This window comes from Rhizobium sp. LjRoot254 (assembly GCF_964254105.1).
GTDB lineage: Bacteria > Pseudomonadota > Alphaproteobacteria > Rhizobiales > Rhizobiaceae > Rhizobium_E.
The window spans coordinates 2,705,321-2,816,626 of sequence record NZ_CAXUSM020000001.1 but is presented as its reverse complement, the minus strand read 5'-3'; the positions used below and the strand labels follow the sequence as shown (position 1 = coordinate 2,816,626).

The 111,306-nt window shown below is 61.1% G+C and carries 112 protein-coding genes, 2 tRNA genes and 2 pseudogenes (2 of these 116 only partly in view); 68 read left to right on the top strand and 48 right to left on the bottom strand.

Annotated features, from left to right (window positions below):
• Together ACSQ26_RS13875 and ACSQ26_RS13870 are read right to left on the bottom strand one after the other, a co-directional pair.
• Positions 1-502 carry the beginning of a polyamine ABC transporter substrate-binding protein gene (locus ACSQ26_RS13875; RefSeq protein ID WP_436009683.1) on the bottom strand. It extends 602 nt beyond the left edge of the window, so 502 of the gene's 1,104 nt are visible here — the first part of the coding sequence; the start codon lies at positions 500-502; its stop codon lies beyond the left edge, outside the window.
• 29 nt (positions 503-531) lie between these two features.
• Entirely contained in the window at positions 532-1,680 is a 1,149-nt protein-coding gene (locus ACSQ26_RS13870) for an aromatic ring-hydroxylating oxygenase subunit alpha (RefSeq protein ID WP_436009681.1), read from the bottom strand.
• A gap of 321 nt (positions 1,681-2,001) precedes the next feature.
• On the opposite strand from ACSQ26_RS13870, the gene ACSQ26_RS13865 reads away from it, so the two are divergent.
• Complete coding sequence (locus ACSQ26_RS13865; protein WP_436009679.1) at positions 2,002-2,685, top strand: TetR family transcriptional regulator C-terminal domain-containing protein; 684 nt, start codon at positions 2,002-2,004, stop codon at positions 2,683-2,685.
• 2 nt (positions 2,686-2,687) lie between these two features.
• On the opposite strand, the gene ACSQ26_RS13860 is transcribed toward ACSQ26_RS13865, so the two are convergent.
• Positions 2,688-3,020, bottom strand: a complete 333-nt coding sequence (locus ACSQ26_RS13860; RefSeq protein ID WP_436009677.1) for a hypothetical protein — start codon at positions 3,018-3,020, stop codon at positions 2,688-2,690.
• A gap of 11 nt (positions 3,021-3,031) precedes the next feature.
• Entirely contained in the window at positions 3,032-4,390 is a 1,359-nt protein-coding gene (locus tag ACSQ26_RS13855; protein WP_436009675.1) for a PQQ-dependent sugar dehydrogenase, read from the bottom strand.
• A 150-nt stretch (positions 4,391-4,540) separates the two neighbouring features.
• Here ACSQ26_RS13855 and ACSQ26_RS13850 point away from each other — a divergent pair, with 150 nt between their 5' ends.
• A complete protein-coding gene (locus ACSQ26_RS13850; RefSeq protein ID WP_436009673.1) occupies positions 4,541-13,072 on the top strand; it encodes a GH36-type glycosyl hydrolase domain-containing protein in 8,532 nt (2,843 codons plus the stop codon).
• A gap of 38 nt (positions 13,073-13,110) precedes the next feature.
• Here the strand turns inward: ACSQ26_RS13850 and ACSQ26_RS13845 are convergent, their stop codons facing one another.
• Both ACSQ26_RS13845 and ACSQ26_RS13840 read right to left on the bottom strand, forming a co-directional pair.
• Entirely contained in the window at positions 13,111-13,302 is a 192-nt protein-coding gene (locus ACSQ26_RS13845) for a DUF3008 family protein (protein WP_436009671.1), read from the bottom strand.
• Positions 13,303-13,403: 101 nt separating this feature from the next.
• Positions 13,404-13,745 (bottom strand): response regulator, encoded by a 342-nt coding sequence (locus tag ACSQ26_RS13840; RefSeq protein ID WP_436009669.1) that lies wholly within the window; start codon positions 13,743-13,745, stop codon positions 13,404-13,406.
• 396 nt (positions 13,746-14,141) lie between these two features.
• Between ACSQ26_RS13840 and ACSQ26_RS13835 the strand changes: the two genes are divergently transcribed.
• Positions 14,142-14,453 (top strand): PepSY domain-containing protein, encoded by a 312-nt coding sequence (locus ACSQ26_RS13835; RefSeq protein WP_436009667.1) that lies wholly within the window; start codon positions 14,142-14,144, stop codon positions 14,451-14,453.
• Positions 14,454-14,519: 66 nt separating this feature from the next.
• Here the strand turns inward: ACSQ26_RS13835 and ACSQ26_RS13830 are convergent, their stop codons facing one another.
• Positions 14,520-15,983 carry a protein adenylyltransferase SelO gene (locus ACSQ26_RS13830; protein WP_436009665.1) on the bottom strand — a complete coding sequence of 488 codons (1,464 nt, stop codon included), beginning with the start codon at positions 15,981-15,983 and terminating at the stop codon, positions 14,520-14,522.
• Between the two features lie 75 nt (positions 15,984-16,058).
• On the bottom strand, positions 16,059-16,223 hold the full coding sequence (locus ACSQ26_RS13825) for a hypothetical protein (RefSeq protein WP_436009663.1): 165 nt from the start codon (positions 16,221-16,223) through the stop codon (positions 16,059-16,061).
• A gap of 117 nt (positions 16,224-16,340) precedes the next feature.
• Between ACSQ26_RS13825 and ACSQ26_RS13820 the strand changes: the two genes are divergently transcribed.
• From ACSQ26_RS13820 to ACSQ26_RS13800, 5 genes are all read left to right on the top strand, one after another.
• Positions 16,341-16,655, top strand: coding sequence for a hypothetical protein (locus tag ACSQ26_RS13820; RefSeq protein ID WP_436009661.1), 315 nt, complete (start codon positions 16,341-16,343; stop codon positions 16,653-16,655).
• A gap of 82 nt (positions 16,656-16,737) precedes the next feature.
• A complete protein-coding gene (locus ACSQ26_RS13815) occupies positions 16,738-17,052 on the top strand; it encodes a hypothetical protein (RefSeq protein ID WP_436009659.1) in 315 nt (104 codons plus the stop codon).
• 165 nt (positions 17,053-17,217) lie between these two features.
• Positions 17,218-17,307 (top strand) — tRNA-Ser (locus ACSQ26_RS13810).
• Between the two features lie 565 nt (positions 17,308-17,872).
• Positions 17,873-19,021, top strand: coding sequence for a porin (locus tag ACSQ26_RS13805; protein ID WP_436009657.1), 1,149 nt, complete (start codon positions 17,873-17,875; stop codon positions 19,019-19,021).
• Between the two features lie 354 nt (positions 19,022-19,375).
• Positions 19,376-20,524 carry a porin gene (locus tag ACSQ26_RS13800; RefSeq protein WP_436009657.1) on the top strand — a complete coding sequence of 383 codons (1,149 nt, stop codon included), beginning with the start codon at positions 19,376-19,378 and terminating at the stop codon, positions 20,522-20,524.
• A 338-nt stretch (positions 20,525-20,862) separates the two neighbouring features.
• On the opposite strand, the gene ACSQ26_RS13795 is transcribed toward ACSQ26_RS13800, so the two are convergent.
• Together ACSQ26_RS13795 and ACSQ26_RS13790 are read right to left on the bottom strand one after the other, a co-directional pair.
• Entirely contained in the window at positions 20,863-21,732 is an 870-nt protein-coding gene (locus ACSQ26_RS13795; protein WP_436009655.1) for an alpha/beta fold hydrolase, read from the bottom strand.
• Positions 21,733-21,813: 81 nt separating this feature from the next.
• Positions 21,814-23,988 (bottom strand): transglycosylase SLT domain-containing protein, encoded by a 2,175-nt coding sequence (locus ACSQ26_RS13790; RefSeq protein ID WP_436009653.1) that lies wholly within the window; start codon positions 23,986-23,988, stop codon positions 21,814-21,816.
• 211 nt (positions 23,989-24,199) lie between these two features.
• Here ACSQ26_RS13790 and dapA point away from each other — a divergent pair, with 211 nt between their 5' ends.
• From dapA to ACSQ26_RS13775, 3 genes are all read left to right on the top strand, one after another.
• A complete protein-coding gene (gene dapA, locus ACSQ26_RS13785) occupies positions 24,200-25,084 on the top strand; it encodes a 4-hydroxy-tetrahydrodipicolinate synthase (protein WP_436009651.1) in 885 nt (294 codons plus the stop codon).
• Between the two features lie 29 nt (positions 25,085-25,113).
• Entirely contained in the window at positions 25,114-25,566 is a 453-nt protein-coding gene (smpB, locus tag ACSQ26_RS13780) for an SsrA-binding protein SmpB (RefSeq protein ID WP_436015264.1), read from the top strand.
• An 87-nt stretch (positions 25,567-25,653) separates the two neighbouring features.
• Positions 25,654-26,760 (top strand): mandelate racemase/muconate lactonizing enzyme family protein, encoded by a 1,107-nt coding sequence (locus ACSQ26_RS13775; RefSeq protein ID WP_436009649.1) that lies wholly within the window; start codon positions 25,654-25,656, stop codon positions 26,758-26,760.
• A gap of 80 nt (positions 26,761-26,840) precedes the next feature.
• Here the strand turns inward: ACSQ26_RS13775 and ACSQ26_RS13770 are convergent, their stop codons facing one another.
• On the bottom strand, positions 26,841-27,419 hold the full coding sequence (locus ACSQ26_RS13770) for a LabA-like NYN domain-containing protein (protein WP_258161447.1): 579 nt from the start codon (positions 27,417-27,419) through the stop codon (positions 26,841-26,843).
• A gap of 436 nt (positions 27,420-27,855) precedes the next feature.
• Between ACSQ26_RS13770 and rpoZ the strand changes: the two genes are divergently transcribed.
• The 12 genes from rpoZ to ACSQ26_RS13710 all read left to right on the top strand — a co-directional run bounded on the left by rpoZ (position 27,856) and on the right by ACSQ26_RS13710 (position 37,121).
• Positions 27,856-28,260, top strand: a complete 405-nt coding sequence (gene rpoZ / locus ACSQ26_RS13765) for a DNA-directed RNA polymerase subunit omega (RefSeq protein ID WP_436009647.1) — start codon at positions 27,856-27,858, stop codon at positions 28,258-28,260.
• Between the two features lie 102 nt (positions 28,261-28,362).
• The gene (locus ACSQ26_RS13760) at positions 28,363-30,594 is read left to right on the top strand and encodes a RelA/SpoT family protein (RefSeq protein ID WP_436009645.1); all 2,232 of its coding nucleotides are present in this window, start codon (positions 28,363-28,365) and stop codon (positions 30,592-30,594) included.
• Positions 30,595-30,660: 66 nt separating this feature from the next.
• Entirely contained in the window at positions 30,661-31,245 is a 585-nt protein-coding gene (locus tag ACSQ26_RS13755; RefSeq protein ID WP_436009643.1) for a hypothetical protein, read from the top strand.
• A 13-nt stretch (positions 31,246-31,258) separates the two neighbouring features.
• Positions 31,259-31,720 carry a DsrE family protein gene (locus tag ACSQ26_RS13750; RefSeq protein ID WP_436009641.1) on the top strand — a complete coding sequence of 154 codons (462 nt, stop codon included), beginning with the start codon at positions 31,259-31,261 and terminating at the stop codon, positions 31,718-31,720.
• Positions 31,721-31,882: 162 nt separating this feature from the next.
• Complete coding sequence (locus tag ACSQ26_RS13745) at positions 31,883-32,047, top strand: DUF3563 domain-containing protein (RefSeq protein ID WP_258161453.1); 165 nt, start codon at positions 31,883-31,885, stop codon at positions 32,045-32,047.
• A 139-nt stretch (positions 32,048-32,186) separates the two neighbouring features.
• The gene (gene acpS / locus ACSQ26_RS13740; protein WP_436015262.1) at positions 32,187-32,588 is read left to right on the top strand and encodes a holo-ACP synthase; all 402 of its coding nucleotides are present in this window, start codon (positions 32,187-32,189) and stop codon (positions 32,586-32,588) included.
• Between the two features lie 343 nt (positions 32,589-32,931).
• Positions 32,932-33,717 (top strand): signal peptidase I, encoded by a 786-nt coding sequence (lepB, locus tag ACSQ26_RS13735; protein ID WP_436009639.1) that lies wholly within the window; start codon positions 32,932-32,934, stop codon positions 33,715-33,717.
• Positions 33,714-34,442 carry a ribonuclease III gene (rnc, locus tag ACSQ26_RS13730; protein ID WP_436009637.1) on the top strand — a complete coding sequence of 243 codons (729 nt, stop codon included), beginning with the start codon at positions 33,714-33,716 and terminating at the stop codon, positions 34,440-34,442. The genes lepB and rnc overlap by 4 nt, the downstream gene beginning before the upstream one ends.
• A gap of 11 nt (positions 34,443-34,453) precedes the next feature.
• Positions 34,454-35,377, top strand: coding sequence for a GTPase Era (gene era, locus ACSQ26_RS13725; protein ID WP_436009635.1), 924 nt, complete (start codon positions 34,454-34,456; stop codon positions 35,375-35,377).
• 84 nt (positions 35,378-35,461) lie between these two features.
• Positions 35,462-35,743 carry an antitoxin PaaA2 family protein gene (locus tag ACSQ26_RS13720; RefSeq protein WP_436009633.1) on the top strand — a complete coding sequence of 94 codons (282 nt, stop codon included), beginning with the start codon at positions 35,462-35,464 and terminating at the stop codon, positions 35,741-35,743.
• Positions 35,733-36,020: a type II toxin-antitoxin system RelE/ParE family toxin gene (locus tag ACSQ26_RS13715; RefSeq protein WP_436009631.1), complete on the top strand. Its 288-nt coding sequence runs from the start codon at positions 35,733-35,735 to the stop codon at positions 36,018-36,020. The genes ACSQ26_RS13720 and ACSQ26_RS13715 overlap by 11 nt, the downstream gene beginning before the upstream one ends.
• Before the next feature lie 99 nt (positions 36,021-36,119).
• Positions 36,120-37,121, top strand: coding sequence for a glutathione S-transferase family protein (locus tag ACSQ26_RS13710; protein ID WP_436009629.1), 1,002 nt, complete (start codon positions 36,120-36,122; stop codon positions 37,119-37,121).
• Position 37,122: 1 nt separating this feature from the next.
• On the opposite strand, the gene ACSQ26_RS13705 is transcribed toward ACSQ26_RS13710, so the two are convergent.
• Positions 37,123-38,253 (bottom strand): acyltransferase family protein, encoded by a 1,131-nt coding sequence (locus tag ACSQ26_RS13705; RefSeq protein WP_436009627.1) that lies wholly within the window; start codon positions 38,251-38,253, stop codon positions 37,123-37,125.
• Between the two features lie 213 nt (positions 38,254-38,466).
• Positions 38,467-40,627: pseudogene (locus tag ACSQ26_RS13700) on the bottom strand (Tex family protein); the annotation flags it as partial.
• 478 nt (positions 40,628-41,105) lie between these two features.
• On the opposite strand from ACSQ26_RS13700, the gene ACSQ26_RS13695 reads away from it, so the two are divergent.
• Entirely contained in the window at positions 41,106-41,975 is an 870-nt protein-coding gene (locus tag ACSQ26_RS13695; RefSeq protein ID WP_436009625.1) for an amino acid ABC transporter substrate-binding protein, read from the top strand.
• On the opposite strand, the gene ACSQ26_RS13690 is transcribed toward ACSQ26_RS13695, so the two are convergent.
• Positions 41,972-42,451 (bottom strand): SRPBCC family protein, encoded by a 480-nt coding sequence (locus tag ACSQ26_RS13690; protein ID WP_436009623.1) that lies wholly within the window; start codon positions 42,449-42,451, stop codon positions 41,972-41,974. The genes ACSQ26_RS13695 and ACSQ26_RS13690 overlap by 4 nt on opposite strands.
• Before the next feature lies 1 nt (position 42,452).
• The gene (locus ACSQ26_RS13685; protein ID WP_436009621.1) at positions 42,453-42,791 is read right to left on the bottom strand and encodes an ArsR/SmtB family transcription factor; all 339 of its coding nucleotides are present in this window, start codon (positions 42,789-42,791) and stop codon (positions 42,453-42,455) included.
• A gap of 147 nt (positions 42,792-42,938) precedes the next feature.
• Between ACSQ26_RS13685 and ACSQ26_RS13680 the strand changes: the two genes are divergently transcribed.
• Positions 42,939-43,580: a dihydrofolate reductase family protein gene (locus ACSQ26_RS13680; RefSeq protein ID WP_436009619.1), complete on the top strand. Its 642-nt coding sequence runs from the start codon at positions 42,939-42,941 to the stop codon at positions 43,578-43,580.
• On the opposite strand, the gene ACSQ26_RS13675 is transcribed toward ACSQ26_RS13680, so the two are convergent.
• Positions 43,577-44,230: a glutathione S-transferase family protein gene (locus ACSQ26_RS13675; RefSeq protein ID WP_436009617.1), complete on the bottom strand. Its 654-nt coding sequence runs from the start codon at positions 44,228-44,230 to the stop codon at positions 43,577-43,579. The two genes, ACSQ26_RS13680 and ACSQ26_RS13675, sit on opposite strands and share 4 nt — an antisense overlap.
• A gap of 85 nt (positions 44,231-44,315) precedes the next feature.
• Positions 44,316-45,233 (bottom strand): LysR family transcriptional regulator, encoded by a 918-nt coding sequence (locus tag ACSQ26_RS13670; protein ID WP_436009615.1) that lies wholly within the window; start codon positions 45,231-45,233, stop codon positions 44,316-44,318.
• A 108-nt stretch (positions 45,234-45,341) separates the two neighbouring features.
• Here ACSQ26_RS13670 and ACSQ26_RS13665 point away from each other — a divergent pair, with 108 nt between their 5' ends.
• Positions 45,342-46,424 (top strand): amidohydrolase family protein, encoded by a 1,083-nt coding sequence (locus ACSQ26_RS13665; RefSeq protein ID WP_436009613.1) that lies wholly within the window; start codon positions 45,342-45,344, stop codon positions 46,422-46,424.
• 8 nt (positions 46,425-46,432) lie between these two features.
• A complete protein-coding gene (locus tag ACSQ26_RS13660; RefSeq protein ID WP_436009611.1) occupies positions 46,433-46,786 on the top strand; it encodes a Rieske (2Fe-2S) protein in 354 nt (117 codons plus the stop codon).
• Between the two features lie 102 nt (positions 46,787-46,888).
• On the opposite strand, the gene ACSQ26_RS13655 is transcribed toward ACSQ26_RS13660, so the two are convergent.
• The 9 genes from ACSQ26_RS13655 to ACSQ26_RS13615 form a co-directional block, all read right to left on the bottom strand.
• On the bottom strand, positions 46,889-47,476 hold the full coding sequence (locus ACSQ26_RS13655; protein WP_436009609.1) for a DJ-1/PfpI family protein: 588 nt from the start codon (positions 47,474-47,476) through the stop codon (positions 46,889-46,891).
• A gap of 80 nt (positions 47,477-47,556) precedes the next feature.
• Positions 47,557-48,051, bottom strand: a complete 495-nt coding sequence (locus ACSQ26_RS13650) for a pyridoxamine 5'-phosphate oxidase family protein (protein WP_258161469.1) — start codon at positions 48,049-48,051, stop codon at positions 47,557-47,559.
• Positions 48,052-48,105: 54 nt separating this feature from the next.
• Positions 48,106-48,618 carry a tyrosine phosphatase family protein gene (locus ACSQ26_RS13645; RefSeq protein WP_436009606.1) on the bottom strand — a complete coding sequence of 171 codons (513 nt, stop codon included), beginning with the start codon at positions 48,616-48,618 and terminating at the stop codon, positions 48,106-48,108.
• A 211-nt stretch (positions 48,619-48,829) separates the two neighbouring features.
• Positions 48,830-49,447, bottom strand: a complete 618-nt coding sequence (locus tag ACSQ26_RS13640; RefSeq protein ID WP_436009604.1) for an HD domain-containing protein — start codon at positions 49,445-49,447, stop codon at positions 48,830-48,832.
• Positions 49,444-50,286 carry a CAF17-like 4Fe-4S cluster assembly/insertion protein YgfZ gene (gene ygfZ, locus ACSQ26_RS13635; protein ID WP_436009602.1) on the bottom strand — a complete coding sequence of 281 codons (843 nt, stop codon included), beginning with the start codon at positions 50,284-50,286 and terminating at the stop codon, positions 49,444-49,446. The genes ACSQ26_RS13640 and ygfZ overlap by 4 nt, the downstream gene beginning before the upstream one ends.
• Positions 50,287-50,364: 78 nt before the next feature.
• Entirely contained in the window at positions 50,365-51,123 is a 759-nt protein-coding gene (locus tag ACSQ26_RS13630; RefSeq protein ID WP_436009600.1) for a hypothetical protein, read from the bottom strand.
• A 12-nt stretch (positions 51,124-51,135) separates the two neighbouring features.
• Positions 51,136-51,393 (bottom strand): hypothetical protein, encoded by a 258-nt coding sequence (locus ACSQ26_RS13625; RefSeq protein WP_258162779.1) that lies wholly within the window; start codon positions 51,391-51,393, stop codon positions 51,136-51,138.
• Between the two features lie 108 nt (positions 51,394-51,501).
• Positions 51,502-51,924, bottom strand: a complete 423-nt coding sequence (locus tag ACSQ26_RS13620) for a TIGR02301 family protein (RefSeq protein ID WP_436009598.1) — start codon at positions 51,922-51,924, stop codon at positions 51,502-51,504.
• A gap of 311 nt (positions 51,925-52,235) precedes the next feature.
• Positions 52,236-52,643, bottom strand: a complete 408-nt coding sequence (locus ACSQ26_RS13615) for an NUDIX hydrolase (protein ID WP_436009596.1) — start codon at positions 52,641-52,643, stop codon at positions 52,236-52,238.
• A 64-nt stretch (positions 52,644-52,707) separates the two neighbouring features.
• Between ACSQ26_RS13615 and ACSQ26_RS13610 the strand changes: the two genes are divergently transcribed.
• Positions 52,708-53,478, top strand: coding sequence for an SOS response-associated peptidase (locus tag ACSQ26_RS13610; protein ID WP_436009594.1), 771 nt, complete (start codon positions 52,708-52,710; stop codon positions 53,476-53,478).
• 11 nt (positions 53,479-53,489) lie between these two features.
• Positions 53,490-54,134, top strand: coding sequence for an FMN-binding negative transcriptional regulator (locus ACSQ26_RS13605; RefSeq protein ID WP_436009592.1), 645 nt, complete (start codon positions 53,490-53,492; stop codon positions 54,132-54,134).
• 74 nt (positions 54,135-54,208) lie between these two features.
• Here the strand turns inward: ACSQ26_RS13605 and ACSQ26_RS13600 are convergent, their stop codons facing one another.
• Positions 54,209-54,445: a hypothetical protein gene (locus ACSQ26_RS13600; RefSeq protein ID WP_436009590.1), complete on the bottom strand. Its 237-nt coding sequence runs from the start codon at positions 54,443-54,445 to the stop codon at positions 54,209-54,211.
• 99 nt (positions 54,446-54,544) lie between these two features.
• Entirely contained in the window at positions 54,545-55,093 is a 549-nt protein-coding gene (locus ACSQ26_RS13595) for a MarR family winged helix-turn-helix transcriptional regulator (RefSeq protein WP_436009588.1), read from the bottom strand.
• Between the two features lie 167 nt (positions 55,094-55,260).
• Between ACSQ26_RS13595 and ACSQ26_RS13590 the strand changes: the two genes are divergently transcribed.
• The 4 genes from ACSQ26_RS13590 to ACSQ26_RS13575 all read left to right on the top strand — a co-directional run bounded on the left by ACSQ26_RS13590 (position 55,261) and on the right by ACSQ26_RS13575 (position 57,038).
• The gene (locus ACSQ26_RS13590; protein ID WP_436009586.1) at positions 55,261-55,602 is read left to right on the top strand and encodes a cupin domain-containing protein; all 342 of its coding nucleotides are present in this window, start codon (positions 55,261-55,263) and stop codon (positions 55,600-55,602) included.
• 21 nt (positions 55,603-55,623) lie between these two features.
• The gene (locus tag ACSQ26_RS13585; RefSeq protein ID WP_436009584.1) at positions 55,624-56,034 is read left to right on the top strand and encodes a VOC family protein; all 411 of its coding nucleotides are present in this window, start codon (positions 55,624-55,626) and stop codon (positions 56,032-56,034) included.
• Positions 56,035-56,166: 132 nt separating this feature from the next.
• A complete protein-coding gene (locus ACSQ26_RS13580; protein WP_436009582.1) occupies positions 56,167-56,403 on the top strand; it encodes a DUF6500 family protein in 237 nt (78 codons plus the stop codon).
• Positions 56,404-56,423: 20 nt separating this feature from the next.
• Positions 56,424-57,038 carry a LysE/ArgO family amino acid transporter gene (locus tag ACSQ26_RS13575; RefSeq protein ID WP_436009580.1) on the top strand — a complete coding sequence of 205 codons (615 nt, stop codon included), beginning with the start codon at positions 56,424-56,426 and terminating at the stop codon, positions 57,036-57,038.
• Here the strand turns inward: ACSQ26_RS13575 and ACSQ26_RS13570 are convergent.
• Entirely contained in the window at positions 57,035-57,196 is a 162-nt protein-coding gene (locus tag ACSQ26_RS13570) for a hypothetical protein (protein ID WP_436009578.1), read from the bottom strand. The two genes, ACSQ26_RS13575 and ACSQ26_RS13570, sit on opposite strands and share 4 nt — an antisense overlap.
• 345 nt (positions 57,197-57,541) lie before the next feature.
• On the opposite strand from ACSQ26_RS13570, the gene cysS reads away from it, so the two are divergent.
• The 6 genes from cysS to cimA all read left to right on the top strand — a co-directional run bounded on the left by cysS (position 57,542) and on the right by cimA (position 63,411).
• Positions 57,542-59,017: a cysteine--tRNA ligase gene (gene cysS, locus ACSQ26_RS13565; protein ID WP_436009576.1), complete on the top strand. Its 1,476-nt coding sequence runs from the start codon at positions 57,542-57,544 to the stop codon at positions 59,015-59,017.
• Positions 59,018-59,174: 157 nt separating this feature from the next.
• The gene (locus ACSQ26_RS13560; RefSeq protein WP_436009574.1) at positions 59,175-59,645 is read left to right on the top strand and encodes a GFA family protein; all 471 of its coding nucleotides are present in this window, start codon (positions 59,175-59,177) and stop codon (positions 59,643-59,645) included.
• Between the two features lie 14 nt (positions 59,646-59,659).
• Positions 59,660-60,178 carry a GFA family protein gene (locus ACSQ26_RS13555; RefSeq protein ID WP_436009572.1) on the top strand — a complete coding sequence of 173 codons (519 nt, stop codon included), beginning with the start codon at positions 59,660-59,662 and terminating at the stop codon, positions 60,176-60,178.
• Positions 60,175-60,663, top strand: a complete 489-nt coding sequence (locus ACSQ26_RS13550; RefSeq protein WP_436009570.1) for a GFA family protein — start codon at positions 60,175-60,177, stop codon at positions 60,661-60,663. The genes ACSQ26_RS13555 and ACSQ26_RS13550 overlap by 4 nt, the downstream gene beginning before the upstream one ends.
• Entirely contained in the window at positions 60,660-61,613 is a 954-nt protein-coding gene (pip, locus tag ACSQ26_RS13545; RefSeq protein WP_436009568.1) for a prolyl aminopeptidase, read from the top strand. Before ACSQ26_RS13550 ends, pip begins: the two co-directional genes overlap by 4 nt.
• Before the next feature lie 178 nt (positions 61,614-61,791).
• Positions 61,792-63,411, top strand: coding sequence for a citramalate synthase (gene cimA, locus ACSQ26_RS13540; RefSeq protein WP_436009566.1), 1,620 nt, complete (start codon positions 61,792-61,794; stop codon positions 63,409-63,411).
• Between the two features lie 38 nt (positions 63,412-63,449).
• Here cimA and ACSQ26_RS13535 read toward each other — a convergent pair whose 3' ends face one another.
• From ACSQ26_RS13535 to ACSQ26_RS13520, 4 genes are all read right to left on the bottom strand, one after another.
• A complete protein-coding gene (locus ACSQ26_RS13535; protein WP_436009564.1) occupies positions 63,450-63,923 on the bottom strand; it encodes a hypothetical protein in 474 nt (157 codons plus the stop codon).
• A complete protein-coding gene (locus ACSQ26_RS13530) occupies positions 63,902-64,630 on the bottom strand; it encodes a hypothetical protein (protein WP_436009562.1) in 729 nt (242 codons plus the stop codon). Before ACSQ26_RS13530 ends, ACSQ26_RS13535 begins: the two co-directional genes overlap by 22 nt.
• Positions 64,631-64,772: 142 nt before the next feature.
• The gene (locus ACSQ26_RS13525) at positions 64,773-65,807 is read right to left on the bottom strand and encodes an aldo/keto reductase (protein WP_436009560.1); all 1,035 of its coding nucleotides are present in this window, start codon (positions 65,805-65,807) and stop codon (positions 64,773-64,775) included.
• 26 nt (positions 65,808-65,833) lie between these two features.
• Positions 65,834-67,006 carry an MFS transporter gene (locus tag ACSQ26_RS13520; RefSeq protein WP_436009558.1) on the bottom strand — a complete coding sequence of 391 codons (1,173 nt, stop codon included), beginning with the start codon at positions 67,004-67,006 and terminating at the stop codon, positions 65,834-65,836.
• A gap of 103 nt (positions 67,007-67,109) precedes the next feature.
• Here ACSQ26_RS13520 and ACSQ26_RS13515 point away from each other — a divergent pair, with 103 nt between their 5' ends.
• Positions 67,110-68,015, top strand: coding sequence for a LysR family transcriptional regulator (locus ACSQ26_RS13515; RefSeq protein ID WP_436009556.1), 906 nt, complete (start codon positions 67,110-67,112; stop codon positions 68,013-68,015).
• Between the two features lie 101 nt (positions 68,016-68,116).
• Positions 68,117-69,034 (top strand): EamA family transporter RarD, encoded by a 918-nt coding sequence (gene rarD, locus ACSQ26_RS13510; RefSeq protein WP_436009554.1) that lies wholly within the window; start codon positions 68,117-68,119, stop codon positions 69,032-69,034.
• A gap of 16 nt (positions 69,035-69,050) precedes the next feature.
• On the opposite strand, the gene ACSQ26_RS13505 is transcribed toward rarD, so the two are convergent.
• A complete protein-coding gene (locus tag ACSQ26_RS13505) occupies positions 69,051-69,665 on the bottom strand; it encodes a TIGR00730 family Rossman fold protein (RefSeq protein WP_436009552.1) in 615 nt (204 codons plus the stop codon).
• Between the two features lie 160 nt (positions 69,666-69,825).
• Between ACSQ26_RS13505 and ACSQ26_RS13500 the strand changes: the two genes are divergently transcribed.
• The 8 genes from ACSQ26_RS13500 to ACSQ26_RS13465 all read left to right on the top strand — a co-directional run bounded on the left by ACSQ26_RS13500 (position 69,826) and on the right by ACSQ26_RS13465 (position 82,495).
• The gene (locus ACSQ26_RS13500) at positions 69,826-72,255 is read left to right on the top strand and encodes a LysM peptidoglycan-binding domain-containing protein (RefSeq protein WP_436009550.1); all 2,430 of its coding nucleotides are present in this window, start codon (positions 69,826-69,828) and stop codon (positions 72,253-72,255) included.
• A 124-nt stretch (positions 72,256-72,379) separates the two neighbouring features.
• Positions 72,380-74,269, top strand: a complete 1,890-nt coding sequence (locus tag ACSQ26_RS13495) for an ABCB family ABC transporter ATP-binding protein/permease (RefSeq protein WP_436009548.1) — start codon at positions 72,380-72,382, stop codon at positions 74,267-74,269.
• A gap of 92 nt (positions 74,270-74,361) precedes the next feature.
• Positions 74,362-75,414, top strand: a complete 1,053-nt coding sequence (locus tag ACSQ26_RS13490) for a hypothetical protein (RefSeq protein ID WP_436009546.1) — start codon at positions 74,362-74,364, stop codon at positions 75,412-75,414.
• Positions 75,415-75,518: 104 nt separating this feature from the next.
• Positions 75,519-76,922: a DNA repair protein RadA gene (radA, locus tag ACSQ26_RS13485; RefSeq protein WP_436009544.1), complete on the top strand. Its 1,404-nt coding sequence runs from the start codon at positions 75,519-75,521 to the stop codon at positions 76,920-76,922.
• 93 nt (positions 76,923-77,015) lie between these two features.
• Entirely contained in the window at positions 77,016-77,654 is a 639-nt protein-coding gene (locus ACSQ26_RS13480) for a CvpA family protein (protein ID WP_436009542.1), read from the top strand.
• Between the two features lie 292 nt (positions 77,655-77,946).
• A complete protein-coding gene (gene purF / locus ACSQ26_RS13475) occupies positions 77,947-79,443 on the top strand; it encodes an amidophosphoribosyltransferase (protein WP_436009540.1) in 1,497 nt (498 codons plus the stop codon).
• 80 nt (positions 79,444-79,523) lie between these two features.
• Positions 79,524-80,261: an SDR family NAD(P)-dependent oxidoreductase gene (locus tag ACSQ26_RS13470; protein ID WP_436009538.1), complete on the top strand. Its 738-nt coding sequence runs from the start codon at positions 79,524-79,526 to the stop codon at positions 80,259-80,261.
• An 89-nt stretch (positions 80,262-80,350) separates the two neighbouring features.
• The gene (locus tag ACSQ26_RS13465; protein WP_436009536.1) at positions 80,351-82,495 is read left to right on the top strand and encodes an AMP-binding protein; all 2,145 of its coding nucleotides are present in this window, start codon (positions 80,351-80,353) and stop codon (positions 82,493-82,495) included.
• Here the strand turns inward: ACSQ26_RS13465 and pssA are convergent.
• From pssA to alr, 4 genes are all read right to left on the bottom strand, one after another.
• Positions 82,469-83,353, bottom strand: a complete 885-nt coding sequence (pssA, locus tag ACSQ26_RS13460) for a CDP-diacylglycerol--serine O-phosphatidyltransferase (RefSeq protein ID WP_436009534.1) — start codon at positions 83,351-83,353, stop codon at positions 82,469-82,471. The genes ACSQ26_RS13465 and pssA overlap by 27 nt on opposite strands.
• Before the next feature lie 11 nt (positions 83,354-83,364).
• Positions 83,365-84,063, bottom strand: a complete 699-nt coding sequence (locus ACSQ26_RS13455; protein ID WP_436009532.1) for a phosphatidylserine decarboxylase — start codon at positions 84,061-84,063, stop codon at positions 83,365-83,367.
• Positions 84,064-84,214: 151 nt separating this feature from the next.
• On the bottom strand, positions 84,215-84,460 hold the full coding sequence (locus ACSQ26_RS13450) for a type II toxin-antitoxin system CcdA family antitoxin (protein ID WP_436009530.1): 246 nt from the start codon (positions 84,458-84,460) through the stop codon (positions 84,215-84,217).
• Positions 84,461-84,527: 67 nt separating this feature from the next.
• Positions 84,528-85,652, bottom strand: coding sequence for an alanine racemase (gene alr, locus ACSQ26_RS13445; RefSeq protein ID WP_436009528.1), 1,125 nt, complete (start codon positions 85,650-85,652; stop codon positions 84,528-84,530).
• A 638-nt stretch (positions 85,653-86,290) separates the two neighbouring features.
• On the opposite strand from alr, the gene ccoN reads away from it, so the two are divergent.
• From ccoN to ACSQ26_RS13400, 9 genes are all read left to right on the top strand, one after another.
• The gene (ccoN, locus tag ACSQ26_RS13440; protein WP_436009526.1) at positions 86,291-87,943 is read left to right on the top strand and encodes a cytochrome-c oxidase, cbb3-type subunit I; all 1,653 of its coding nucleotides are present in this window, start codon (positions 86,291-86,293) and stop codon (positions 87,941-87,943) included.
• Between the two features lie 4 nt (positions 87,944-87,947).
• Entirely contained in the window at positions 87,948-88,700 is a 753-nt protein-coding gene (ccoO, locus tag ACSQ26_RS13435; RefSeq protein ID WP_436009524.1) for a cytochrome-c oxidase, cbb3-type subunit II, read from the top strand.
• Positions 88,701-88,709: 9 nt separating this feature from the next.
• Complete coding sequence (locus ACSQ26_RS13430) at positions 88,710-88,880, top strand: cbb3-type cytochrome c oxidase subunit 3 (protein ID WP_436009522.1); 171 nt, start codon at positions 88,710-88,712, stop codon at positions 88,878-88,880.
• A complete protein-coding gene (gene ccoP, locus ACSQ26_RS13425) occupies positions 88,871-89,752 on the top strand; it encodes a cytochrome-c oxidase, cbb3-type subunit III (RefSeq protein WP_436009520.1) in 882 nt (293 codons plus the stop codon). Before ACSQ26_RS13430 ends, ccoP begins: the two co-directional genes overlap by 10 nt.
• Positions 89,753-89,947 carry a hypothetical protein gene (locus ACSQ26_RS13420; RefSeq protein ID WP_436009518.1) on the top strand — a complete coding sequence of 65 codons (195 nt, stop codon included), beginning with the start codon at positions 89,753-89,755 and terminating at the stop codon, positions 89,945-89,947.
• 15 nt (positions 89,948-89,962) lie between these two features.
• Complete coding sequence (locus ACSQ26_RS13415; protein WP_436009516.1) at positions 89,963-90,769, top strand: DUF2189 domain-containing protein; 807 nt, start codon at positions 89,963-89,965, stop codon at positions 90,767-90,769.
• A gap of 6 nt (positions 90,770-90,775) precedes the next feature.
• Entirely contained in the window at positions 90,776-93,049 is a 2,274-nt protein-coding gene (locus ACSQ26_RS13410) for a heavy metal translocating P-type ATPase (RefSeq protein ID WP_436009514.1), read from the top strand.
• A complete protein-coding gene (gene ccoS, locus ACSQ26_RS13405; RefSeq protein WP_436009512.1) occupies positions 93,046-93,198 on the top strand; it encodes a cbb3-type cytochrome oxidase assembly protein CcoS in 153 nt (50 codons plus the stop codon). The genes ACSQ26_RS13410 and ccoS overlap by 4 nt, the downstream gene beginning before the upstream one ends.
• 62 nt (positions 93,199-93,260) lie before the next feature.
• Positions 93,261-93,578, top strand: coding sequence for a hypothetical protein (locus ACSQ26_RS13400; RefSeq protein ID WP_436009510.1), 318 nt, complete (start codon positions 93,261-93,263; stop codon positions 93,576-93,578).
• Between the two features lie 643 nt (positions 93,579-94,221).
• On the opposite strand, the gene ACSQ26_RS13395 is transcribed toward ACSQ26_RS13400, so the two are convergent.
• A tRNA-Pro gene (locus ACSQ26_RS13395) sits at positions 94,222-94,313 on the bottom strand.
• Positions 94,314-94,512: 199 nt separating this feature from the next.
• Between ACSQ26_RS13395 and ACSQ26_RS13390 the strand changes: the two genes are divergently transcribed.
• The 3 genes from ACSQ26_RS13390 to ACSQ26_RS13380 all read left to right on the top strand — a co-directional run bounded on the left by ACSQ26_RS13390 (position 94,513) and on the right by ACSQ26_RS13380 (position 96,453).
• Positions 94,513-95,373 carry an AraC family ligand binding domain-containing protein gene (locus ACSQ26_RS13390; protein ID WP_436009508.1) on the top strand — a complete coding sequence of 287 codons (861 nt, stop codon included), beginning with the start codon at positions 94,513-94,515 and terminating at the stop codon, positions 95,371-95,373.
• Between the two features lie 82 nt (positions 95,374-95,455).
• Complete coding sequence (locus tag ACSQ26_RS13385; RefSeq protein ID WP_436009506.1) at positions 95,456-96,154, top strand: AzlC family ABC transporter permease; 699 nt, start codon at positions 95,456-95,458, stop codon at positions 96,152-96,154.
• Positions 96,151-96,453 (top strand): AzlD family protein, encoded by a 303-nt coding sequence (locus ACSQ26_RS13380; RefSeq protein ID WP_436009504.1) that lies wholly within the window; start codon positions 96,151-96,153, stop codon positions 96,451-96,453. The genes ACSQ26_RS13385 and ACSQ26_RS13380 overlap by 4 nt, the downstream gene beginning before the upstream one ends.
• Positions 96,454-96,496: 43 nt before the next feature.
• On the opposite strand, the gene ACSQ26_RS13375 is transcribed toward ACSQ26_RS13380, so the two are convergent.
• The 8 genes and pseudogenes from ACSQ26_RS13375 to rpsF all read right to left on the bottom strand — a co-directional run bounded on the left by ACSQ26_RS13375 (position 96,497) and on the right by rpsF (position 103,436).
• On the bottom strand, positions 96,497-96,760 hold the full coding sequence (locus ACSQ26_RS13375; RefSeq protein ID WP_436009502.1) for an AbrB/MazE/SpoVT family DNA-binding domain-containing protein: 264 nt from the start codon (positions 96,758-96,760) through the stop codon (positions 96,497-96,499).
• Between the two features lie 82 nt (positions 96,761-96,842).
• A pseudogene (locus ACSQ26_RS13370) lies at positions 96,843-97,603 on the bottom strand (IS5 family transposase).
• 75 nt (positions 97,604-97,678) lie between these two features.
• Positions 97,679-99,178: a replicative DNA helicase gene (locus ACSQ26_RS13365; RefSeq protein ID WP_436009500.1), complete on the bottom strand. Its 1,500-nt coding sequence runs from the start codon at positions 99,176-99,178 to the stop codon at positions 97,679-97,681.
• Positions 99,179-99,428: 250 nt separating this feature from the next.
• On the bottom strand, positions 99,429-100,706 hold the full coding sequence (locus ACSQ26_RS13360) for a class I SAM-dependent methyltransferase (RefSeq protein ID WP_436009498.1): 1,278 nt from the start codon (positions 100,704-100,706) through the stop codon (positions 99,429-99,431).
• A gap of 281 nt (positions 100,707-100,987) precedes the next feature.
• Complete coding sequence (gene rplI, locus ACSQ26_RS13355; RefSeq protein ID WP_436009496.1) at positions 100,988-101,563, bottom strand: 50S ribosomal protein L9; 576 nt, start codon at positions 101,561-101,563, stop codon at positions 100,988-100,990.
• Between the two features lie 14 nt (positions 101,564-101,577).
• Positions 101,578-102,537, bottom strand: coding sequence for a DUF2232 domain-containing protein (locus tag ACSQ26_RS13350; protein ID WP_436009494.1), 960 nt, complete (start codon positions 102,535-102,537; stop codon positions 101,578-101,580).
• A 185-nt stretch (positions 102,538-102,722) separates the two neighbouring features.
• On the bottom strand, positions 102,723-102,974 hold the full coding sequence (gene rpsR, locus ACSQ26_RS13345; protein ID WP_258161540.1) for a 30S ribosomal protein S18: 252 nt from the start codon (positions 102,972-102,974) through the stop codon (positions 102,723-102,725).
• Between the two features lie 12 nt (positions 102,975-102,986).
• On the bottom strand, positions 102,987-103,436 hold the full coding sequence (rpsF, locus tag ACSQ26_RS13340) for a 30S ribosomal protein S6 (RefSeq protein ID WP_258161541.1): 450 nt from the start codon (positions 103,434-103,436) through the stop codon (positions 102,987-102,989).
• Between the two features lie 446 nt (positions 103,437-103,882).
• Between rpsF and ACSQ26_RS13335 the strand changes: the two genes are divergently transcribed.
• The gene (locus ACSQ26_RS13335; RefSeq protein ID WP_436009491.1) at positions 103,883-104,632 is read left to right on the top strand and encodes a hypothetical protein; all 750 of its coding nucleotides are present in this window, start codon (positions 103,883-103,885) and stop codon (positions 104,630-104,632) included.
• Positions 104,633-104,703: 71 nt separating this feature from the next.
• On the opposite strand, the gene ACSQ26_RS13330 is transcribed toward ACSQ26_RS13335, so the two are convergent.
• Positions 104,704-105,750 carry an aldo/keto reductase gene (locus ACSQ26_RS13330; protein WP_436009489.1) on the bottom strand — a complete coding sequence of 349 codons (1,047 nt, stop codon included), beginning with the start codon at positions 105,748-105,750 and terminating at the stop codon, positions 104,704-104,706.
• Between the two features lie 187 nt (positions 105,751-105,937).
• On the opposite strand from ACSQ26_RS13330, the gene fabD reads away from it, so the two are divergent.
• From fabD to ACSQ26_RS13300, 6 genes are all read left to right on the top strand, one after another.
• Positions 105,938-106,882, top strand: a complete 945-nt coding sequence (gene fabD / locus ACSQ26_RS13325) for an ACP S-malonyltransferase (protein WP_436009487.1) — start codon at positions 105,938-105,940, stop codon at positions 106,880-106,882.
• 26 nt (positions 106,883-106,908) lie between these two features.
• Positions 106,909-107,646 carry a 3-oxoacyl-[acyl-carrier-protein] reductase gene (fabG, locus tag ACSQ26_RS13320; RefSeq protein ID WP_436009485.1) on the top strand — a complete coding sequence of 246 codons (738 nt, stop codon included), beginning with the start codon at positions 106,909-106,911 and terminating at the stop codon, positions 107,644-107,646.
• Between the two features lie 327 nt (positions 107,647-107,973).
• Entirely contained in the window at positions 107,974-108,210 is a 237-nt protein-coding gene (locus ACSQ26_RS13315) for an acyl carrier protein (RefSeq protein WP_258161546.1), read from the top strand.
• 101 nt (positions 108,211-108,311) lie between these two features.
• The gene (gene fabF, locus ACSQ26_RS13310; RefSeq protein ID WP_436009482.1) at positions 108,312-109,574 is read left to right on the top strand and encodes a beta-ketoacyl-ACP synthase II; all 1,263 of its coding nucleotides are present in this window, start codon (positions 108,312-108,314) and stop codon (positions 109,572-109,574) included.
• A 130-nt stretch (positions 109,575-109,704) separates the two neighbouring features.
• Positions 109,705-110,886, top strand: a complete 1,182-nt coding sequence (mltG, locus tag ACSQ26_RS13305; RefSeq protein ID WP_436009480.1) for an endolytic transglycosylase MltG — start codon at positions 109,705-109,707, stop codon at positions 110,884-110,886.
• Between the two features lie 25 nt (positions 110,887-110,911).
• A protein-coding gene (locus ACSQ26_RS13300; RefSeq protein ID WP_436009478.1) for a YicC/YloC family endoribonuclease crosses the window boundary here: on the top strand, positions 110,912-111,306 show its 5' end (the start). Its footprint extends 496 nt past the window's final position; 395 of the gene's 891 nt are visible here — the first part of the coding sequence; its start codon is at positions 110,912-110,914; its stop codon lies beyond the right edge, outside the window.

The following is a 111,306-nucleotide window of genomic DNA, read 5'->3' as shown; positions in this document are numbered from 1 at the left end:
CATTCTCCGGCTTGAACAGAATGTCGAGCGATTGAAGGTCGGCGTTGGGGAGCCGCTCCTTGACCATGTCGAGGTTGAAGCTCAGGCCCACCGAGCCCCACATATATGGCGCCGCATATTCGTTGCCGGGGTCCCAGGTCTCCATGATCTTCAGGATCGCCGGATCGAGATTGCTCCAGCCCGGCAGCTTGGTCTTGTCCAGCTTGTGGTAGATTTTTGCCTTGATGAAGTTCGGAAGGCTCACGCCGGCCATGAAGACGACGTCGTAACCGGTTGAACCCGCAAGCATCTTGGCCTGCATCTCCTCGGCCGAGGAATAGTTGTCATAGGTCACCGCAATGCCGGAGGCATTCTGGAAATCCTCGATCGTCGTCTCGCCGATATAGTCCGCCCAGTTATAGACATTGAGCGTGCCTTCGGCGCGTGCGCGCCGGATAAAGGGTGCCGAAAGGGCCGTGGCGCCGATCAGGGTGAGTGCTGTGCGTCTGGTAATTTCAGTCATGGTCTCGACCTCTTCTCTTTCCTCTGGAGCTAGTTCTGTTCCATGCGATCGCGGATCCATGACTGGAACCGGTAGACATCGAATTCCTGCGGCATCAGCACGCCTTCGGTGAATTTCGAGGATTTGAGGCCGCGCTGGTTCATCTCGCAAGCCGCGCCGTCCTGGCTCATCACCAGGGTTGCGAAATCCACCACATTGCCGAGGTCGAAATCGGGCTGGGCGAGGGTTTCAGCGGGAAACAGCCATTCGGCCTTGAGTTCGGTTCTCTCGGGGCCAAGCGGCTTGAGCGACACGGCTCTGATGTAATCGACATGGGCGACGATGAACATTGTCGGCACCAGGGTCACGAAGGTCTGGCCGGCATCGCGCTCGGCCTGGGTCAGCGTGACGAATTCCGGGCCGCAGGCCAGCCCATTCATCGACCATGTCATCGCGCCTTCGCGGAGCGCATGTTCCGCTTCCTGCTCCGGCGTCCAGTCGGGTGCTTCGTTCGCGGCCATGTAGCCCTTGGAGTAGATCGGCACGGCGGCCGAGAGTTCGGGATGGATGCCCGGACAATGCAGGCATTCATTGTAGTTTTCCCAGAAGACCTTCCAGTTGCAGTCGAGCGTCTTGGTAAATGTGTGGCCGGTGACGAGGCTCTCCGTCGGCCAGTTGTCGAGGGCGTGCGCGCCGAGGTCGGGCACATCTGCGAAATCCGGCGGGTCGTCCGCCAGGCAGAGGTAGATGAAGCCGTTCCACAGTTTCACATGCACCTTGAAGAGGGTGAAGTCGCCCTTGTCGAAATCCGGCGTGATCGACACGAAGGGCGTACGCACCAGCCTGCCGTCGAGCCCGTAGCTCCACTGGTGATAGGGACAGGCGATCAGCCGGGAATTCAATTTGCGCTCCGGCTCGGCGCAGAGTTCGGAACCGCGATGCCGGCAGGTATTGTGAAAGGCGGTGATCGTGCCTTCGCGGTCGCGCACCAGGATCAGGTTCTGTCCAGCGATCTCGATGCGGCGCATGGTCATTACGGGCAGATCGTTGACGCGGCCGGCATAGACCCAGCTTCGCGCCCAGATCGTCCTCTGCTCGGTGGCGAACCAGTCGGCATCATAATAGGCGAGGGCAGGGAGCGAAGGCTCGCAATGAGGAAGAAGCGGGGATGCCGGGTGGGGGATCTGCATCTGGTTCATTGCGCGCTCCTCTTTCTCAACAAAGTTCGTAGGAAGAGGACATCAGGAATTCGAGGCACTGAACGGGCCCCGAAAACAGCAACGGCACGACGGCGGCCGCGATCACGGTCGGTCCACATGCATCCAGCATGATCCGGTCATCTCCCAATTGCCAGTTCCCTATCGGCCGCTTTTGCGGGTCGCATCATCGTTGGCGCCTAGCTTTTTTCATTTTGACTGAACTGTCAATCAATAAATTTCACCACATGGGGTCGATTTTTTTGTTTTTTTCGTTCAGGATTTGATTTCAACGAATGCGAATGCAATGGGGCGAGCCTGCGCATGGAAGAGAGCAAACTTGCGGTTATCGAGCAATCGCCGCGCAAGGCGAGCCGCGAATTCCGTCGCCAGCAGTTCATCGATGCGACGATCGCAACGCTTGCCCGGGTCGGCTTTTCACGCGCGACGCTGACGGAAGTGGCCGCAACCGCCGGCCTGTCGCACGGCCTGATCATCTTCCACTTTCAGACGAAAGAAAAGCTGCTCACCGAAACGCTACAATACATGGCGCGCGAGTACCGGGACAATTGGGTCCAGGCGCTCGAAGCGGCGCCGAAGACGCCGGCCGCACAGATGGAGGCGCTGATCCGTGCCGATATCGATGACACGATCTCTGCACCGGAGCGGATGGCCGCATGGTCCGCGCTCTGGGCCGAAGCGCAGAGCCGGCCCATCTACCAGGAGAACTGTGCCGCGTTTGACCTCGAATATCTTCATACCATCGAAAAGCTCTGTGCTGAATTGACGGAGGAGGGCGGCTATCCTTCGCTGCCCGTACATGCGGCGCGCGCGATCCGCGTGACGCTGAACGGCATGTGGTTCGATCTGATGACGATGACCGGACCCTACACTCGCGAAGAGTCGCTGCAGACCATGTTCAACATGCTGATGGCCTTCTATCCCCGGCATTTCGACCACACGGGTGCGCTGGAACACGGTCGGCGCGCCGCATCCCAGCCGATGTAAATCTAGTGGAGCACGAGTTCGGGGAAGCGTTGACCCAGCTCACTCTCCGATGCGACTGACTCGGGCGATGTCGTCAGAAGCACCGAGAGCGGCGCCGTCGCGTCAAGGTGGTCTTCGGCATGCACGGACTGCCGGCTGCCGTCCTCGCGGATCAACACCGCTTCGGACTTGAAACCGCGCGCCATCAGCCAGTCGCGCGGCAGGCTGACTTCGATATGCACACTGGTGCGTGCACCGTCGTCGAGTGGCCTTGCAATGACGTGATAGGAGACTGGCGACACGGTGCCGCCGACATCGATCGCGCCCGTTCCATCGGCCTGGTTGATACTGGTCATGTCCTTGCTCCTCAGTTGTTCGTGGCTTGCTTCGGCAGATCAGGCGTGACCCGCCATATGATGTTGCCGACATCGTCCGCCACGAGCAGCGCGCCCGCCTTGTCGATCGCCACGCCGACCGGCCGGCCGCGCGCCTTGTCGTCCGGACCGATGAAACCGGTCAGGATATCGACTGGCCTGCCATCCGGCTTACCTGCCTTGAACGGCACGAAAATCACCTTGTAGCCGCTGCGGGGCACCCGGTTCCACGAACCATGCTGGCCGACGAAGGCGCCGTTCTTGTATTCGGGAGGAAACAGATCGCCGGTGTTGAACGTCAGGCCGAGCGAGGCGGTGTGCGGCCCGAGCGCATAATCCGGCACGATGGCCTTGGCGACCAGATCGGGCTTCTGCGGCTCGATGCGCTCATCGACATGCTGGCCGAAATAGCTGTAGGGCCAACCATAGAAGCCACCGTCCTTCACCGAGGTCATGTAATCCGGCACGAGGTCGCTGCCGATCTCGTCGCGCTCGTTGACCGCGACCCAAAGCGCCTTCGATTCCGGATTCCAGGTAATGCCGTTGGGATTGCGAAGCCCGGATGCGAAGAGCCGCGTCTTCTTGCCCGCGATATCAACTTCCAGCACCGCCGCCCGGGTTTCCTCGTTCTTCATGCCGTTCTCGCCGACATTGCTGTTGGAGCCGACGGTCACGTAGAGCTTCGTGCCATCCGGGCTTGCGACAAGATCCTTGGTCCAGTGATGGTTGATCGGACCGGCTGGCAGGTCGACGATTTTCTCGCCGATCGCCGATATCTTGGTGTCGCCGTCCTTGTAGGGGAAAGCCATGATCGCATCGGTATTGGCGACGTAAAGCGTGCCGTTGGAAAGCGTCATGCCGAACGGCGAGTGGAGATTTTCGAGAAAGACTTCGCGCGTCTCCGCGATACCGTCCCCATCGGCGTCACGCAGGAGCGAAATGCGGTTGGCGCTGGAGGTCTCAGCGCCAGCGCGGCCCATCAGCAAGCCTTCGATCAGCCCTCGGACCGAAAATCCAGTGTCTTCCTTCTCAGGCTTGTTTGTCTCGGCAACAAGGACATCGCCATTGGGCAGGACGAGCAGCGTGCGCGGATGGTCCAGACCTTTGGCGAAGGCCACGACCTGCATGCCGTTTGCTGCCACCGGCGTCTCGCCTTCGGGCCAGCTCGATGCTTCGGCGACATTCATTGTTGGGAAGATGGTCGCATTCGGCGGCGGCAGCTTGGGGTCAGTGCCGTATCCATCCTCTGCGTTCAGTGTCGCCGACTCCCGGTCGAAATAATAGACGGCAGCCACCGCGCCCACGGCGATCAATATGACGACGAAGATGGAAACGAGGAATCTCCGGAGCATCGCGAACCCTTTTGCATGTATGGTGACGTGACGGAAACGAGCCTGCGCGAATTTGGTTGCATGGCTGGCGCTTAGGGCGCAAGCCTCTGGAACATTTTCGCAGGCGCGAACGTTACCGTGGGCAGAACCCAGCGGGCGAGAACAACAATAATGAATGTCCATTCTCACAGAACGGAGCCCTCGGACTCCGTCAAAACCATTATCGATTCCTCGTCGCCGATCAGAAGCGATTTCCAGACCGCTGACGAGCTCGCAGCGCTCGGACGCAACCTTGCGGTCACCAAATCGGCCGAACTCGTCGGTTTCTCGGAGTTCCGCTTCCCGCACCGGCTGAACGAGAACGAGCGCGCCATCCTCGAAAACTATAGCGCGATCGCCGACGCCTCGCGCCGCAAGCAGATGATCACACCCGCCGCCGAATGGCTGCTCGATCATCATCATACGGTCAAGGAGAACTTTCGTCAGGTCAGGCGCGACCTGCCGGTAAAATTCTTCCGCCAGTTGCCCGATATGCAGATGACGGCAGGCATGCGGCTACCGCGCATGTTCGCACTGACCTGGGATTACGTCGCTCATACGGACAGCACATTCACGCCGGCTTCGCTGACCTCGATCGTTGAGGGATTCCAGGAGATCGAGACGCTGACGATCGGCGAGATCTGGGCCATCCCCGCGATCCTGCGCTATGTGCTTCTCGAAAACCTCCGCCGGCTCTCGGATCGCGTCGATGTTTCCCGCCGCATGCGAGACGAGGCGAACCGGTTCGCCGATTTCCTCGCTTCGAACCGGGAGAATGCCGATCCAGGTCGCGCATTCCGCGAGCAAGAAAAATTCACGACCGATAATAGTTTCACCGCCCAACTTCTCTATCGGTTGCGCGAGGATTCAGCCTCAGCCGCCGAGGCGCTTACATGGCTTGAGGAGCAACTCGAAGCGCGCGGCATCGACGCCGAGGAGGCTATCGTCCTCGAGCACAGCCGCATATCGACCGGCAACCTGACCGTCGGCAATATCATCCGCAGCCTCAAGCGGATCGACGATTTCGACTGGACCCTGTGGTTCGAGGACATTTCCAAGGTCGATGTGGCGCTCCGGGAAGCCTCGGATTTCGCAACACTCGACGCGCGGACCCGCAACCATTATCGCACTGCGATCGAGCGGATCGCGCGGCGTTCGCCGAAATCCGAAATGGAAGTCGCCCAACTGGCGCTGGAAATGTCGGTCGGCGCCAAATCCGGCGATCCGCGCCGCGACAATGTCGGCTATTACCTCGCGGACAAGGGTGCCGCCGAACTGAAGCAGGTTGTCGGCTATAAGACGCCGCTTTCGGAACGCATCGAGCATGTTGTGAGAAGGGGGGGCTTGGCCTCTCTGGTCGTCCCCAGCCTCATCTTGACGGGTATGATCATCGCATTGGCGGGATGGTTCCTGGCGACCACACCTCTTGCCGCCGCTGGGGTCACGATATTGCTCCTGGCTTTCGCGCTGCCGGCGCTCGAAGCGGCATCCGCGCTCTACCGCTCCATCGTCTTCGCTACCGTTTCGCCGTCCTACCTGCCTGGCTTCGAGTTCAAGTCAGGCGTGCCGGAAACTGCCCGCACGCTTGTCGTCATCCCCTGCCTGTTCTCGAACCGCGACAGCGTCGATGCGCTCGCGCGCAATCTCGAGGTCCATTATCTCGCCAATCCAGACCGGGAGATTTTCTTCGCGCTTCTCGCCGACTGGGCCGACAGCCCGGTGGAGGAGAGTGCCGAGGATCGCGACTTGCTGACTTTCGCGGAAGCCGAGATCGACCGGCTTGCCGCGAAATATGCTCCGGCAGGGCCGCGCCGATTCTTCCTGCTTCACCGCCGCCGGCTCTACAATCCCTCGGAAGGCGTGTGGATGGGCTGGGAGCGCAAGCGCGGCAAGCTGCACGAACTCAACCTGCTCATCCGAGGCGATCACGACACGACGTTCCTTCCGCCATCCGCGCCTTTGCCGGAGCATATCCAATACGTGTTGACGCTCGATTCCGATACGCGGCTGCCGCGCGATTCCGCCCGTATGCTGATCGGCAAGATGGCCCACCCGCTCAATGCGCCGGTCATCGATCCCGGGAGCCGCCGTGTCACCGATGGTTACGCCATCCTCCAGCCACGCATCACGCCGTCGCTGACCACTGGCGACGAGGCGTCCGTCTTCCAGCGCATCTTCTCGCGTGACCGGGGGCTGGACCCTTACGTCTTTGCGGTTTCCGACGTCTATCAGGACCTGTTCGGCGAAGGCTCCTTCACCGGCAAGGGCCTCTATCACGTCGATGCATTCCAGGCCGCACTGGAGGGCCGGATCGAGGAGAACACCGTCCTCAGCCATGACCTGCTGGAGGGCTCGTTCGCCCGCAGCGGTCTGGTCACCGATGTTGCCTTCATCGAGGATTTCCCGGTCCGCTACGAGGTCGAAGCCTCGCGCCAGCACCGCTGGGCGCGTGGAGATTGGCAGCTTCTGCCCTATGTCCTCCGTGGCAAGGCGAATGTGACCGCGCTGTCTCGCTTCAAGATGCTTGATAATCTGCGCCGTTCGCTGATGCCAGGCACATGGATCGCGGCGTCGCTGCTCGGCTGGTGCCTGCTGGGATCGGCCGCTGCGGCCCTCTGGCAGATGATCCTGATAGCAGCACTCTTCGTTGGGCCGGTGATTTCGCTCTTCAGTGGCGTGGTGCCGCGCCAGGTCGGAGTCTCGCCCGAAAGCCATGCCCGGGCGCTGGTCAACGATGTCATCGACCTGATGGCGCAGATGGGGCTGTCCATCGCCTTCATGGCCCACAATGCCGGATTGATGGTGGATGCCATCGTCCGCACCCTGCATCGCATGTTCGTGAGTCATACGAAATTGCTCGAATGGCGCACGGCCCAGCAGGTGCTGAGCGAGGGAGCGGGCGGCATCGTCTATTATTACAGGCAGATGGCGGCATCGCCGCTGATTGCCGTCGCGTCCATGCTTCTCGTCTTCGCCGTCAATCCGGCCGATGCGGTGATCGCGTCCGTCTTCGGCCTGATCTGGCTTGTGGCGCCTGCTCTCGCATGGTGGACGAGCCAGACGCTGGAAAACGAGGATTGCCTCGACGTATCGGAAGCCGATGCCGCGACGCTGCGCACGATCGGGCGCCGGACCTGGCGTTTCTTTGAGACTTTTGTAACTGCCGAGCACAATTTCCTGCCGCCGGATAATTTTCAGGAATCGCCGGTACCACTGGTCGCCGGCCGCACTTCGCCGACCAATATCGGGCTTTACATGCTGTCCACCATCACCGCCCGCGACATGGGCTGGATCAGTTTCTTCGATTGCGTGGGCCGGCTCGAACAGACCATTTCGACCGTCGAGAGGATGGAGAAATTCAAGGGCCACATCTATAATTGGTACGACACACGAGACCTCCGGGTTCTGCACCCGCACTACGTCTCGTCGGTCGATAGCGGCAATCTCGCGGGCCACCTGATCGTCGTGTCCTCGACCCTCAAGGATTGGTCGGCGGCGCTGCCGGTGCATCTCATGGGCGACATCAGAGGCATCGGTGATACCGGACGCGTGCTCCGCGAGACGTTGGCGACTATCCCCGACGACCGGCGCAGCATCCGTCCCTTGAGGCGTCGTCTTGAAGAACGGCTGGAAGGCTTTGAAAAGACGCTGCAAGCCTATCTCGGCGAGCCGCAATTCGCCCCGGTCCGCACGATCGGGCTCTCGGTGGTCGCAAGCGAGATCTTGGGCTTTGCCCACGATCTCGATCATGAGATCGGCAGCGACGCAACAAAGCTTCTCGTTGAATGGGCCGATCGCCTGCACAGGAATTGCGAGGCGCATTTCGCTGACGCCGTCTTCGATCGCGCCGGCCAGAACGAGGTGCGCGCGCGGCTCGACAGTCTCGGCGAACGGGCGAGGGCGCTTGCCTTCAACATGGATTTCGGTTTCCTGCTCAACAAGGAACGCCGCCTGCTGTCGATCGGATATCGCGGCGAGGAGGGCAAGCTCGACGAATCCTGCTACGATCTGCTGGCATCGGAAGCGCGCCTGACCAGCCTCTTTGCGATTGCCAAGGGCGATATCGCCAGCGAGCACTGGTTCCGCCTCGGCCGTCCCGTGACAACCATCACCGGCCGGGCAACGCTGGTGTCATGGTCCGGTTCGATGTTCGAATATCTCATGCCGCCGGTGATCATGCACGAGCGCCAGGGCGGCATCCTCAACCAATCCAACAACCTCTCCATCGAACGCCAGATCGCCTACGGCAAGTCGCTCGGCATCCCCTGGGGCGTCTCGGAATCGGCCTATCATGCCCGAGACCGGGAACTGAACTACCAGTATCACAATTTCGGCGTGCCCGGCCTCGGCCTGAAGCGCGACCTCGGCAACAATGTCGTCATTGCGCCCTATGCGAGCCTGCTGGCCAGCCAGTTCAAGCCGCGCGAGGCGGTTGTAAACCTCGCCAAGCTCGATGCCATCGGGGCGCTGGGCGTCTATGGCTATTACGACGCCATCGACTTCACAGAAGCACGCTTGCCGGAGGGCAAGGATTACGCGCTGGTGCACAATTACATGGCCCATCACCAGGGCATGTCGATCACCGCGATCGGCAACGCCGTGCTGAACGGCCGCCTGCGCGATCGCTTCCACAGCGATCCCGTCATCGAAGCGGCTGAGCTGCTGCTGCAGGAAAAGGCGCCGCGCGAGGCGGTTCCGATCCGCACGCCCGATGCCGGCGAACCGATCTCGGACGCGTCCGACCTGATGACGGTCCAGAAATACCGGATGATCGAAGACCCCATGCAGGCGCGCCGCTCGGTCAACGTGCTGTCGAACGGTCATTACTCCGTGATGGTGACCGCGACGGGCTCGGGATATTCGATGTGGAATGGCCAGGCCGTGACGCGCTGGCGCGCCGACCCGAGCGTCGACGACTGGGGTTCGCACATATTCCTCCGCGATGTCCGTTCGGGCGAGTGGTGGTCGGCCGCACCCGGGCCGAAATCCGTCGAGGGCGAGGAGGCGCTTACCGTCTTCGCCGACGAGAAGGCTGAGTTCAGCAAGGTCGTCGGCACGATCAAGTCCAAGTTGGAAGTCATCGTCGGCACCGAGGCGGATGCCGAGGGCCGCCGGATCACCATCATCAATTCGGGCACGACCGACCGCCATATCGAGATCACGTCCTATGGCGAATTCGTGCTCTCGCCGCCGGATAACGACGTGGCTCATCCCGTCTTCTCCAAGATGTTCATCAAGACCGAGATCGGCGAAAGCGGCGATGTCATCTATGCCCGCCGCAACAAGCGCAGTCACGACGAGCCGGATATCGAGGTCGCGCATCTGATCGCCGGCTCGACAAGCCGTTCGCCGGTCCAGGCCGAGACCGATCGGCGCGCCTTCATCGGCCGGGGCCGCGATATCCGTTGCGCGCGGGCTTTCGACAAGGATGCAAAGCTCGAAGCGCATCAGGGTTTTACGCTCGATCCGATCTTTGCGCTCCGCAAGACGATCCGCGTGCCGGCGGGCAAGGAGGCGAACCTCGTCTTCTGGACGATTGCCGCGCCGAACCGCACCGAACTCGAGGCCCAGGTGGCGCGCTACCGGCATGCCGAGAATTTCGAGCACGAGGCCCGGCTCGCCTGGACGCGCACGCAGGTGCAGATACGCCATCTCGATATGACGCACGCCGAAGCGCTGCTCTTCCAGCGCATCGCCTCCTTCCTGATTTATCCGGACACACGGCTGCGACAGATCCTGACGCCGGGCAATGTTGTCAGCGCCCAGCAGTCGGCGCTCTGGCCGATGTCGATCTCGGGCGACTTCCCGATCTTTGCGCTGAGGATCGACGACGAGGCGGATCTGGCGATTATCCAGAAGGCGTTCAGGATGCAGGAATATCTGCGCTCGCGGGGCATCATTTCCGATCTCGTGATCATCAACGAGCGTGCCGCGTCCTATGCCCAGAGCGTCCAGCACGCCATCGATTTCATGTGCGAAAATGCCCGCCGGCGCGGCCTGTCGTCGGGGCCGGCGCAGCATATTTTCTCGGTGCGCCGCGACCTGATGGAGCCCGAAACCTATCAGGCGCTGATCAGTGCGGCTCGCATCATGCTCCACACCCGCAACGGCGCGATCTCCGAGCAGCTCGACCGGCTCGAAAAGCTGGCCCACGAGGAGCTGGCGGCAGCGTCGAGCCCCGCTCTAGCTGAGGACAGAACGTTCGCCGAACATTTGGCACGCCGGGCTGCGGAGCCTGCAAACCAGAGCCCAGCGGCTGTCGATGGGAGCGACCTTCTGTTCTGGAACGGCTATGGCGGCTTCGATCCGCATAGCCGCGATTATGTGGTCAGGCTCCGGGGTGGGGAGGCAACGCCGCATCCGTGGATCAACGTCATGTCCAACGGAACATTCGGCTTTCACATCTCGGCGGAAGGTGCGGCCTTCACCTGGAGCTCGAATTCGCGCGACTACCAGCTGACGCCCTGGACCAACGACACGGTCGTCAATCGGCCCGGCGAGGCCTTTTACATCAGAGATCTCCCCGCGAGAAAGACGTTCTCGCCCTTCGCGGCCATCGGCAGGGATCCCGCCGCTCTCTACGAAGTACGTCATGCGCCTGGTTGTTCGACGTTCAGGACGGAGAGCGAGGGTCTGGAAATCGAGATGACCCAGATCGTCGCCGAAGGCGACCCCGCGAAACTATTACGCCTTCGGGTCACCAACAAGAACGGCAACGCCAGGACGCTGCGCATCTATGCCTATGCTGAATGGGTGCTCGGCAACAATCGCGCCCGCACGGCGCCCTATCTGCGAAACTGGCACGAGGCGGACGCCAACGCGCTGATGGCGCAGAACCCGTTCTCGATCGACAACAACACGCGGACCGCCTTCCTGGCGGCCAGCCGTCCGCTGCAATCCTTCACCGTAGCGCGCGGCGAGTTCCTCGGCGGCAATTCGGATACATTTGCGCCCTCTGCCGTGGAGGCGGGGCTTACCCTTTCGAATTCCGCCGAGAGCGGCGGCGATCCATGCGCGGCCATCGCCATCGATGTCACCATCCCCGAGGGCGAGACATCGGAGACGCTCTTCCTTGTCGGCGATGTCGATACTGCGGAGCTGGCCGTGCCCCTGATCGAACGCCTCATGGCTGTCGGCTTCGAGACAGAGCTGGAAAAGACCAGGGCGCAGTGGGAGTACTTCCTCGGAACGCTGCAGGTTGCGACACCGGATCCGGCTTTCGACCGTATGGTCAATACCTGGCTGCCCTATCAGAACCTCGCCTGCCGCATCCGTGCCCGCAGCGCCTTCTACCAGGCCTCGGGCGCCTTCGGCTTCCGCGACCAACTGCAGGATACGCTGGCTCTGATGCTGCAGGATCCCGGCCTCGCCCGTGCGCAGATCATCAATGCGGCCAGCCGGCAGTTCACCGAGGGCGATGTGCAGCATTGGTGGCTGCCCAGGTCAGGGGCGGGGGTCCGCACCCTGATTTCGGATGACGTGGTCTGGCTTAGCTATGCCACGGCCCATTATCTCTCGGTCACCGGTGACGCGTCTCTCCTCGACGAGAAGATCGGCTTCCTCAAGAGCGAGCCGCTGGGCGAAAAGCACGAATCCTTCTTCCCGCCGGAGAAGTCCGATGAGACCGCGACGCTTTACGACCATTGCGTCAGGGCCCTCGATCTCGCCATTCAGCGCACGGGGGCGAACGGCCTGCCGCTCATCCTCGGCGGCGACTGGAACGACGGCATGAATCGGGTCGGCATCGAGGGCAGGGGTGAGAGCACCTGGCTCGGCTGGTTCCTGATGCTGGCGCTGGAGAAGATGATTCCGATCGCAGAATCCCGCAAGGACAAGGCGCATGCCAAGGCTTGGACCGCCCATCGCGAAAAGCTGAAGGCCTCGATCGAAGCCAATGCCTGGGACGGCGAATGGTATCGCCGCGGTTATTTCGACGACGGTTCTCCTCTCGGTTCCAAAGACAGCGACGAATGTCGCATCGATTCCATCGCCCAGTCATGGAGCGTGATCTCGGGCGCGGGCGACCCGGCGCGTGCCAATCAGGCCATGGACAGCGTCTCGTCGAAACTGATCGATCCCGAGGGCAAGATCATCCGGCTCTTTACCCCGCCCTTCGAGCATTCCGACAAGGACCCCGGCTATATCAAGAGCTATCCGCCCGGCGTGCGCGAGAATGGCGGCCAATATACCCATGCCGCGATCTGGACCGCCTATGCGTTGGCGAAAATGGGACGTGCCGACGACGCCTACCGGGCATTCTCGATGCTGAACCCGGTCAACCACGCGCTATCGAAGGAGGATGCGGACGTCTATCGAGTCGAGCCCTATGTCGTGGCGGCAGACATCTATGGCGCGGGCGATCGCACCGGTCGGGGCGGCTGGACGTGGTACACCGGTTCGGCGGGCTGGCTCTATCGCACGGCGGTCGAGGCAATCCTCGGCATCCGCCGCGAGGGTGGCCGCGTGCGGATCGAACCGGTCCTGCCCTCCGCTTGGCCGGGCTTCGAGGCCGTGCTGGTGCTGGATGGTACACGCTACGAGATCAAGGTGACGCGGGAAGGATCGAACAGGCTGGCTGCCGTGATCAATGGAGAGATGTCGCCTGACGGCACGTTCGCTCTCGCGTCGGCAAAGCTTAGCAGGCGAACAGCGGCTGATACATGATGGAATGGAAAAGGCCGGAGCGATCCGGCCTTTCAAGTTTAGTGCTTGGTCGACTTATGCTCGGCTTTGCCCTTGCGCTTGGTCGAGGCCATCTTGTCGAGTTCCTTCTCGCTCATCGATTCTTCCATCGATTTCGAGGCACCCTTGAGCTTGCTCTTGGGCATGTCGCCACGTTTCGCGGCGAGTGCCGCGCCGGCAGCCTTCTGCTGCGCCTGGGATTTTGCGGGCATGATGATACTCCTTCCGGAACGGGTTGAGACGGGCGTGGCAGGCGTCACGCTCCGCAAACCGGAAAACGCGGCTTGGCCGTGTTCGTTCCTGAAGAGCTGGTTCAGAAGGAGACTGTCATTTCGCGGATGGTCGTGATCACCCGGTCGAGACTATACGGCTTGTCGAAAAATCGGCATTCGGCCGGCATCTCGGTGGACGTAACCCGGCGATAGCCCGATGTGATGATGATCTTGAGCGGCGGCCAGCGGTCGCGTGCGAAGGCCGCGAGTTTCACGCCGTCCATGCCGCCCGGCATGTCGACATCGGTGAACATCGCCTGGATATCGGGGTTCTTGCCGAGGATATCGATCGCCTCGCGGGCATTGCCGGCTTCATGGACGATGAAGCCCGCTCTTTCAAGACTGTCGGCAATGTCCATGCGGATCAGGAATTCATCTTCCACGACGAGGACTGCGATTTTGTAACTGCTGGTGATCAAACGACTAAAACCGAAGCTAATGAAGAGAATTGTGCAGGTTTACTCATGCTCATGGAACATTCTGGCGTCCATCTTACAAAGAAGACGTTTTTGAATGACTAATATTCATTCTTAATCATGCGGCGGGCATTGTTAGTGTGAAGCGAGTCTTCTCCGGCGTCGAGAGCGTGTAAAGTTGTCCACTGTTGCTTTGGCAATTTCCGACATGGTCGATCACCGGCGGAAGCCCGGAACCGCGTTTCGCCGCGGTGCCGAAACGCAATTCCCGACCCCCTTATCCCTGAGGAACCATTCGGATTTTGAACTGTTGTTCCGGATAAGCCGTGTTGGCAGCGGTAGAAACAAATCGGAGGTAACACCATGAAAAAATATATCTTTTTCGCGGCGTTCCTGGCTTTGACGCCTGCGGCCGCCCCTGCTCAGGAGGGAGATACGACGGGAAGCATCAATCCGCCCGTCGTCACGCCGGATGACGGCAGTGCAATTGTCCCTGTTCCGGGTGAAAACAGCTTCACCGAATCGCAGGTTCGCAACCGGCTGGCTGCGGCCGGCTATACCGGCATCGGCTATCTGGATCTGGATTCGGACGGCGTCTGGCGCACGACGGCGATGAAGGACGATACCCTGGTGTCGCTGGGCGTCGACCATAAAGGCAATATCGTCGAGAAATAAGCATCACTAAGAGTTCTACACGAGGACTGCGGAATGAGCCGGCATCACGCCGGCTCTTTTCGTGTCTCATGTACCGCAGAACGTCCGGTAGGGCGCACGGTCACCGGGAGCGGGCTCAGTGTAGCGCTCGGCGCCCGCCTGCTCTTCATACGGCCTTGAGAGCACTTCATTCATGCTTTCGAAGGGACCGAGATCGTCTTCATTGATCGCCGCCGCCAGCGCTTCCTCGACCAGATGGTTGCGTGGGATATAGAGCGGATTGACGCTGTCCATGTCAGCCGCCCGCTGCTCATCGAAGCCGGGCTCGCGTGAAAGCCGAGCGCGCCAGTCAGCAAGCCACTTGTCAGCCGCTGCCCTGTCCTTGAAGAGACTCCAGAACGGCGTGTCCTCGCCCCTGGTGGATTTGCCGAGCGCCCGGAATGCCGACGTCCAGTCCACCGCGCCCTGATGCATCAGCGACAGCAGCGCCTGGATAAGGTCGCCATCTGCATCTTCATTCGTGTGAAGGCCGATCTTCAGGCGGAGCCCCGCCAGCCAGTATTGCTGGAACGCGCCGGCATAGTCGATCACCACCTGGTTGGCCGCCTCGACGGCCCTTTCGCTGTCCTCATCGATCAGCGGCAGCAGCGTCTCGGCCAGCCGGGCGAGGTTCCATTGCGCGATACCAGGCTGGTTCTGATACTGATACCGCCCGGCGCGATCGATCGAACTGAAAACCGTCGCCGGGTCATAGGCATCCATGAAGGCGCAGGGCCCGAAATCGATCGTCTCGCCCGAAATCGACGAATTGTCCGTGTTCATTACGCCATGGATGAAGCCGACATGCATCCAGCGGGCCACGAGTGCCGCCTGGCGATCCGCCACCGCGCTGAGCAGCGCAAGATAGGGCGCCTCCGACCCTTCGAGTTCCGGATAGAGCCGCTGGATCACATAATCCGCAAGCGACTTGAGACCCTCGACATCGCCGCGTGCGGCGAAGAACTGAAATGTGCCGACACGGATATGGCTTGCCGCGACGCGCGTCAGAACCGCACCGGGCAGCACCGTCTCGCGATGGACATCGTCGCCGGTCGCCACTGCCGCCAGCGCCCGTGTTGTCGGCACGCCAAGCGCATGCATCGCTTCGCTGACGAGATATTCCCGCAGCACCGGCCCTACGGCAGCGCGGCCGTCTCCGCCACGCGAATAGGGGGTGCGGCCAGCGCCCTTGAGCTGGATGTCGCGGCGGATACCGTTCCGGTCGATCACTTCCCCAAGCAGGATCGCACGGCCGTCGCCGAGCTGTGGCACGAAGCCGCCGAACTGATGGCCGGCATAGGCCATGGCGATCGGATGCGTGCCTTCGACAACCTTGTTGCCGGAAAAGATCGCAGCACCCTCGGCCGAATCGAGCGTCGCTGCATCCAGTCCAAGCTCATCCGCAAGCGCGTGATTGAACTTCAGCATTTTCGGCGCCGGCACCAGCGTCGGCCTCACATGCGCGAAGAAACGGTCGGGCAGTTCGGAATATGTGTTGGCGAACTCGAGCATAAGTCTTTCCCAGGCACACGGTTACCGTCTGCCGTCATCACCCAAAGGTAATGTCGCGCGCTTCCATCGGCAAGATCAGTCCGGGCCGACATCGACGTCAGGCTGGTTCTTCTCCGGCAGCGACCCCGTCCCGGGCGTCTTCTCACGATCGGTGAGCTTTTCCTTGGCGTGTGGCCCCGCGGGCGGTGTTTTCGTGGGATCGGCGAGATCGTCCTTGCGGGATTTCGGACTGTCTTGCATGGCGCTCACACTCCTTGTTGCTTCCCCTGCAACGCGTCCGGGCTGCACCTCGTTCCCCGGAACAAACGGCAGGCATGGCGGTTGTCGATATGACGGTCAACCATGAGGAGACGCGTCATGAACACGAAAATCCATGCCCTCCCGATCGCTACCGCGATATTGGCGCTGTTCGCCGGCACCGCTTTATATGCCCAAACGGCGGATCCGGGCGATTGCGACGCGGCGAGGCCGCCTGTCGCGAGTCCCGACAAGGATTCGGGCGATGCGCAGCCGGGTGTGGTTCCTCACGATTCGCTGAGCGACCAGCTGGCCGCCTGTGGCAGCGTGCTCAATCCGCCGGCGATCGGAGACAGTGATGTCGTCCAGCCCGCACCCGCGATTGACGATCCGATGGCGATCCATCCGGAGGATCCGCAACTGAAGAAGAAGTGAGCCACGGCGGTTTCGGAACCAAGCCGCCGTCTGGCCGTTGAATCTCCAGCAGAATGCTGTGAAACAGTAGAGGTATACGACCATGGCAATCCATGAACCTCGAGACGAACGCCGCGTGGAACTGAGCCCCGTCGAGGCCCGGCAGGGTCTGCTCGGGCGGCCCGTTCTTTATGTGCTTGTCGTCGGCCTGATCCTGGCAATGCTGGCTTGGGCCGCGTCCGAATTCTGGGGCATGAGCATCGATACCCAGACTCCGAAGGACAATGCACGGATCACGGCCCCGGCGACCGAGCCGGTGACTGAGAACGAAAACATCGTCAATGACAACCCGCCCGCAGGCGAGAAGCTGGAAAAGGCGCCCGCAATCATTGACCCGACCACACCCAACAACCTGTAAGCTTTTGAAGTCCCGGTCATGCTCGATCCGGGACTTTCCGTCTTGGCCCGCCGATGGCCGCGCTCTCCGAAATGTCGTGCACACAGACCAAATACGCTCAAATCTCAATGCGATGTCATAAAGGGCTTGATATCGGCAGTGAGCTTGTCTAATCACGCCGGTGACGGAGAGGTGGCCGAGTGGTCGAAGGCGCTCCCCTGCTAAGGGAGTATACCCGGAAGGGTATCGTGGGTTCGAATCCCATCTTCTCCGCCATCATGCCTTTGACCCAGGTGCATTCTTCGAGACGCGACTTCCTCTGAATCGATGGCGAAATCTTCAACTTGAGAATCTGGTGCTGGACACCCGTCTTACTCATTTCAGCAAGCAGTGGCAGGCGATTCTCTTACGCATCGATTCTCATCGCATGAATCCGATCCGGCGCCGTGTTGATATACGGCCGTATGAAGATTGCTTGTGCCGAAATTCACGCCGATCGGCGTCCCGGAGCAAGAGGTACGGCGAGTCCCGGGCTCTCGGCCGGTAGATCCCAAATAGTGATTTCCTTAATATTTGTTAAGACTTAACGACCGCCAGCGATGGGCACCGGAAGTTCATGGCCGGCCCTCGTGCTGTTTTGTTGCAAATCAGTCACATCCTGATCTCATCCGCGATTGACCACTGCTGTCCCGGTCGTTTCGAGGTTGCGCCGCGACGAAACTTATTTAGGTTCATCCTGGGAACAAGGGGTAACCAGTTTCCGAATTCAGGGACTGGGCAGGGGATGCCACGCAGGCGGCTAAAGCCCGGTCCGATTTAAACTTTTGACTGGAGGTCAGAAATGAACATTAAGAGCCTTCTTCTCGGCTCCGCCGCTGCCCTGGCAGTGGTCTCCGGCGCACAGGCTGCCGACGCTGTCGTCGCCGCTGAGCCGGAACCCATGGAATATGTACGCGTCTGCGACGCTTACGGCACGGGCTTCTTCTACATCCCGGGCACTGAAACCTGCCTCAAGATCGGCGGTCAGCTGCGTTACGAAAAGCGCTTCTCCGACGGCGGCACTCAGAAGTTCGACCGCGACGGTCTGCCGATGTTCAGGACCCGTGCAGATGGCACCCTCAAGCTCGATGCTGATGGCAACCCCATCGCCAAGAACACGAAGGATTCCTACGACAACCACACCCGCGCTCGTCTGCGTATCGATGCTCGCAACGACTCCGAGTGGGGCACTGTCTACAGCTGGATCCAGATCCAGGCTGACTCCGTGAACAACGGCGAAAACATCTATGGCGACGGCAATAACAGCTACCTCCGTGCCTACTACTACTTCGGCATCGGCGGTCTTGAATTCGGCAACTACGACAGCCAGTGGGCCAAGTTCATGGGCTACGGCGGTCGTACCGATGACGGTGGCGTCTACACCTCTGACTGGAACTATCCTGACTCGCGCCAGTATGTGAGCTACACGGCTGACTTCGGCAACTTCAAGGCTTTCGTGTCGCTCGACAACGATGCCGACGAGTTCTACAAGCCGGAAGATCATGACGGCGACGGCGTCGCCGGCCCGCGTGGCCGCCAGTACCTGCCCGATATCTCGGCTGGTGTGTCCGGCACGTTCGGCGACTACTCCGCTGCCGCTGCGATCGGTTACGATGAGTCCGACGAATCCTTCGCGATCAAGAAGGTTGTTCGTGGCGACATCGGCATGTTCGGCTTCACTGCCATGGGCCTGTATTCGGACAGCGACGAGAACATCTACTTCGCTTATGACGGCTTCAGCGCCTTGATCGGTCTGTCTGCCAAGGTCACCGACACCGTGACCATCGCGAAGGACATCCAGTGGTTCGACAACGGCGACTGGCGCCTGGTTGGCGATGTCAACTGGGAAGTTGCCACGGGCTTCTCGGTCTTGGTTGAAGGCGTGTACTTCAACCCGGACGAAGGCGACGACAGCACGTCTGGTTTCCTCCGCTTCCAGCGTAACTTCTAATCTGAGTTCACTCTCGGATGCGAAAGGCCCGGGTTCTCCCGGGCCTTTCTGCGTTGGGGGCTAACGATTGTCGAAACAGATGCACCCATGTCGCAAGATATTGATTTGTTAGTGTTTTATTAATATTTGAGCCCGCAGCGGCAGTTTTGTGTCTTTTTTGTAACAAGCAAAATGCAAGATCGCCTTGTGGCGGCGCCTTTGGAGCTTTCGAGATTGCGAATCCCAAGCTCTCTCCTATGATCACACCCGAAGCACAGGTTGTGCCGATGTCTTCGAATCAAGGATTGGGGCAGGGTGCTGTCCTTCGGTGATAAAAAGACCGATCCGATTTAAACTTTTGACTGGAGGTCAGAAATGAACATTAAGAGCCTTCTTCTCGGCTCCGCCGCTGCCCTGGCAGTGGTCTCCGGCGCACAGGCTGCCGACGCTGTCGTCGCCGCTGAGCCGGAACCCATGGAATATGTACGCGTCTGCGACGCTTACGGCACGGGCTTCTTCTACATCCCGGGCACTGAAACCTGCCTCAAGATCGGCGGTCAGCTGCGTTACGAAAAGCGCTTCTCCGACGGCGGCACTCAGAAGTTCGACCGCGACGGTCTGCCGATGTTCAGGACCCGTGCAGATGGCACCCTCAAGCTCGATGCTGATGGCAACCCCATCGCCAAGAACACGAAGGATTCCTACGACAACCACACCCGCGCTCGTCTGCGTATCGATGCTCGCAACGACTCCGAGTGGGGCACTGTCTACAGCTGGATCCAGATCCAGGCTGACTCCGTGAACAACGGCGAAAACATCTATGGCGACGGCAATAACAGCTACCTCCGTGCCTACTACTACTTCGGCATCGGCGGTCTTGAATTCGGCAACTACGACAGCCAGTGGGCCAAGTTCATGGGCTACGGCGGTCGTACCGATGACGGTGGCGTCTACACCTCTGACTGGAACTATCCTGACTCGCGCCAGTATGTGAGCTACACGGCTGACTTCGGCAACTTCAAGGCTTTCGTGTCGCTCGACAACGATGCCGACGAGTTCTACAAGCCGGAAGATCATGACGGCGACGGCGTCGCCGGCCCGCGTGGCCGCCAGTACCTGCCCGATATCTCGGCTGGTGTGTCCGGCACGTTCGGCGACTACTCCGCTGCCGCTGCGATCGGTTACGATGAGTCCGACGAATCCTTCGCGATCAAGAAGGTTGTTCGTGGCGACATCGGCATGTTCGGCTTCACTGCCATGGGCCTGTATTCGGACAGCGACGAGAACATCTACTTCGCTTATGACGGCTTCAGCGCCTTGATCGGTCTGTCTGCCAAGGTCACCGACACCGTGACCATCGCGAAGGACATCCAGTGGTTCGACAACGGCGACTGGCGCCTGGTTGGCGATGTCAACTGGGAAGTTGCCACGGGCTTCTCGGTCTTGGTTGAAGGCGTGTACTTCAACCCGGACGAAGGCGACGACAGCACGTCTGGTTTCCTCCGCTTCCAGCGTAACTTCTAATCTGAGTTCACTCTCGGATGCGAAAGGCCCGGGTTCTCCCGGGCCTTTCTGCGTTGGGATGTCGGCTTTAGAGCCTTTCAGGGTTAAATGGAAACATTCTGTTGGCTCAAGCGGAGTCGCATGTTTGACCGGCCGGCGCGCGTCGTAGCCAAAGCATACGGCCAAGCTGGCCGGTCAAAGAGGCGGCCCGCTTCAGCCAACCCGAAGGGCCGGGCATCTTTCCGCCAGTCCCTGCGGCGATGGCCTCGGCCGTACCTATAGGTACGACGCTCGTCCATCGCCTTGGTCCTGACGAAAACCTGCTCCGGCAGAATGCTTCCATTTAACCCTGAAGGGCTCTAATGGGACGCGATAAAATCGGAGACCGGTCCAAGCACATCTGGAATGTGCAGGATCGGCGCATGCCCTTGACCTCTGGCCATGATCAATTCGATTTGCGGCCCGTGTCGTTCGACCATCTCACTGGCCACATCCGCCGAAAACAGCTTCGAGTTTTCGCCCCGCACGATCATCACGGGAATTGAAGCGAGTGCTTCATATTGCTGCCAGAGATCGGGCAGCGGCTGATCCATGTCCATGGTCTTCAACGGTTCGACCAGCGCCGGATCATAATCCGAAACAATGCGTCCGTCCGTCTGCCGGAAGATCGCATCCGCCATGTCGTACCAGTCGTTGTCGCCGAGTGCCGGAAAGTCCGCGGCGTGCGTCGCCTTGAGAGCGCGGGCTGCCTCGGCAAAGTCCCTTGGCTCCGGACGCGCCGACAGATAGTCGCGGATCACCCGCAACCCGGCGAGCTCGATCACGGGCCCGACATCGTTGAGAATGCATGCCGCGATCATATCGGGCGCGAAAGCAGGCAGAATATGCAGGATCAAGCCGCCACGCGACGTGCCGATGAAGGTCGCACGGCTGATGCCGAGCGTCCGCAATGCGGCGACCACGTCCTGGGCCTCGCGGCCGAGATTGTAGTTGGCGGGATTCGGATCCCGGGCGGAAAGGCCGCGGCCGCGATAGTCGAGCGTGATCACGCGCCGCCCCCGGCCTGCAAGCCATGTCGCCAGCTGATGAAAATCCCGGCTGTTGCGGGAGAGCCCCGCGAGGCAGACGATCGGCGGCCTCGCGGAGTTCCGGCTTCCATAGTCACGGCCGTAAAGCACCAGCCCGTCGTCGCTGGTGAAATGAAGGGGCGTAAAGCCATCTTGCTGCATGTTGTGTCCGTTCGCTGGTCGGACGCGCAGCAAAGGCAAGAATGGTTCGCCGGTCAAGTGCCGGATGAGGAATGGAAGACTCTATCGGCCCGCCGTCATGTCGGCGGCAATATCAGGCGTCTCGCTCAGCAGCAGCTTGTAGACCTGGTAGTTCTCCATCACCCGCTGCACATAATCGCGCGTTTCGGTGAAGGGAATGCTCTCCACCCAGTCGACCGCGACGTCGATATCCTTGCCGCGCGGGTCGCCGTAGCGCCTGATCCACTGCGTTACCCGGCTTGGCCCGGCATTATAGGCAGCGAAGGTCATGATCAGCGAGCCATCAAATTTGCTGATCTGCTCGCCGAGATAGTGCGAGCCGAGCGTGGCGTTGAAGGCCGGATCCTCGGTCAGCTTCTCGTCCGCATAGGCCATCTGGTACTGCTTGGCGACGCGTTTTGCGGTCGAGGGCAGCAATTGCAGCAGCCCACGCGCGTTGGCCGGCGACACAGCTTGCGGATTGAAGGCGCTCTCCTGCCGGGCGATCGCATAGGCGAGGGCCTTGCCGGCACTGGAGATATCAGCCGATTCCGGGATCGCACCGAGCGGGAAGGCGGCAAGCCCCGGATCATGGCCCTGCTTGAGTGCTGTCTTGCCGATCGCCAGCGCCAGTGTCGAACCGTGCGTTTCAAGTGCCTTGCTGGCAAGCTGCTGGATATCGACCGGATTTTCGAGCGTCGCGGCCAGTGCGAGATAGAGCCGCCGTGCCCGGGCAGCTTCCCCCGACTGCTCGATCAGCGAGAGGCCGATGATTTCCGGACGTGAAGCGAAGGCGAGGCGGTCGGCATCCGTCACCGCATAGCGATGACCGGGCCTGATTCCCACCTTCATCCGGGCCGCGGCAAGCTGGCCATAGAAGGTCGCCGGATATTCTGTCGCCCGCTTGAAATAGTCGGTGGATTTTTCCCGGTTCGATTTCTCGAAGGTCCGGCCCAACCAGTAGAACCCTCGCGCCTGATCGTGAGCCTTTGGGCTGGCCGCAAGAAGCTTGTTGAAGTGCGCTTCGGCCTTCGCTCTGTCCTTCAGGCCCCGAAATGCATACCAGCCGGCATGAAACTCGGCTTCCGCCAGATCGTCGGGCTCGATAGCCACGTGGGCCGAGGCGAGGCGGTAGGCCGCCTTCACATTGCCCGCGTCGATCAGGCCACGGGTCACGATCCGCGCCTCGACCCACCAGGCACCGGGATCGGCAAGCAAAGTCGCGTCCTTCGGCGTCTTTTCCAGCAGTTTGGCGGCGGTGTCATATTCCTGGAGCTGCCTATGCCGCTTGATCTTGATGTAGAGATAGCTCGGATCGTCGTGCCATTTGGCATCAACGGCCTCGATCTTCTTGTCAGCATCTTTGGCTTTACGGCTTACAGCTGCGAAGGCGTCGAACAGCGATTGCGCCTCGCCAAGCTCGGAGAAGCGCTTGGCTTGCTCGTAGCGCTCTTTGTAGAGCAGGAAATCCATGCGTCGCTTGTGATCCGCGGCCGTAAGAAGCTCGCCGAACTCCTTGATAAACCTGTCTTCCTCCGCCTCGTCCAGCTTCTCGCCCGACCACAATGCGCGGATGACGGAGGCCGCTCTCGTCTTGTCGCCGGTGGCGAGCGCGGCACGAGCCAGGATCATGGTGCCATCGGGTGTCGAAGGGCTCTTCTTGTCGAACGCGGTGACGATCAGGTTGGGGGAGGGATTTTCCTGAAACAGCGCTTCCTCGAAGTTCGCCTGCAGCTCCTTTTGGCCGGGCCAATCCTTGAGGAGCACTTGGGTCTCGGCGATCATCTTGGATGGGACGGCACGCTGGCCGGATATTGCGATCGCCCAGCTCAGCGCCTTCCATTCCGCGGAGTCCGGCTCGAGTTGGTCGCGATAAGCGATCGCTTCGAGACTGTAGCGCTGGGCGAGTTCGGTCATTCCCTCCAGGAATTTGGTGCTGGGAACCGGCTTCGGCAGTTCCGCGACAACGGGCGCGGTGTCGGAAACGCTAACGTCGGTTTCGATCGATGCGGTTTCGACGGACGCTACGCGATCGACCTTGTCGCTCGTTTTGATGGCCAAGTCCGAAGTCTCGGCAAGCTTCACAACCGTCTCCGGTGCCTTCTCGGCCTTGAGCCTGACGGTGACAGTCTTGAGAGGAGCAGCCTCTTCCGGTGGCGCGCTTCCAAGCCCGAGAATTGCGAACGCGCTGAAGCATCCGGCGAGCACGACCAGAAAAGCAATGATACCTTGTTTCATCACGCCCGCTCCGGTTACCGGATACCCGATGACTTTGTCCCGCTATGCTTAAAGACTGGTAAAAATTGCCGTTTTTGTCTTTTCTCGGACCATGAAGACGGCTAAGAAACGCGCTTGCCGCTGATGCCGGTCCTCTATAATGTCGCGTTTCCGTAAATCAGGATTGCGGCCAAAGCATGGGCGGTACACGCCGTTCGATCAGGAGTAATTTATGTTCAAGGGTTCCATTCCCGCTCTGTTGACCCCTTTCAAGGATGACGGCAGCGTCGATCACGAGGCTTTTGCCGCCCATGTGGAATGGCAGATATCAGAGGGAAGTTCCGGCCTCGTGCCCGTGGGCACGACGGGCGAATCCCCGACGCTTTCCCATGACGAACATAAACGCGTTGTCGAAACCTGCATCGCAACGGCAAACAAGCGCGTGCCGGTGATCGCCGGTGCCGGCTCGAACAATACTGTCGAGGCGATCGAACTGGCCCGCCATGCGGAAAGGGCCGGCGCCGATGCCATCCTCGTCGTCACGCCCTACTATAACAGGCCGACGCAGAAGGGTCTGATCGCGCATTTCTCGGCCATCGCCGAGGCCGTCAGCCTGCCGATCATCATCTACAACATCCCGCCGCGTTCGGTCATCGACATGTTGCCGGAGACCATGGGCAAGCTGGCGCACGCCCATAAGAACATCATCGGCGTCAAGGATGCCACCGGCAAGATCGAGCGTGTCTCTGAGCAGCGCATCACTTGCGGCAAGGATTTCGTGCAGTTATCGGGCGAAGATGCCAGTGCGCTGGGCTTCAACGCGCATGGCGGAACGGGCTGTATTTCGGTGACTGCGAATGTCGCGCCGCGCCTCTGTGCCGAGTTCCAGGCGGCCACGCTCGCCGGCAATTATGCCAAGGCGCTCGAATATCAGGATCGCCTGATGCCGCTGCACAAGGCGCTCTTCCTTGAACCGGGCGTGATCGGCTCTAAATATGCACTCAACCGCCTTGGCCGGATGAGCCGCACCGTGCGCTCGCCCCTGACCAGCGATCTCGAGGCGCCGGTCGAAGCCGCGATCGATGCGGCGCTCAAACATGCAGGACTGCTAAACTGAAAACGACCCATAAAGGCCGATCGACCACGATCAGCAAGATTGTAGCGGAGAACCGCAAGGCCCGCTACAACTATGAAATCATTGATACTTATGAAGCGGGCCTGATGCTGACGGGCACCGAGGTCAAATCGTTGCGCGAAGGCAAGGCCAACATCGCCGAGTCCTATGCCAGTGATGAGAATGGCGAGATCTGGCTGATCAATTCCTATCTGCCGGAATATCTGCAGGCCAATCGCTTCAACCATTCGCCGCGCCGCCCGCGCAAACTGCTGCTCTCGGCGAAGGAGATCGGCCGGCTGCGGACCGGCATCAACCGCGAGGGCATGACGCTCATCCCGCTGAAGATCTATTTCAACGATCAGGGCCGCGCCAAGCTCGAACTGGCCATCGCCAAGGGCAAGAAGCTGCACGACAAGCGCGACACCGAAAAAGAGCGCGACTGGAATCGCGAAAAAGGCCGGCTTCTCCGCGACCGCGGCTGACGAAATATTGCCCAAACATGCGTTGCGCTCGTTGCGGAACCTCTTATTATGTAATTACATAATAATGCCTTGAAGAGGGGATGCAGCATGAAGATCGAACGAATTCAAGCCTTTCGTATGCTGCAACCGTTTATCGACGGACCATACCGCATGTCGAAAGGCCGTGTGGCGGATGCTTTCGATTCCATTATCGTGGCGATCACCGCCGATGGCATCACCGGCTGGGGCGAGATGGCGCCGCTCGGCACCTTCTATTCCGCGGCTTTCGCCGCCGGCGCCGAGGCAGGCGTCAAGGAGATTGTGCCGCATCTTCTGGGCCAGGATCCGCGTGCGCTGACCCAGATCGGCCGGCTGATGGATACCGTCTTCAAGGGCCATCCCTATATCAAGTCGGCGATCGACATGGCCTGCAACGATCTGACAGCCCGCGCGGCCGGTGTACCCCTCGTCACCATGCTGGGTGGCCGTGAGGGCGAGACGGCGGAGCTCTACAAGGTCGTCACCCACGGCGAGCCGGAAAAGATGGCCGAGAATGCCGTGCGCTATGTCGCCGATGGATATCGCCGCCTGCAGGTCAAGGTGGGCGGAGACGTCAACGGCGATATCGACCGGGTGAGGGCGGTTTCGAGTGCCGTGCCACGTGGCACCGTGCTCTTCTGCGACGCCAATGCCGGCTGGACCCCGTTCCAGGCGCGCCGTTTCGCCGACCAGACCCGCGACATCGACTTCGTGTTCGAGCAGCCCTGCGTCACCATCGACGACAACCTCTCGGTCCGCCGCTCTTTCGACAAGCCCATGGTGCTCGATGAGAGTGTCCAGTCGCTTGAGGATCTGTTGGAGATCCATCGCAAGGGCGCGGCCGATGGCGTGACGCTGAAGATATCCCGCCTCGGCGGCGTGACCCGCACCCGCCAGATGCGCGATCTCGCCGTCGATCTTGGCCTCATGGTGACGGTGGAGGATACCGGCGGCGCTGAAATCGACACGGCGGCCATGGCGCATCTGTCACTCTCGACGCCTGAGGAGAAACGTCTGCACGCCATCGCCTTCCATGAATGGGTGACGGTGAAGACCGCGCGCAATGCACCGCCCGTGATTGGCGGCTCGAGAATGGGGATTCCGGATGGCATCGGCCTGGGGATCGACGTCGATCCGGCGTTGATTGGAACGCCTTTCCTGGACATCAGGAAGTAGTATATATGAAGTATAAAGTATAAATCGAGAATAAAACGAGCGCCGCAAGGGCGCTCCTTTTTCATGCTGTCTTGAGCGCGTCAGACTTCGAATTCGTCATGTACCGGCTCGACGGGGCGAGGAGCCCGCTCCGAGGGATCGCGTCCAACCGCAGCCTTGAGGGTTGTCAATTCGATGAAGTGATCGGCCTGGCGGCGCAGGTCGTCGGCAATCATCGGGGGTTGCGTTGCCATCGTTGACACCACCGAAACCTTGCGACCCTTCCGCTGCAATGCTTCGACGAGCGTGGTGAAGTCGCCATCGCCGGAGAAAATCACGAGATGGTCGACGACCTCCGATTGCTCCATGGCATCGATCGCAAGCTCGATGTCCATATTGCCCTTGATCTTGCGGCGTCCGAGCGAGTCGGTGAACTCTTTGGCAGGCTTGGTGATCACCTTATAGCCGTTATAATCCAGCCAATCGATCAACGGCCGGATGGAGGAATATTCCTGGTCTTCGATCAGCGCGGTATAGTAATAGGCCCGCAGCAGGTAGCCTTCCTTGTTGAAATGCTTCAACAGCTTGCGGTAGTCGATATCGAAGCCAAGGCTCTTGGAAGCCGCGTAAAGATTGGCGCCATCGATAAAAAGTGCAATTTTTTCGCGAGGGTCGAACATTAAAATCCCATTTGGTTGCGATGAAAAAGCGTGGTTTTGAAAATACTCTTCATTCGCCGTGACATGAACTTGCGAACAATTCAGATATTTTATGAATCATTCATATAAGACATGTACTTAGAGCAACTGCCGTGGGATGCCAAGAGAAATTTGCGCTTCTCCAGCCGTTATCCCAATCGGCATCCTTTATACTGGCGTGTGATCACTTTTCTCTCGGTCTTTGAGTGACGTACATCAATTACATATTTCTCTTTGCTTGCCGTCGCACAAAAGCGTCATGTTAACGCATCGGAACGGCTCCTGCGGCTTTTGGTTCCGGCAACGACGCCCAATCTGCGCTTTTTGACCGCTAATGCCAATCAAGCCTTGAATTTGCCGCGAGGAATCTGTAACGCGTGCGGCTTGACCCGATATTTGAAGAACATGAAGGATTGCAATGGCCCGCGTTACCGTTGAGGATTGCATTGACAAGGTAGACAACCGGTTCGAACTGGTTCTGCTTGCCAGCCATCGCGCAAGGCTGATTTCCCAGGGCGCGCCGATCACCATCGATCGCGACAACGACAAGAACCCGGTCGTCGCACTGCGTGAGATCGCCGACGAGCGCCTGGCGCCCGAGGATCTCAAGGAAGACCTGATCCACTCGCTGCAGAAGCATGTCGAAATCGACGAGCCCGAGCCCGATGCTTCGGCCATGATCTCGACGGCCGAGAGCACGACCGAGACCTCAGACGCGGAAGAGGATGCGCCCGAGTCGCTCAACTTCGACCAGATGTCGGAAGAAGAACTGCTCGCCGGCATCGAAGGCCTCGTGCCGCCGGAAAAGAACGACGACTACTGATCGCAAATTATCGCTTCGGTTTATCGAAGTTCATTGCACTCTCAGGCGCCGGTCTTATGATTGGCGCCTGTTTGTTTTTTAGGGATTTGGAGCAGTCTTTCAATGATGCGGCAATACGAGCTCGTCGAGCGGGTTCAGCAATACAAGCCAGACGTCAATGAAGCGCTCCTCAACAAGGCCTATGTCTATGCCATGCAGAAGCATGGCCAGCAGAAGCGCGCCAGTGGCGATCCCTATATTTCCCATCCGCTCGAAGTCGCAGCCATCCTCACCGACATGCATCTCGATGAAGCCACCATCGCAGTGGCGCTTCTGCATGACACGATCGAGGACACGTCGGCGACCCGAGACGAGATCGATACGCTGTTCGGGGAGGATATCGGCCGGCTTGTCGAGGGCCTGACCAAGATCAAGAAGCTCGACCTCGTGTCGCGCAAGGCCAAGCAGGCGGAAAATCTCCGCAAGCTGCTGCTCGCCATATCGGACGATGTCCGCGTGCTGCTGGTCAAGCTCGCCGACCGGCTGCACAACATGCGTACGCTCGAGCATATGTCGCTGGAAAAGCGCGCCCGCATCTCCGAAGAGACGATGGATATCTATGCGCCGCTCGCCGGGCGCATGGGCATGCACGACATGCGCGAGGAACTGGAGGAACTGTCCTTCCAGAACATCAATCCGGAAGCCTACAAGACCGTCACCAAGCGGCTTGAGGAACTCTCCGAGCGCAATGCCGACCTCGTCAAGAACATCGAGGGCGAACTCACCGAACTGCTCACCGCCAATGGGCTCAAGGATGCGGCGGTAAAGGGCCGGCAGAAGAAGCCTTATTCGATCTTCAAGAAGATGCAGTCGAAGTCGCTGTCCTTCGAGCAGCTCTCCGATGTCTGGGGCTTTCGCGTCGTCGTCGATATGGTGCCGGATTGTTATAAGGCGCTCGGCATCATCCACACGCGCTGGCGCGTCGTGCCAGGACGTTTTAAGGACTATATCTCGACGCCGAAGCAGAACGATTACCAGTCGATCCACACCACCATCGTCGGCCCCGCCCGCCAGCGCATCGAGCTGCAGATCCGCACGCGGCGCATGCATGACATCGCCGAATTCGGCATCGCCGCGCATACGCTCTACAAGGATGGCACCAATCTCAGCCCCGGCGAGGCCGAAGTGCGCCAGTCGAGCGCCTATAAGGGCCTCAGGACCACAATCGAGTCGCTGGCCGAAGGTGATAATCCGGAAGAGTTTCTAGAGCACACCAAGCTCGAACTGTTTCAGGACCAGGTTTATTGCTTCACACCCAAGGGCAAGCTGATCGCGCTGCCGCGCGGCGCGACCCCGATCGATTTCGCCTATGCCGTCCACACCAATGTCGGCGATACCTGCGTCGGCGCCAAGATCAACGGCCGCATCATGCCGCTGGTGACAAGGCTCGCCAATGGCGACGAGGTGGAGATCATCCGCTCGGGTGTGCAGGTGCCGCCGGCGGCCTGGGAGGAGATCGTCGTTACCGGCAAGGCGCGCTCGGCTATCAGGCGCGCCACGCGGCTTGCCATCCGCAAGCAATATTCCGGCCTCGGCCAGCGGATTTTGGAGCGGACTTTCGAACGCGCGGGAAAAGTGTTTTCCAAGGATATGATGAAGCCCGCGCTGCATCGCCTCGGCCACAAGGAGGTCGAGGATGCGATCGCTTCGGTCGGCCGTGGCGAACTCTCGTCGCTCGATGTGCTGAAGGCGGTCTATCCCGATTACCAGGACGAGCGCGTCACCACCCGGCAGAACTATGAGGAAGGCTGGTTCAACGTCCGCAGCGCCCAGGGCATGATGTTCAAGATCCCCGAGGGCCAGAAATCGCGCGTCGAGGCTGAGCCTGATGTGCCCGAGGAAGAGAGCGTCCAGCCCTTCCGCGGCCTCGGCGGTGACATCGAGGTTCGCTTCTCACCGTCAGGGGCGGTGCCGGGTGACCGCATCGTCGGTATCCACGACGGCAAGCATTCGATCACCGTCTATCCCATCCAGTCGCCGTCGCTTTCCAAGTTCGACGAGCAGCCAGAACGCTGGATCGATATCCGCTGGGATCTCGACGAGGCCAACAAGTCGCGCTTCATGGCGCGCATCCTGGTCAATGCCATCAACGAGCCCGGCACGCTCGCCACCATCGCCCAGACCGTCGGCCAGGCCGATGTCAATATTTCGATCCTCACCATGATCCGCGTCGCGCCCGACTTCTCGGAGATGGAGTTCGATCTCGAAGTCTGGGATCTGCGCCAGCTGAGCCATCTCCTGTCCCAGATCAAGGACCTCGAATGCATCTCGACGGTGAAGCGCGTCTTCGACTGAATAGAATTTCCGCGCCGCCCGTTCTGGGGTAAGATCACCTCAGAACGATAAGCGGGGAGAATTCCGATGCGCCGAGCCGTTGCCGCCTGCCTGATGCTCGTTGTCACCGTCCTGCCGGGCAGCGCCCTCGCGGATCAATCGGATGTCGTCAAGATTTTCGGCCGCGATCCCGGCACCGGCGATGCGCATGCCTGCTTCGTGCGCCATTACACCAAGGCGCATCTCAAGTCTCATCCCGACCAGAACGTCACCGACATGATCGCCTATGTCACCAAGCAGGCGGGGCTGGACGCCTATTACGCCATCAACCTGCAGGTCAATTTCCGCCAGCTCCTGAAGCCCTTCCAAATCTCCGGCAGTTGCAGCCAAAGCACCGATGGCGAGCAGACGCTCGGCTGCGGCGTCGAATGCGACGGCGGCTCTCTCAGCGTGCGCGTCAAGAACGAGTCGTCCATTCTCGTCGAAATCCCCGACAGCGTCCGTCTCTTCGACGCCTCGGCGACCGAGGAAGGCGACCTGCCGCAGGGTGCCCGCTTCGGCTCCGACGACAAGCTCTTCCGCCTCGACCGCACCGATCTCAAGGACTGCCTGCCGGTCATCTATGACGACGAGATCAAGGCCAAGGTGATGAGCGGCGCCATTACTCAATAAGGTGGAGATCGGCATGTTCTTTTCACGTCGCTTTGTCATTTCGCGCTTGTTTCCCAGCCTGGCGGGCGGCGCCGTCGCAACCGTACTCCCGGCCTCGGCCAGTGCCATCACACCGGTCTACGAGGTCCAGAAGGTCGTCTACCATCTCTCCGAGCCTACCCGCGTCAATTTCGTCATGGGCAATATCAAGAACCACATCGCCGGCAAGGGCGGGCCCGACAAGGTCAAGATCGTGCTGGTGATCCACGGCCCCGCCCTCGAATCCTTCGTCGCCTCCAAGGCGAGCCCCGACATGAAGCGCCAGATCGAGGGACGCGCGGGTGACGGCGTGAGCTTCGTCGCCTGCGGCAACACGATGTCGGCGCAGAAACTCGCGCTGACCGACATGCCGGAGGGTTTCGAGGTCGCGGAGGAGGGCGGTGTCGTCCGCATCGCCGATCTCCAGGCGGATGGCTACCTCTACATTCGCCCATGAAACGGGCACATTGCTGCGACCTATGCTGAACTATTAAGCGAATGTGACGGCGCCATGCTCCGGATGCATAGCAGCGTCCTTTCATCGCTCATTGTGCATTGCAATATTCGCGCTATCTTAAGCATCGAAGAAGGGAGGTACGACAAGAAAAGGATGAAACCCATGTTTGGTTATGTATCGAAGATCACCCAGAAGCTCCGCGCGCCCACCACTGCCGAGCGCGAAATGGACTACCTGAACCAGAGCGTCGACCGCGTCGACCTTGAATATCGCCAGCGGCAGATCGACCGCGGCATGTTCCGCAACCGCGGCATCAACTTCCTCTAAGGAAGTGTGGCGTCACAAGCGGCGACCGAAGGGCTGGCATCACTGCCGGCCTTATTTTTTGCCTTCGCGCTACCCAAATAGTGGATTCGGCGTTAAACGCGCTGGATAACCATAAAGAATCCCGGCGGGAGGCATGAACGTGATCATCGGCATCGGCAGCGACCTGATCGACATCAGGCGGGTGGAGAAGACGCTCGAACGGTTCGGCGAACGTTTTACCAACCGCTGTTTCACGGAGATCGAGCGCGCCAAGTCCGACCGCCGCAAGAACCGCGCCGCCTCCTATGCCAAGCGTTTCGCGGCCAAGGAGGCCTGTTCCAAGGCGCTCGGCACCGGCCTTTCCATGGGCGTCAAATGGCGGGAAATGGGCGTCGTCAATCTGCCAAGCGGCAAGCCGACGATGCAACTGACCGGCGGTGCGGCTGAACGTCTCGCCTCGCTTCTGCCGGCCGGTCATGCAGCCCATGTGCATGTCACGATCACCGACGATTTCCCGCTCGCCCAGGCCTTCGTCATCATCGAAGCGCTGCCCGAGAGCTGAACGGGTTGGCGGGTTGCTCCCGAACAGGGAAACGGCCAGAGCCTTTCATTGTTAAATGGAATCAGTTCTGCCGGAGCAGGTTTTCGTCAGGGCAGAGGCGATTGGCGAAGGGCATACCCAGACGTACGGCCGAGACAATCGCCTCTGATCCTGGCGGAAAGATGCCCGGCCCTTCGGGTTGGCTGAAACGGGCCGGCTGATCGACCGGCCGGCTTGGCCGTAGAGCCTTGGCTACGACACGCGCCGGCCGGTCGATCATCCGACTCCGTTTGAGCCAACAGAACGGCTTCCATTTAACAATGAAAGGCTCTAGAGAGACTTCCCAAATATCCAAGAGGAATACATGAGCGCGTCCGATCAGAATCAGCCGGCAGAGAAGAATGCCCTGTGGGAAACCATCGTCGTCCTGTTTCAGGCCTTTCTGCTGGCAGCCGTGATCCGCACCGTTCTGCTTCAGCCATTCACCATTCCCTCCGGCTCGATGATGCCGACGCTGCTGGTGGGCGATTACCTGCTGGTCAACAAGTTCGCTTATGGCTATTCGCGCTATTCGCTGCCGCTCTATAATCCCGATTGGTTCAAGGGGCGCCTGTTCGGCAGCGTACCGACGCGCGGCGACGTCATCGTCTTCCGCCTGCCGTCGGACCCGTCGATCGATTACATCAAGCGCATCGTCGGCCTGCCGGGCGACAGGATCCAGGTCAAGGACGGCGTGCTCTTCATCAACGACAAGCCGGTGCCGCGCGTCGCGGAAGGCACGTTCTCTTCCGACACGTCGGATACGGCCGGCGTGGGTGTACAGCATAGCGTCCAGGCCTATCGCGACGTGCCGATCTATCGCGAAACGCTCGATAGCGGCGCCACCTACCAGACGCTCGACCTGGATTCGATGTCGGACGGCGACAACACGCCGGTCTTCAACGTGCCGGAAAAGCACTACTTCATGATGGGCGACAATCGCGACAATTCCTCCGACAGCCGTTTCTCTGTCCATTATGTGCCGGAAGCGAATCTCGTCGGCCGCGCCAGCTTCATCATCTTCTCGCTCGGCAACGAGACGCCCTTCTTCCAGGTCTGGAACTGGCCGTCCAACCTGCGCTACGATCGCTTCTTCAAGGGTATCAGATGAGCCGCGGCAAGGGCCTTTCGGACCCCGAGCGTGAGGCGCTCGAAGAGCTGATCGGCTATACCTTCGAGGATCGCGAACGGCTTGAGCGGGCGATCACGCACTCCTCGGCCCGCGTCGCCAAATCAGGCAACTACGAGCGGCTGGAATTCCTCGGCGACCGCGTGCTTGGCCTGTGCGTAGCGGAACTTCTCTTCACAACCTTCCGCAATGCGGGCGAGGGGGAACTCTCGGTTCGCCTCAACCAACTCGTCTCCGCCGACACATGCGCCGAGGTTGCCGACCAGCTCGAACTGCACCGTTTCGTGCGCACCGGTGCCGATTTGAAAAAGATCACCGGACAGCGTATGAAGAATGTGCGCGCCGATGTGGTGGAAAGCCTGATCGCGGCAATCTATCTCGATGGCGGGCTGGAATCCTCTCGCGCGTTTGTTCTCCGCAACTGGTCGGCGCGGGCGACGGCATCGACGCCGATGCGCCGCGATGCCAAGACGGAATTGCAGGAATGGGCGCACCAGAAATTCGGTTTCGCGCCGAATTATCGCGTCGAGGACCGAAGCGGCCCCGACCATGCGCCGGAGTTCACGGTCGTGGTCGAGATATCGGGGATCGCGCCCGAGAGCGGTACCGATCGCTCCAAGCGGGCCGCCGAACAGGTCGCGGCACAAAGAATGCTGTTGCGCGAAGGCGTCTGGACAATCCAGACCTCGATCGCGCCGGAAGATTGATGGATATTCCAATGAATGAGACTGCAGAGGTCGCGGAAAACGCGCCCACCCGTTCCGGTTTCGTAGCGCTGATCGGTGCCACCAATGCCGGTAAGTCGACACTGGTCAACCGGCTGGTCGGCGCTAAGGTATCGATCGTCTCCCATAAGGTTCAGACGACGCGCGCCATCATTCGCGGCATCGCGATCGAGGACCGCACCCAGATCGTCTTCATGGACACGCCAGGCATCTTCAAACCGCGCCGCAGGCTCGACCGCGCCATGGTCACCACGGCCTGGGGCGGAGCCAAGGACGCCGACATCATCGCGCTGCTGATCGACAGCGAGCGCGGCATCAAAGGCGACGCCGAAAAAATCCTCGAGGCGCTCAAGGATGTGAAGCAACCCAAGATTCTCATCCTCAACAAGATCGACACGGTTCCGCACGAGATGCTGCTGGCGCTGACGGCGGCCGCCAACCAGTATGTCAATTTCGACGCGACCTTCATGATCTCGGCGCTGAAGGGGCCAGGCTGCGACGACCTGATGAAATATCTCGCGACGACCCTTCCGGAAGGCCCCTGGTACTACCCCGAGGACCAGATTTCCGACCTGCCGATGCGCCAGCTCGCAGCCGAGATCACCCGCGAAAAGCTGTTTCTCCGACTGCATCAGGAACTGCCCTACGCCTCCCATGTCGAGACCGAAAAGTGGGAGGAGATGAAGAACGGCTCCGTGCGCATCGAGCAGGTCATCTACGTCGAGCGCGACAGCCAGAAGAAGATCGCGCTCGGCAAGAACGGCGACGCCATCAAGGCGATCTCCATGGCCGCCCGCAAGGAAATCTCTGAGATCCTCGAACAGCCGGTGCACCTCTTCCTGTTCGTCAAGGTGCGCGAAAACTGGGGCGACGACCCCGAACGCTTCCGCGAAATGGGGCTGGATTTCACGCAGTAGAAGGTTGTGTTTTTTACTTTTCTCCGATTTTGACTTGCAAGAAAGGGCGCTCCTGCTATTTTGAAACAAAAGGAGAACTTCGGCATGCCTGATAATCCTGATGGTTTCGAGGAAAATCCCCAGGCGCCGTTTTCGGCGGATGACGAGGAAGAGAACGTTATCGACGAAAGCATCTGGGGGCCGCAGAAGAAGCTAACGGCCGAGGAACAGGCGTCGTATGATGCGTGGTTCCGGAAGAAGGTTCAAGCTTCTCTGGATTATGCGAAGCGGCCCGACGCCGTATTTTATACGCACGAGGAGGTGATGGCGAGGATGCGGGCAAGAATCGCCACGCGTATTGCCGAGGCTCAAAAGCTTGAAGATTGAATGGCTTCGGTCTGGTAAAGACGACTCCGATCGCATCGCGGATCGTATCAGCATAGACAATCCAGTCGCCGCTGAGGCCACGGTGGTAAAGATCGAAAATGCAATCGCAAAGCTTGAGGACTACCCTTTCGTGGGTCGCAAGGGCCGCATTGTAGGGACACGTGAACTCGTTGTCCCTCGATCGCCCTACATCGTGATTTACGCCGTCGAGCGAAATCAAGTCGCGGTTGTGAACATCATCCACGGTGCGCAACAATGGCCGCCGGAGGACGAATAGCTTCCGCTTTCCCTGAACGATCCGCAACGCCTCGCGGGATTGAACATTCCGCCGGCAGAGGGCATTTCTCGATCACTACAATCGAAGGGGATGTTTGGAATGCCGCAGCTTGTTGATGGCAAATGGATAAAGGACGATGTCGCCGCGTCCGAGATGAAGAACGGCGCCTTCCACCGCGAGCCGACGAAATTCCGCAACTGGCTGACTGCTGACGGTTCAACCGGCCCGGAGGGCCAGCCCGGCGTGAAAGCTGAAGCCGGGCGTTTCCAGCTCTTCGTCGCCTACATCTGCCCCTGGGCGTCGCGGACGTTGATGATGCGCAGCCTCAAGGGGCTCAAGGATGTCATTTCCGTCTCGATCGCCGAACCGATGATCGGCGAGAATGGCTGGGAGTTCGGGACCTCGCAGGATGCCGGATCCACGATCGCACCGGTGAAATTCCAGCATCAGCTTTATACCGCGAGCGAGCCGTACTACACCGGCAAGGTCTCGGTTCCGGTGCTCTGGGATCGCGTGGAGGGCCGGATCGTCAACAACGAATCCGCCGACATCATCCGCATACTGAACACCGCCTTCGACGGGATCACAGGCGACAAAACGGATTTCTATCCCGATTTCCTGCGGTCCCAGATCGACGAGTGGAACGCGCTGGTCTACGAAACGTTCAACAACGGCGTCTACCGCGCCGGCTTTGCCAGAAGCCAACTCGCCTATGAAGAGGCGGTCACTGGCGTCTTTTCGACGCTCGACAGGCTCGAAGCGCATCTCGCTGATAACCGCTACATTGCGGGCGAATATTTCACCGAGGCCGATATCCGCGCCTTCGTGACGTTGATCCGGTTCGATGCCGCCTATAATGGCGCCTTCAAATGCAACATCCGCAAGCTCGCGGATTACCCCAATCTCTCCGGCTATGTCAGGGAAATCCATCAATGGCCAGGGATCGCAGAGACCGTCCGGATCGATCAGATCAAGCGCGGCTATTATGGCATCGCTCACATTAACCCGACAAAGATCGTGCCGAAGGGTCCCGATCTCGATTTCGACAGCCCGCATGGCCGCCAACATCTCGTCGGCAAGGGTGTCTTCACAAGGGCATAGGTCAGGCGGCATTCTCTACCGGCTTTTTCCGGCGCGAAAGCTCATGCAGGAAACGCGTCAGGGGTTTCTCGATCATCCAGTGAATGAGAAGCCCGATCGCCGTCACGACGAGGAAACCGATGAGTGCGGTCACTTCCGCCGCCCCTGTGACATGGCCCGCCGCTACGAACTTCCTGAGAACGAACCCGGCCAGTGGAAAGAGGAAGATCAGGTGGAAGAGGTAGATGGAATATGAGCCGTCACCGACATGGATCCACCACTTCGGCCATGTGATCCTCGAGTCGAGGTTGAGCACGCCGACGAAGATCAACAGGCTCGGAATGCCGCGATAGAGCAGCCGGAAATAGCCTTCATTGGGCAGCCAGGCGAAGGCGAAGAGCAGGGTGAGACCGGCGAGAATCGCGACGCTTGGCGGCACAGCCACCAGCCGACCTGCCATGAAGAGCTTCGCCGCCAGCGCTCCAAGCAGGAATTCGAAGAGGATCGGATTGCCGAGGAACGCATGGGCCACAGTCTCCTGCGGAAGCGCTGTGCCGGCGAGAAACAGCCCGGCCAGAATCGCTGCAATGACCGGCACCATCGCCCTGCGGCCGACCGCCAGTGCCAGCGCAAAGACCAGGTAGAAGAACATTTCGTAATTCAGCGTCCAACCGACGCCGAGGATCGGTTGCAGTAGCCCGGAGGCATCGAAGGACGGCACGAAGAAGAAACTCAGCAGCCGAATCGGCGTGGCATTGAAAGGCAGCTCACGGCCTTCCATCAGCCGGATGGCGATGTTGAGGCCCAGATAGAGAGCAGTCGCGATGACGTACATCGGCCAGATGCGGATGGCCCGCTGCAGCACAAAATTTCCGATCGACCGGCGTCCCTCGACGTAAGGCGCCGAGATATAGACCATCAGGAAACCGCTGAGGATGAAGAACAGATCGACGCCCACGGCGCCGAGTTCGATCATCGCATGGCTGCGCAGCAGGAGAGGCTCGGGCAGGTTGAGGCCGGTGTCGGCATTGACGGTGACCGCACGCATCGCATGATGAGCAACGACCGCCAGCGCGGCAAAGGCCCGGAGCGCTTGCAGGGAAGGAATGGGGGCGCCCGTCACGATCGGCTGGCTCCTTGCTTCGTTCGGCATTTCATGAGTATGCGCATGTCTCTCATGAGCAAGTCAACATGTTGCGACGCAAAAATATTTCTGATGCGGTGCGTTATTTTCGTTTCATCGCCTCCGCCAGCGCCGCCCCAAACGCACCCTGGCTGGGCGCCGCTGGCTTCGACTGCATCTGCTTCGGCGCCGGTGCCGGATTGCGGCTGCGCTCCTCGCGCGGCTCCCTCGGTCCGCTCGCCTGTTTCTTCATCGACAGCGCGATGCGCTTGCGCTTCGCATCGACTTCCACCACCCGGACCTGCACGATCTGGCCGGCTTTCACGACTTCATGCGCGTCCTTGATGAAGCGGTCGGCAAGTTCGGAGACGTGGACCAGGCCATCCTGGTGGACGCCGATATCGACGAAGGCGCCGAACGCCGCGACATTGGTGACGGTTCCCTCGAGCATCATGCCGGGGCGGAGGTCGGAGATCTCGTTGACGCCCTCGGCGAAGGTCGCGGTCTTGAATTCCGGGCGCGGGTCGCGGCCGGGCTTTTCCAGTTCCGAAATGATGTCCTTGACCGTCGGCAGGCCGAATTTCTCGTCGATGAACTGGCGCGGATCGACGTTTTTCAGCGCCGATCCATCGCTCATCAGGCTGCGCAGGTCGCGGCCGCAGGCGGCAATGATCTTGCGCGCCACGCCATAGGCTTCCGGATGGACCGACGATGCGTCGAGCGGCTCCTTGCCACCCGTGATGCGCAGGAACCCCGCGCATTGCTCGAAGGTGCGGGCGCCGAGGCGCGGCACCTTCATCAGGTCCTTGCGTGCCTGGAACGGGCCATTCTCATTGCGGAAGGCGACGATCGCTTCGGCGGTCGAGCCACCCAGACCCGAAACGCGCGACAGCAGCGGCGCCGAGGCCGTGTTGAGATCGACGCCAACGGCATTCACCGCATCTTCGACCACGCCATCCAGCGAGCGGCCAAGCTTGCCCTGGTCGACATCGTGCTGGTACTGGCCGACGCCGATCGATTTCGGCTCGATCTTGACCAGTTCGGCGAGCGGATCCTGCAGGCGCCGTGCAATGGAGACTGCGCCGCGCAACGACACATCGAGCTTGGGGAACTCCAGCGCCGCCAGTTCCGAGGCCGAATAGACCGAGGCGCCGGCTTCCGAGACGATGACCTTGGTCGGCTTGGCGCCCGGCAATTTGGCGATCAGGTCGGCCGCGAGCTTTTCGGTCTCGCGGCTGGCGGTGCCGTTGCCGATGGCGATCAGCTCGACATTATGCTTGCGAATCAGCGATGCGATCTCGGTCTGGGCGCCGATCACGTCGTTCCTCGGTTGGAAGGGGTAGACGGTCGCGGTGTCGAGCAGCTTGCCCGTGGCATCGACCACGGCGACCTTGACGCCGGTGCGGATGCCGGGATCGAGGCCGATGGCGGTGCGGGTACCGGCGGGCGCGGCGAGCAGCAGGTCCTTGAGATTGCGGGCAAAGACGCGGATCGCCTCTTCCTCGGAACGTTCCTTCATGTCTCGGATCAGGTCGAGGGAGAGCGAGGGCGAAAGCTTGACCCGCCATGCCCAGCCGGCCACTTCGCGCAGCCATAGATCGCCCGCGCCATTGCTGCGGGTTTCGAGTGCGGCGGCGACGATGTTCTCGGCCGGCTTGACGGGGGAGGTGTCGCCGGCATCGACCTCGATCGTCACCGACAGCACTTCCTCGTTCCAGCCGCGCAGCATGGCGAGCGCCCGGTGGCTTGGCACCTTCGACCAGGTCTCGCGGTGGTCGAAATAATCGGAGAACTTTTCCGCATTCTCCTTCTTGGCGTCGGCGACCTTGGCGACCAACTGGGCCTGCCGGTGCATGTGGTCGCGCAGGCGGCCGAGCAGGGCGGCGTTCTCCGACAGGTCCTCGGCGATGATGTCGCGGGCGCCTTCGAGCGCCATTTTCACGTCTGTGACCTCGTCCTTGACGAAGGCTGCCGCGAGGGTCTGGGGATTGGCGGCACGGTTCGCGAGGATGGCATCGGACAGCGCCTGCAGGCCGCGCTCGCGGGCGATCTGGGCGCGGGTGCGGCGCTTGGGCTTGTAGGGCAGGTAGATGTCCTCGAGCGTCGATTTCGTCTCGGCGCTCAGGATCTGGCGCTTGAGTTCGTCGGTCATCTTGCCCTGGGACTCGATTGAATCGAGGATCGTATCGCGCCGGGATTCCATCTCACGCAGATAGACCAGCCGCTCAGCGAGATTGCGCAACTGCGTGTCGTCGAGCCCGCCGGTGACTTCCTTGCGGTAGCGCGCGATGAAGGGCACGGTCGCACCCTCGTCGATCAAGCCGACGGCAGCCACGACCTGTTCGGCGCGCGCATTGATCTCGGCGGCGATGGTGGTGGACAGGCGTCTGATATCTGCGGGCATCTGGGTGTTCCTGATTTCTTTAGGTCGGCGGAAGATAGTCATGCGCGGCGAAAAGGGAAGGGCGGGGCGGGGATTTGCACAGGTGGGGTGTCGGAGACTGGGGCGTTCGCCTCTGCTGCCGTGCCAACAGTCTACCCCCCTCTGCCCTGCCGGGCATCTCCCCCACAAGGAGGGAGAGTGGCCAGAGGCGCTCGCTCGGCCCTATCGATCGTCGTGCTCGCCGCACTCGACGTTGCAGTGGGGCGAGGTCAGAGCGCCCAGCCACTCTCCCCACCTGTGGGGGAGATGCCCGGCAGGGCAGAGGGGGGCGAGCTTGCTCCAGCGTTTGCGCGCGGGCCTACCAGCCTCATCCAACACATGGCCTCAGTTGACAAATGGCGGACCGCCGCTAGTTTTGAGTGTGCGCCTTTTGAGATTACCACCGGTTTTCGGAGATGATGACCATGTTGGTGCCCTGCATACACGTTTGGCCAAGTGCATGAGACGGTTTCTGCTCGCCGGTATTGCCCTCTGCTTTTCGGCGCTGGTGGCGGGCGCTGCAACGCTCGAGGCGGTAACCGAACATGGAACCGTGCGTATCGGCTACATCGGCGGCCAAGCACCTTTCGCTTCCAGTGAGCCAGGTGCCGATCCAGTGGGATACGCCGTCGACCTGTGTGACAAGGTCGCCGACGAGATCGAGCATTACGTCCCGGAGCTGAAGCGGGAGTATGTCGAGCTGAAGCTCGCAGACGGATTCGATGCCGTGAAGAATGGAAAGGTAGACCTTCTTTGCGGTGCTATCACCGTCAATCTGGAAAGGAGGGAGATTGTCGACTTTTCACAGCCGATCTTCCTGACGGGGGCGACGGCGCTCCTCCGCAAGGATTCGCCCAGCTACCTTCAGCCTCTTTTTCTCGACGAGCCGGCTGTCCGCGTCGTTAACCAGGGGACAACTTCCAAGCGCGAAATCGGCGTTCGCGCAAACACCACGACTGAAGCGACGCTGCGTCAGGCGCTGGCGTTGGAGGAGTCGAAGATGAAGATCGCCGATTTCGAGACGCATGAGGAGGGTCTTGCCGCGCTGGAGGATTACAAAATCGATGCCTATTTCGCTGACAGGGCGCTGCTGATCAGTTTGGCCATGCGCGCCCGCGATCCGTCCTCGCTCGAAGTCGGCGATCGCCTGTTTTCGCATGAACCCTATGCCATTGCCGTGCGCCGCAACGACGCCGATTTCCGCCTCGTGGTCGATCGTGCGCTGACGGGTTTCTATAAGTCCGACGATTTTCTGCCGCTGCTCACGACGTATTTCGGATCCGAGGCGCCGATGCTACACACGCAAGTCATAATGGAGCATGTGCCTTAGCGGTCCAGCCAGGCGGCGAGGCCGTCCAGCGTCTGGAGCCCGTATTCCACCGCGCCGAAGCCGATGACCACCTGGCGCCGCTTGGCGCTGGGGTGGAGCTGGCGCATGGTCAGCACCGTCTTGCCGTCGGCCTGCTCATCGAAGGTCACCGTGACGCGGAAGCGGTCGGGGTCATCAGGCTCGGGTGTGCCATAGTCCATGACGATGCGCTCGTTCGGCACGATCTCCAGGAACCGCATGAGGTTGGGGAAGCGCTGCTCCTTGCCTTCAAACACGCCCACCATGTCGAACCGCCAGACGCCACCCTCGCGGATATCGGCCTCGTGGCTTTCGATCTCAAGGCCGGCCGGACCATACCATTCCGCGAGCGCGTGCGGGTCCATCCAGGCGGCAAAGACCTTGGCGCGCGGGTGATTCAACACCTTGACCAGCACGATTTCGCGATCGAGCGACCAGGTCTCAAACAGGTTTGCCATATCAGTCAACATCCTCTTCCGTCTTGTCCAGATAGACTTCCAGGCGATTCAACCGCTGGGCCCAGCGCAGGCGTTCCGCCGCCATCCAGTCCGCCGCCTCGTCGAAGCGCGCCTGCACCAGCCGGCACCAGCGGCTGCGCCCGCGCTTCTCGCTCGATATCAGCCCGCAATCCTCCAGCACCTTGAGATGCTGGGCGAAGGACGGCAGCGCCATGTCGAATGGCTCGGCCAGGACGCTGACCGGCACCTCGCCCTCGGCCAGCCGCGACAGCACCGCGCGGCGGGTCGGGTCGCTGAGGGCGTGAAAGGCGAGATCGAGAGGGGTCGAATGATAGGGCATGTGACGTGTTAAAACGCGACACGAGCGAGGTCAAGAATAAAAAGGTACTTGCCTTAGTGTCAGGCTCTGGATATGAAGGTACATGCCTTAGTATTTAATCCGCTCGACATCGGGGCGGTTACACAACCACGCACAAGGAGGACTCCAGTGGCAGTTCGTGTCGATCTCATGATCTCGCTCGATGGTTTCGCGACAACGACGGACCAGACGCCCGAAAACCCATTCGGCGACGACTGGGGGCGCCTCGTCGGTGCCTATGCCGCGACCCGGACGTTCCGCGAGCGCGTGTTCAAGGACACCAGCGGGGCTGGAACCACCGGCATGGACGACGACTATGCGAAGGCCTATTTCGAAAATATTGGTGCCGAAATCATGGGCGCCGGCATGTTCGGGCTTCATAACTTTCCCGACGATCCGGACTGGCGTGGCTGGTGGGGTGACGAGCCGCCATTCCGGTGTCCGGTCTTCGTGCTCACCCACAAGCAACGGCCCTCGATCAAGATGGCCGGAGGCACGACGTTCCATTTCCTCAGCGCCACGCCTGAAGATGCACTCGAGCAAGCTGTCAGTGTCGCTGATGGCGGGGATGTCAGGGTTGGTGGCGGCCCGACGGTCGTTCGCGACTTCCTCAAGGCGGGCCTTGTCGACCGCCTTCATGTCGCAATCACCCCGATCCTGCTGGGGCGCGGGATCAACCTGTGGGACGATCTGCGCGGCCTGGAAGCCGGCTACGCGGTCAAGTCGGAAACGGCGGAGAGCGGCATCATCCACTTGACCTTCCAACGCTAGCTGCTCGCTTTACTCGTCTCAAAGACCGCCAACTGCGCTGCAAACGCACGCTTATACGCCGGCCGCGCCTTGCCGCGCTCGATATAGGCCGAGAGGGTTGGATACTCCTCCAGTATACCCGAACTCTCCAGCCTGCACAGCACATGCACCATCATGATGTCGGCCGCGCTGAACGCGCCGTCGAGCCAGTCGGTGTCGCCGAGGCGGGTGGAAAGCTGGTCCAGCCGGGTGCGGATGCGTTTGTCGATCATGGCGAGCCGCTCCCCGTACCAGGGCTTGTCGCCCTCCGTGAATCGCGCGATCTCGCGATCAACGATCGGCGGCTCCATTGTGCTGACAGCGGCAAACATCCAGGTGATCGCGCGGGCCCGGGCATTGGCATCATCAGGTAGCAGACCCGGATAGTGCTCGGCGATATGGAGCAGGATGGCGCCGGACTCGAACATGGCGAGATCGCCTTCCTCAAGGGTCGGAATCTGGCCGAAAGGCTGAATTGCAAGATGCGCGGGCTGCTTCATCGCCTTGAACGACACGAGACGGACATTATAGGGCTGGCCCACTTCCTCGAGCGCCCAGCGCACGCGCATGTCGCGCGCCAGACCCCGACCGCGGTCGGGCGAGCTTTCAAAGGCGGTGATCGTGATCGTCATCGTCGTTCTCCATGGCTTTCGTGTTGAAGACGGTTGGCAAGACGAGATTCCGACATCGCTTTTACATTTAAAGCCCCTCGCCACATCACGAACTTTCAACGCCGCTGGGGGCCTGATCCGCGTGGCGCTCGCGCGGCGTCGCGTGACCCGTTCGATCAAGCACCAGCGCGAGCGCCCGGAGCCCTCCCATGATCGTCACGCTGTGGCGTCGGCGCGAGTGGACGGCGCTGTAGATCGGCTGCATCAGGATAGGGGCATCTTCAACGAGGGTGAAGCGGGCACCTCGCCCCTCGACCAGCCCGGCGGCCAGCTGGCGCGGGACGTAGCTCGATCCGCCGAATTGCTCCATCAGGCCGACCGCCAGTTCCTCGTAGCCGACCGCGATCGCGGCGCTTGCGAATTGCGGAAGCTGCTCCTGGTGCAGGCGTTCGAACTGCGATGTATAGGCGGCCCGGATATAGGTGCGCTGATCGACGGCGGAGAGTTGCCCCGCATCGGTCGAGACCATCACGAACTCCTGGTTCCCCACCTGCTCTATATGGAATTCGGGCAGGAATTGCGGGCGGAACAGCAGGCCGATATCGATGGAGCCCATTGCCAGGTCGCGGTTGATCTGCAGCGAATAGTCGGTTTCGACGCGGAGCGCGATCTCGCGCTGGCTGCGGCGAAGCTCAGTGGTCCAGGCGATCAGAACCGAGCGCATCAGCGAGAATTGCGCGGTGATACGCAGCGTGCCGGTGAAATTTTCCGGTACGCCGACATCCTGCCGCGCCTGGTCGAACGTGGCGAGCAGCGATCGGCAATAGGGCTCGAACCGCAGGCCGGCGGCTGTCGGCACCGCGCCCGAGCGGCCGCGCTCGAAGAGGCGTGCTCCGAACTCCTTCTCCAGTGCCTGGATGCGGGCGGAGACGGCGGATTGGGCGATCGCCAGCCGGTCGGCCGTGCGCTTGAAGTTCCGCGATTCCAGGAGATCCAGGAATGTCAGGAGGAAGGCAGCGTTCATTTTCAATCGCCTTTGTCGATCAATAAAGCGATATCTACCACATTTTCATTTGCCGACAGTGGTTTAATCTGCGTGCGAACCGCCACATCGAGAACTCAGAGGCCAGCCATGTTCATCGTCGATTGCGACTGTCATAACTACTGGTGCAGCGCCACCGTGCTGGAACCCTACATGGAGGGCGTCTGGCTCGACATGTTCAAGCGCGGCGAACGGACCGGGCCGGAAGGCGCCTTTCCCCACGGCCACCGTCCATGGTTTCACCCCGAGGGTTTTTCCCGCCACGACGTCAAGCCGGTGACCGAGGACGACAACTACCTGATCATGAAGGAGAAGCACCTCGATCGCTACAATATCGACGTCGCGATCCTGACGGGCGACGAGCCGATCGAGGCGTCGACGCTCGCCAACCCGCATTACGCCAACGCGCTCTGCAAGGCCTATAACGACTACATGATCGACTATTGGCTGCCGAAGGATCCGCGCTTCTACGGCTCGATGGTCGTGGCACCGCAGAACCCGGCGCTTGCAGCAGCCGAAATCCGCCGGATCGGCAGCCATCCCCGCATCGTCCAGGTCCTGGTTTCGCACGGCGCGGCCCGGCCTTACGGCGACACCTTCTATCATCCGATCTACGAGGCCTGCGCGGAAATGGGGCTGCCGTTCGCCATGCATCTCGGTGGCCAGGGCGGCATCAATTCCAATGCCATCGCCGCCGGCCCGACGACCTATTTCTGGGAAACCCATGCGCTGCTGCCGCAATCGGCGATGACGCATATGGCGAGCCTGATCGCCAATGGCGTGTTTGAACTGTGGCCGGAACTGAAGGTGGTGATCATCGAATGCGGCATCGCCTGGGTGCCGTCCGTGCTCTGGCGGCTGGACGCCAACTTCAAGGCGCTGCGCAAGGAGACGCCGTGGCTGAAGATGCTGCCGTCGGAATATTTCAAGCGCAATATCCGCATGTCGACGCAGCCGCTGGAGCAGCCTCAGAACGTCCAGCATCTATGGGCTACGCTGGAGGCGATGGACGGCGAAAATACGCTGATGTTCGCGTCCGACTATCCGCACTGGGATTATGACGACGTCAACCGGCTGCACATCCCGCCGGAATGGCGCGAGAAGATTCTCGGTCTCAACGCGCTCGATGTCTATCGGCGGATCAATATCGGCGAACAACGCAAGACTGCGTGAGGAAATCAATGGCCGAGAAATTCTATGCCTGCAAAGCCTCCGAAGTGGCCGCCGATGCGGCGACCATCATCAAGCTCAGAAACCTGTCGGTCGGCATCTTCAAGGTGAAGGGCGATTTCTTCGCGATGCTGAATGTCTGCCCGCATCGCGGTGCCGCACTCTGCGAGGGCCCCGTCTGCGGCACGTCGGCATCGACCGACAGGCACGAGTTCCGCTACGAGCGCCGCGGCGAGCTGGTCCGCTGTGCATGGCATGGCTGGGAATTCGACATCAGGACCGGCGAGTTCATCGTCGATCCCAAGATCAAGGCCCGGACCTTTCCGGTGACGGTCGAGGGCGACGACATTTTCGTGCATGCTTGAAGCGTGGCGGTGTCGACGGGCGGGGAGCCGGCCTATTCGGCAAAAAAAGCGCGCCCCGGAGGAGGCGCGCGAAGTTGGACGGGAGGGTCCTGGGGGGAGCTGTCAGGCCGCCATCTGGTGGCGGCCCTCGAATTCGGCGCCGAACATGCCGGCATAATAGTCGAGTTCATCGCCGCCGCGTCCGAGCGCGGTGATGATGGTGCGCATGAAGCTGATCGGCGCCATGCCCGAGGCGGTGACGATGCGGCCGCATTTCAGCGCCGCCGCCGAGGCGACGAAGTAGGACTGGCCGTTGTAGCCCGCGACATCGGCGAGGGTGCGGGAATCGTTGCTGGTATGCGGGATGGCGTCGATGAGGCCCGAGGCTGCGAGCGCCTTGGTGCCGCCGCAGATCGCGCCGATCAGCTTGCCATCGCGATGCGCGTCATTGAGGACGTCAGAGAGGTCGGGGGCGCCGACCATGCCCCAGACGGAGCCGCCAATCACAACAATTGCATCGATAGAGGTAAGGTCGATTTCGTCGATCGCCATGTCCGGCATCACCCTTAGTCCACCCATCGAGGTGACGGGCTTGCCTTCAGGTGTTGCGGTGACGACTCCGATCTCGGAGTAACCGCGCGCAGCCGCGGCCAGCGGGCCGAATTCCCAATCAGCGTAGTTGTCGGTGAGTATCGCGAGCATCCGGGTCATGGCGTCCTCCATCTGATGTTGATGGGAACATCATAATGCATGATGCTGCCAGTTTATGGCAGCATAAAATAGCGCCTCGCTCAAAAGGTTACATGGGTTGTGTAGCCGACATCCGGCTCGCTGTCGGTGAGGTTGGCCTTGGCGATTTCCCAGCCGAATTTCAGCGTCGAGGAGGTGCTGGCCCAGATCGCGGCCGTCGAAGGGGTGAATTTCAGCATGGTGAGTTCGGGGTCGGTCTTGCCCTGCGGATACCAGGCCTCGGTGATCGACGACCAGAAACGCTCGACATGCTCGGGCGAATGGATCGTCTGCAGCGTGCCGTCGAGGCAGGCATACCAGTCGTTGTCGCCGACCACGCACATATGGACATGCCCGCCATTGACGGCGGCGCGGGCGATATCGGCGCTGACGCGGGTGTAGAACCATACCGCATTTTCCGCGCGCGCCGTCTGCGGCGCCATCGGCTGCATATGCTGCTTGTGGTCGGGGCTGCCCAGCATCACGGCATGCACCTTGTCCAGCTTGTCCCAGATCTGGCCGATCGGATCGGCCTTGGCGTCGGCAATGTTGCTCATGTGGTGTCTCCTTTTTAAGCCCGGAGAACCCGTAAGCGCCGCGACTTGTTCCGCTCAGAAGTCGAGCACGAAGGGCGCGTCGCCAACGTAATCGGCACCCCGGCCGATCGATTTGACCGCCGCGACGAGGCGTCCGGAACGGCCGAGATAGACATCGCCGATGGCTACGAGGCGGGTGTTCGGCGTGGCCTGAGGTGAGGCACGACGAAGATTCGCGGCGAGTTCGGCGTCGTCGAGGTCGGGATTGGCGGCAAGCGCCGCGATCAGCGCCGCCGCCGGCGAGCGCGACACGCCCATCCAGCAGTGGATCAGGAGCGGCGACGTCTGGTCCCAGGAGCGTGCGAAATCCGCGATGGCTTCGACATGGCTCTCCTGCGGCGCGATCAGGCCGTCGCGACTGGCGAAGTCAATGTCGCTGACCTTGACATGGAGATGACGGGTGGGATCGATGATGCCGGGGCGATGGAAATTGTGGTCCTCGGCGATCAGCGTGATCATTTCGCGAGCGCCATGGCGGGCGGCCATTTCGCCGATCATCTTGACGGGGGAGACGATTATGATGGGCATGCATAACGCCCCTTTTTAGAGCACACGAAAGACCCCGCCCCGAAACCCCTCCCCACAAGGGGGAGGGGCCAACCCGTGGCACTCACGTAAACCCATTCAGCATTGCGGCGTGCTGAGACGGTGCGGTTCGGACGGAGAGGGTGCCGCAGGTTAAGCCCCTCCCCCTTGTGGGGAGGGGTTTGGGGCGGGGTCTTCACCACAAGCGTAAACCTCACCGCATCGCCTCGATCTCGTGAAACCGCGCCGCAAACAGCGCCTGCGCCTCCGATGTCGCCATCGGCTGGATCGGGATCATATCAGCCGTGATGCCGCGCGGCTGGCCGAAGAATTTCTTCGCCTCCGCCTCGGAGAAGCCTGCGAGCCGCGTCGCCTCGAAATAGGCGGATACCGTATCCGCCTTCTTGATCTGTGCCTTCAGCGCCGCCGAGGGATGCGGCGGCAGCGAGAAGCGCAGGTGGATGGCCGCTTCGAGCCGTAGTTCGACCGCCTTGTAGCCGCCGCCGACCACCGATTTGAAGGGCGATATCATGTCGCCGATCACATATTCCGGTGCATCGTGCAGCAGCGCCATCTGGCAATGGTCGGCGCTGCAATCCGGGTTCTGGAGGCGGAAGACCTGTTCGACGACGAGGCTGTGCTGGGCGACGGAGAAGGCGTGGTCGCCATGCGTCTGGCCGTTCCAACGGGCCACGCGCGCAAGGCCGTGGGCGATGTCGGACAGCTCGACATCCATCGGCGAGGGATCGAGAAGATCAAGACGGCGGCCCGACAGCATGCGCTGCCAGGCGCGCGCCCCGATCGCGGCCTTGATGTCGATGACACCAGTCATGACGCGGCTTCGTCCGACGTGACGGGGAATTCGACACCGCTCCAGGCGGGCAGGGCGAGCGTGATTGCGACATCGCCAGCCATGACAGGCGTCCCGCTCGCCATGGCATCGCCGGCCTTGTCGATGCGGACGACGGCGAGGCCGGCACTGCCTTCGACGGTCCTGAGCGTGCCGATATCCTTGCCGCCGGCGAGGATCGCCGCGCCCGATGCGGGCAGGGCGCTGTCGGCGGTCACCGTCACGATTCGGCGCCGCGCCGTCGAGCGGTGCTGCATGCGGCTGACGACCTCCTGGCCGACATAGCAGCCCTTCTTGAAATTGAGCCCGCCATTCCTGTCGAGCAGCAGATCATGCGGAAAGAAATCGGTCGCATCGCCATCCTCGGCGCCGCCGGAAATGCCATGCGCGATGCGGAGCGCGGTGTAAGCGGACGTATCGGTGTTGCTGCCGGCACCGGGCGCACGGACGACATCGACGCCCGCCTTCGCAAAGCGCATATCGCGGGCCGCTCCGCTCGGTGCGGTTTCGCCCCAGAAGACCGTCACGGCATTTGCGTCAAGCTTGGCGATCGTGACCTTGGCGCGCAGCCTGTAGAGCGTCAGCCGCTTGGCGAAGGGATCGCCGGATGCGGCATCCGTTTCGATCACGAAGCCGTCGTCGCCGCGCGCGATCAGGAATTCGAACATGATCTTGCCCTGCGGCGTCAAAAGCGCGCCGGGCCAGGCCTCGCCGGGGCCGACCGAGGGCAGGTCGGTGGTGATGATGGCTTGCAGGAAATCTTCCGCCTCCGGCCCAGTGACGGCGATGAAGGTGCGGTTTTCGAGCGTGGTCTGGGGCATGGGCGGTGATCCGTTGTCACGCCAGAGGTAGTCGTTCGCCCGGCGCGCGGCAAGGGGCAGGCTCACCCCATACCCGCTTCAATCGCCCGCGACGAAGAATTTCCACTTGCCGTCGGGGCCGATGCCCAGGCGGTAGAAATTATAGCCGCCGAATTCCTTCATGTCGGTGACGTCACCGGCGGTCACGATACGGTAGAGTTCGACCACTTCGGGCGGTGTCAGCGTATCGAGGTTCTTTTCGGCGAAATAGGGCCAGACATAGGTTTCCTGCGGCGTGCCCTTGTCGACCAGTGCGGTGCTGGTCGAGATGATGTCGAGCAGGATGGCGAGCACTTCGCGCCCGTCCTGGTCACCGGACAGGCTCTTGAGCGCGGCGATCGGGTCTTCCGGCGCATCGCCGACGGAGACCTGGGTCTGGTCTTCGCCGGTGCCGAGTAGCGGGCGAAGGCGCTCGATATCGCCCGAGGCGGCGGCCTCGACCAGCGCCACGCGCATCTTCTTCACCGGTTCGGGAAGTGTGGAAAGGTCCGTGATGATCACGGCAGGGATTTCCGGCTGGTCCTTGCCATCGGCGGTGGTGTCGTCCCCGGGCTTCTTGATCAGCGAATCGGGCATGGGCAGGGTCGTGCCGCCGCCGGTCACGTCATCTTCGGGTACGGGCTCGTCATCGACAGTGTCTGCCGGATCCTTGGGCTGCTCGACCGGGGCCTCTTTCTTGAGCTCGGTCAGGGCAACGGCGGTATGCGGGGGCAAGGAAAAGGCCAAGAACAATGCCGTCGCTGCCAGCGCGACCGGAAGCCTGTGGCGGAGCGAGGAGTAGAACCCCATGCCGGGCATTTCGAAAAATCCTTACTGTATTGTACGGCTAGGCGAAAATTCACCCGACAGGATTCGCTCCTTGAGCGTCTCAAGCAGCGCCTCGGCGCCAGCCTCGCCCTGAAGGCGCACGGTTTCCTGCATGGCGAAGCAGAGAGCGGCTTCGGCGATGATCTCGGGTTCAATTCCGTCGGCGCGGCCATCGGCCCAGGCCTCGGTCTGATATTCGAGAGCGGCCTGCATCTTTTCATGGACGATCAGGTCGTCGATTTCCTTGAGGCTCGCTTCCATCATTCATCCTTACTCGCGGTGACGGTCAGAACTTACCGGACCGTTAATATCATTACCAAGGTTTTCTCAATTCGGCACGGTGCGCAATGAAAAGCGGTAAATTATCCCTTAATTTCCGAATCTGGCAGTAATTTCTGTAGCAAGTGTTGCGCCTTCGGCACGGTATTTCTCTTCCGCGGCGATCGCCTGGGGTGTGCACTTCACATAAGTGGCGGCAAAAGAGCGATAACCGCGGTTGAACGCGGCGGTGAATCGCGCCGCACGCTGCGGTTCGCCCTTGGTTTCCTCGGCCAGAAGTGATTCCATCATCTGCCGCCATTCGCTTTCGCCGCCGTTGCAGAGGTTGCGCAGATAGTGAACCGAGCCTAGGATTTCGGCAAGTCGCATGATCTTGCTATCATAGGGGGCGGGCTTTTCTTCCACGACGGGTGGCGGCTCGGCCGGCACCTCTTCCTTTTTCTTCTGCTGGGCAAAGGAATCGCCTGCGCAAAGCGCAACCAGAAGAGCAACTGGAAGAATGAACTTGAGCATGGTCAGCGGCTTAGAGCGTTTCATTGTTAAATGGAAGCAGTTCTGCCGAAGCAGGTTTTCGTCAGGACCAAGGCGGCGGGCGAGCGTCGTACCCTTAGGTACGGCCGAGACCGACGCCGCAGGTCATGGCGGAAAGATGCCCGGCCCTACGGGTTGGCTGAAACGGGCCGTCTGATCGACCGGCCGGCTTGGCCGTAGTGCTTGGGCTACGACACGCGCCGGCCGGTCGACCATCCGACTCCGTTTGAGCCAACAGAACTGATTCCATTTAACAATGAAGCGCTCTAGCAAAAAGGAATGCTTTGAGCAAACTATCGCCCCATGATTTCCCGCTCCAGCCGATCGATACAATCGATGACGCTGGGCGGGGTGTTGAGGGCGCGAATCTCGTCGGGCGTGAACCAGCCGGCATCGGCCGCATCGTCACGCGCCTCGGCGATCTCGTCAGGGCTCGCTTCGACGAGAAAGACGGTGAGATGGAAATGCCTGCCGGGATTTTCGGCCTGGAGATCGTAGAAGGCGAATTCTTGCGGCGAGTGCGCCGTGATGCCGGTCTCTTCCTCGAATTCCCGGAGCGCGGTCTGGTCCGGCGTCTCGCCCGGCTCGGCGCGGCCGCCGGGAAAGGCGTACATGTCGTACGATGGCTGGTTCTTGCGCCGGATCAGAAGTATCCGGCCATTGCGGATGAGGATTGCGGAGGAGGCGGCTTCGGGAGTCATATCGACCTTGAATCAATTCGCCAGGACATTGACGCAACCCCTTGCCGATGCCAAGTAATTCCTCATGTGTGGACGTTTTGCGCTGACGGCGACGCCCGATGCCGTGCAGGAATTGCTGTCGATCCTGGAGCTGGAGGATTTTCCGGCGCGCTACAATATTGCCCCGACCCAGCCGATCCTCGCGGTCATCGAAGGCGAGCGGCCGGAGCCGGGCTCCAACCTGCCGGCACGCCGGGCATTGCTGTTGCGCTGGGGTTTCATGCCGGGCTGGGTGAAGGACCCCAAGGAGTTCCCGCTGCTGATCAATGCGCGCTCGGAGACGGCGATCGGCAAGGCGAGCTTTCGAGCCGCCATGCGTCATCGCCGCATCCTGATCCCGGCATCCGGCTTCTACGAATGGCGGCGGCCGGAAAAGGGCTCGAAGGAAAAGAGCCAAGCCTATTGGGTTCGCCCGAAGCACGGCGGCATCGTGGCCTTTGCCGGGCTGATGGAGACGTGGTCGTCGGCCGATGGTTCCGAGGTCGATACAGGTGCGATCCTCACGGCGGATGCGACACCGGGCTTTCGCGCGATCCATGACCGCATGCCGGTGGTGATCGCGCCCGAGGATTTCACCCGTTGGCTCGATTGCAAGACACAGGAACCCCGCGAGGTTGCCGACCTGATGGTCACGCCGCAGCCGGATCTCTTCGAGGCCATCCCAGTATCCGACTTGGTCAACAAGGTCGCCAATACGGGGCCGGAACTGATACTGCCTTTCACGCCACAGCCCGCCTCGCCGCCGGCGCCGAAAAAGGCCGCCGGGGGCAATGCCGGCCAGCTCGATCTTTTCTAGGAGACGATATCATGTACCAGCCGCCACTGTTCAGGGAAGAACGTCTCGAAGTGCTCCACGGGCTGATGCGGGCGCATCCGTTCGGGCTCATCATTTCGGCCGGGTCGGATGGCGAGCCGGTGGCCAATGCGATTCCGCTGCTGCTCGACTCTTCCACGGGTGAGAAAGGCATGCTGCGCGGCCATCTCGCGCGTGCCAATCCGCACTGGAAGCTGCTCGCCGAGACCGGCAAGGCGCTGATCGTGTTCCAGGGACCGTACAGCTACGTGACGCCATCCTGGTACGAGACCAAGAAGGAGACTGGCAAGGTCGTGCCGACCTGGAATTATGCCATCGTGCAGGCGCGCGGCGCGGTGAAAATCCACGAGGACGCAGGCTGGCTGCGCGCCCATGTCGGCGCACTGACGGATTCGCATGAAGCGGGCAGGGCCGATCCCTGGGCGGTGTCCGACGCGCCGGAGAGCTTCATCGACAGCCAGCTCAAGGGCATCGTCGGTTTCGAGATCGAGATATCGAGCCTCGAGGGCAAGTGGAAGGTCAGCCAGAACCGGCCGGTCCCGGACCGGGTAGGGGTCGTGGAGGGGCTGGTCGCGGATGGCGGGGATGGGAATGCGGAGATGGTGAAGCTCGTCAGGGAGTATGGCGGGCTGAGTTGAGGGCCGTATTACCGACCGAGAGGCACGGCTACCGCGAGGCGATGACCTTCGCGCGAGCCTGTCACGCGGATCAGTCAGACGAAAGCCCCGGAAATCAGGAGAATGGATCCCACGACGATCATGGCCAGGCCCGGCCAATTCCTGCCGAGGCCGAGGAAGCGGAGACCTTGGCCTCGGGGTTCCAGTGCAGGCTTTGCGTTGGCCCCATTCGTGCGATGCGGATCGCTCAGCCGGCGGCTAACGAGTGCCTCGCGGAACAGATATAGCAGTCCCAGTATGAACAGGATCGATCCCAAGACAATCGTAAACACCGCGGCTACCTCCGATGATGCCAGATGCGATGATCAGTATAGCGCAAGATGACTAAAGTTGGGAGTAAAGAAGACAACGGTCCTGGAGAATGCGCCGCTTTAGGAGCTGGCCGCGGCGGCGTCGTCGCGCGCCAGCCTCCTTTCCGCAGCCAGGATCAGCTTCCGCAACAGCCCCGCCAGCTGCTCCCGTTCCGCGGAGTCAAGCACTTCCAGAAACGTCAGCTCACTTGCCATATCCACACGGAATGCCTCCTCGGAGAGGGTGATGCCTCTGTCCGTCAGCGCCACCAGCATGCTGCGACCATCATGCGGCGACTTCTCGCGGCGGATGAGGCCGGCCTTTTCCAGCCGGTCGAGGCGGTGGGTGAGGCCGCCCGACGAGATCATCAGGGACGTGTACATGTCGGTGGGGGCGAGCCGATACGGCGTGCCGGAGCGGCGGAGCGTAGCGATGACGTCGAACTCACCGCGGTCGAGATCGAAACCCGCGAAAGTCGCCTCGATCGATGGGCGCACCATATTGGTGATCCGCATGGCGCGGCCGAGAATTGCCATCGGTTCGGTATTGAGATCGGGCAGTTCGCGCGCCCATTGGCCGCGCAGGCGATCGACATGATCCTGCTCTTGGCCAGCAAATTTGTCCGCCATCGATAACCCCAAACTCCAGAACACTTCAAAAACATACACGGAATCAGTGGCTTGGTAAATATATCTTCGCCTAAAGATATTTATCTTGACGAGAAGATAGTTTTGAAAGATATATCTTCTCGTAAAGATAGTTTCGCCGCTCAGGCAACCGGAGAGGAGATAGAGCAATGTTCATGGTCCATCGCCATCAGGAGCCGCAGGCCGGCCAGAGCCGCACGGTACGCTTCGAGGGCCGCGATTTCGGCGGCCAGGTCTCGCTGTTCCTTGTCGATGCCGAGCCGGGCAGGGGGTCGGCGCTGCACGTACATCCCTACACCGAGACCTGGGTCGTCCGGAAAGGCGAGGCGGAGTTCACCGTCGGTGCCGACAGGACACGCGCCTATCCCGGCGACATCGTGGTCGCTGCTGCCAATATCCCGCACCGTTTCGAGAATGTCGGCGACATCAGGCTGGAGATCGTCTGTATTCATGCCAACGACACGATCGTGCAGGAACTTGTCCAAGCCTGATTTGAAGAGAGGAGAATAACCATGCCCAAGATGATTTTCGTAAACCTGCCGGTGAAGGATCTCGCAGCATCGACCCGTTTCTATGAAGCGATCGGCTGCACCAGGAACGAACAGTTCAGCGACGACAATGCCTCGTCGATGGTCTGGTCGGACACGATCACCTTCCAGCTTCTGGTCGAGTCCTATTTCTCGACCTTCATCTCTCGGCCGATCGCGGATGCACAGGCGACCTGCCAGGTTCTGCTGGCGCTTTCGATGGACAGCCGCGCCGATGTCGATGCGATCGCTGAAGCCGCGGCTGGTGCGGGCGGCAAGGCCGATCTCCGCGATCCCATGGATCTTGGCTTCATGTACAATCGTTCCTTCCAGGATCCGAACGGACACGTCTTCGAAGCGGCGCATATGGACATGAGCGCGATGCCGACCGAGTGATCACGCTATGCAAAGAGGAGTTGGCGGCGGCCATGCTTCCGCCATCTCTCGCTATGCAAAACCGGGATTGGACAAACGTGATCGAGTCGGATTGAACCGCAGCCGACATCACCCCATCGCGCGAGTCCGATCTTGAGAGCCAACCTTCGTCAAAAGATACTCGCGGTCTGTGATCGCAAGATCTCCGAGAAAGGCCCCAATGTCGGCCTCTCCTTTTATGCGTTCTTCGCCAACCGGAATGACGACCCCGAACTGCTGATGGAAGCGGCGGAATGGTGGATACGCACCGAGAGGCTCGATCACTTCGAAAAAGCCGCCAAGATACGTGACATGGTGCGCGCAATGGAATCTCCCTTGCCGCAAGGGTGATGATCGGTTAGCTCACAGGCATGCCGCTTCTCTCCGCCTTCGTCTCCGGCCTTCTGCTCGGAGCCTCCCTGATCATCGCTATCGGCGCCCAGAATGCCTTTATCCTGCGGCAGGGGCTGCTGCGTCAGCACGTGTTCATCCTCTGCCTGATCTGCGCGGCATCGGATGCGGCACTGATCGCGCTCGGCGTCGGAGGGTTGGGTACTCTGATTTCGCAGGCGCCGGTCCTGATCACGGTTGTCACGATCGGCGGCGTGCTGTTCTTGGGAGCCTATGCGGCGATTGCCTTCCGGCGCGCCTTGCATCCGGAAGCCATGAAGGCGGCTGAGACGCAGACGGGCAACCTGAAGGCCGCGATTGCCGCATGCCTCGCCTTCACCTTCCTCAATCCGCATGTCTATCTGGATACGGTCGTGCTGCTCGGCAGCCTGTCTGCCCGTTTCGAAGGGGCAGGGCGGATCGCCTATGGCGCAGGTGCCACGCTGGCGTCCTTCATCTGGTTCTTCGGCCTGGGCTATGGCGCCCGCCTGCTCGAACCCGTCTTCGCCAGACCCGCCGCCTGGCGGGTACTCGACGTCATCATTGGCCTCGTCATGTCCGGCTTGGCGATCAGCCTTGCCGCGACGCTTTTTTAAGCCGCGACGATCTTGCGGGCGGGCTTCTTCGCCGCTTCGTCCGCGACTTTCCCGGCGCGCAGCATCAGGGCTGCGGCAAGCAGGTGACGGGGGCCGATGGGGCGATAATGCGACACGAGGTCGTTAAGGTTTTGTTTAGGTCTTTCAATCTTTTGCATGATGGTCCCTGATCCGATCTGTGAACTGTTCCCGAAGGTCTTTTATGCCGCTTGGATTTGGACGAAACCATGACGGCGGGATAAAAATCCGGGTTGAGATCACCATGAACGTGCGGCCCAGGAAAATCTGTTACCGAAGTGACACACAATCTACGGCGGCGGTCTTGACCGAAACTGAAGAAAGCGCGATACAACACGCATGAAAACGATGATCTGCATTTGCCGGAACATTATTCGCTAGCCCAAAAGCTGGCCCGGCCGTTTTCGTCTCCTGACATGACAAGAGCTCAAAACGCCCCGGCCGACCGGGTGATGAAGTTTGGCATGGATATTTGGGAGTGACTGATGGGTGCGACCCCCGAGCTCAGGTTCTACAACACGCTCACGCGCGAAAAAACGGCGTTCACGCCGATCGACGCTAATAATGTGCGCATGTATGTCTGCGGCCCCACCGTCTATGATTTCGCCCATATCGGCAATGCGCGCCCGGCCATCGTCTTCGACGTGCTCTTCCGGCTGCTCAGGCATGTCTACGGCGCCGATCACGTCACCTATGCGCGGAACATCACTGACGTCGATGACAAGATCAACGCGCGTGCCTTGCGCGACTACCCCGGCATGGAGCTCAATGCCGCGATCCGGCTGGTGACGGAAAAGACCTATGATCAGTACCAGAAGGATGTAAAGGCACTCGGCTGCCTGGAGCCGACGGCCCAGCCGCGCGCGACCGAGCATATCGGCAAGATGGTGGAGATCAACCAGCGCCTGATCGATCGTGGCCACGCCTATGTCGCCACCGGAGCCGAGGGCAGGGAAGTGCTGTTTTCCACCGGCTCGATGGCGGACTATGGCCAGCTCTCGAAGCGCAAGCTCGAGGACCAGCAGGCCGGCGCCCGCGTGGCTGTCGAGGCGCACAAGAAGAACCCGGCCGACTTCGTGTTGTGGAAGGAATCCGCCGCCGACCAGCCCGGCTGGCCGGCCGAGCATGTCGTGGATGGCGAAAAGATCGCGATCTACGGCCGCCCCGGCTGGCATATCGAATGCTCGGCCATGTCCGAGGTCCATCTCGGCGAGGTCTTCGACATCCATGGCGGCGGGCTCGACCTGATCTTCCCGCACCACGAAAACGAGATCGCTCAATCCCGTTGCGCCTATGGGCACGACGTGATGGCCAATGTCTGGATGCACAACGGCTTCCTTCAGGTCGAAGGCAGGAAGATGTCGAAGTCCGAGGGCAATTTTGTCACCATCCATGAACTGCTGGAGACGGAGACGTTCGGCGGGCGGAAGTGGCCGGGCGAGGTGCTGCGGCTGGCCATGCTCATGACGCATTATCGGGAGCCGATTGATTTCTCGATCAAGCGGCTCGAGGAGGCATTCGCGATAATCGATCACTTGGCGACAATCTCAAGTCCCTACACTGCTCGGATGCCCGATCCTGAGTTTGTAAAGTTTCTAACCGAGGATTTGGATACACCCGGCGCGATCAAGCACATGCAGCGACTGAGAGAGGGGATTCTGAAGGGGCAATCCGGAAACTTCGGTAGTCGTCTCAGATTCTGCCTCGATCTTTTCGGCATTCCATATTTCAGTGCTGCCGCGTGGGCCCAACGCAAGGCTGAGGCGTTTAATCTGAATTTAGAATTGTTCGTGCCGGACATCCAAAAAGCGATTTCCGAACGCCTCGAACTCTTTAAGGCCAAGAACTTCGCCGAAGCCGACAAAATCCGTGACGACCTGCTCTCCAAAGGTATCCAGCTCAAGGACGGCAAGGATCCGGCGACTGGGGAGCGTGTGACGACATGGGAGGTGAAGCGGTGAACGGTTTGCATCTTGATACCCCCCTCTGCCCTGCCGGGCATCTCCCCCTCAAGGGGGGAGATTGGATGTGGCGCGGCCGCGAGTCTCCAATCTCCCCCCTTGAGGGGGAGATGTCACGAAGTGACAGAGGGGGGTGCGCCCCGAATGGAGGCCGCCGATGACCATCGACCAGCCCATGTCCGGCGGTTGCCAATGCGGCGCGGTACGCTTCACCGCCGGCAAGCTCGGCCGGCCCTCGATCTGCCATTGCCGCATGTGCCAGAAGGCGTTTGGGGGCTTCTTCGGGCCGCTGGTCACCGCTGATCCGGCGCATCTCGAATGGACGCGCGGCGCGCCGACGTTGTTCCGCTCCTCGGCGAAGATCTGGCGCGGCTTCTGCGCCAAATGCGGCACGCCTTTGACCTATCAGATGAGGGAGGGCGTCGAACTTGCGATCGGCGCCTTCGACCATCCCGAACTACTGGAGCCGCAAATCCAGGTCAACCACAAGAAGCGGCTGCCGTGGATCGACCATCTGTTCGGCCAGCCGGCGCTCGACAATCCCGAAGTGGAGGCCGCCCACGCGGCGATCGAGAGTTGGCAGCACCCCGATCACGATACCGACAAATGGCCGGAGGATGAGACGTGAAAAAGACCCCGCCCATGTCTGACCATATCTACACCGGCGGCTGCCAATGCGGCGCGATCCGCTTCCGGGTCGAGGGCGAGCTCAAGGATCCCTCCATCTGCCATTGCCGGATGTGCCAGAAGGCGTTCGGGAATTTCTACGCGCCGCTGGTTTCGGTCAACCACGTCAAATTCGGCTGGACGTGTGGGCGGCCGAAATATTTCCACTCGTCCAACCACGTGAAGCGCGGCTTCTGCGAGAATTGCGGCACGCCGCTGACCTATGAAGCGCCGGACGGCACAGGGCTGGCGATCGGCGCCTTCGACGAGCCCGGCCGGCTGCCGCCGCTCACCCAGTTCGGTGTCGAGGCCAAGATCGCCTATGTCGACCATCTCCATGAACTGCCGGAGCGGGATACGATGGACGACCTCGAGGCGGCGCCCTTCCTGGCCGATATCGTCAACTACCAGCATCCCGACCACGACACCAAGGACTGGACGGCGAGACCCGCGGATGAACCCGGTCACTGGCGTCCGACGGAGCAGGGCGTATGAGCTTCGCCGGCGGATGCCAGTGTGGCGCAGTGCGCTACCGGGCGGCGAAGGCGCCGGCCGAGCCGCATCTCTGCCATTGCCGCATGTGCCAGAAGGCGGCCGGCAACTATTTCATGCCGCTCGGAGGCGTGATGCACGAGGATTTCGAGATCACGCGCGGCGAGGTGGCTTATTTCCACTCGTCCGATATCGTGCGGCGCGGCTTTTGTGCCCGCTGCGGAACGCCGCTGATCTATGAAACGATCGGCGGGGAGCATGTGGCGATCACGCTGGGCTCACTCGACCGGCCAGAGGATGTGCAGCCGATCGCGCATTCCGATGCCTATGCCCGCATGCCGTGGTTCGAGGCACTTTTCAGTCTGCCGAATGAAGGCGCGAAGGACGCGACCGACAGCGGCGGCGAACGCTACCAAATGATCCGCAATACCAATCACCAGCATCCGGACCATGACACATCCGTCTGGCCCGAGGAGAAAACAGCATGACACTGCGCACGCTCTATCCCGAAATCGAAGCCTACGAGACCGGCTTCCTCGACACCGGCGACGGACATTCGATCTACTATGAGCGTTCCGGCACCAAGGGTGCGAAGCCTGCCGTCTTCCTGCACGGCGGCCCCGGCGGCGGCTTCTCGGCCAAGCATCGGCAACTGTTCGACCCCAAGCTCTATGACGTGATGCTGTTCGACCAGCGCGGCTGCGGCAAATCCACGCCGAATGCCTCGCTTGAGAACAACACGACCTGGCATCTTGTCGAGGATATCGAGAAGCTCAGGCAGACGATGGGCGTCGACAAATGGCTGGTCTTCGGCGGTTCATGGGGTTCGACGCTGGCGCTCGCCTATGCCGAAAAACATCCCGAGCATGTCAGCGAACTCGTGGTGCGCGGCATCTACACGCTGACCAAGGGTGAGCTCGACTGGTATTATCAGTTCGGCGTCTCCGAGATGTTTCCGGACAAGTGGGAGCGTTTCCTCGCGCCGATTCCCGAGGATGAGCGCCACGACATGATGGGCGCATACCGCAAGCGGCTGGTGGGCACCGATCGCCAGAAACAGGTCGAAGCAGCCCGCGCGTGGAGCCTCTGGGAAGGCGAGACGATCACGCTGCTGCCCGAGCCCGAGACCTCGGACAAGTTCGGCGAGGATGATTTCGCCGTGGCCTTTGCCCGCATCGAGAACCATTATTTCGTCCACGCCGGCTGGATGGATGAGGGGCAATTGCTGCGCGATGCGCATATCCTTCAAGACATTCCGGGCACGATCGTGCACGGTCGCTACGACATGCCGTGCCCGGCGAGATATGCCTGGGCGCTGCACAAGGCATGGCCAAGAGCCGATTTCCGGCTGATCGAGGGCGCGGGGCACGCCTATTCGGAGCCGGGGATTCTCGACGCGCTGATCAAGGCGACGGATAAGTATGCGGGGAAGGTGTGAGTGTGAGCCCGTGGCGCACCCCCCTCTGTCGCCTTGCGACATCTCCCCCTCAAGGGGGGAGATCAGAAGAGTGCGGGACGGCGCCACATCCAATCTCCCCCCTTGAGGGGGAGATGCCCGGCAGGGCAGAGGGGGGTAACCCCGATGAAGTAAGTACGCATAAGGCTGGAGCCTGACGATGACACGCGAACGCATCTACCTCTTCGACACCACTTTGCGCGACGGGCAGCAGACGCCCGGCGTGGATTTCTCGGTCGAGGACAAGATCGCCATTGCCGCCATGCTGGATGAGTTCGGTCTCGATTATGTCGAGGGCGGATACCCCGGCGCGAACCCGACCGACACCAAGTTCTTCGAGAAGAAAGCCACCAAAAAGGCATCCTTCGTCGCCTTCGGCATGACCAAGCGCGCCGGAATCTCCGTGTCAAACGATCCCGGCATGGCCTTGCTTTTGCAGGCGAAATCGGATGCGATCTGTTATGTCGCCAAGAGCTGGGACTATCACGTCAAGGTCGCACTCGGCTGCACCAACGAGGAAAATCTCGAAAGCATTCAGGAGTCGGTGAAGGCGGCGATCGGCGCCGGCAAGGAGGCGCTGGTCGATTGCGAGCATTTCTTCGACGGCTATAAAGCCAATCCGGATTACGCGCTGGCCTGCGCGACGACCGCGTATCAGGCGGGCGCCCGCTGGGTCGTGCTCTGCGACACCAATGGGGGCACTCAGCCGTCCGAGGTGCGCGACATCGTCTCGGCGGTCATCGCTTCAGGTGTGCCGGGCGATCATCTCGGCATCCATGCGCACAACGACACCGGCCAGGCGGTGGCCAATTCGCTGGCCGCGATCGAGGCCGGCGTGCGCCAGGTACAGGGCACGCTCAACGGCATCGGCGAGCGCTGCGGCAATGCCAACCTGGTGACTGTTATCCCGACGCTGGTGCTGAAGCCCGCCTTCAACACCCGTTTCGAGACGGGCATCGACGCCGAGAAGCTGCAGGGCCTGACCCAGCTCGCGCATTCCTTCGACGAATTGCTCAACCGCTCGCCCGACCATCAGGCGCCCTATGTCGGTGCCTCGGCCTTTGCGACAAAGGCCGGCATCCATGCCTCTGCGCTGCTCAAGGACCCGCGCACCTATGAGCACGTGCCGCCGGAAACAGTGGGCAATTTGCGCAAGGTCATGGTGTCGGACCAGGGCGGCAAGTCGAATTTTATCAATGCGCTCAAGCGGCGCGGCATCGTGGTCTCCAAGGACGATCCGAAGCTCGATCACCTGATCTCGATCGTCAAGGAACGCGAGGCGACCGGCTATGCCTATGAGGGCGCGGATGCGAGCTTCGAGATGCTGGCGCGCCGCACGCTCGGCTCGGTGCCGGAATTCTTTGCCGTGGAAGGCTTTCGCGTGATGGTCGAGCGCCGTTTCGACGCCAATGGTAATCTCAAGACCGTGTCGGAAGCGGTGGTGAAGGTGGAAATCGACGGCGAAATGATGATGTCGGTGGCCGAAAGCGTTCACGGCCCGGTCAACGCACTCGACATCGCACTACGCAAGGACCTCGGCAAATACCAGGCCGAGATCGGCGATCTCGAACTGGTGGACTTCAAGGTGCGCATCCTCAACGGCTCGACCGCGGCGATCACCCGCGTGCTCATCGAATCCACCGATGGCACCGGCGCGCGCTGGTGGACGGTGGGTGTGTCGGACAATATTATCGACGCATCGTTCCAGGCGCTGATGGACAGTATCATTTATAAGCTGATGAAGAACCGGGACCAAGCGGGGCTGATTGCGGCGGAGTGATCAGCGCCGCATGCCCGCGATCAAACAACGCCGCCGATTCACAGCAGCAGTATCTTCTTGACGACCGACCAGATCTCCTTGAGCGGCAGGACGGTGGCCGCGACGATGGCGAATGGCAGCAGCGCGGCGAGGCCGACCGGCACGAGTGCGGATCTCGATAGAAGCATCGTCGATTGCTTGCCCACGGTGGCATATTGCTTCGACGGGTCGTCCACATCCTCGGTTTCCTGTGCTTCCGTCTCGCTGTTGGCAGCGATGTTCTCGCCGAGCAGCTTTCGCTCCGCCATCCGGAAAAACGTCGTGGCTTGCGCCGAGAGCCGCACGAGGGTCGTCTGCCGCAATTCGAACAGCGGCAATGAGAAGGCCGAGAGCGGATAGCCGAAGATGACAAGTACCAAGGCGAGCCAGACGCTCATGACGACCGTCAGTATGGTTGGCGTCAAGCCCTCGTTCAACTGATGCTTGGCGAGCGCCGCCGCCAGGGCAACGCTCATGCCGAAGACGAACAGCATATACGCATTCGGATAGGTCGACAGGAAACCGAGGCCGGCCTTGCCATCGTGGATACGAGGCGGAGGTCGAGCCTTGCTATCCGTCTGAGAAGCAATGCCCAGACGAAATGTCGCCAGAGGCCGCGGGTCAGCAGAAATACGAACATCGGCTGGCTGAAGACGAGTGTCCACCAGCCGGCGAGCGTCACGTGCTTGCCATCGGGTAACACCGTGACCGCCCAATCGGAGACATCCGCCTGGTGAAGCCTGGTGAAGGCAGCCAGGGAGAAGAGGGCGGCGATGATCAGGCAGGCGATCTCGGCGGAAAACGAATTGCGCCGCCGCAAGGCCCGATTGACCGCTGTGACGGCATTGCTGATCGACGTCTTCGCGATGAGCCGCGACGTCTGGAATTGCAGCAGCCTGTCGCGCAAGCCCATTTCGACCTGCGCTTCCGCCAGCACGAAAGCCGCGATCGCGAAGAGAAACCGCGCCCAGGTACCGGGATCGCTGAGATAGCGATGGCCGGTGCTGTCTACGGACAGGCTTCCGGGAAGCGCAAGCAGGAAGGGTACCACGAAGGCAAGGGCGACATAGAGTGCCGCGCGCCGGCCCGCATGGAGCGAGTTCTTCCGCAGCAGGCCAAGCCTGTACTGGAGTTCGTAGAACGGCCCGCCGCGGAAGGCCAGATATTCCGGCAGTGCCTTGGGTTCTGAGATATCTACCATGGCCCACCCCCTGACGACCATCTTGAATGTATACTATCAAGAGCCTGTAACAACCAGAAGTCAAGGCGGGGCTGACATCGCCCGGATCGCGGGGAGGCGCCCCGGCGTTGTCGCAGCAGCCGGGGTCGAAGCTTTGCCTATCTCAAACCACCGGCGGGTTCAGCCGCGCAAAACCCTCCTGTCGATGATACGGGAAACGCGGATAAGGCGCCGTCACCGCGCTGGCCTTGTCCAGCCGCGCGATCTGCTCAACCGTCAGCGTCCAGCCGATGGCGCCGAGGTTCTGGCGCAGTTGCTCCTCATTGCGGGCGCCGATGATCACGGAGGAGACCGTCGGTCGGGTGGTGAGCCAGTTGAGCGCCACCTGCGGCAGGGTCTTGCCGGTCTCGGCGGCTACTTCGTCCAGCGCATCGACGATATCGTAGAGCTTTTCATCATCCACAGGCGGGCCGAAGCTTGCGGTGTCATTGAGGCGGCTGCCTGCGGGCAGGGGCTGGCCACGGCGGATTTTTCCGGTCAGTCTACCCCAGCCGAGCGGGCTCCAGACCAGTGCGCCGAGGCCCTGGTCGAGGCCCAGCGGCATCAGGTCCCATTCGTAATCGCGGCCGACCAGGGAATAGTAGACCTGGTTGGCGACGTGGCGGGGCCAGCCGTGCTTGTCGGCGCTGGCGAGCGACTTCATGATCTGCCAGCCGGAGAAATTGGAGACGCCGACATAGCGGACCTTGCCGGATTGCACGAGTGTGTCGAGGGTCGCGAGCACCTCTTCCACAGGCGTGAAGGCATCGAAGGCATGCAGTTGCAGGAGATCGATATGGTCGGTGCCGAGGCGGCGGAGCGCGTCTTCCGTCGCCTTGATCAGGCGCGGGCGCGAGGAGCCGGCGTCGTTGGGACCGTCGCCCATCGGCAGCGAGGTCTTGGTCGAGATCAGCACCTGGTCGCGGCGGCCCTTGATCGCCTCGCCGAGAACCTCTTCGGACGCACCGTTCGAATAGACATCCGCTGTATCGAAGAGATTGACGCCGGCTTCGAGGCAGATGTCGACCAGGCGGCGGGCCTCCGCCGCATCCGAATTGCCCCAATGGCCGAAAAGCGGGCCGGAACCGCCGAACGTGCCGGCACCGAAGCTGAGGACGGGGACGTTGAGGCCCGAGGCCCCGAGACGACGATATTCCATGGCTTTTGTCCTTGTGATGAGTGACGTTATTCGGCGGCGGCCGGAGTCAACCGGCTGCGTTCGCTACGTAGGGCAACGACCGTGATAGCGATCGCTGCGAGCGGGAAGGCAGCGGCGACGAGCGGCGTATAGGCAAGGCCGGGACCGTGTTCGATGGTCATGCCACCTGCCCAGGCGCCGATCGCATTGCCGAGATTGAAGGCGGCGATGTTCAGACTGGAGGCGAGGCTCTGGCCGGCACCTTCGGCCTTTTGCAGCACCCAGATCTGCAGCGGCGCGACGGTCGCAAAGGCGGTGGCGCCGAGCAGGCCGGCGAAGACGATGGCTGCGATTTTGTCATGCAACGCGAAGGTCATCAGGCCGAGTGTGAGCGTCAGTGCGATCAGCGTGCCGAAGATGGCACTGACGATATTGCGGTCGGCAAGCTTGCCGCCCAGCAGGTTGCCGAGAACCAGGCCGCCGCCGAAGACCAGCAGGACCGGTGAGACGGCGGCATCGGAGAATCCGGTGATCTCTGTCAGTGCCGGGGCGATATAGGTGAAGACGGCGAAGACGCCGCCATAGCCGAGCACCGTCATGGCGAGCCCGAGCAGGACCGGGCCGCGCGCCATGGCACGAAGATCGGCGCGCCAGTCGCTGGCTTCGGGCGCGGATTTGTCCTTGGGAACGAAGGCGGCGATGATGGCCAGCGCCAGGATGCCGATGGCCGTCACGGCCCAGAAGGTGGTGCGCCAGCCGAACTGCTGGCCGAGCCAGGTGCCGGCGGGAACACCGAGGATATTGGCGACGGTGAGGCCGGTGAACATCACGGCAATCGCGGTTGCCTTCTTGTCGGGCGCGACGAGATTGGTGGCGACGACCGAGCCGACGCCGAAGAACGTGCAATGCGCAAGCGCGGTCAACAGGCGCGCGGCCATCAGCAGTTCATAGGTCGGCGCCAGCGCACAGGCGAGGTTGCCAAGCGTAAAGATCGCCATCAGGCCGATTAGTACGCTCTTGCGCGGCCAGCGGCTGGTCAGCGCGGTCAGCAGCGGCGCGCCGACGACGACGCCGAGCGCATAGCCCGAGATCAGCAGTCCGGCCATGGCGATAGTGACGTTGAGGTCCTGGCTGACATCGATGAGCAGGCCCATGATGACGAATTCGGTGACGCCGATGCCGAAGGCGCCGGCGGTGAGGGCATAGAGAGCAAGAGGCATGGTGGGCACTCGGCGAAAGATTGATGATGGCGCTGAGATAGACACTGCATTGCTTGTGAACTAGAATGCGCTAGGGAAAAGGATTTGTGAGTTCAATTCAAGAATGACGCGCATCGACATCAACCGCTCCGGCGAAATGGAAGTCTTCACCCGCGTCGTCGAACTCGGTGGTTTCTCGGCGACGGCGCGCGAACTGCGCATGACGCCTTCGGCGGTCAGCAAGCTCCTCAGCCGGCTCGAAGCACGGCTCGGCACGCGGCTGGTCAACCGCACGACGCGCAAGCTCGAACTGACGCCGGAGGGCGCGGTGTTCAATGAGAAGGCATTGCGGATCTTGGCCGATATGGAGGAGGCGGAGAGCAGTGCCGCCTCAGTCGATCAGCCGGTCGGAAAGATCAGGATCAATACCAGCGCTTCCTACGGCACGCATATCCTGGCGCCGATTCTCGGCGGGTTCCTCGCGCGCTACCCCGGCACGTCGGTCGATCTCATCCTGACGGACAAGATCGTCGACCTCGTGGCGGATCGCACCGATATCGCCATCCGCGCCGGCGAACTCACTAGCTCGACGCTGCTTGCCCGCAAGCTCGGCGACACCCGGCTGATGGTGGTCGCTTCGCCTGATTACCTCGCTCGCGCCGGCCACCCCAGGACGCTCGCGGAAGTCAACAAGCTGAATCGGCTGGGCTTCAGCTATGTCAGGCATTCCGAGGGCTGGCGCGTTGAGGAGCACGGCGCGAGCGAGTTGATCTCGGCCAAGTCGAGGGTGCAGGCCAGCGAAGGCGAGGCGTTGCGGCACCTGGCGCTCAACGGCCTCGGCATGGCGCGGCTTGCGGCATTCTGCGTTCGATCCGACATGGCGGCGGGGCGGCTGGTGGAAGTCCTGCCCGAGCGAATGGTCGCGGAGACCGAGGCTTTCCACGCCGTCTATGTCGGGCAGGGCGGCCCTTTGCCGGCGCGCGTTCGGGTCATGCTCGATTATCTGGCGGAGCATGGCCGGGTCGAGTAAGGCCGACGTTCACTTTCCATATCTTGATTCAGCCATCAGCCGAATGAATTGGTCGACTGACCGAGGATAACGTAAACCGCCGCTTTCGGAGGAATGCTGATATGGCGGCGACGGATTCGGCTCAAAAGCCGGTGATCGGCAATGAAGACACGACCGCCGGCTTTGCCTATGCGACCGCTGTGTACCTGCTCTGGGGTGCTCTGCCGCTCTATCTCAAGATGGTCAGCCACATTCCCGCGATGGAGGTCGTCGCCCACCGGATCATCTGGTCGCTGCCGATTGCTGCGGCCGCCCTGATGCTGCGGGGGCGGCTGGGCGATATCTGGCCGATGATCCGCAGCCCGCGAAAGCTCGCCATGGGCATGCTGACCGCTTCGCTGATCACGGCCAACTGGTTGACCTATGTCTATGCGATCGGCTCGGGCCATACGGTCGAGGCGGCGCTCGGCTATTATATCAATCCGCTGATCTCGGTGATCATCGCGGCAGTGGTCCTCAAGGAGCGGCTCAAGCCCGGGCAGATGGTCGCTGTCGGCTTTGCCGTCGTCGCGGTGGCGATCCTCGCCTGGGACGCGGGCGGCCTGCCATGGATCTCGCTGACGCTCGCCATCACCTGGGGCTTTTATGCATTGGCGCGCAAGGCACTGCCGCTCGGGCCAAATCAGGGCTTCTTCCTGGAAGTGCTGATCCTCACCGTGCCGGCGCTTGGCTATGTCATTTATGTCGAGCGTGTGGGGATCGGCCATTTCCTCGGCGCCTTCGACGCCAACGATACCTGGCTGCTGATGTTCGCTGGCGTGGCGACCGCCGTGCCGTTGATGCTCTACGCCAATGCGGCAAAGCTGCTGAGGCTCTCGACGATCGGCATCATGCAATATATCGCGCCGAGCTTCGTGTTCCTGATCGCGATCTTCATCTTCAAGGAGCCCTTCGGCTCGACCAAGCTCATCGCCTTCTGCTTCATCTGGGCAGCGCTGGTGATCTATTCGGTCTCGATGTACCGCGGCCGCGCCCGTTAGACCTGAAGCGCTCTCATTACATCTTCTCAAGTACGGCCGAGTCGCCCTCGCTCGCGGTCTTCGCGGCTTTGATAACAGCGGGCACGATCTCGTTGACGTCGTCGATGATCAATGGCTTGACGAGATGGGCGGTGTGGATGAAGCCCTCGCCCGACATGTGCTTGAGGAGTTCCATCATCGGATTCCAGAAGCCGCCGATATTGGCGAAGACCATCGGCTTGCGGTGGCGGCCGAGTTGGCCCCAGGTCATGATCTCGACGATCTCCTCCAGCGTGCCGATGCCGCCGGGCAGAGTGACGAAGGCGTCCGAATGCTCGAACATCTTGTGCTTGCGCTCATGCATGTCGCGGGTGACGATCAGTTCGGAGAGCGCGCCGAGCGAATGCTTCGACGCTTCCTTGTCCATCAGGAATTCCGGGATAATGCCGGTTACATGGCCACCGTTCGAAAGAACTCCTGATGACACGGCGCCCATGATGCCGCGCGTGCCGCCGCCATAGATCAGTCTGAGGCCATGTTCAGCAATGGAACGGCCGAGCGCGCGGCCCGCTTCCATATAGGCGGGATCGCGTCCCGGCTGGGAGCCGCAATAGACACAAATGGATCGAATCGGGATTTTTTTGTCTGACATGAGCCGAGATGACAAAGACCGCGCCCGTCCGTCAAGGTAAATACCATTAAAATGCCTGAGATTACGGGCATAATGGGCCTAAATGCTTGAGAAGCGCAGGTAAAAACGTTAGCAGTCAGGGAGGGGTTTTGGCGGGATTCTCACCGCCCGGAGATAGAATATGAAAAGAAGCGGCGCCATCGGGGTGGTAGTGGCAGTTCTCGCAGTGGCGGCACTGCTGATGTATTTTGTTGTCATGCCGCAAATGAAGGGCAGCAAGACCGTCGAGGACATTGCCAAGAAAGCCGGCGACACCGTTGAACAGGCCAAGAATGCCGTCAACGATGCCGGCAAGCAGGTCGAGGACGTCGCCAAGGGCACCGAAGAGGCCAAGGCCGCCTTTGTCTCCAAGATGGCGCGGCTGAAGGCCGATACCGAGGCCGCGACCGGGGAATTGCAGACGCTGCTGGACAAGGGTACGCCGACTGCCGAAGCGATGGCCGCCGCCAAGGCGAAGATCGAAGCCGCGCTGAAAGAGGCGAGCGACGTCAAGCTTCCCGAAGGCGTGGATGCCGCGACGGTGGCATTGGCCGGCAAGGCGAGCGAGAGCGCCAAGGCAGCGCTTGCGACACTTGAGAAACTGCCTGCCGATCCCGCCGCCGCCAAGGCTGCGATCGCCGACCTGAAGGCGAACATCGAATCGGCCTTGCCGGGCGATACAGCCAAGCCTGCCGACGCAGCAAAGGACAGCACCGAAACGGCCAAGTTGACGCCCGATACGACGAATGCGGACGGTGCCAAGCAGGAAACCAACCCGGCGGTTCCTTCTTTCGATATCCTGCGCGTCGAGAAGGATGGTTCGACGCTGATCGCGGGCCGCGCCGAAGCCGGCGCCAAGGTCGACATCGTCGATGGCGACAAGTTGATCGCATCCACGCAGGCCGACGATACCGGCGCGTTTGTCGCCGTGCTCGACAATCCGCTGGCCTCGGGCGACCATTCGATCGTGCTGAAGACAACGTCCAAGGACGGCAAATCCAACGCTTCGCAGGAAATCGCCACGGTCTCCGTTCCCAAGGACGGCAAGGGCGAGTTGCTCGCCATGGTGACCAAACCGGGCGAAGCATCCAAGATTCTCACTATGCCCGAGGCGGACAAGACGACGGAAGTCGCCGCCAACAAGGGCGTGACGACGGAGCCGGCGAAGGCTACCGATGGCACTGTCGCGACGCCGGACCTTCCCGCGCTGTCGACCGAGATCGCGCAAAATCCGCCCGTTGTCGCAACCGAAGACAAGGCGAAATCTGAAGCGCAGGAAGTGGCAAAGGCCGATAACGCGACGCCGGTCGAAAGCGCCGCCAAGACCGCCGAACCCGCAGCAGCACCGGAAGTCTTGGTCAGCGCGGTGGAGTTCGAAGGCGACAAGATCTTCATCGCCGGCAATACCAGGGCCGGGGCGACTGTTCGCGTCTATGCCGACGACAAGATCGTCGCGGAGGTCGAGGCCAATGAGAACGGCGGTTTCGTGGCCGATGCCAGGATGCCGCTCGCCGTGGGCAATCACACGATCCGCGCCGATGTGCTGAGCAAGGACGGCGCGAAGGTCGAGTTCCGGGCTTCGGTTCCGTTCTTCCGGCCCGAGGGCGATCTTGCCGTCGTCGCCAGCAAGGAACCGGCGAAGGACGCGGCTACGGCCGTCGAGCCCAATGCCAACGACGCTCTCGACACGGCGCGCGACGAGGCCGGCAAGGCGCTGGGCCTCCTCAAGGACCTTTATGCCGACGGAAAGACGCCGACGGCTGAAGAACTCGCGGCCGCGCGCTCCTCGACCGAGATCGCACTGAAGCGCCTGTCCGAAGTGCGCGTCGCCGAAAACGCCGATGCGGCGCTTGCCGAAATGGCAAAGACCGTATCGCAGCAGGCCGAGAAGGCTCTCACGACACTCAAGGCGCTGCCGCAGGATCCCTCTGCCGTCAAATCGGCGCTGGGTTCGATCGAGCAGGGCGTCAGCTCCGCGCTCAAACCGGCCACCGAACTTGCGGCCAATATCACAATCAAGGAACCGGTCGCAGCCAAGCCCGCCGATGTCACGGCGTCCAAGGACACGACGAGCGCGCCGGAAGACGGTTCGGTGGCATCCGACGCCGCCCAGCCGGGCGAAGTCAACGATCTCAAGAAAAAGGATACGCTGACCGCTTCCGAGGCCGCCAAGGACGACGCAACCAAGGACAAATCCGCCGATACCGCGACGACTGCGGTCAGCAACACCGCCGATGGCTCGGCTTCATCGACCGGGACGGAGGATGTGGCAGGCAAGCCTGCGCCGGACGCCACGCAGGAAGTCGCGACCGGCGACCAGCCGAAGGTCATCGAACAGGCGCCTCTCACGCAGAGCGATGCGTCTTCGGTGATCATCCGCCGCGGCGACACGCTCTGGCAGATTTCACGCCGCGTCTACGGCAAGGGTGTCCGCTACACCACGATCTATGTCGCCAACCAGGCGCAGATCACCGATCCGGACCGGATCATGCCGGGCCAGGTCTTCTCCATGCCGGGCAAGTGGCTGGATAATGCCGAGGAGCTCCACAAGGAGCGCCTGCACAAAAAGTGACCCGGCAATTAATTTCGGCTTCTCGGTTGCGGATGCGTGGCCGGAAACCTATCTGACAGGGACTATCGCGGCGGTCCGGGGCGGATCGCCGCGCCTCATTTTGATCGACTTCCGGTGAACCCCCATGGCATCCGACGACAAAACCGTCTCCGCGGAATCGGGCAAGACGCTTCAAACCATCTATAATCTCTGGCCCTATATGTGGCCGGCGGACAGAATGGACCTGAAGATGCGAGTGGTCTGGGCCACGTTCTATCTTCTCCTGTCCAAGATCATCCTGCTTAGCGTTCCCTATTTCTTCAAATGGTCGACGGATGCGCTGAACGGCAGGATGGACGCAGTGGGCCTGCTGCCCACCTTCATGCTCGGCGCACTGATGCTGGTGATCGCCTATAATGTGGCGCGGCTGGTGCAATGGGGCCTCAACCAGCTGCGCGACGCAATGTTTGCCAGCGTCGGCCAATATGCGGTGCGCCAGCTCGCCTTCAAGACCTTCGTCCATCTGCACAGGCTGTCGCTGCGCTTCCATCTCGAGCGCCGCACCGGTGGCCTGTCGCGCGTCATCGAGCGCGGCACCAAGGGCATCGAGACGATCGTCCGCTTCACGATCCTCAACACCTTCCCGACCCTGATCGAATTCGTGCTGACGGCGGCGATCTTCTGGTGGGGCTACGGCTTTTCCTATCTCGGCGTCACGGCCTTCACGGTGTGGATCTACATCTGGTTCACCATCCGGGCCAGCGACTGGCGGATCAACATCCGCCGCGACATGAACGATTCCGACACCGACGCCAATACCAAGGCGATCGACTCGTTGCTCAACTTCGAGACTGTCAAATATTTCGGCAATGAGGACATGGAAGCCCGCCGCTTCGACCAGTCGATGGCGCGCTATGAGAAATCCGCGACCCAGGTCTGGACCTCGCTCGGCTGGCTGAACTTCGGCCAGGGCGTCATCTTCGGCATCGGCACGCTCGTCATGCTGGTCATGTCGGCGCTCGCCGTGCAGAATGGCACCCAGACGATCGGCGACTTCGTCTTCATCAACGCCATGCTGCTGCAACTTTCCGTGCCGCTCAACTTCATCGGCTTCGTCTATCGCGAAATCCGCCAGGGCCTTACCGATATCGAGCAGATGTTCGATCTTCTCGAAGTCGATGCCGAGATCGAGGACGCACCGGATGCTAAGGAATTGGTCGTCGCCAAAGGCGCGATCTCGTTCAGGGACGTGCATTTTTCCTATGATCCCGCGCGGCAGATCCTCAAGGGCATCTCCTTCGACGTGCCGGCGGGGCATACGGTCGCCGTCGTCGGGCCGTCGGGCGCAGGCAAATCCACGATTTCGCGGCTTCTCTACCGCTTCTACGACGTGCAGAAGGGCTCGATCACCATCGACGGTCAGGATGTGCGCGGCGTGACGCAGAAGTCGTTGCGATCGGCCATCGGCATGGTGCCGCAGGATACGGTGCTGTTCAACGACACGATCGCCTATAACATTCGCTACGGCCGGCCATCCGCCACGGAGGCCGAGGTCGAGCAGGCGGCCGAAATCGCCCAGATCGGCAAATTCATCGACAGCCTTCCCGAGGGCTACAAGTCGATGGTCGGCGAGCGTGGCCTGAAACTCTCGGGCGGCGAGAAGCAGCGCGTGGCGATCGCCCGCACCATTCTGAAATCACCGCCAATCTTGATCCTCGACGAGGCGACCTCGGCGCTCGATACCCATACTGAACAGGAAATCCAGTCGGCGCTCGATGTCGTTTCCAAGAACCGCACGACGCTGGTCATCGCCCACCGGCTCTCGACCGTGGTCAATGCCGACGAAATCATCGTGCTGAAGGACGGCGGCATCGCCGAACGCGGCAAGCACGCAGACCTTCTCGAACATAACGGCCTCTACGCCCAGATGTGGAGCCGCCAACGCGAGGCGAGCGAGGCCGAGGAGAAGCTCAAGAAGGTGCGCGAGGAAGACGATCTCGGCGTGATCGACAGACGTGCGCCGGCGGCGGAGTGAGGGCCGCCAGGCCGCTTGAGTCCAAGCTTGTTCGTCCGGTGGCGGATAGGGTCGCGACCCTTCCGCAACCGATATGATGAGCGAGCACACACATGGCCTATATGCCGACGGCGAACGAGACAGGGACGGGCATTCGCAGGGAACTGGCCGGAGGTGAGGACGTTTTCATCGCTCGCGGGCTTTTGGTCAGCTCTTCCGACAATTATGCCATCCTCAGCACAGGCGGCTTTTCGGCGATCAATGTACAGGGCACGGTCAGCGCACTGCATTCGGCGATCCGCCTAGGTGACGATCCGGCGGGCAATCCCGGCAATTCCGTTTTGGTTGGCAGGGACGGATGCGTCGCGAGCCTCGGCCAGAATTACGCCATCGATCTGCAGGGCACGCTTGCACGCATCACCATCAGAGGCGAAGTCTGGGGCTCCAACTTCGGGATCAGCATGGGCGGCGATTCCGAGACCGACGAATCTGTACTCGTCAATTCTGGGAGTATCCGCGCCGAGTGGACGGCAGTCCGGCGCACGGGCGACGAGGACTTCGTCTTGCGCAACAGCGGCGAAATCGTCGGTGGCTTCGAAGGTGATTCATTTTGGAGCGATGGCGCAAGCCAAGACAGGATAATCAACACTGGCATCATGAGCGGCAACATCGGTCTTGGTGCAGGAAACGACATCCTCGACAGCCGGGAGGGGCTGGTGGAAGGTTTCGTTGAGGGACGGGGAGGTGCGGATCAATTGCTCCTCGGCGCTGGCGGGCTGGGCAATGACACTTTGCGCGGTGGCGCCGGTGCCGACAGTTTCATCTTCGACAGTCCGCTGGACGGAGCGCCGAACGTCGATCGTATCCTCGACTTCAATGTGCGGGACGACACGATCGAACTGGGCAATATAGCCTTCCAAGCGATGGGTCTCGGCTCTCTCGGCAGGGCGAACTTCGCGGCCGGTGCGAGCGGCAAGGCTCTGGATGCCGACGACCGCATCATCTACGATCGCGACAGCGGATGGCTGCTACACGATGCCGACGGCAAGGGCGGCGGTGACGCCGTGCATTTCGCGACCATCGGCAAGAACCTTAACCTCGATCACCGCGATTTCCTGGTCTTCGATCAAGCCCCCTCATTGGCGGAGAGATCCTGGGAGGTGTAGCGAGCAGCGTCTGGCCGCGCGGGGTTGCCTGTTTGTTCTCTTTCGTTTATGCCGTGAGTCCTGCCCGCCGCGCTTCCTGCGGCGTGACGAGGATTGCTAGCCGCATGGCCAAAACCCGCACCCAATTCATCTGCCAGAACTGCGGCACCGTTCATTCCCGCTGGGCGGGCAAGTGCGATGGCTGCGGCGCCTGGAATACGATCATCGAGGAGGACCCGACCTCGGGTATCGGCGGTGGGCCGGTGCGGGCGCCGAAGAAGGGCAGGCCGGTGGTTCTGACCACGCTCGATGGCGAGATCGAGGAAGCGCCGCGCATCGAATGCGGCATTTCCGAATTCGACCGGGCGACGGGCGGCGGTTTCGTGCGGGGATCAGCGCTGCTGGTCGGCGGCGATCCTGGTATCGGCAAGTCTACGCTCCTGATGCAGGCGGCGGCGGCATTGTCGCGTAAGGGCCATCGCGTCATCTATGTCTCGGGCGAGGAGGCGATTGCTCAGGTGCGCCTGCGTGCCCAGCGCCTGAGTGCAGCCGATGCGGGCGTGCTGATCGCTGCGGAGACCAATGTCGAGGACATCCTCGCCACGCTCGCCGAGGGCAAGCGGCCGGACCTCGTCATCATCGATTCCATCCAGACGCTCTGGAGCGACATGGCGGAAGCCGCTCCCGGAACAGTCACCCAAGTGCGCGTCGGCGTGCAGGCGATGATCCGTTTCGCCAAACAGACCGGGGCGGCCATGGTGCTGGTCGGCCATGTCACCAAGGATGGCCAGATCGCCGGACCTCGCGTCGTCGAGCACATGGTCGATGCCGTGCTCTATTTCGAGGGCGATCGCGGGCATCACCATCGTATCATGCGTACGGTCAAGAACCGCTTCGGGCCGACCGACGAGATCGGCGTGTTCGAAATGTCCGACAAGGGCCTGCGCGAGGTCACCAATCCCTCGGCACTTTTCCTTGGCGAGCGCAATGCCAAGTCGCCCGGGGCGGCGGTCTTCGCCGGTGTCGAGGGCACGCGGCCGGTGCTCGTGGAGGTGCAGGCACTGGTGGCGCCGACCTCGCTCGGCACGCCGCGACGTGCCGTGGTCGGCTGGGATTCGAGCAGGCTTGCCATGATCCTCGCGGTGCTGGAGGCCCATTGCGGCGTCCGGCTCGGCAGCCACGACGTCTATCTCAACGTCGCGGGCGGCTACCGCATCTCCGAACCCGCCGCCGATATTGCGATTGCGGCGGCGCTCGTTTCTTCACTCGCCTCTCTTGCTCTTCCGCATGATTGCGTCTATTTCGGCGAAATCAGCCTGTCTGGCGCGGTGCGCCCGGTGGGTCATACGGGGCTCCGCCTTAAAGAAGCCGAGAAATTGGGCTTTCAGACCGCGGTCCTGCCGACCGGTTCGGCGGAACTGCCAAAGGGGCTTTCGGGCCGCTGGACGCAGATCGAAAGCCTGACCGACCTGGTCGCACGGATCGCCGGCTCGAAACAAGTGGGCCGTGCGGCAAACGACATGGATTAGGCTTTCGCGTTAGCGGTGCCGGATGCTATATGGGCGCGCGTGGTAAGAGTTTGTTAACGGTAGGATATGTCCCACCGTTTTGTGGAGAGATAGATGCCCATTACTGCTTTTGATGGTATTGTTCTTGCTATTGCACTGTTTTCCGCCGTTCTCGCCATGGTGCGCGGCTTTTCCCGCGAAGTTCTCTCCGTCGTCAGCTGGTTCGGCTCGGCCTATGCCGCCTACAAGCTTTACCCTTACGGCCTGCCTTACGCGAAGAATTTCATCGCCGACGAGAAGTTCGCCATCATCGCTTCGGCCGCCGCGATCTTCCTGATCGCGCTGATCGTCATCTCCTTCATCACCATGCGCATCGCCGATATGATCATCGACAGCCGCATCGGGGCGCTCGATCGCACGCTGGGCTTCATTTTTGGTGCCGCGCGCGGTATCCTCATCGTCGTCGTTGCGGTACAGTTCTACAATGAATGGGTGCCGCCGGAGAAGCATCAGGCCTGGATAGCCGGCTCAAAGTCCAAGCCCTTTCTCGACGATCTCGGGGAGAAGCTGAAGAATGCGCTGCCGGAAGACGTCGCCGCCCTTCTCCGCAAGAAGATCGAAGAGAAGATGAACGACGCCAACGGCAAGGATAATACGGCCACGCCGCCTGCCGATACATCGACCGATACGGCACCCGCCGAGCAGCCGACGGATACGGCACCGGCCGAGGAGCAGACGACGCCGCAGCAGTAAAAATTCTGTTGGGGCAGGGAGGACTGAGGTTTCCATACGGAGCGGTCTGAAGACGCCGGGCCGTATGGATGAAGGTGACGACATCGGACCATTCGGCCGGCGTTGCACTTCAGCAGACACGATGTCTTCCGGTCCACGGACCGAGGCTGAATTCGGCCAGATCGAGTGATTGAAAATGCGGGCAACGAGGCCCATATTTCCGGTTCATTCGAGCCTCCGGATCCGCCTCGGAAAATGGGTCGCTCGACGGGTCCTGACCCTAGTTTCCCACGAGCCAAAGGCCGTAAATCCGATGAACGACACCGCCTCTCGCAAGGTCAATGACGATATCGATGGTGACACCCTTCATGAAGAATGCGGGGTGTTCGGCATTTTGGGGCACAGCGATGCCGCGGCGCTGACGGCGCTCGGCCTGCACGCGCTCCAGCATCGCGGGCAGGAAGCGGCCGGCATCGTCACCTTCGACGACAAGGGCAAGCAGTTCCATACCGAAAAGCGCATGGGGCTGGTAGGCGACCATTACACGGACCCGGCGACGCTGGCGAAGTTACCCGGCGAAATGGCGATCGGCCATACCCGCTATTCGACCACCGGCGAAGTGGCGTTGCGCAACGTGCAGCCGCTTTTCGCTGAACTCGAGGTCGGCGGCATCGCCATTGCCCACAATGGCAATTTCACCAACGGACTGACGCTTCGCCGCCAGATCATCTCCACCGGCGCCATCTGTCAGTCGACATCGGATACCGAAGTCGTGCTGCACCTGATCGCACGCTCCAAGCACCCGTCGTCCTCCGACCGCTTCATCGACGCGATCCGGCAGATGGAAGGTGGCTACTCCATGCTGGCCATGACCCGCACCAAGCTGATCGCGGCGCGCGACCCGATCGGCATCCGGCCGCTGGTGATGGGCGAACTCGACGGCAAGCCGATCTTCTGCTCGGAAACCTGCGCGCTCGACATTATCGGCGCGAAATATGTCCGCGATGTTGAGCATGGCGAAGTCATCATCTGCGAGCTCCAACCGGATGGCTCGGTGCTGATCGATTCCCGCAAAGCCTCCAATCCGAAGCCCGAGCGGCTCTGCCTGTTCGAATATGTCTATTTCGCCCGGCCCGACTCTGTTGTCGGCGGGCGCAGCGTCTATGTCGCGCGCAAGAACATGGGCATGAATCTGGCCAAGGAGGCCCCGGTCGACGGGGACGTCGTCGTTCCGGTGCCCGATGGCGGCACGCCGGCTGCACTCGGCTATGCCCAGCAGAGTGGCATCCCGTTCGAATATGGCATTATCCGCAACCACTATGTCGGACGCACCTTCATCGAGCCGACCCAGTCGATCCGCGCCTTCGGCGTCAAGCTCAAGCATTCGGCCAACCGGGCAATGATCGAGGGCAAGCGGGTGATCCTGGTCGATGACTCGATCGTCCGCGGCACGACCTCGCTGAAGATCGTCCAGATGATCCGCGATGCCGGCGCCAAGGAAGTGCATATCCGCGTCGCCAGCCCGATGATCTATTATCCGGATTTCTACGGCATCGACACGCCCGACGCCGACAAGCTGCTGGCCAATCAGTATGCCGATGTGAACGACATGGCGAAATATATCGGCGCCGACTCGCTGGCTTTCCTATCGATCGATGGCCTCTACCGGGCAGTCGGCGGCGAGGAAAGAAATAACGCACGGCCGCAATTCACCGATCACTATTTCACCGGCGACTATCCGACGCGTCTTCTCGACAAGGACGGCGAGGCCGTGGGCGGCAAGCTTGCGGTCATCGCCAGCAACGGCTGATAGGGTCGTCGTTGGGTTAGGGGACGAACGAAGGGCGGTGGCCCTTCGTTTCATGAGAACAGCATGGATCAGGGCACTTCATGAGTATCAATCTCAGCGGCAAAATCGCGCTTGTCACCGGCGCTTCGCGCGGCATCGGCTATTTCACCGCGCTTGAACTGGCGAAGGCCGGCGCCCACGTCGTGGCTTGCGCCCGCACCGTCGGCGGGCTGGAAGAGCTTGACGATGCAATCCAGAAGGCGGGCGGCAGCGCCACGCTGGTGCCTTTCGATCTCGCCGATATGGGCGCGATCGACGGCCTAGGCGGCGCGATCTTCGAACGCTGGGGCAAGCTCGACATCCTGATCGCCAATGCCGGCATTCTCGGCACCATTTCACCGATCGGCCATGTCGAGGCCAAGACGTTCGAAAAGGTCATGACCATCAACGTGACCGCCACCTGGCGGCTGATCCGCTCGGTCGATCCCCTGCTGCAGAAATCGGATGCGGGCAGGGCGCTGATCCTGTCCTCTGGCGCCGCCCACAAATGCCGGCCGTTCTGGGGTCCGTATTCCGCCTCGAAGGCGGCGGTGGAGGCGCTCGCGCGCACATGGGCGGGCGAGACGAACCGCCTGCCGCTCCGCATCATAAGCGTCGATCCCGGCGGTACCCGCACCGCCATGCGCGCCAAGGCTTTCCCCGGCGAGGATCCCGATACGCTGCCGCATCCCTCGGAAGTCGCGCGCGAACTCGTGAAGCTCACTGGCCCAGATATGCGTGAGACGGGTAAACTTTATATCGTCAGGGAAAAGCGCTTCGGCGATTATGTGATGCCGTAACGCGCGCCGGCGTGCGCGCTCTTCAACTTGTGCCATAGTTTGGATACAAGCAATCGGTACGAGCGCTACGGCTCTCCGGAGGACATTTCTTGGAAAACGCGATCTTCGCCGTACTCGGCGCGGCTATCCTTGTGTGGCTGATCACCGCCTATCGCGAGAAGGGCGCCGGCGGCATCACCTATGTCCAGGCGCTCAAGTTCACGCTCCTGAAATTCGTCTTCGGCATCCGGCATTCGGGCTTCGACCCCAATGCGGAATGGAAGGGACCGGTCGTCTTCATCGTCCTCGCCCAGTCGTCGCTTGACCGGGCCATCCTGAAGCCGTTCCTGCCCGCCCAGACATTTCATGTCGAAACGCGGGGCGAGGACGCGACGGAGCATGCGATGACGCTCTTCAAATCGGTCATGGCGGGCCACGGCATCGCCTGCCTCCATCTGCCGCCCCAGGTCGAGGCTTCGTCGGAAACCATGGGATTGCTCGCAGAGATTGGCACAGTCGCGCGCGAGGCCAGTGCGCGGATTGTGCCGATCTTCATACGCGGCACGCGCTTTTCCCTCTTCTCCCATTGGAAGCAGGATCAGGCGCCGCGCAGCCTGTTGCCGCAGGTTGTGATGGCGGCGGCACCCGAATTCCAGCTATCGGGAACCACCGGCCAGCACCTCGCCGACCAGTTGCTCGATGGCGCGGCCAATGCCAAATTCCGCTCCGTCAATCTGCGCCAGTCGCTGTTCGAGGCGCTGGTCGCGGCAGCCAAGCTCTACGGTCCTTCGCGGCAGATCCTGGAAGATGCGCTCGGCGCCAGGCTGAGCTACCGAAAGCTGCTGATCGGCGTACGGGTGCTTGCGATGCGGATCGAAGCCATGTCCAAGCGCGGCGAGGCGATCGGCATCCTGCTGCCCAATTCCACCGGCGTGGTGGTCGGCATGTTCGCGGTGGCCTCTGCCGGGCGGGTCGCGGCGATGCTCAATTATACCGCTGGTCCCGCGGCGATCGTCTCGGCACTCGGCACCGGCAACATCTCGACCGTGCTGACGTCCAAGGGCTTCATCGATAAGGCGGATCTCGGCGGCCTTGTAGAGACGATGAAGGCGAGCGGCGCCAAGATTGTCCATGTCGAGGAACTGCGCGAAAGCATCGGTTTCATGGAGAAGGCCCGCGCCTTCTTGATGTGGCGGCGCGCGGTCGCTAAATCCAAACCCAATGATCCGGCCATCGTGCTCTTCACCTCGGGTTCCGAAGGGACACCGAAAGGCGTGGTGCTGTCGGCAAACAGTCTCATCGCCAATGCCGCGCAGGTCGATTGCCGGATCGACTTTTCGAGCGAGGACACGCTGTTCAACGTGCTGCCGCTCTTCCATTCCTTCGGACTACTGGGCGGTGCCTTCCTGCCGATCTACTACGGCGTCCGGTTGTTCCTCTATCCTTCGCCGTTGCACTACAAGCTGATCCCGTCGCTTGCGCGCAAGGTGGCGCCGACATTCATGTTCGGCACCGATACGTTCCTCAACGGCTACGCCCGCGCTGCCAAGGATGGTGATTTCGACAGCCTGCGGATGATTGTCGCCGGCGCCGAGGCAGTGAAGCCCGAGACGCGCAAGATGTACCGCGACCGCTTCGATGCCCTGGTCGTCGAGGGCTACGGCATGACCGAGGCCTCGCCCGTTGTGGCGGTCAACTCCGCGACGTTTTCGCGGGACGGCAGCGTGGGCCGCCTGCTCACCGGCATGGAGATACGCATCGAACCGGTCGAGGGGATTGCCGAGGGCGGACGGTTGTTCATCGCCGGGCCGAACCTCATGCTCGGCTATCTCCTGGCTGACAAACCCGGCGTGGTGCAGCCGCTGGCCAGCAAGTGGCACGACACCGGCGATATCGTCTCGATCGATGACCGTGGATTCATCAGCATCAGGGGCCGGGCGAAGCGCTTCGCCAAGATCGCCGGGGAGATGATCTCGCTCGGTGCCGTGGAGATGATGGTCAAGCAGCTCTGGCCCGAAGCCAATCATGCGGCAATCTCGCTTCCCGACAAGCGGCGCGGCGAACGGATCGTGCTGGTCACCACACAGATGCCGGCGCGGAAGGACGAGTTGATCGCCTATTCCAAGCGCTTCGGCGCGACCGAGATGATGATCCCCGACGATATCGTCAATGTGCCGGAGATACCGGTCCTGGGCAGCGGCAAGGTGGATTATACCGCGACCACCGCGCTAGTGGCGGGAACCGTCGCCGTCTGAATCCGCTATGTGGCCACCCGGCACTTCAGGAACTACGCCTTCTTCCACATCCGTTTCGTGCGCCGGGAGCGAGCCGTACTTCTTCATCCAGGCACGGGCGCCGAAGGGCAGCGTGCAGAGATAGAGGATGGAGGTCGCGGCGAGAACCTGCCAGGTGTAACTCATCAACAGCGCCACATAGACCACGACGACCAGGATGAAGGGCAGGGCGTTTTCGCGCCGGATCATGCCCTGCGCCTTGCCCGACCAGACCGGGATGCGCGACACGAGGAGATAGCCTATCAGCACCGTATAGGCGGCCGAGCAGTAACCGTAAATGGGCGACGCTTCCAGCCCTAGGAAACCGATATAGACCGGCAGCATGACAAGCAGTGCGCCGGCCGGCGCCGGCACGCCGACGAAATATTCCGACAGCCATTTCGGCTTGTTGGGCCGATCTGTCATCACATTGAAGCGCGCCAGCCTGAGGCCCGCCGAGATCGCGAAAATCAGGGCGGCGATCCAGCCGATCGAACGGGCCTGGTCGAGCACGTAGACATAGAGCACCAGCGCCGGGGCAACGCCGAAATTGACGATATCGGCGAGCGAATCCATCTGCACGCCGAAATTCGAGGTGGCCCGCATCATCCGCGCCACCCGTCCGTCGATGCCATCGAGAAAGGCGGCAACCAGCACCATGGAGACGGCCAGTTCATAGCGACCCTCGAAGGCCAGCCTTATGCCGGTCAGGCCGGCGCAGATCGCCAGCACCGTGATGAGGTTGGGCACCATCATGCGCAGCGGGATTTCGCGCAGGCGTGGCCCCCGGGCTCCATCATCCTTGGCCTGCGTTCCCGGCGGTGTGGCGGCGCTATCCATTTCCTGGTTCCTCACATCCGCCGGCCGAGCACCGGCCCCTTGTCGCTGCCGAATTCCGCAAGCACCGTCTCGCCACCGATCGCGGCCTGGCCGACGGTCACGCGCGGCGTAAAGCCCTCGGGCAGGTAGACATCCAGCCGCGAGCCGAAGCGGATCAGGCCGAAACGCTGGCCGGCATCGATCTGCATGGTCGGCGTGACCCAGCATACGATGCGGCGCGCCACGAGACCCGCCACCTGCACCACGCCGATGCGGCCATGGACGGTGTCGATGACCAAGCCATTGCGCTCGTTGTCCTCACTGGCCTTGTCGAGGTCGGCATTGAGGAACTTGCCTTCGCGATAGACGACATGATCGATGATGCCCTTCATCGGCGCGCGGTTGATATGGCCGTTGAACACATTCATGAAGATCGAGATTTTCAGCATCGGTTCAGAGCTGAGCGCCAGTTCCGCCGGAGGAACCGTCATGGAGACCAGCGACACCGTGCCATCGGCGGGGCTGATCGCGTAATCCTCGTCCTGCGGCACCGAGCGCTCGGGATCGCGGAAGAAATAGGCGCACCAGAGCGTCAGGATCAGGCCGATCCAGAACAGCGGCTGCCAGAGAAAGCCCAGGATAAGGGACACCGCAAAGAAGGCGACGATGAACTTGTGCCCTTCCCGATGAATCGGCACGAGTGTTTTGCGGATGGTATCGACAAGGCTCATTCGATCGGGGCTCCTGGTTGCGGCACCGGACTAGCGCGAAATGGGGTCCTCTTCAACCATGTTCAAGGTGGAAAGGCTTCAGGCGAGGTGAAGGCGGCTAGTCTCAAGCGTCGGGGAGCCCGTATATGACAGCATTGGTGTCATATACGCATCAGTACCGGCGATATTGCGGAAATGGAAATCCATGCTCTTCGAAGTATCTGTTGGACGAAGCGATGGCCTCGGCATTTTCCTCCTTCCACTTGCGCGTGGCTTCTTCATGTTCGGCTGGGGAGCGACGTCGCCGGATTTCTTGAAGGAGCGCGCGTTCAGCAACCGTAGAGGCGTCGATGCCGAGGTGGCGCGCTTCGTCCAAAAGGCCAGAGTCAACGAAGATAGAGTTCCCGCTTTCCTGCATCACAAAGCTCCAACGCCCAGATGTCCGGCAGGTTAGCTCCAATTAGAGGGACTTCAAAGCAGAGGTTTCAAACATAACGCCGCTCATAGCGCTTTCCCAGGCTCGTCAGCAGTTCGTAGCCGATCGTGCCCGCCGCGCGGGCGGCATCATCCAGTGTGATTCCGTTTCCGAAGAGCGAGATGTAATCGCCCGTTTTCACACGCGATTTCTCGATATCGGTGATGTCGAACATGGTGAGGTCCATGGTGACGCGGCCGATGACAGGCACTTTCCGATCTGCCACGAAGCCGAAGGCGCCCGGCGATCCGGCCTGCCTCAGTGCGACGCCCGAGCCGGATAGCGACCGGTGCCAGCCATCCGCATAGCCCGCGCCCACCACGGCCACCCGGCTGTCGCGCGCGAGTGTTTGAGTGGCGCCGTAGCTGACCTTTTCGCCGGCGGGGACATCGCGGATCTGCAGGATGCGTGCCTCGGCCGTCACGACCTGCTGCATTGGATTGGCCGCGCCGCAGATAGACTCGCCGCCATATAGCGCGATGCCGGGACGAGTGAGGTCGAAATGATATTCGGAGCCGAGGAAGATGCCCGCCGAGCTCGACAGGCTTGATTCAACGCCTGGGAAAAGCCGGCTAACCGTCTGAAAGGATTCAAGCTGTTGCCGGTTCAACGGATGGGCCTGTTCGTCGGAGCAGGCGAGATGGCTCATCAGCATCACGGGAGCCGCAACGCCGGATGCCGACAGGTGCGCGGCCTCTTCCGGGGTCAGGCCAAGCCGATTCATGCCGGTGTCGACGTAAAGTGCGTAAGCGTACGCGCGGCCAAGCGCACGGAAGAAATCGAGTTGCTCGACCGAGGCGATCACGGGAATGAGACCATAGGCGAAACACTGCTCCTCCCATCCGGCCCAAAGCCCCGAGAGAACGAAGATACGCGCATCCGGCAGTGTGCGGCGGAGATCGGCGCCTTCCGTAACCGTTGCGGCGAAAAAGGTCCGGCAGCCGGCCCGGGACAAGGCTTGCGCAACGGGCGCGGCACCCAGGCCATAGGCATCCGCCTTCAGCACCGCCGATGTTTCCGCCCGGCCGCTGCGCTCCGCCAGCATCCGCCAGTTGGCCACGATCGCACCGGTATCGATCGTCAGCCGTGCCGGCGCGATATCGAAAGTATTGGTCTGAGGCGGCAGCATATCCATGGCCGCGCTCTTAATGAGAAACCTCGGCGGGGGCAAGGATGAGCACTTTTGTTCAAGTTAACTGCCTAATGATTTACAACGATCTAAAATGTATCGCAACGTTTGGTGGAGCCAGCGAATACTCTGGCATGTGTCCTCAAGGCACCGCTAAGAGCTGACGTCAGCTCCTCGCAATAGACGACCGTCTTGGGGCCGGAAGCAGACCGTCCGCTGCTAGGATAGCAAACGAGAAAGCGGACATCTGGGTGGTCCTAACGGATTACTCCCTATGAACGAACGTATTTACGAAAACTTCCTGGCGAGCGGACAGTGCGGCATCTTTCGTCATCTTGGCGGGGCCTTTGTCTCAGTTGACCTATCCTCACGAGTTGCACGGCCCGATGCTTTGCGATTCGTTACTGAAGGTGTCAAGGCAGCGGTTGTGCGTCGTAAGCGAGGACCGAGCGCCGCAGGCCTCGATGTTCAGGGTGTCCCGCATCCAGTCATGTTCTCCCACCCGTCGCCGATAATCTGAAACCAATTCTCGCCGAAACAATTGCAAGTAGCGCGTTTAGGTGTAAAGTTTACAAGCTATCGGGATTTCTCGTCATGCATCCCGGGCGGTTGTTACTTCGGGCCGACCGAGAGGGGGACACTCGATGGGGCAGTTGACATCCGGCGAACGCGCTCTAGGGGCCGCGATTCTGATCGGGTTGGCGATTTTGGGAATCGCCATGGCAGCGGTTGGCCAGAACGATCCGTTGGGCATCCACGGCGGTATGATTTTTCTCGTCAGCGTCGGCTTGCTCTTCCTCTTGATTTCAAGCTCCTTCGGACCAGAGCCCGACCCTGCCCGCTTCAGCAAATATTACGACGACCCCATCAAGGTCGGTGTGGCGCTTACACTCATCTGGGCGATTTTCGGAATGTTCATCGGTGTCTGGGCGGCCGCCCAACTCGCGTGGCCAAGCCTGAACTTCGACACGGCCTGGGCGAGCTTCGGCCGAATCCGCCCGGCGCACACGTCCGGCGTCATCTTCGGCTTCGGCGGGAATGCCCTGATCACCACGTCCTACCACGTTGTCCAGCGGACTTCGCGCGCGCGCCTTGCCGATCAGTTCTCTCCCTGGTTTGTCCTTCTGGGCTTCAATCTTTTCTGTCTTATCGCAATCTCGGGATATTTCCTCGGCGTCACCCAGTCGAAGGAATACGCGGAGGCGGAATGGTACGCAGACTTCTGGCTGGTGATCGTCTGGGTTACCTACTTCATTCTATATGTGAGAACTCTGGCGCGCCGCAAAGAGCCGCACATATATGTCGCCAACTGGTATTATCTGGCATTCATTCTCGTTGTCGCCATTCTCCATATCGTGAACAACCTCGCGGTGCCCATCTCGTTTACCCATGCCAAGAGCTATACCGTCTGGGCCGGGGTGCAGGACTCCATGGTCCAGTGGTGGTACGGCCACAATGCGGTGGCCTTCTTCCTCACCGCGGGCTTCCTGGGGATGCTCTACTACTATCTTCCCAAGCGGGCCCAACGCCCGATATTCTCATATCGTCTTTCGATCCTGAGCTTCTGGGGCATCACCTTCTTCTACATGTGGGCGGGATCGCACCATCTGCATTACACCGCGCTGCCGCACTGGGTGCAAAACCTTGGGATGACGTTCTCGGTGATGCTGCTCGTGCCGTCCTGGGCCTCGGCCGGGAATGCGCTGCTCACGCTCAATGGCGCATGGGACAAGGTTCGGGACGACGCAACGCTGCGCTTTATGATGATGGCCGCCTTCTTCTACGGACTCTCCACCTTCGAGGGTTCGTTCATGGCTATTCGCCCGGTGAATTCGCTCTCGCACTATACGGACTGGACGGTCGGTCACGTGCATGCGGGAGCATTGGGCTGGGTTGCGATGATCACATTCGGAGCGCTCTACACACTCGTCCCGTCCATCTGGAAACGAGAGAGGATGTATTCGGCGGGGTTGGTCGAGGTGCATTTCTGGCTCGCGCTCGTCGGAACGCTGATTTACGTCTTCGCAATGTGGAACTCGGGCATCATCCAGGGCTTGATGTGGCGAACCTACACGCAGGACGACACCTTGGCCTACTCTTTCGTCGATACCCTCGTGGCCATGTACCCCTATTACATCGCGCGTGCATTCGGCGGCTTGCTCTTCCTGATCGGCGCGATCGTCGCATCCTACAATGTCTGGATGACGGTTCGGACGCCAGCGCCCGCACCATCGTCGGCGGGAGAAGACTTGCCTCTTGGCGATCGCCCCGTCGCAACCCCATCGCCTGCGGAGTAGACCGATGCCGGACCTGATGCACAGAAAGCTGGAACGGTCGGCCACTGGGTTCATGCTCGCCATCGTCGCTGCCGCCAGCGTCGGCGGGATCGTGGAGATTGCACCTCTGTTCACGGTTGACGATACGGTAGAGCAGGTGAAAGACATGCGGCTATACACGCCGCTGGAGCTCGCCGGGCGCGACATCTACCTTCGCGAGGGTTGTTACGCCTGTCACAGCCAGATGATCAGGACGTTGCGCGACGAAGTCGAGCGATACGGTCCGTACTCTCTCGCCGTCGAGTCGCAATACGACCATCCGATGCTCTGGGGTTCCAAACGAACGGGGCCGGACCTCGCACGCATCGGCGGCAAATACTCGGACTTCTGGCATGTCGCCCACCTGAACAATCCTCGTGACGTCGTACCGGAATCCAACATGCCTTCTTACAGATGGTTGGCGACTACGCCACTGGATGTCAGCGATCTCTCGCTCAAGCTTCGGGCGCAGAGACGGGTCGGCGTACCATACACGGAAGAGATGATCGCCAACGCTTCGAGCGACGCTCATGGGCAGGCCGTTCCCGATAGCGACCAGTCGACTGGCGTTTCCGAACGCTACGGGGAAGCAACTCAGATTTCCGCCTTCGATGGCGTAACAACGAATGTCACCGAAATGGATGCGCTTGTCGCCTATCTCCAGGTGCTCGGTCAGTTGACGAAAGCCGCCTACGAAAACCCCGCAGCACCGGAACAGGTGCCCAACCCCAACGATTAGGAGGACGAGATGGATTTCAGTCACGATACGCTCGTCGAAGCCTCCAAGACATGGGGCCTGTTCTATCTGATCGGTTTTTCGATCTGCGTGGTGATCTACACTTTCCTGCCATCGAACAAGAAGCGGTTCGAGCGCGCGGAGAAGGAGATATTCGACGAGGGAGATGGCCCATGGACGTAGAGGAGGTCGATCCCGTCAGCGGTCGGGAAACGACAGGGCACATCTGGAACGGCATCAAGGAATTGGACACGCCGATCCCCCGGGGCGTGCTCCTCTTTCTCATCGTTACGCATATTTTCGCAGTGCTCTGGTGGTTCCTGCTGCCGACCTGGCCACTTGGCAAGACCTACACGAAGGGACTTCTAGGTGTGGACCAGAAATCCACCGTGGAAGAGACGCTGCGCGAAGGCGTTAACGCTCGCTTGCCATGGGTCAAGAAGATCGAGGCGATGTCATACGACCAGATAAGGGCCGATGAAGGGCTCATGACGACGGTCCGTACCACTGGTCACCAGCTCTTCGGCGACAACTGTGCCGCTTGTCACGGTCGCGACGGCAAGGGCGGCAGCAACTACCCGGACCTGACCGATGACGACTGGATTTGGGGCGGAGGTCCGGAGAAAATCCAGCAGACCCTGACCGTGGGCGTCAATTCGCGGCATCCCGAGACCCGCGTCGGCATGATGCCCGCGTTCGGGAAGGACGAAATGTTGGACCGCCAGCAGGTGCTCGACGTCGCCGCATATGTCAGGTCGCTGAGCGATCCTTCCTCGTCTACCGCCGAGAACGTTGGTCAGATCGACAAGGGCCGTGAAGTCTTCCAGACGACCTGCGTAGCGTGCCACGGCAAGGACGCCAAAGGCAATCCCGAATTGGGCGCGCCGAACCTCACCGACAACCGATGGGTTTACGGAGGTAGCCTCCAAAGGATCATCGACACGATACACGGCGGACGGCAAGGCCACATGCCGACCTGGGACGAGCGTCTGTCGCCGGCCGAGATCAAAATCCTGGCGCTTTACGTAAACGCGCTGGGACAAAAGGAGCCGTGAATGGCGGAGACGGCGACGGCGAAACGAGGGTGGTTCTGGCCGCTATGGTTGCTTGCAACGGCCGTGCTGCTGGTATTGGCCGCGAATGCGCATCTCGTCTACGTCGCCGTTTCCTCGCAGCCCGACTGTGTTGCCCATCTCAAGGACAGGGGCGATGCGCCAGGACAATACCGCGCCGCCAAATCGGCATGTTGATGTCAGGAGATTGTGATGGCCACTAGAGAAGGCACGCCCGCGCTGGTTTCCGAGGTGTCGGGTATCGAAGAGACCCGCAACGTCAAATATCAGCGCGGCCTGTCCTATGGCGCGCCATTTCGTTGGCTGGGGTATGGATGGCGCGATCTCTGGACAGATCCCATGCCGAGCTTGCTGTATGGGGCGGCCGTGTTCATCGGCTCGCTCGTCTTCATCGTCTATATGATCGACACAGGACGCGACTATTTTCTCTTTCCCGCATTGGCGGGTTTTATGATTGTCGGCCCTCTCGTGGCCGCCGGGCTTTATCTCAAGAGCCGGAATATCGAGAAAGGAGAGCGGGTTACTCTCTACTCGATGATAGCTGTAAAACCTCGCGCGGGCGCGCAGGTGTTCTTCACCGGAATGCTTCTCACGATGCTGATGCTTGTTTGGATGCGAGCCGCGGTTATCGTCTACGCGCTGTTCTTCGGCGTGCGACCGTTCCCAGGACTGGACCACGTGACGGAGATGTTGTTTACGACACCCACAGGCTGGGCGATGCTCGTCGTCGGCAGTGTCGTCGGAGCGCTGTTTGCGGCATTCGCGTTCGCCGTCAGCGTATTCTCGATTCCGATGCTTCTGGACCGCCAGGTCGATGCGCTGACCGCGATGGGCGTGAGCATGGCGATAGTCTGGAACAATCTCAATCCCATGCTCATCTGGGGTGCGATCGTCCTCGTCCTGTTTCTAGTCAGTGTCGCGACCGGACTCGTCGGGTTGATCATCATCTTCCCCTGGCTCGGCCACGCGACCTGGCACGCCTATAAAGAAATGCGGTAGCCTGCCATGACCTGCTGCTCCTCCGGCATAGGACTGGCTGATGCAGGACGGGAGAGCCGATGCACGCCTGCGGAACTTGCTCTCGCCAGCAGGGATTTGGGCGGCGGACTTCGACAGTCGACATTGTCTGTCCCAGAGATGCATTGCGCCTCCTGCATTCGCTCTCTCGAAAAGTCGCTATCCGCGGTTGACGGGGTGGAGTTGGCGCGCGCGAACTTGTCCACGCGGACGGTCGTGGTGAACTGGAGAACCAAAAGCGGACAGGCGCCTGATCTTATCGGTACGCTTGCAGGTGTCGGATACTCCTCACATCTGCCGAGTTCCGAAGTGGACGGTGAGGATCGGGTGCAGGCCCACCTTCTGCGTGCGCTCGCGGTCGCGGGCTTCTGTGCCATGAATATCATGCTGCTATCGGTATCGGTCTGGGCGGGTGCGGACGTGGGAACGCGCCAAGCCTTTCATCTGCTGTCGGCAGGCCTGGCTCTCCCCGCGATCCTCTACGCGGGGAGTTCGTTTTACATTTCGGCGTGGCGCGCAATCATGCACGGCCGGATGAACATGGACGTACCCATCAGCGTGGGCGTGCTTCTGTCGTTCGGTCTAAGCGTCTATGACACCGTCACGAATGCGCCGCAGGCCTACTTCGAGGCCGGCACATCCCTTTTGTTCGTGCTGCTGGGCGGACGGCTGCTTGACCACACGATGCGGAGCAAAGCGAAATCGGCAGTGGCGGGACTGGCGCGCCTGATGCCTCAAGGCGCAAACGTAGTGTCGGACGACGGATCGGTCGACTATCTTCCCTTGGCCGATGTTCGCCCGGGGATGCGCTTGCTTGTGACTGCGGGAGGCCGGGTGCCGACGGACGGGATCGTCGTCGAAGGTCGCTCCGAACTCGACGCGTCGCTGGTTACAGGCGAAAGCGCATGGAAGCCCATCGATCCTGACAGCGAAGTTCGCGCGGGGGAGATCAACCGCGGCGGTCCATTCATGTTCAAGTCCTCCGTCGCCCCTGGAGATTCGCTGCTGTCGGAAATGGCAAACATGCTCGCGGCGGCCGAGGATGGCCGTTCACACTATCGTCGTCTCGCGGACCGCGCTGCTTCCCTCTACGCTCCAGTTGTGCACTTCTTGTCGTTTCTGGCGTTCGCCGGTTGGCTTTATGCCTCCGGCGACATTCATCGCGCGCTGACGATCGCAATTGCCGTTCTCGTCATAACCTGCCCCTGCGCATTGGGCCTTGCTGTCCCCATGGTCCAGGTGGTGCTTGCGCGCCGCTTGTTCGATCGCGGGGTGATGGCAACGGATGGCTCCGCGTTCGAGCGACTGGCCGAAATCGATATCGTGGTGTTCGACAAGACCGGAACGCTGACCACGGGAGAATCGGCGCTTCTGAACTCGCATCAAATAACCGACGCACGCCTTGCCATCGCCGGATCGATGGGACGGCTGTCGGGGCACCCGTTGTCGAAAGCGTTGAGGCTGGCTCAAACCAAGTCGGGATTGGAGGTCGTGGCTTTCGACGGCGTGCAAGAGATCGCGGGATTCGGGCTCGAAGCAACCATCGGAGCCGACATCTATCGTCTGGGAAGAAGGAATTGGGCAGCGACCCCCGACGCTCCGCCCATCGTCAGCCCGGCATCCAGCGTCATTCTTTCAAAGAATGACGAGGCACTCGCGGAATTCGTATTCGGCGAAACAATACGCCCAGGTGCGGCCGGCTTGGTCCAAGCCCTGCGGTCCAAGCGGATCGACGTTCAAATTCTATCCGGGGATTCCCAGCAGGCCGTCGCATCCATTGCCTGTTCCGTGGGAATCGAAAGGTTCGAGCCGGAACTGCTGCCAGGTGATAAAGTTAGGGCGATCACCGATCTGCAGTCAAAGGGCCGCAAGGTCTTGATGGTCGGCGATGGAATAAACGATGCGCCATCATTGCGGGCAGCGTATGTCTCGATGGCACCGGCGTCGGCCAGTGACATCGGCCGGAGTGCCGCCGATTTCGTGTTCCTGGACAGCAATCTGTCGGTCGTCTTCGACGCAATGGAGGCCGCGAGAAAAGCCGCGAGGCTTGTCAAGCAGAATTTTGGGCTTGCGGTTGTCTACAACGCCCTCAGCCTTCCGCTCGCGCTGGCAGGGTTTGTAACACCACTCATGGCGGCGGTTGCCATGTCGACGTCTTCCATACTCGTCGTGGCGAACGCGCTGCGGTTGGCTGCGCCAGTGGCGGAAAAGAGCCGAGATCAAGCCTTGCGGTCAAGCCAACTCGCAGAGGTGGCGATATGAATGCGCTTGTGGTTCTGGTGCCTCTCACCATCGCGATGGGCGCCGCTGGGCTGTTGGCGTTCCTCTGGTCCATGCGCACGAAGCAATATGATGATCTCGACGGAGCGGCCGAACGGATACTGCTCGACGACGAAGACGCAAGCGTCTGATTTCATGGGTGACAACGAACACAGGTCCCATGTGCTTTGGGACGGAATGACAGGAGTGAGATATGAGCGAGAAAATACGCGCGAGAGCAGGCGTGACGCCATCTCACGTGGACGGCAAGCCTGTTGCGCGGGTCGTTGACCCGTCCGACGCGGTAATGGGTCTTGGTTTCGCGTTCGGCGCGGTCGGTGCGCTTTTGGGCGTGGTGGCGGCCCTGGTTGTGTCGCCGGGCATAAGCTTTGCATTGCTGGGTTATTGCATCCTGGCCGCATTGGCCGGCGGGTCGGCGGGCGTCGTCATTGGTGGCATGGTCGGCGCGGTATTTGCGGTAATGCGCGGAGTGACATCGCAAAGCGACGCACCGAAACGAGATGCGACCTGAGTCTCTCGATCAAGACGGATGGTAGGTTCGGCACCGTTCGGTGTTTTTCAGATTGTCGACCTAGTCGGGGTCATAGCATGGAACATTGACCGCTCCTGGCGCGAGGGTGCCAACTTGCCTAGCTGCTCGAATGTCCACTTGTGACCGGCGGGCAAAACAGGTTCAATGACCGAGATGAGGGCGCGAAGCCGTCGTTCGATGGCAGGACTTAAATGTCCGCTTCGGCCAATTGCAGCCATCGGATAGGGGGGCTGGAAGAGTCTGGCTTTTGAACAACTGGCCGAGCGCGCTTAGAGGGATTCGCTTTCCGCCATGAACGCCCCTGGTTCACCGCAATTTCCTGTTCTTTAGCCCATATCTGCCGGCCAGCGCACATGCTGTCGAGAGCGACGATGATCCCAAGGAACAGCGATACCTTCCGGTTATCTTGAGTCACTGTGCGGTGATATAGGTCGCAGATTCGAGTAATGTAGTTTCACTGGAGCCGGGATCGACACGGCGGACACTGCTGGTCTCATGGCCGAGGGGCTCATACCGCATTGGCGGAGGCCAACGAGCATGCTGGCCAGTTTCTCGGGGGCGGTGGGCTGGTGGCGGTGCATAAGGCCATGATAGCCCGGGGCGGGCAATTCCGCAAAGACGAAGGACAGGGCGGGATTTGCACCCGCAGGCGCGTCCCACGACGCGCCCCGCAGCATCCAACACCGCTGCCGCGATCCAGTCGCGGCACCTGTCAGTTTTTGCCGAGGGCTACATCAACCTACATCGATGCACAAAGATAGAAGCTGGCTTGTACCGCAATTTCGGAAAACTGCGGTACAATTGCGCTACAAAAGCCAGAATTTTGTCTGTAACCGATTGAAATCGTTTAATTCGCTTAGAAACAGCACTTTTGTTCAAGACGGTTGAGTGAAAATGCGGTATTTGAGCCACCATGCAGAATGTCTCTCAATCGCAGGCGACGGAAGCCGTGCCGGTGACGGCGAAGGAAAAGACCAGTTTCTGGCGGGCCAAGCCCTTCCGGGACATGGAATGCATGACGGCGACCTTCATCACCCACGCATTCGCGCCGCATGCCCATGACACGTTCTCGATCGGCGCGATCGAATCCGGCTGCCAGATCTCCTGCATCCGCGGCGAACGCGAGTTCACGGGCCCAGGGGCGCTCTACCTGCTCAATCCCGGCGAGATTCACGATGGCGCGCCCGGCATCAGCGATGGCTATCGTTACCGGATGATCTATCCGGAGATCGGGATGCTGACCGGAATTCTCGAAGACGTGACGGGCCGCATCTTCCAGGGCACGCCGAGCTTCTCGCGACAGCTCCTGCACGATCCGGACCTCGCCCAGGCGTTTCATTATGCCCACAGGCTGGTGGAAGCGGGAGACGAGCCGCTCGCCGCCGAGGAGGCGATGTACAATGTGCTCTCGCGGATGTTCGCCCAGTATGGCAGCGTCATCATCTCGCCGCCTGCGGAGACGGGCCGCACCGGCGTGGAGCGGGCGAGGGACTATCTCGCCGAGAATTTCGATGGCGATATCGGGCTCGAGGAATTGGCAGGCGTGGCGGGGCTCAGCCGCGCGCATCTGATCCGGGCTTTCCGGCGCGAGTTCTTCATCACTCCGCATGCCTTCCAGACCGACATGCGCGTCCGCCAGGCGCGGCGCATGCTGCGCGAAGGCGCATCGCCGTCTGAAGTGGCCCTGCAATGCGGGTTCGCTGATCAGGCGCATTTCACGCGTCACTTCAAGGCGCGCACCGGTGTGACGCCCGCCGTCTTCCGCAACGGCTGATTTTCTTCATCCTCCGAGCACTTTCGTTCAAGACGCGCGTTATGCCCTTGGCTAATGAGTGTGCAACCAATCAGGAGAATTCATGACCCGGAAAGCGGAATTTACCGCCGGTGTGAAAACCATCGCACCGATCATCGTCGCCGCCATGCCGATCGGCCTCGTCTTCGGTGCCGTCGCGGCCGCCAAGGGGCTGTCGCCGCTGGAAGCGACCTTGATGAGCGCCATGGTGTTTGCCGGTGGCTCGCAGTTCGTGGCGATGGACATCTGGAGCCATCCGGCGAGCTGGACGGCGCTCGGCTTCGCGGCGCTGCTCGTCAACATCCGCCACGTCCTGATGGGTGCCTCGCTCGGCCGCAAGATGGACGCCTTCTCGCCCTGGCAGAAATATCTCGCCGTGCTCGTGATGGCCGACGAGAACTGGGCGATGGCCGAGGCGCGGGCCCGCAAGACCAAGTTGACGCCCGCCTTCTTCGCCGGCCTCTCGGTGTTCTTCTATCTCAACTGGATCGCCTGCAGCCTGGCCGGTGCGCTGCTTGGCGCCTTCCTCGGCGATCCCGCCGTGATCGGCCTGGATTTCGCCTTTCCGGCCGTCTTCATCGTGCTGGTCATGGGCTTCTGGAAAGGCCCGGCGACCGGCATGGTGCTGATCGCGAGCGCGCTGGCCTCGATCCTGGTGCATTACCTGGTTCCCGGCGCCTGGTACATCGCGGCCGGTGCCGCGGCAGGTCTGGTGGCGGCAGTCGTCACCGGGCGGTTCAGAAAGGTGGTGGTGGCGCAATGACGATCGATCTCAACACATTCCTCGCGATCCTTGCCATGGCCGTGGCGACGATCCTCACGCGCGTTTCCGGCGTGTTCCTGCTGCGCTACATCTCGATCGGCGAGCAGACCCGCGAAGCGCTCGATGCCATCCCGCCGGCGGTGCTGATGGCGGTGATCGCGCCGACCGCTCTTGCGACGGGCCTTGCCGAGACAATCGCCTGTGCGGTGACGGCGCTTGCGGCGTTGCGCCTGCCGTTGCTGGCCTGCGTGGCGATTGGGGTGGGGACGGTGGTGGCGTTGCGGGCGGTTGGGCTTTAGGTTGTCAGGAGGCTTACCCACCGGCCGTGGTGTTCGACAAATGTCACTTGTTCAACGCCAGTCGAGAACCAGCCTCGGTTGTCGCCTCACCGATTTCCTCGATTGAAAGCCTCCGGCCATTGGTCTTGCCGCGCAAGGAGCCGCGTAAGTCACTGACGGGACCTTTCGGTTGAGCGGCACTCAATTGTGCTCGGCCGTCGGGAAGCAAATCCAGATGGATCTTGCCGCCCGGTTCTATGCCAAGATGTTGCAGCGCTTCCTTAGGAAAGGTCACCTGACTCCTTGTCGTAACAGTCAACGTGGCCATCGCGGTGATCTCCAGTACAGAGATCAAAGAGTAATGCAGTTTGCATCATTTTCAAACGCCCCGGCCTAGGTCGTGTGGACACTTACCTGATCCATAGTACGATAGCTGCGATTGTGACGACGGCTAGGTAGTTTCGTGCGGTTTTCTCGAAACGTGTCGCGACCCTGCGGAAGTGCTTGAGCTTGGAGAAGCAGCATTCAATGAGGTGGCGCTGGGCATAGAGGTCCTTGTCGAGCGGGTATTTCTGAGCACGGGAGGGATTGTTGGGGATCACCGCCACAGCGCCTTTGTCCGCGATGGCGTCGCGCAGACGGTCGCTGTCATAGGCGGTGTCGGCCATGACGATATCGGCAGGCAGGCCCTCGATCAGGACATCGGCTTGTGGCGCATCGCCTTTCTGGCCGGCGGTCAGTGTGAAGCGGACCGGGCAGCCGAGACCACGCACCGCCATGTGGATTTTGGTGCTCAGTCCGCCGCGAGAGCGGCCAAGGGCTTGATCTTCAGCCCCCTTTTTGCGCCGGCGGCGTGCTGATGAGCGCGGATGATGGTGGAATCGACGATCAGATACTCGAAGTCCGGATCATCGGACATCGCCGCAAACATGCGCCACCAGATGCCCTTCTCGCTCCAGCGGCTGAAGCGGCGGAAGACACTGTTCCACTCGCCGAACACCTCCGGCAGGTCACGCCAGGGTGAGCCGGTGCGCACGATCCAAAGCACTGCTTCCACGAACATACGATTGTCGCGACCGGACGAACCGCGCGTGCGATCGTCACCAATGATGTGCGGCGATATCCGCTCCCACTGCTCGTCCCGAAGGATCAACCGGTCCAATACACCCATGACTGCCTCCAAAAGACAGTCTTGAATCTGATTTGCTCAGCCTTGGGAATCCCAAGAGTCCACACGACCTAGTCCTCAATGCTCGTATTGCGTAAAGCTCGGGTCCGCGAGGTCGGTGAAGCGGGTGAATTCCGCCTGGAAGGCGAGTTTTACCGTGCCGGTTGGTCCGTGGCGCTGCTTGGCGATGATCACGTCGGCAGTGCCCTTGACCTTGTCCATGTTTTGTTCCCATTCCGTGTATTTCGGATCGTCGGGATCACGCGGCTCGGCGTTCTTTACGTAATATTCCTCGCGGAACACGAAGAGCACGACGTCCGCGTCCTGTTCGATCGAGCCCGATTCGCGAAGGTCGGAGAGCTGGGGGCGCTTGTCGTCACGGCTTTCCACCTGACGCGACAGCTGGGACAGCGCGATGATCGGCACGCCGAGTTCCTTGCCGAGCGCCTTGAGGCCGGTGGTGATCTGGGTCACTTCCTGCACGCGGTTCTCGCCGGATTTGCCGGAGCCGGTCATCAGCTGGATATAGTCGACGACGAGGCAATCGAGGCCGCGCTGGCGCTTCAGGCGACGGGCACGGGCTGAAAGCTGCGCGATCGAGATACCGCCGGTCTGGTCGATGAAAAGCGGAATCTTCTGCATCATCTGCGAACATGCGACGAGCTTCTCGAAATCCGCTTCGGTAATGTCACCGCGCCGGATTTTCGAGGAGGAGACCTCCGTCTGCTCGGAGATGATACGGGTGGCCAGCTGCTCGGAGGACATTTCGAGCGAGTAGAAGCCGACAACGCCGCCATTCCTCGCCTTGAAGGAGCCGTCCGGCAGGACTTCCGGCTCGTATGCCGCGGCAATGTTGTAAGCAATATTTGTGGCGAGCGACGTTTTGCCCATGCCGGGACGTCCGGCCAGCACGATCAAGTCGGAGCGCTGCAGACCGCCCATCTTGGAGTCTAGTGACACGATACCGGTGGAGATGCCGGAGAGATGGCCTTCGCGCTCGAAGGCCGCGCCCGCCATGTCGATCGCCTGCGCCACGGCATCCGAAAACGCCTGGAACCCACCGTCGTAGCGGCCGGTCTCGGCAAGTTCGAACAGGCGCCGCTCGGTGTCCTCGATCTGGGTCTGCGGCGGCATGTCGAGCGGCGCATCGAAAGCGATGTTGACCATGTCCTCGCCGATGGTGATCAGCGACCGGCGCAGTGCCAGATCATAGATCGCGCGGCCATAATCCTCCGCATTGATGATCGAGACGGCGTCGGCGGCAAGGCGGGCCAGATATTGCGCGACGGTCAGGTCGCCCACCTTGTCGTCGGCCGGCAGGAATGTCTTGATCGTCACCGGATTGGCGGTCTTGCCCATGCGGATGATATCGCCTGCGACTTCGAAGATCCGGCGGTGCAGAGGCTCGTTGAAATGCACCGGCTTGAGGAAGTCCGACACCCGGTAGAAGGCGTCGTTGTTGACCAGCATGGCGCCCAGCAGCGCCTGCTCCGCCTCGAGATTGTTCGGGGCTTCGCGGTAATGCGGGGTGGCATCGGTATTGCTGATGGCGGCGAGTTTCCGCGCGGCGTCTTTCATTATGCTGTCCGTCACAATTCTGTCTTGAAGGCCCCGATCCTATAGACCGGTTGGCCCCCAAGACGCAGATGAATCTTGCCAATTCATTAAGCTGTAGCCGATGTCCACAGCATCAAGCTGACCGTGGATAAGATCGCCATTGACACATCTTTCCGTTGACTCGCATCAAGCGACTCGCGGCGAACATATATAGAACAAAAAGGCCCGCAGCGGAAGTGCGGGCCTTTTGAAAGGGATGAAGGAGAATCAGCTATTCGGCCGCCTCATGCGGGAAGCGGACGGAGCCGGCCTGCTGCTTCTGCTCGGTCTGGCGCAGGCAGTTTTCCGAGGACTGGATATAGTCGCGCGTCAGCGGCACGGCTTCCTGGTCGTGCGCCAGCTGGAACTGGAAGATCACTAGGTTCTGCCAGCGGAAGGCGCTTTCGGAAGAGGCGAGGTAGAACTCCCAGATGCGACAGAACTTCTCGTCATAGAGTGCCCTGGCCTCCTCGCGACGCGCCATGAAGCGCTCGCGCCATGCCTTCAACGTTTCCGCGTAATGCAGCCGCAGGATCTCGATGTCGGTGATCTTGAGGCCGGATCGTTCGATCGCCGGCATCACCTCGGAGAGGGCAGGGATATAGCCGCCGGGGAAGATATACTTGTCGATGAACGGATTGGTCGTCGACGGCACATCGGTACGGCCGATCGTGTGCATCAGCATCACGCCGTCCTCTTTCAGAAGCTGCGCCGACTTCTTGAAGTAGGTGTCGTAGAACGGCCGGCCGACATGCTCGAACATGCCGACGGAGACGATGCGGTCGAACTTCTCCTCGACATGGCGATAATCCTGCAGGTCGAAGCGGATCTCATCCTTCAGGCCGCCATCCTCGGCGCGCTTGCGGGCGATTGCCAACTGCTCGTCGGAGAGTGTGACGCCCTTGACTTTGGCGCCGAGATTGCGCGCAAGATAGAGCGCCATGCCGCCCCAGCCGCAGCCGATGTCGAGCGTGGAAAGGCCCGGCCGGTTCATCACCATCTTGGCCGCGATATGCCGCTTCTTGGCGAGCTGCGCCTCTTCGAGATCGGTGTCCGGCGTCTCGAAATAGGCGCAGGAATATTGCCGGTCGCCATCGAGGAACAGGTCGTAGAGCGCGCCGGTCAGATCGTAGTGATGCTGCACGTTCTTGCGCGAGCGCTGGGCGAAATTGTATTCCTTGAAGAAGCGGAAAGCGTAGCGGATCTTGGCGAACAGCTTCATCCACGGCTTGTACTCGAACTCGCCATCGGGATTGCCGGTGAACACCGTCTCCAGAAGATCGTACATATCGCCTTCGACGATATCGAGCCCGCCGTCGCCGTAACATTCTCCGAGATAGTATTCGGGATTGTAGACGACCAGCCACTCCGCCTTGCTGGTGTTGAAGCGGATGTGGACCGGCTTGCCGGTTCCTCCGCCATAGGTGCGCCGCGTACCATCGGCGAATGTGAGAGTTAGATTACCCTTGCGAACGATGGTCGCAATAAAGCGGTCTAGAATGCGATTCATATGTCAGCTCCACGCGCATTACACACAACTGACAGCAGGCCGGACGGGCGTAATGGAGGGCGCACCGGGCGGTAAGCATGTCCAAAACATTAACGGAAAGTAAAATTTATCAAAGAATCTCAACTTGGCAATGGGTCTTCATTGGCTAATTGTTCAAACTTGCACAAGAAACCATTCCGTTTTGTGATATGGTTAACATGCGTGCGGAAACGCAAAACGCCCCCGGATGGTTCCGGAGGCGTTCGAAAAAAGGAGCGAACCGCTCAAAAGATCGTGCGATCTTACATTTCTTCGCCGTCGTCCATCTGGCTGGCATCGAAGAAGTCTTCCGGCTTCAATGCATCCTCGTCGACGCCGTAGATGGCATCGGCCGACGTCAGGCTTTCGCCCTTTGCCTGGCGGGCGGCTTCGTCGGCCGAGCGGGCGACGTTGAGTTCGATCGTGACGGTCACTTCGGCGTGCAGGTGGAGAACCACGCTGTGCAGGCCGATCATCTTGATCGGGGTGTTGAGATCGACCTGGTTGCGGCCGATGCTGAAGCCTTCGGCGGACACGATGTCGGCGATGTCGCGGGCAGCGACCGAGCCGTACATCTGGCCGGTTTCGCCAGCGGAGCGGACGACGATGAAGGACTTGCCTTCGAGCTTGTCGGCGATCTTCTGGGCTTCGCTCTTGCGCTCGAGGTTGCGGGCTTCGAGCTGCACGCGCTCGGTCTCATAGCGCTTCTTGTTGGCTTCATTGGCGCGCAGTGCCTTGCCGAGCGGCAGCAGGTAGTTACGGGCGTAGCCGTCCTTGACCTTTACCGTCTCGCCCATCTGGCCGAGCTTGTTGACGCGTTCGAGGAGAATGACTTGCATGATGAGAGTTCCTTTCAGTTCTGCGTGTCGGAAGTTTCGTTGGAATTGGCAGGCGTGATCGCGACGGCGCGTCGCGGATTGGCAAGGCCGAAGGACATGATCAATATTTGTCCGACGGCAGGGATGAGGGAAACCATGTAGGTCAGGATGAGCGCGGGCAAGGCCCATGGCTTGTCGCGCAGCGCATTGTGAATGACCGCAAAGCCTGCAAGCAGGAAGCCCCCACCGACAGCACCGGCAAAACTGGCGCCGATCAGGCCGACGGTGCCACCGACGAACATCAACACGATCCCACCCACCAATACGGCCAGTGCGAGGCGGTTCATGCGAAGGCTGGAGCGCACGTCTTCGCGCGGCCGGACATTGCGCTTGAACGCGGTGAGAATGCGCATTGCAAAATAAAATCCGCCGAAGAAGGAGATCATGTTGCCGGCGGCGATGGGGACCGGGCTGAAGGTCTTCAGGGTTGCGAGCATCTGCAGTTTGTCCCCTGCCGTCGGTGCCGCCAGAGGGTTCATCTCGGTGATGATGGCAGAGAGGCGATCGATCTCCTCGGTGAAGTAGGCATCGAGTGGCGCAACCAGCACCAGGCAGAGTGTCGCCAGCGCGACCAGCGCGGCGCCTGCGAGAAGGATGTCGGAAAGCGGATACCATGCAAGCGCGGTTTCCGGCCCGCCGATCTCGCTTGCCGGACGCGCAAGTCCCGCGAGTTGGCTCATGATGGCTGCCGGCAGAAGCGTGGCGCCGAAAATGAAGGCAAACTCGATCGAAGATGCCAGCGTGCCGAGCGCTGCGGCGGCAACGACGACGGCCAGCAGTCCGGCCACCCGGCCAAAGCCGAGACCAGCGATGAAAAGCGCCGTCATTGCGGCAATCGGCGCAATCACAGGCAGGGCCGGCGACACCACCATGAGAATGGCGGCGACCAATCCGGCAATGATGCCGACCAATATTGGGTTTACGCTCGGTTTCATTCTATCTCGCTGTCCTGTCCATTCAATCGAATGAAGCAGTTAGGGGAGTTTCCTGAAAGATTGATTCAGGTCCCCAACATGGGATTTCTGTCTTTCCGATCCGCGCCCATCGCGGAAGGGATGCGTGAGGCTCAAGCGCCTCACGCGGAGTCAGGTGCCGGAGAGCGGGTCTCCGGCGATCAAGCTTACGCTACGACGTAAGGCAGCAGGCCGAGGAAGCGGGCGCGCTTGATGGCCTGGGCCAGTTCGCGCTGCTTCTTCTGGGAAACGGCGGTGATGCGCGACGGAACGATCTTGCCACGCTCGGAAATGTAGCGCGACAGGAGCTTGACGTCCTTGTAGTCGATGCGCGGCGCGTTCTGGCCCGAGAAGGGGCAGGTCTTGCGGCGGCGATGGAACGGACGGCGCGCGGCCGGAGCGGATGAAGTATCAGCCATTGGAAATTCTCCTTACGATTCGCGCGGACGGAACGGACGGTCGCCATCGCGACGCGGCGGACGATCACCACGGTCGCCACGATCACCGCGGGGCGAGAACGGACGGTCGTCGCCATCACGGCGCGGACGGTCGTCGCGGTCGCGCTTCTGCATCATGGCCGACGGGCCTTCTTCGTGAGCCTCGACCTTGACGGTCATGAAGCGCAGGATGTCTTCGTTGTAGCGCTGCTGGCGCTCGACTTCCTGGATCGCGGCTGCCGGGGCATCGACGTCCATGAGGACGTAGAAAGCCTTGCGGTTCTTCTTGATGCGGTAGGTGAGGGACTTGAGGCCCCAGTTCTCGATGCGCCCAACCTTGCCGCCGAGAGATTCGATAACACCCTTGTATGTTTCAACGAGTGCGTCGACCTGCGGAGCGGCGATATCCTGCCGGGCAAGGAAGCAATGTTCGTAAAGAGCCATGAAATGACTTGCCTTTCTTGCGTTTTCATCAATCCCATCCGGAATGGCGCCAAGCCTCAACGACTGTTCTTTGTTTGCGGGCGAGGCCCGCGGGGCAAGAAAAGCGTCTGTTCGGTACGGTCGAGAGCGGAGACACGGGAAGCCGGAACCCTGTGGTTCCTCACGGTTTCAACGACGAAACCGGCCTTCCGTAAAGCCACCAGCCAAATGACCGGATGTTTGATGAGGGCGGCTTTTACAGGAAAATGCGGCGAAAGCAAGGGGTGGATAGCGCATATGCTTGAGGCAATACCGCAACCATGAGTTTACGTGTGGTTGCGGTTATGGAATTATACACGCATAAGTATTGATTCTTGGCAGAGAAGGTTGTACTCATTCCGTGATGCGGATGCTCTCGGCGGGAAACGAGGTGCTGGATGCCGCAGCAACACAAAAGGGGGAATGAAATGGCTGCTTCCGATACTGTGGCTGACGACGCCACGCCGAAATGGGAATTCAAGAACCTGCTCGCATGGGCCGTTTTTCTGGTATCGACGTTTGGAATTCTTGCGACGGGCTACTTCGCCGTGAACTTGCCAAGCGGAGGCACCACCGCGCGTGAAGTGTTTACGACGCTTGTGCCGCTCTTCAGCACGTGGGTCGGCACGATCCTGGCATTCTATTTCTCGCGCGAGAATTTCGAGACGGCCAACAGGGCTGTCAATAAGGCAATGGAAAAACTGACTCCGGAACAGGAGATGCAGCAAACGGCTGTCAGCCAGGTGATGAAGAAGCGCAACGCGATAAAGAGCCTCGAGCCGACCGATGAAGCCAAGCTAACAATCGCCGAGATCCGGAGCGTGCTTGACCAGGGCTTCAGCCGGATCGCGATTTTCGCGCCCAACAATGTCATCAAATACATCATTCATGAGGCGACGCTGAACAAATATATTGCCGACAACGTGGCAGCCGGAAACATCATCGATCTCGCAACCACGAAACTGCCGGAATTTCTTGCGTTCAAGATCGGCGCCGAGGACGTCAACGCCATCGTGTCCAAGATGGCGTTCGTCAAATTGGACGCGAACTTGCAGGACGCGCGTACGGCGATGCTCGCGGTCAAGGGCGCTCAGGACGTGTTCGTGACGAAATCAGGCAAGAAGGACGAGCCCGTCGAGGGCTGGGTAAGCAACAGCGACATCACGAAGGATCTTTGATCGTACCAACATGCCTGGGCCGGAAGCCGCACCGATACGCGCTTCCGGCCGCAGCCGATAAAGCCCCTTCGTCAGATCGGCATCGGATATTTGCGGATCACTGCCCTGAGATCGCGGATTACGGTATCGTCGAGCGTCAAATCCTTGGCTGAGATATCCGTCTTGAGCTGTTCCATTGTCGTGGCTCCGATGATGACCGACGTCATGAACGGCCGCGTCAGGCAGAAGGCAAGCGACATCCGCGCCAGATCGAGATTGTGCTTCCTGGCGACCTCGACGAATTCGGCAACAGCCGGTTCCTGGTGATGGGTGAGGCGGCCGCCGATGTCGGGATTGATCGACGCGCGCGATCCGGCAGGAATTGCGCCACCGAGATATTTTCCGGTCAGCAACCCACCCGCAAGCGGCGAGTAGGCGAGCAGTCCGATATCCTCGTGATGGGCGACTTCGGCGAAATCGAGGTCATGCTGGTGATAGAGCAGATTGTATTCGTTCTGGATCGAAGCCACGCGCGGCAGGCCGAGTTCATCGGCGAGCTGCAGATACTGCATGGTGCCCCAAACGGTATCGTTGGAGAGGCCGAAGGCGCGGATCTTGCCTGCCTTGTGCGCTTCGCCGATCGCTTCCAGGATTTCCCGCAGATTGGCAACCACCGCCTCACGCGGCGGCTGGCGCTCGGGCTTGTAGGTCCATGCTTGGCGGAAATGGTAGTGGCCGCGATTTGGCCAGTGAAGCTGGTAGAGGTCGATATAATCCGTCTTCAGGCGCGTGAGACTGAGATCGATCGCCTTGCGTATCTCGCCGCCCGTAATCGGCACGCCGCCGCGGATATAGTCGCGGCCGGGGCCTGCGATCTTGGTTGCCAGCACGATTTTGTCGCGATTGCCGCGCGCTTTCATCCAGGTGCCGATGACACGCTCCGTATCGCCCTGCGTCTCGGCAGAAACCGGCGTCGTCGGGTAGAGTTCGGCTGTGTCGAGGAAGTTGACGCCCTCGGCGACGGCGTAATCCATCTGCTCATGTGCCTCGGCCTCCGTATTCTGGCTGCCCCAGGTCATGGTGCCGAGGCAGATTTCCGAAACCTGCATGCCGGTGCGGCCGAGCGGATTGAAGCGCATGGAATATCCTTGGAATTGAAACGAGGGCATTGAAACGGGGCGCAATTTATGCCGATTTTGTTGCAGTGCAAGGGCACGCGGCGGCGTTTTCGGGGTAAAAACCGGTTGGAAGCGGATCACCAATGCTTGACAGGCTGCAAGATTGTGTGAATGGGAAGGCCAAATACGAGAACGAGAGGGAGCTGCCATGACGGTCGCATTCACATTTCCCGGTCAGGGCAGTCAGTCCGTCGGCATGGGCAAGGAATTGGCGGACAGTTTTGCCGAGGCGCGCGCGGTGTTCGACGAGGTCGATGAGGCGCTCGGCGAAAAGCTCTCCGACGTCATGTGGAACGGCCCCGAGGAGACCTTGACGATGACGGCGAACGCCCAGCCGGCGCTGATGGCGGTGTCGATCGCGGCGATCCGCGTCATGCAGGCGCGCGGCCTCGATCTCAAGTCGAAGGTCGCCTATGTCGCCGGCCATTCCCTCGGCGAATATTCCGCGCTCTGCGCCGCCGGCACCTTTACGCTGGCCGATACAGCGCGTCTTCTTCGCATTCGCGGCAACGCCATGCAGGCCGCAGTGCCGGCGGGCAAGGGCGCCATGGCGGCAATCATCGGGCTTGAGCATTCGGCCGTCGAAGCCATCTGTCAGTCGGTCGCCTCGCTGGGCGCCTGCCAGATCGCCAACGACAATGGCGGCGGCCAGTTGGTCGTCTCCGGCGAAAAGGCAGCGGTCGAGCAGGCCGCCGCACTCGCCAAGGAACAGAAGGCATTGCGCGCCATTCTTCTTCCCGTGTCCGCTCCTTTCCATTCGCGCCTGATGGCGCCGGCGGCCGATGCCATGTCCGAAGCGCTTTCCAAGGTGCAGGCCAATAACCCCATTGTACCTGTCGTCGCCAATGTCCGCGCTGCTCCGGTGACGGATGCGTCTGAGATCGTCAAGCTGCTGGTCGAGCAGGTCACCGGACAGGTGCGCTGGCGCGAGACCGTGGAGTGGTTCGCCGCGAACGGCGTCACTTCGCTCTATGAGATCGGTTCGGGCAAAGTCCTGACCGGGCTCGTCCGCCGCATCGACAAGTCGCTGGCCGGCACGGCGGTCAATACGCCTGCCGATATCGACGCGGCACTTACGGCCCTCAACGCCTGAACGTATCAAGATAAGGATTGCGAGACATGTTCGACCTGACCGGCCGCAAGGCGCTTCTGACGGGTGCAACCGGGGGAATTGGCGAAGAGATCGCGCGGGCGCTCCACGCACGTGGCGCGACCGTCGGCCTTCACGGCACGCGCCGCGAAAAGCTTGAGCAACTGGCCGCCGATCTCGGCGAGCGCACGCACATCTTCACGGCCAATCTCACGGATCGCGCTGCGATCAAGGAATTGGCGAAGACGGCCGAACAGGAACTCGGCGGCGTCGATATCCTCGTCAACAATGCCGGCATCACCAAGGATGGCCTGATGATGCGGATGAGCGACGACGACTGGGACAATGTCCTCAACATCAACCTCAACGCCGCCTTCCTGCTGACCCGCGAGCTCTGCGGCCCGATGATGAAGCGCCGCTACGGCCGGGTGGTCAACATCAGCTCGGTGGTCGGCACGACGGGCAATCCGGGCCAGGCCAATTACTGCGCCTCCAAGGCCGGCATGGAAGGCTTCACCAAGGCATTGGCCGCTGAAGTCGCGACGCGCGGCATCGTCGCCAACTGCGTCGCGCCGGGCTTCATCGAGAGCGCGATGACGGAAAAGCTGAACGACAAGCAGAAGGAAACGCTTTTCGTGAAGATTCCGATGAAGCGCATGGGCCTGGGCAAGGAAGTCGCCGCTGCCGTCTGCTTCCTGGCGTCCGAAGAGTGCTCCTACATCACCGGTCACGTGTTGCACGTGAACGGCGGCATGGCGATGCTCTAGGCAACGTTGGCCGGCTTCCGCGTTCTGATCGAACAGGCAGTAAAACGGTTGAAAAACTTGGGCATGAACCGCTGGGGATACACTCCGAAACAGCCGGGAATTGCTCATTTTCAGGCTTTGCGCGGGAAATAAACCGTGTTAAGCCGCAGGAGACTGAGTGCAGTCTCTAGAATGGCGCTTGCGGGGCTAAAATCGGTTTAGACTGGATTTTGGACATGCGAGCCGCTAGATGGAACTGCCGCTCCCGGCCTTTTGGGGAAGAGCGGTGCAAATCGGGTATTGACGCCACTCCTGGCGCATAAACAGACGAAGGTCGAGGAAACCGACATGAGCGATATCGCAGAACGCGTAAAGAAAATTGTGGTGGACCATCTGGGCGTGGAAGCCGACAAGGTGACCGAAGCCGCCAGCTTCATCGATGATCTGGGCGCAGATTCTCTCGATACCGTCGAACTCGTGATGGCTTTCGAAGAAGAATTCGGCGTGGAAATCCCCGATGACGCGGCCGACTCGATCCTGACGGTTGGCGATGCGGTGAAGTTCATCTCCAAGGCCCAGGCCTGATCCTACCGGTTTGGCTCTGCCGGGCTGACTTTTGTCGCCCGGCAGTTTGCTATCCGCCGTGCATTGCAATGAACAGACTTGAGTAGGGTGGAGGACAAACCATGAGACGTGTCGTTATCACGGGGCTTGGAATGTTGACCCCGCTTGGATGCGGCGTTGAGGCGTCCTGGGCGAACGCGCTTGCTGGAAAAAGCGGCGCCCGCAGGGTCACCGAATTCGAAGTCGAGGACCTGCCGGCGAAGATAGCCTGCCGGCTGCCCTTCGGCGATGGCTCCAACGGCACGTATAATGCCGACGACTGGATGGAGCCGAAGGAACAGCGCAAGGTCGACCCCTTCATCATCTACGGCATGGCAGCCGCCACCATGGCGCTGGACGATGCCGGCTGGCATCCCGAGACAGATGAGGACCAGATCGCTACCGGCGTGCTGATCGGCTCCGGCATCGGCGGCGTCGAAGGCATTGTCGAGGCGGGCTACACGCTCCGCGACAAGGGCCCGCGCCGCGTATCCCCATTCTTCATTCCCGGCCGCCTGATCAACCTTGTGTCCGGCCAGGTCTCGATCCGCCATAAGCTGCGCGGCCCCAACCATTCGGTCGTGACCGCATGTTCCACCGGGGCGCATGCGATCGGCGATGCAGCGCGGCTGATCGCGCTCGGTGACGCCGATGTCATGGTAGCTGGCGGCTCCGAGTCGCCGGTATCGAGGATTTCTCTCGCGGGCTTTGCCGCCTGCAAGGCGCTGTCGACCGATTTCAACGACGAGCCCGAACGCGCCTCGCGCCCCTACGACAAGGACCGTGACGGCTTCGTGATGGGCGAGGGCGCCGGCATCGTCGTGGTCGAGGAACTCGAACATGCCAAGGCGCGCGGCGCCAAGATCTATGCCGAGGTCGTCGGCTATGGCCTTTCGGGCGATGCCTACCACATCACCGCTCCATCGGAGAACGGCGAGGGAGCCGAGCGCTGCATGCGCATGGCGCTGAAGCGCGCCGGGCTGCATCCTGGGGACATCGATTACATCAATGCGCACGGCACCTCGACCATGGCCGATACGATCGAACTCGGCGCGGTCGAAAGGCTGGTCGGCGATCACGCCGCCAACGTGTCGATGTCCTCAACCAAGTCGATGACCGGCCATCTCCTGGGTGCCGCCGGCGCGATCGAGGCGATCTTCTCGGTTCTCGCCATCCGCGACGGCATCGTGCCTCCCACGATCAATCTCGACAATCCCGAAGTCGAGACCAGGATCGATCTGGTGCCGAACAAGGCGCGCAAGCGCAAGGTCGATATCGCGCTCTCCAATTCCTTCGGTTTTGGCGGCACGAATGCATCGCTGGTCCTGCGCCGTCTTCAGGATTGACATTTGCCGCTCCGGAACAGACATTCCGGGGCGCTCACGCGCATCCAGTCTTGCCGCCCAGTCTTGCCGCAATGCCGCTCCAATGTCTGCTTAATTGCGTGTGAAACAGTCCGAATTTTGAGGAATGCATTTGACCGATCCCAACCAGACGAGCGAAGGTCAGTTTGGCCGCGCCGCCAATGGCGGTGACGCCCAGACGCGCATCATACCGATGTCGCCGAAGGAGGCGCTGAGGCCCGAGAAGGTGCCGCTGCCGCCACGCCGCTCGCGCGAGGCCCGCAGCCAGCTCGTCATTTTCCTCAATTTCGTGATGACGATGGTCACGCTGCTGACCGTGGCCGCCGTGGCGCTCGTTTATTACTTTTTCCGCGAATACCAGCAGCCTGGGCCGCTCGAAGCCAACACGACCTTCCTCGTGCGCGAAGGCGCCGGCATCAACGAGATCGGCCAGAGCCTGGAGCGCAAGGGCATCATTTCTCAGTCGCGCATCTTCACCACGGTCACCAAGTTCCTCGGCGACGACCAGAAATCGCGCCATGGCGAGTATGAGATCAAGGCGAAGTCGTCGATGATGGAGATCATGGATCTCTTCAAGTCGGGCAAAGGTATCCAGTATTCGGTGACCGTACCTGAGGGGCTGACCGTTAAGCAGATATTCAAGAAGCTGATAGCCGAGCAGACGCTGGACGGCGACCTGCCCGTTGATCTGCCACCAGAAGGAAGCTTGCGTCCCGAGACCTACAAATTCACCCGCGGCAGTCAGCGCAGCGCAATCCTCGCGCAGATGAAGACCGCGCAGCAGCGCATAGTCGACGAGGTCTGGGAGAAACGCGACACGGATCTACCGCTTGCCTCCAAGGAGGAACTGGTAATTCTCGCCTCGATCGTCGAGAAGGAGACCGGCAAGGCGGACGAGCGGCCGCAGGTCGCCTCCGTGTTCCTCAACCGCATCAGGAAGGGCATGCGCCTGCAGTCCGACCCGACCATCGTCTATGGCCTCTTCGGCGGCGACGGCAAGCCGTCGGATCGCGAGTTGACCAAGGCTGATGTCATCAAGGAAACGCCCTACAACACCTACGAGATCGACGGCCTGCCGCCGACGCCGATCGCCAATCCGGGTCGTGCGGCGCTTGAAGCGGTCGCCAATCCGTCGCGCACCGACTATCTCTATTTCGTGGCTGACGGCACCGGCGGGCATGCTTTCGCCGCAAGCCTCAAGGAGCACAATGAGAACGTGGCGCGCTGGCGCAAGTTCCAGACGGACCAGAAGAACGGCGCGCAGGAATCGGATCCTGCGGCCCAGCCAGAGTAAGTCCTGAAGGCCGGGGGGCAGCAAAATGGCACTGCAATCGATGACGGGCTTTGCCCGCCTGGACGGACAAACCGGTCGTCACCAATGGGCGTGGGAGCTGCGCTCGGTCAACGGCAAGGGGCTTGATGTCAGGCTGAGGCTACCGCAGGGTTTCGAGCGGCTGGAAGCCGAAGCGCGGCGCATTCTCTCGGTACGTTTCTCGCGCGGCAATATCCAGGCCACGCTTTCCCTGCAATCCGGCGAGTCGAAGGTCGAGGCCGTGGTCAACCAGGCCGCGCTTGATGCCGTGATGGCGCTCAAGAACCAGCTCGCAGCCGTGATCGACCCGGCGCCGATCAGGTTCGACACACTGCTCGGCATTCGCGGCATTATCGATTTCAAGGATTCGGCGGACGGCCAGGACGATATGGCGGCGCTCGA

Excerpts from the sequence above, each read along its gene's own strand:
- ACSQ26_RS13530 (WP_436009562.1), bottom strand. The coding sequence starts at position 64,630 with ATGGTAGATATCTCAGAACCCAAGGCACTGCCGGAATATCTGGCCTTC.
- ACSQ26_RS13640 (WP_436009604.1), bottom strand. The coding sequence starts at position 49,447 with ATGACTGGTGTCATCGACATCAAGGCCGCGATCGGGGCGCGCGCCTGG.
- radA (WP_436009544.1), top strand. The coding sequence starts at position 75,519 with ATGGCCAAAACCCGCACCCAATTCATCTGCCAGAACTGCGGCACCGTT.
- ACSQ26_RS13360 (WP_436009498.1), bottom strand. The coding sequence starts at position 100,706 with ATGAATCGCATTCTAGACCGCTTTATTGCGACCATCGTTCGCAAGGGT.
- purF (WP_436009540.1), top strand. The coding sequence starts at position 77,947 with ATGAACGACACCGCCTCTCGCAAGGTCAATGACGATATCGATGGTGAC.
- ACSQ26_RS13495 (WP_436009548.1), top strand. The coding sequence starts at position 72,380 with ATGGCATCCGACGACAAAACCGTCTCCGCGGAATCGGGCAAGACGCTT.
- ACSQ26_RS13770 (WP_258161447.1), bottom strand. The coding sequence starts at position 27,419 with ATGTTCGACCCTCGCGAAAAAATTGCACTTTTTATCGATGGCGCCAAT.
- ACSQ26_RS13670 (WP_436009615.1), bottom strand. The coding sequence starts at position 45,233 with ATGAACGCTGCCTTCCTCCTGACATTCCTGGATCTCCTGGAATCGCGG.
- ACSQ26_RS13595 (WP_436009588.1), bottom strand. The coding sequence starts at position 55,093 with ATGGCGGACAAATTTGCTGGCCAAGAGCAGGATCATGTCGATCGCCTG.
- ACSQ26_RS13515 (WP_436009556.1), top strand. The coding sequence starts at position 67,110 with ATGACGCGCATCGACATCAACCGCTCCGGCGAAATGGAAGTCTTCACC.
- fabG (WP_436009485.1), top strand. The coding sequence starts at position 106,909 with ATGTTCGACCTGACCGGCCGCAAGGCGCTTCTGACGGGTGCAACCGGG.
- ACSQ26_RS13375 (WP_436009502.1), bottom strand. The coding sequence starts at position 96,760 with ATGGCCACGTTGACTGTTACGACAAGGAGTCAGGTGACCTTTCCTAAG.
- ACSQ26_RS13825 (WP_436009663.1), bottom strand. The coding sequence starts at position 16,223 with ATGCAAGACAGTCCGAAATCCCGCAAGGACGATCTCGCCGATCCCACG.
- ACSQ26_RS13430 (WP_436009522.1), top strand. The coding sequence starts at position 88,710 with ATGGATTTCAGTCACGATACGCTCGTCGAAGCCTCCAAGACATGGGGC.
- ACSQ26_RS13665 (WP_436009613.1), top strand. The coding sequence starts at position 45,342 with ATGTTCATCGTCGATTGCGACTGTCATAACTACTGGTGCAGCGCCACC.
- ACSQ26_RS13775 (WP_436009649.1), top strand. The coding sequence starts at position 25,654 with ATGAAGATCGAACGAATTCAAGCCTTTCGTATGCTGCAACCGTTTATC.
- ccoS (WP_436009512.1), top strand. The coding sequence starts at position 93,046 with ATGAATGCGCTTGTGGTTCTGGTGCCTCTCACCATCGCGATGGGCGCC.
- ACSQ26_RS13555 (WP_436009572.1), top strand. The coding sequence starts at position 59,660 with ATGTCTGACCATATCTACACCGGCGGCTGCCAATGCGGCGCGATCCGC.
- ACSQ26_RS13455 (WP_436009532.1), bottom strand. The coding sequence starts at position 84,063 with ATGAGCCTTGTCGATACCATCCGCAAAACACTCGTGCCGATTCATCGG.
- ccoO (WP_436009524.1), top strand. The coding sequence starts at position 87,948 with ATGCCGGACCTGATGCACAGAAAGCTGGAACGGTCGGCCACTGGGTTC.
- ACSQ26_RS13800 (WP_436009657.1), top strand. The coding sequence starts at position 19,376 with ATGAACATTAAGAGCCTTCTTCTCGGCTCCGCCGCTGCCCTGGCAGTG.
- ACSQ26_RS13520 (WP_436009558.1), bottom strand. The coding sequence starts at position 67,006 with ATGCCTCTTGCTCTCTATGCCCTCACCGCCGGCGCCTTCGGCATCGGC.
- ACSQ26_RS13615 (WP_436009596.1), bottom strand. The coding sequence starts at position 52,643 with ATGACTCCCGAAGCCGCCTCCTCCGCAATCCTCATCCGCAATGGCCGG.
- ACSQ26_RS13845 (WP_436009671.1), bottom strand. The coding sequence starts at position 13,302 with ATGCCCGCAAAATCCCAGGCGCAGCAGAAGGCTGCCGGCGCGGCACTC.
- ACSQ26_RS13650 (WP_258161469.1), bottom strand. The coding sequence starts at position 48,051 with ATGAGCAACATTGCCGACGCCAAGGCCGATCCGATCGGCCAGATCTGG.
- ACSQ26_RS13605 (WP_436009592.1), top strand. The coding sequence starts at position 53,490 with ATGTACCAGCCGCCACTGTTCAGGGAAGAACGTCTCGAAGTGCTCCAC.
- ACSQ26_RS13870 (WP_436009681.1), bottom strand. The coding sequence starts at position 1,680 with ATGAACCAGATGCAGATCCCCCACCCGGCATCCCCGCTTCTTCCTCAT.
- ACSQ26_RS13350 (WP_436009494.1), bottom strand. The coding sequence starts at position 102,537 with ATGAAACCGAGCGTAAACCCAATATTGGTCGGCATCATTGCCGGATTG.
- ACSQ26_RS13490 (WP_436009546.1), top strand. The coding sequence starts at position 74,362 with ATGGCCTATATGCCGACGGCGAACGAGACAGGGACGGGCATTCGCAGG.
- ygfZ (WP_436009602.1), bottom strand. The coding sequence starts at position 50,286 with ATGCCCCAGACCACGCTCGAAAACCGCACCTTCATCGCCGTCACTGGG.
- dapA (WP_436009651.1), top strand. The coding sequence starts at position 24,200 with ATGTTCAAGGGTTCCATTCCCGCTCTGTTGACCCCTTTCAAGGATGAC.
- fabD (WP_436009487.1), top strand. The coding sequence starts at position 105,938 with ATGACGGTCGCATTCACATTTCCCGGTCAGGGCAGTCAGTCCGTCGGC.
- ACSQ26_RS13420 (WP_436009518.1), top strand. The coding sequence starts at position 89,753 with ATGGCGGAGACGGCGACGGCGAAACGAGGGTGGTTCTGGCCGCTATGG.
- ACSQ26_RS13655 (WP_436009609.1), bottom strand. The coding sequence starts at position 47,476 with ATGACCCGGATGCTCGCGATACTCACCGACAACTACGCTGATTGGGAA.
- rpsR (WP_258161540.1), bottom strand. The coding sequence starts at position 102,974 with ATGGCTGATACTTCATCCGCTCCGGCCGCGCGCCGTCCGTTCCATCGC.
- ACSQ26_RS13585 (WP_436009584.1), top strand. The coding sequence starts at position 55,624 with ATGCCCAAGATGATTTTCGTAAACCTGCCGGTGAAGGATCTCGCAGCA.
- ACSQ26_RS13805 (WP_436009657.1), top strand. The coding sequence starts at position 17,873 with ATGAACATTAAGAGCCTTCTTCTCGGCTCCGCCGCTGCCCTGGCAGTG.
- ACSQ26_RS13550 (WP_436009570.1), top strand. The coding sequence starts at position 60,175 with ATGAGCTTCGCCGGCGGATGCCAGTGTGGCGCAGTGCGCTACCGGGCG.
- pssA (WP_436009534.1), bottom strand. The coding sequence starts at position 83,353 with ATGGATAGCGCCGCCACACCGCCGGGAACGCAGGCCAAGGATGATGGA.
- ACSQ26_RS13535 (WP_436009564.1), bottom strand. The coding sequence starts at position 63,923 with ATGCTGTTCGTCTTCGGCATGAGCGTTGCCCTGGCGGCGGCGCTCGCC.
- ccoP (WP_436009520.1), top strand. The coding sequence starts at position 88,871 with ATGGACGTAGAGGAGGTCGATCCCGTCAGCGGTCGGGAAACGACAGGG.
- rnc (WP_436009637.1), top strand. The coding sequence starts at position 33,714 with ATGAGCCGCGGCAAGGGCCTTTCGGACCCCGAGCGTGAGGCGCTCGAA.
- ACSQ26_RS13575 (WP_436009580.1), top strand. The coding sequence starts at position 56,424 with ATGCCGCTTCTCTCCGCCTTCGTCTCCGGCCTTCTGCTCGGAGCCTCC.
- ACSQ26_RS13685 (WP_436009621.1), bottom strand. The coding sequence starts at position 42,791 with ATGCCCTATCATTCGACCCCTCTCGATCTCGCCTTTCACGCCCTCAGC.
- ACSQ26_RS13380 (WP_436009504.1), top strand. The coding sequence starts at position 96,151 with ATGACGATCGATCTCAACACATTCCTCGCGATCCTTGCCATGGCCGTG.
- ACSQ26_RS13335 (WP_436009491.1), top strand. The coding sequence starts at position 103,883 with ATGGCTGCTTCCGATACTGTGGCTGACGACGCCACGCCGAAATGGGAA.
- ACSQ26_RS13330 (WP_436009489.1), bottom strand. The coding sequence starts at position 105,750 with ATGCGCTTCAATCCGCTCGGCCGCACCGGCATGCAGGTTTCGGAAATC.
- ACSQ26_RS13855 (WP_436009675.1), bottom strand. The coding sequence starts at position 4,390 with ATGCTCCGGAGATTCCTCGTTTCCATCTTCGTCGTCATATTGATCGCC.
- ACSQ26_RS13500 (WP_436009550.1), top strand. The coding sequence starts at position 69,826 with ATGAAAAGAAGCGGCGCCATCGGGGTGGTAGTGGCAGTTCTCGCAGTG.
- ACSQ26_RS13815 (WP_436009659.1), top strand. The coding sequence starts at position 16,738 with ATGGCAATCCATGAACCTCGAGACGAACGCCGCGTGGAACTGAGCCCC.
- ACSQ26_RS13850 (WP_436009673.1), top strand. The coding sequence starts at position 4,541 with ATGAATGTCCATTCTCACAGAACGGAGCCCTCGGACTCCGTCAAAACC.
- ACSQ26_RS13410 (WP_436009514.1), top strand. The coding sequence starts at position 90,776 with ATGACCTGCTGCTCCTCCGGCATAGGACTGGCTGATGCAGGACGGGAG.
- fabF (WP_436009482.1), top strand. The coding sequence starts at position 108,312 with ATGAGACGTGTCGTTATCACGGGGCTTGGAATGTTGACCCCGCTTGGA.
- ACSQ26_RS13450 (WP_436009530.1), bottom strand. The coding sequence starts at position 84,460 with ATGCAGGAAAGCGGGAACTCTATCTTCGTTGACTCTGGCCTTTTGGAC.
- ACSQ26_RS13315 (WP_258161546.1), top strand. The coding sequence starts at position 107,974 with ATGAGCGATATCGCAGAACGCGTAAAGAAAATTGTGGTGGACCATCTG.
- ACSQ26_RS13390 (WP_436009508.1), top strand. The coding sequence starts at position 94,513 with ATGCAGAATGTCTCTCAATCGCAGGCGACGGAAGCCGTGCCGGTGACG.
- rarD (WP_436009554.1), top strand. The coding sequence starts at position 68,117 with ATGGCGGCGACGGATTCGGCTCAAAAGCCGGTGATCGGCAATGAAGAC.
- rplI (WP_436009496.1), bottom strand. The coding sequence starts at position 101,563 with ATGCAAGTCATTCTCCTCGAACGCGTCAACAAGCTCGGCCAGATGGGC.
- ACSQ26_RS13705 (WP_436009627.1), bottom strand. The coding sequence starts at position 38,253 with ATGCCGAACGAAGCAAGGAGCCAGCCGATCGTGACGGGCGCCCCCATT.
- era (WP_436009635.1), top strand. The coding sequence starts at position 34,454 with ATGAATGAGACTGCAGAGGTCGCGGAAAACGCGCCCACCCGTTCCGGT.
- ACSQ26_RS13470 (WP_436009538.1), top strand. The coding sequence starts at position 79,524 with ATGAGTATCAATCTCAGCGGCAAAATCGCGCTTGTCACCGGCGCTTCG.
- cimA (WP_436009566.1), top strand. The coding sequence starts at position 61,792 with ATGACACGCGAACGCATCTACCTCTTCGACACCACTTTGCGCGACGGG.
- rpoZ (WP_436009647.1), top strand. The coding sequence starts at position 27,856 with ATGGCCCGCGTTACCGTTGAGGATTGCATTGACAAGGTAGACAACCGG.
- ACSQ26_RS13610 (WP_436009594.1), top strand. The coding sequence starts at position 52,708 with ATGTGTGGACGTTTTGCGCTGACGGCGACGCCCGATGCCGTGCAGGAA.
- ACSQ26_RS13480 (WP_436009542.1), top strand. The coding sequence starts at position 77,016 with ATGCCCATTACTGCTTTTGATGGTATTGTTCTTGCTATTGCACTGTTT.
- ACSQ26_RS13695 (WP_436009625.1), top strand. The coding sequence starts at position 41,106 with ATGAGACGGTTTCTGCTCGCCGGTATTGCCCTCTGCTTTTCGGCGCTG.
- ACSQ26_RS13760 (WP_436009645.1), top strand. The coding sequence starts at position 28,363 with ATGATGCGGCAATACGAGCTCGTCGAGCGGGTTCAGCAATACAAGCCA.
- ACSQ26_RS13505 (WP_436009552.1), bottom strand. The coding sequence starts at position 69,665 with ATGTCAGACAAAAAAATCCCGATTCGATCCATTTGTGTCTATTGCGGC.
- ACSQ26_RS13720 (WP_436009633.1), top strand. The coding sequence starts at position 35,462 with ATGCCTGATAATCCTGATGGTTTCGAGGAAAATCCCCAGGCGCCGTTT.
- lepB (WP_436009639.1), top strand. The coding sequence starts at position 32,932 with ATGAGCGCGTCCGATCAGAATCAGCCGGCAGAGAAGAATGCCCTGTGG.
- ACSQ26_RS13835 (WP_436009667.1), top strand. The coding sequence starts at position 14,142 with ATGAAAAAATATATCTTTTTCGCGGCGTTCCTGGCTTTGACGCCTGCG.
- ACSQ26_RS13560 (WP_436009574.1), top strand. The coding sequence starts at position 59,175 with ATGACCATCGACCAGCCCATGTCCGGCGGTTGCCAATGCGGCGCGGTA.
- pip (WP_436009568.1), top strand. The coding sequence starts at position 60,660 with ATGACACTGCGCACGCTCTATCCCGAAATCGAAGCCTACGAGACCGGC.
- ACSQ26_RS13745 (WP_258161453.1), top strand. The coding sequence starts at position 31,883 with ATGTTTGGTTATGTATCGAAGATCACCCAGAAGCTCCGCGCGCCCACC.
- ACSQ26_RS13525 (WP_436009560.1), bottom strand. The coding sequence starts at position 65,807 with ATGGAATATCGTCGTCTCGGGGCCTCGGGCCTCAACGTCCCCGTCCTC.
- ACSQ26_RS13645 (WP_436009606.1), bottom strand. The coding sequence starts at position 48,618 with ATGCCCATCATAATCGTCTCCCCCGTCAAGATGATCGGCGAAATGGCC.
- ACSQ26_RS13570 (WP_436009578.1), bottom strand. The coding sequence starts at position 57,196 with ATGCAAAAGATTGAAAGACCTAAACAAAACCTTAACGACCTCGTGTCG.
- ACSQ26_RS13750 (WP_436009641.1), top strand. The coding sequence starts at position 31,259 with ATGTTCTTTTCACGTCGCTTTGTCATTTCGCGCTTGTTTCCCAGCCTG.
- ACSQ26_RS13365 (WP_436009500.1), bottom strand. The coding sequence starts at position 99,178 with ATGAAAGACGCCGCGCGGAAACTCGCCGCCATCAGCAATACCGATGCC.
- ACSQ26_RS13865 (WP_436009679.1), top strand. The coding sequence starts at position 2,002 with ATGGAAGAGAGCAAACTTGCGGTTATCGAGCAATCGCCGCGCAAGGCG.
- ACSQ26_RS13790 (WP_436009653.1), bottom strand. The coding sequence starts at position 23,988 with ATGAAACAAGGTATCATTGCTTTTCTGGTCGTGCTCGCCGGATGCTTC.
- ACSQ26_RS13625 (WP_258162779.1), bottom strand. The coding sequence starts at position 51,393 with ATGGAAGCGAGCCTCAAGGAAATCGACGACCTGATCGTCCATGAAAAG.
- alr (WP_436009528.1), bottom strand. The coding sequence starts at position 85,652 with ATGGATATGCTGCCGCCTCAGACCAATACTTTCGATATCGCGCCGGCA.
- ACSQ26_RS13590 (WP_436009586.1), top strand. The coding sequence starts at position 55,261 with ATGTTCATGGTCCATCGCCATCAGGAGCCGCAGGCCGGCCAGAGCCGC.
- ACSQ26_RS13755 (WP_436009643.1), top strand. The coding sequence starts at position 30,661 with ATGCGCCGAGCCGTTGCCGCCTGCCTGATGCTCGTTGTCACCGTCCTG.
- cysS (WP_436009576.1), top strand. The coding sequence starts at position 57,542 with ATGGGTGCGACCCCCGAGCTCAGGTTCTACAACACGCTCACGCGCGAA.
- ACSQ26_RS13820 (WP_436009661.1), top strand. The coding sequence starts at position 16,341 with ATGAACACGAAAATCCATGCCCTCCCGATCGCTACCGCGATATTGGCG.
- ACSQ26_RS13620 (WP_436009598.1), bottom strand. The coding sequence starts at position 51,924 with ATGCTCAAGTTCATTCTTCCAGTTGCTCTTCTGGTTGCGCTTTGCGCA.
- ccoN (WP_436009526.1), top strand. The coding sequence starts at position 86,291 with ATGGGGCAGTTGACATCCGGCGAACGCGCTCTAGGGGCCGCGATTCTG.
- ACSQ26_RS13710 (WP_436009629.1), top strand. The coding sequence starts at position 36,120 with ATGCCGCAGCTTGTTGATGGCAAATGGATAAAGGACGATGTCGCCGCG.
- ACSQ26_RS13675 (WP_436009617.1), bottom strand. The coding sequence starts at position 44,230 with ATGACGATCACGATCACCGCCTTTGAAAGCTCGCCCGACCGCGGTCGG.
- ACSQ26_RS13400 (WP_436009510.1), top strand. The coding sequence starts at position 93,261 with ATGAGCGAGAAAATACGCGCGAGAGCAGGCGTGACGCCATCTCACGTG.
- rpsF (WP_258161541.1), bottom strand. The coding sequence starts at position 103,436 with ATGGCTCTTTACGAACATTGCTTCCTTGCCCGGCAGGATATCGCCGCT.
- ACSQ26_RS13795 (WP_436009655.1), bottom strand. The coding sequence starts at position 21,732 with ATGCAGCAAGATGGCTTTACGCCCCTTCATTTCACCAGCGACGACGGG.
- ACSQ26_RS13630 (WP_436009600.1), bottom strand. The coding sequence starts at position 51,123 with ATGCCCGGCATGGGGTTCTACTCCTCGCTCCGCCACAGGCTTCCGGTC.
- ACSQ26_RS13415 (WP_436009516.1), top strand. The coding sequence starts at position 89,963 with ATGGCCACTAGAGAAGGCACGCCCGCGCTGGTTTCCGAGGTGTCGGGT.
- ACSQ26_RS13860 (WP_436009677.1), bottom strand. The coding sequence starts at position 3,020 with ATGACCAGTATCAACCAGGCCGATGGAACGGGCGCGATCGATGTCGGC.
- ACSQ26_RS13385 (WP_436009506.1), top strand. The coding sequence starts at position 95,456 with ATGACCCGGAAAGCGGAATTTACCGCCGGTGTGAAAACCATCGCACCG.
- ACSQ26_RS13690 (WP_436009623.1), bottom strand. The coding sequence starts at position 42,451 with ATGGCAAACCTGTTTGAGACCTGGTCGCTCGATCGCGAAATCGTGCTG.
- ACSQ26_RS13830 (WP_436009665.1), bottom strand. The coding sequence starts at position 15,983 with ATGCTCGAGTTCGCCAACACATATTCCGAACTGCCCGACCGTTTCTTC.
- ACSQ26_RS13660 (WP_436009611.1), top strand. The coding sequence starts at position 46,433 with ATGGCCGAGAAATTCTATGCCTGCAAAGCCTCCGAAGTGGCCGCCGAT.